Source organism: Palleronia pontilimi, assembly GCF_016412875.1.
Taxonomy (GTDB): Bacteria; Pseudomonadota; Alphaproteobacteria; order Rhodobacterales; family Rhodobacteraceae; genus Palleronia; species Palleronia pontilimi.
This window is the reverse complement of the sequence record NZ_JAEKPD010000010.1, coordinates 1-108485: the sequence shown is the minus strand read 5'-3', so window position 1 is coordinate 108485 and position 108485 is coordinate 1. Positions and strand designations below refer to the sequence as shown.

Here is a 108485-nt window from a genome sequence, read left to right as displayed (position 1 = left end):
GCCAGATCAGTCAGCCGCGCGCCGGTCATCTCGCCGACGATGCCGCGTCCGACCGCCTGTTGCCACCAGCTTTGCGTCTCGCGGTCGTACATCACCATGTCCGAATAGCGCAGCTTGCCGGTCACGCCGAAGCTCAGCAGTCGTCCGTCCACGCGCCGGTCGAAGATCTTGCCGGAATTGCACAGCGGACAGAACGTCACCGCCACCGGCATGTCGCCAATCCTATCGTTCACGATTTCATGCCACATCAGGTACCGGATCGGATAGGCGCGCGGCGTCTCGCCTTCCAGCGCCAGCGACAGCACCGGCTCTCGCGGATCGAGGTCCTGCACCGTGTCGACGGGCGCGAAGCGGGGATCGTGGATCGCCGGGATGCCGTCCTTGCCCGGCCCGCCGGACCTGATTTCGGACCAGTCCGTCACGGTTGTCTGGGAAAAGTCGGTGTCCGGCCATTCGCGCGACCAGATATCGGGGCTGGCCTGCACAGGGGTGGCCAGCGCCAGTAGCAGCATCAGGCGTTTCAGCATGCGCGATCCTCCGTCACACGAAGCATCGCGCGGTGCGAGGCGGCCCGACAAGCCGCCTCACGCAAGTGTCAGATCACTCGATGACGGTCACGTCCTGCATGACGACCGTATCGCCCTGCCCCGTCACCGGGATCTGGTCGATCGCCTCCATCCCCGAAGTAACTTCGCCGACGACCGTGTAGTCGCCGTTCAGGTGCGGGGCGGGCTGGAACATGATGAAGAACTGCGAATTGGCGCTGTCCACCGAATTGCCCGAACGCGCCATGCCGACGACGCCGCGCTCGAACGGCCGGTCGGAAAACTCCTGCTCCAGGTCCGGCAGGTCCGACCCGCCGTAGCCCGCGCGGGCCATGTCGCCGCCCATCTTTCCGAACTGCACGTCGCCGGTCTGCGCCATGAAGCCGTCGATGACGCGGTGGAAGACCACGTCGTCATAGGCCCCGCTTTCGGCCAGCGCGGCGATCCGTTCGACATGGTTGGGGGCGACATCCTCGAACAGCTCGATCGCGACGGTGCCGGTCACGCCGCCGCCCAGCTCGATCTCGATGCCCGTCGCCAGCGCCGGGGACGCCAGCAGGACGCCGACAAGTGCCAGGCTACGCATCGGCGGCCACCTTGACCGACTGCATCCGGTCCGGGTTCATCGGCGGCTCGCCGCGGGTGATCTTGTCCACATGCTCCATCCCGGAAATGACGCGGCCATAGACGGTGTATTGGCCGTTCAGGAAATGGTTGTCGCTGAAGTTGATGAAGAACTGCGAATTGGCCGAGTTGGGGTTGGCCGAGCGCGCGGCCCCGATCGTGCCCCGGTCATGGGGCAGCTTCGAGAACTCGGCGGGCAGATCGGGATGCTCCGAGCCGCCGGTGCCCGCCCGGCGGATGTCGAAATTATCCTCGGCATTGCCGTTGGCCACATCGCCGGTCTGCGCCATGAAACCGTCGATCACGCGGTGGAAGACGACGTTGTCATAGGCACCGGCGCGGGCCAGTTCCTTCATCCGCTCGACATGCTTGGGCGCCACGTCGGGCAGCAGCTCGATATGGACGGGGCCGTCCTTCAGCTCGATGATGATGGTGTTCTCGGGATCCTTGATCTCGGCCATGTTTCCTCCTGCGGAATGGGATTTGGCGCGAACTCTATGCCCAGCGCCCAGCGGTGAAAAGCCGAAACCCCGCGGCTTGCGGTTGCGCGCCGAGCACGTTCACGCGATGAACGGGCAGACGCGACACAGGGAGACGCAGGCATGGGCTGGAAGACACTCGACGACATGGACCTGGACGGCAAGCGCGTGCTGGTGCGCGTGGACGTGAACGTCCCCGTGGAAGACGGCCGCGTGACCGACACCACGCGCATCGACCGCATCGTGCCCACCATCAAGGACATCCAGTCCGCGGGCGGCATCCCGATCCTGCTGGCCCATTTCGACCGGCCCAAGGGCAAGGTCGTGCCCGAGATGTCGCTGGGCCAGATCGTGCCCGCCCTGTCGCAGGCACTGGGCCAGGACGTGACCTTCATCGACGGCGATTACGGCGACCGGGTGGGCAAGCTCGCGCCGGGCGACGTGGCGCTGCTGGAAAACACCCGCTTCAATCCCGGCGAAGAGAAGAACGACGCAGGCTTCGCCAAGCGGCTGGCCTCGCTCGGCGACATCTACGTGAACGACGCGTTTTCCGCCGCGCACCGTGCCCATTCCAGCACCGAGGCGATCGCCCACCTGCTGCCCGCCTGCGCGGGACGCCTCATGGCCGAGGAACTTCACGCACTGGAACGGGCGCTCGGCAATCCCGCTCGGCCGCTGATGGCGGTCGTGGGCGGCGCGAAGGTCTCGACCAAGATCGACCTCCTGGCCAACCTGGTGCGCAAGGTGAACCACCTGGTGATCGGCGGCGGCATGGCCAACACCTTCCTGGCCGCGCTGGGCCATGACGTAGGCAAGTCGCTGGCCGAGCACGACATGACCGACACCGCGCGCGACATCCTGGCGAAAGCGGACGAAGTCGGATGCGAGATCCTGTTGCCCCACGACGTGGTCGTGGCGCGCGAGTTCAAGGCGGGCGCGGCCAGCGAAGTGGTGCCCGCCGATGCCTGCCCGGCGGACGCGATGATCCTCGACACCGGGCCCGATAGCGTCGAGCGCATCGGCAAGGCCATGTCGAACTGCAAGACGCTGATCTGGAATGGCCCCTTGGGTGCCTTCGAAATCGCCCCCTTCGACACCGCGACCAACCAGGCCGCGCGCATGGCCGCCGATCGGACGAAGGCGGGCAAGCTGGTCTCGGTCGCGGGCGGCGGGGATACGGTCGCGGCGCTGAACAAGGCCGAAGCGGCGGACGATTTCACCTATATCTCCAGCGCCGGAGGCGCGTTCCTGGAATGGATGGAGGGCAAGACGCTGCCCGGCGTGGCGGCCCTCGGCGGCTAGGGGGCCGGAATTCTCGAGAATTCCGTCACGATTTTCTCAAGAAAATCGGCCCCCTCGCGCGGTCAACCCATCTCGCTCAGCCGCGCCACGTAGCGCGCCATGGTGTCGATCTCGATGTTCAGCGGATCGCCCGTCTTCACCTGGCCCCAGGTCGTCACCTGCTTGGTGTGGGGGATCAGGTTGACACCGAAAGTCGTGCCGTCGACCTCGTTCACCGTCAGCGACGTGCCATTCAGCGCGATCGAGCCCTTGGGCGCGATGAACTTCGCCAGCTTGGACGGCGCGTCGACGGTGTAGCGGGTCGAGCCGTCCACGTCTTGCATTGCCGTCACATGCGCCACGCCGTCCACGTGGCCCGACACGATATGCCCGCCCAGCTCGTCGCCCACGCGCAGGGCGCGTTCCAGGTTCAGCTTCGTGCCCGGCGCCCAGCCGGTGGCGCCGATATTGGTCTTCGACACCGTCTCGGCACTGATCTCGACCGCGAACCAGGGGCGCGGATCCCGGCCCGTCTCGATCACCGTCAGACACACGCCGTCGCAGGCGATGGATGCCCCCAGCGGCACGCTCGACACGTCGTAGGACGTCGCGATCTTCGCGCGCAGATCGCCGGGGCGGTCGACCTCGACCACCTCGCCCACATCCGTGATCAGTCCGGTGAACATGGCATCTCTCCCTGGCTTCGTGTTCCCCGGCATATGGCCCGCCCCGTGCCGTGGCTCAAGCCTGCGGTCACGGATTGGCCACCTTTTCATGCTTTCCTTCCCCGGCTATAGCCGCGCAAGGATGCCGACACCCATGCAGACGCCCCGACCCGACACCACGCGGCGCTTCCTGTTCCTGCAGGGGCCGCACGGGCCGTTCTTCTCAAAGCTGGGCCAGATGCTGACCTTGGCGGGCGCGCGCTGCTGGCGCGTGGGCTTCAATCGCGGCGACCAGGCCTTCTGGTCCGATTCCGCCAGCTTCATTCCGTTCCAAGGCCCGCCCGAGGCATGGTCCGACAGGTGCGCCGCCCTTCTGGACGAGCACGCCATCACCGACATCGTGCTTTACGGCGATACCCGCCGCATCCACGCCGAAGCGGTCCGGATCGCCCGCGCGCGCGACCTGACGATCCACGTCTTCGAGGAAGGCTACCTGCGTCCCTACTGGGTCACCTACGAGCGGGACGGCTCGAACGGGAACTCGGCGCTGATGGATCTGGGCCTGCCGCAGATGCAAAAGATCCTGGCCGACACCACGACAGACCAGCCAGAAGCGCCCGCCCATTGGGGCGACATGCGCCAGCACGTATTCTACGGCGCCGCCTATCACGCCTACGTCCTGTTGTTGAACCGCGCCTATGCCGGGTTCCAGCCCCACCGCGCGCTGGATGTGCGGGCCGAATTCCGGCTCTACCTCAAGCGGCTGTTGCTGATGCCGGCGCTCTGGGCTGACCGGGTGGTGGCCACCTGGCGCGTGAAGAACGGCGGCTTTCCCTATCACCTGGCGTTGCTGCAGCTCGAACATGACAGCAACTTCCAAAGCCACTCGCCTTTCGACACGATCACCGACTTCCTGGACCAGGTCGTCACCCAGTTCGCCCAAGGTGCGCCGGGCCACCACCATCTGGTCTTCAAGGCGCACCCCCTGGAAGACGGACGGATCGATTTGCGCAGCCATATCCGGTCGCTGGCGCGCGAACTCGGCGTCACCTCCCGCGTCCACTACGTCCGCGGCGGGAAATTGGCGCAGCTTCTGGACCATGCCCGCTCGGCCGTCACCGTGAATTCCACCGCCGCCCAGCAGGTGCTGTGGCGCGGACTTCCGCTGAAGGTGTTCGGCGCTGCGGTCTATGCCAAGCCCGAATTCGTCTCGACCCAGCCGCTGCCCGTTTTTTTCGCGACGCCCACCCGTCCCGACGCGCGGGCCTATCGCGATTATCGCCAGTTCCTGTTGGAAACCAGCCAGATCGCGGGGTCGTTCTATTCGGCGAAGGGCCGTCGGCAATTGCTCAGACAGGTGGTTGACATGATGCTCGCCCCGGACGACCCTTACGCCGCGCTGGCCCTGGGCCGAGCGGCCCCACGGCAACAGTTGCGCGCCGTAACCTGAGCGTGCAAGCAAGCAACGCTTTCATTTTTTCGACTTTCCCGGTAGCCTGTCTGAAAAAAGACCGAGGCAGATAAAACAGGTCGAGGAGACCGGGCAGTGAAAATCCAACAATCGGCCCTGGCGAAGTCCGTCGCCGCGCTAGCGATGCTCGCCGTGCTCGCTGGCTGCGGCCTGCCGCGCAGCGGCCCGAACAAGCGCGAAATCTACGCGGGCTCGGTCCAGAAGCAGGGCGATGCCTTCATCGTCTCCGTCAATCCGCGCGTCACCCGCGCCACCGCCGTCTATCCCGCGCTGGGGTTCAGCAAGAGCTTCCTGAACGCGGGGCTGCTGGGATCGGACACGATCCGGGCCGGCGACACGCTGGGCCTGACCGTGTTTGAAAACGTCGATGACGGGCTTCTGGTGCCCGAGGGCGCGCCGTCATCGGTGCTGGAAGAAGTGCAGGTCGATGGCGACGGATTCATCTTCGTGCCCTACGCGGGACGGATCCGCGCGGCGGGCAACACCCCCGAAGCGATCCGGCGGATCATCACCAACCGGCTCGAGACGCAGACCCCCGAACCGCAGGTCCAGGTCCGCCGCCTGCAAGGCGACGGCGCGACGGTGTCGGTGGTCGGCGGGGTCGGCGCACAGGGCATCTACGCGATCGAGCGGCCGACCCGCACCCTTTCGGCGATGCTGGCCCGCGCCGGCGGCATCGGCATCCCGTCCGACGTGGCCCAGGTCACCGTCATTCGCCACGGCCAACAGGAAACGGTGTGGTTCGAAGACCTCTACCAGGTGCCCAGCTTCGACATCGCCCTGCGGGGCGGCGACCGCATCCTGGTCGAACAGGACGAACGCAGCTTCACCGCGCTTGGCGCGACCGGCACCCAGCAGCTTGTCCCGTTCGAGCGACAGACGATCTCGGCCATCGAGGCTATCGCGCTGGTCGGCGGGCTCAACACCAACCTGGCCGATCCCACCGGTGTCTTCGTCTTCCGCAACGAGGCCGAGGAAATTGCCGAGCAGGTGCTTGCCCGCGACGATCTTCAAGGCGCGCAGCGCATGGTCTACGTGCTGGACCTGACCGAGCCCAACGGCATGTTCGAGGCGCGCGATTTCGCCATCCGCGACGGCGACACGGTGTTCGTGACCGAAGCGCCCTACGCCCAGTGGCAAAAGACGCTCGCGGCCATCACCGGCACCGCCGGATCGGCCAATTCGCTGGCCAGCCTGTCGGGCAACTGATCCCCCGATGCCGCCCCAGCGCCTGCGCGTCTATAACGGCGGCTTCCTGAACGCGCGCATCCGGCGCATCCTGTCGCTGGCGGGCCACCGCGTGACCACCGGCATCCCGCGCGCGGACGATGCCGTCGGCGTCTGGGGCCGCTCGCCCACCGCGCATCGCGGCGAAGCGATGGCGGCCCGCTACGACGCGCCGCTGATCCGCATCGAGGACGCGTTTTTGCGCTCGCTGCATCCCGGCCGCACCGGCGCGCCGCCACTGGGCCTGCTCATCGACCGCAAGGGCGCCCATTTCGACAGCGCCCAGCCGTCGGACCTGGAAACTCTGCTGGCCACCGACCCGCTGGACGACACCGCGCTGCTGGATCGCGCGCGCGCCGCCACCGACTGGATGCGCCGCGCGCATCTGACGAAATACGCCGCCGTCGATCCTGCCCTGCCCGTTCCCGACCCGGGCTACGTGCTGGTCATTGACCAGACCCGCGGCGATGCGTCGATCACCCATGGCGGCGCATCCGACGCGCTGTTCGATGAAATGCTGGCCTTCGCCCGGATCGAAAACCCGGGCGTGCGGATCGTCATCAAGACCCATCCCGAGACGGCGCAGCGGCTCCGCGCGGGCCATTACTCCGAGGCCGATCTGGACGGAAAGACCCAGATCGTCGACGCGCCCGTCTCGCCCTGGTTGCTTCTGGAAGGCGCCGTTGCGGTCTATTCGGTCAGCTCGCAGATGGGGTTCGAGGCGATCCTGGCGGGCCACAGACCGCGCATCTTCGGCCAGCCGTTCTATGGCGGCTGGGGGCTGACGCAGGACGAAAACCCCGTGCCCCGACGCGAGCGCACGCTGACCCGCGCGCAGCTCGTGGCGGGCGCGCTGCTCCTGTATCCGACCTGGTACGACCCCTTCCGCGACGCCCTGTGCGAGCTGGAAGACGTGCTCGCGACGCTCGAGGCCAGCGCGCGGGCCTGGCGCGAAGACCGCGCGGGCTGGGTGGCCTGCGGCATGCGGCTGTGGAAACGCAAATCGCTGCAACTGGCCTTTGGCAGCGTGACGCCCGTGATCTTCGAAGACGACCCGTCTCGCGCCTCGGCCCGCGCCGAGCAGACCGGGCGCGCCCTGATGGTCTGGGGCGACCGGCACCGTGACACCCTGCAGACCCCGCCCGCGTTTCGCATCGAAGACGGCTTCCTGCGCTCGCGCGGGCTGGGGGCCCAGCTGACCCCGCCCCTGTCTCTGGTCGTCGACCCCGAGGGCCTTTATTACGATCCCTCGCGCCCGTCGCGGTTGGAGCGGTTACTCGCCGACAGCGTCGCGCTCAAACAGCCGCAGCGTCGCCGCGCCGAACGGCTGATCGCGGATCTGAACCGACTGAGGCTGACGAAGTACAACCTCGCGGGCAGCGCGCCGTCCGATCTGCCCGAGGGCCACCGGATCCTGGTGCCCGGGCAGGTGGCCGACGACGCCTCGATCCGGCTGGGCACGGATGCGGTGGCCGACAACGCGACGCTTCTGGCCCGCACCCGCGCGCTCAACCCCGACGCGGTGATCCTGTACAAGCCGCACCCGGATGTCGAAGCGGGTCTGCGGGGCGGTGCCATCGACGCGTCACAGGCCGACAGGGTGCTGACCCACCAGAACGCCGCCGACGTGCTGGAGCGGGTGCATGAGGTCTGGACCATGACTTCCGCGCTGGGGTTCGAGGCGCTTCTGCGCGGCCTGCCCGTCACCTGCCTGGGCACGCCCTTCTACAGCGGCTGGGGCCTGACCCGCGACTTGGGCCGCGTGCCCGCCCGCCGCGCCGCGCATCCTGACCTGGTCGCCCTGATCCACGCCACGCTGATCGACTATCCGCGCTATTTCGACCCCGTCACGCGGCAGGCCTGCCCCGTCGAAGTGGTGGTCGAGCGTTTGGCCACGGGTCGCATCCCGTCACCCGGCCCCGCCAACCGATTGCTGGCCAAGGCGCAAGGTTTACTCGCCAGCCGAGCGTCGCTCTGGCGCTAGGCGCGGTCCCACAGGCTCAGCGTGTCGCCGCCCAGTGCCCGCACGTCCCGCAACACGAATTGCGGCGCATCCGCCAGCGCGGACAGCCCCAAAGCCCCCAGGCCCGGCTGCCCCTCGGCGCCGATGGCCTTTCCGGCCGTGAACAGCATCAACCGATCCACCAGGCCAAGTTGCAGAAGCGACGCGGCGAAGGTGCCGCCGCCCTCGCAGAACACCCGCGTCAATCCCCGAGCGCCAAGTTCTTGCATCAACGCGCCCGGATCCAGCCTGCCCCCCGACAGCGGCACCTGCACCAGCCGCGCGCCCGCTTCCTGCCAGGCGCGGCGTCGGCCCTCGGGCGCGTCCTCGGCGTGGAGCAGCCACAGATCGGAACCGGCGCTCGCCGCGAGCTTGCCGGCCTTTGGCAGATCCAGACGCCGCGCCGCGATGATCCGCACCGGCTGGTGCCGCGCGCCGAGGTCCCGGACGGTCAATTGCGGATCGTCGGCCCGCGCCGTTCCGCCGCCCACGAGCACCGCATCGTGGTTCAGCCGCGCGGCATGGACCGCGCGCCGCGCCTGCGATCCGGTGATCCACTGCGACTCGCCCGACGCCGTGGCGATCCGCCCGTCCAGCGACATGGCAAGCTTCAGCGTCAGCATCGGCCGGCCCTGCGTCACCCGTGTCAGAAAGCCGATCTGATCGGCGCGCGCGGCCTCCTCGCAGACGCCCGTGACCACGTCAATCCCGGCGGCCCGCAGCATCGCGTGACCGCGCCCGGCCACCCGCGCATCTGGATCGTCCAGTGCCGTGACGACGCGCGCCACCCCCGCCGAGATCAGCGCCCGGGCGCAGGGTGGCGTCTTGCCGTGATGCGCACACGGCTCGAGCGTCACGTAGGCGGTGGACCCGCGCGCCGCGTCGCCCGCCTGGGCCAGCGCCACCGCTTCGGCATGGGGTCGTCCGCCCGGCTGCGTCCAACCGCGCCCCATGACGCGGCCCGCCTTCACGATCACGCATCCCACCGCGGGGTTAGGCCAAACGCGCCCCAGCCCGCGCCGCCCCAGCGACAGTGCCGCGCGCATCCACTCGGTGTCGCTCAATCGTCCTTGGGTGCGGGGGGCCGCAGCTCGGCCATGAACTTCTCGAAATCATCCGCGGCCTGGAAGTTCTTGTAAACGCTGGCGAAACGCACATAGGCCACGGTGTCGATGCGGGCCAGGCTTTCCATCACGATCTCGCCGATATCCCTGGACTGGATGTCGGTCTCGCCCATGGATTCCAGCCGCCGCACGATGCCCGAGATCATCTGGTCCACGCGCTCGGGCTCGACCGGGCGCTTCTGCATCGAGATCCGGACCGAGCGTTCCAGCTTGTCGCGGTCGAAATCCTCGCGCCGACCGTTCGACTTCACGACGACCAGGTCGCGCAGCTGCACCCGCTCGTAGGTGGTGAACCGACCGCCGCAGGCCGGGCAGAACCGCCGCCTGCGGATCGCCACGTGATCCTCCGCGGGGCGCGAATCCTTCACCTGGGTGTCGATATTTCCGCAAAACGGACAGCGCATATGCGTTCCCTCGGCCTTGGTCGTGTGTCTTCCCCCAGCACTATAGGCACCGCGGCAGGGCTTGGGTAGGCCGAAAGACGACCCCCTAGATGGTGACGGTGAACCGATGCCGCCCTGACACGTTGGCCACCAAATAGCCAAGGGAACCCATCGACATGGCCAAGAAGACACTTTTCATCACCGGCGCAAGCTCGGGTATCGGGGCGGCGACCGCGCGCGCCGCCGCGGACGCGGGCTGGAACGTTGCGCTGTTCGCGCGCAGCCAGGAAAAGCTGGACACGCTCGCCTCCGAGATCGGCGAAGCGGCGCTGGCGTTGCAGGGCGACGTCACCGACCCCGCCCGCCTGCAAGAGGCCGTGGCGCAGACAGCCGACCGTTTCGGCGGGCTCGACGCGGCCTTCGCCAATGCCGGGCGCGGCATGGACAAGGCCGGCACGGTCGAAGGCGACCTGGACGACATGCGCGGCATGATCGACGTGAACATCATGGGCGTGCTGCTGACCGCCCGCGCCGCGATCCCAGAGCTGAAGAAAACCAAGGGCACGCTCGTGCTGACCGGCTCGGCCGCGGGGCGGATACACATCTCGGGGTCGATCTATGGCGCGACCAAGTGGTTCGTGCACGGCTACGCGGGCAACATGGCCGACGAGATGCGCGAATGGGGCGGGCGCTGCTCGGTCATCGCGCCGGGCATGGTCGACACGCCCTTCTTCGACGAGGGTAAGCCCGACAAGCTGAAGCCCGAAGACGTGGCCGACGCGGTCCTGCACGCCATCACGGCCCCCGACCGCGCCGCCATCCGCGAAATCTTCCTGATGCCGCAGAACTAGGCGCGCGCGGCGCCCGTCAGGCCCAGACCCGCATCCGGTCCGACAGAACGCCAAGCCTGTCGCGCACGGCGTCCGACACGGGCCCGTCGCGCGGCGGGTCCCGCAGGGTCGTGAACCAGTGCTCGGGCGGGTTGCGCCCAAGCCGGTTGCCGTTGAATTCCAGCGCCCGCAGAACCGATTGCGCGGCGACCGGCAAGCGCGCGGGAATGTCGATGCCGCGCAAGGTCGCCCACACGCCAGTCCAGAGCCGCCCGACCGACCACGGGTTGTAGCCCCCGCCGCCCAGCACCAGCAAGCGCGGCGTCAGCGCGCACAGGGCCGCGACCACCGACCAATGCGCGTTGTTCGACATAGCCAGGCGCGACAGGGGATCCTCGCTGACCGCGTCCGCACCGCATTGCAGGATCAGCGCCTCGGGCCGGAACCGTTGCACCACGGGCAGGATCAGCCCGTCGCGCACCGCCGCCATGTCGCCGTCATGGGCCGCACGCGGCAGCGGCAGGTTCCACATGTTGCCCGCCCCCCGCTCGTCGATCGCGCCGGTGAAGGGCCAGCGCCGTTCCTCGTGCGTGGACAGGATCAGCACGTCGGGATCGTCCGCGAAACCATGCGCGACCCCGTCGCAATGATGCGCGTCGATATCCACATAGGCGATCCGGCGCAGACCCAGCCGTCGGAATGCCAGGATCGCCAGGCACGGATCGTTGAGATAGCAAAACCCGTTTGCCCGGTCCGGCAGGCCGTGATGGGTGCCGCCGCCGGGGTTGTAGATCACGCCGCCATCCTTCAGCAGACCCGCCGCCATGATCGAGCCCCCCGCCGCCGTGGCGGGGCGGCGATACACCTCGGGATAAATGGGGTTCGACGCGGTGCCCAGGCCGTGGCGCGCGCGCTCGGCATCGGTCACCCGGCCCTCGCGCTCGGCCCGTTGCAGCACCGCCAGGTAGGTCGGATCGTGCCACGCGGCCAGGGACGCGGGCTTGGCCCGCGGCGAGGTCAGGTACTGCGCGCGCGGCAGCCAACCCAGCGCGCGCGACAGGTCCATGACGGTCGAAACGCGCGGCACCCGCAACGGGTGCAGCGGCCCGTAGCTGGACCCGCGGTAGATCTCCGAGCCGATGAAACGCGGGGGCGCCGTCACTTCAGCGCGGCCTCGATCGCGCGGGTGATCTCGCGCGATCCGGGCCGTACGGGCGCGCCCCAGTTACCCGCAAGCTTGCCGTCGTCGATCAGGAACTTGTTGAAATTCCAACGCGGTGCGACGCCATATTCATCCTTCAGATCCGCGAAGACCGGATGGGCGGCCTCCCCGCGGACCGACGTGATCGCGGTTATCAGCAGCGTCAGGTCGAAATTCACCTCGCAGAATTCGGCGACGGCGTCCTCGTCCTGCAATTCCTGCCGGAAGTCGTTGGACGGCACCGCGACGACCAGCAGGCCACGGGGACCATATGCCGCATGCAGGTCCTCGAGCGCGTCGTATTGCGGCGTGTAGGCGCAAAGCGACGCGGTGTTGACCAGCAGGATCGGACCGTCATGGGCGCGCAGATCAATCGTGCCGCCGTCGAGCGATGCGAAGCGCCAATCGGCGTCCAGCGTGGCCGCGTTCGCCGGGACCGCCGCCAGAAGTCCCAGGATTAACCAGCGCTTAACCATCTTTCGCCATCCTTTCCGACACACTTGCGGTATTTGCACGCCAATGTGCGAAACTTTGCATTTCGCCGCTTCGTATCGTAGATTGCTGACATATAACAACAACGTGGCGGGAATACCGCCCTTCCGGAGGCCCTGATATGGATCTGAGTGAGCCCGTGGCGCGCCCCATGAAACTGCTGTCCGGCGGCAAGCGCGACGTGCGAACCCAATTCGGTGCGCTCTGTTGGCGCGTGCGCGACGGCAAGCTGCAAATCCTGCTCGTGACGACAAGACGCACGAAACGATGGGTGGTTCCGAAGGGCTGGCCCGTCGATGGCGCCACGCCCGCCGAAGCCGCCGCCACCGAAGCCTTCGAGGAAGCGGGCGTCACCGGACGGGTCAGCGATTACCCGCTGGGCATCTTCACCTACACCAAGGAGCTCGAGGGCGACGACCTCCCCTGCGTGGTGGCGGTGTTCCCGCTGAGGGTGAAGAAGGTCCACAAGACATGGCCCGAAGCCTCCGAGCGCTCGCGCCGGTGGGTGTCGCCGCGCAAGGCCGCACGCCTGGTGCACGAGCCCGAACTGGCCCGGATGCTGCTGCATTTCGACCCCAAATCCGTGAAGGTCTGACGTCGCGCATCGATTGCATCCCTCGGTCCGGGACTTATCTGGTGGATAACGACGAAGGGGATGTGGGCCATGATCCGCTACACTTTGAAATGTGACCGCCACCACGCGTTCGACTCGTGGTTCGCCTCGGGTGCGGCCTTCGACACCCTGCGTGGCGCGCGTCAGCTGAGCTGCCCTGAATGCGGATCGCACACGGTCGAAAAAGCGATGATGGCGCCGCGCGTGACGTCCGCCGACACCCTGCCCGCCGACACGGCCCCCGAGCATCCGCTGGCCCGGCTGAAGGCCCATATCGAAAAAACCGCCGATTACGTCGGCGCCGATTTCGCCAAGCGCGCCCGCGCCATGCATGACGGATCGGAAGCGCACCGCCCGATCTATGGCGAAGCGCCGCTGCCCGATGTGCGCCGACTGGTCGAAGACGGCGTGCCCGTCGCGCCTCTGCCCTTCATCCCGAAATCCCGGACCAACTAGGAGCCCGCCCCATGCACGCCCTCATCACAGGCGCCAACCGCGGGATCGGCGCGGCCATGGCCGATGCGCTCGGCGCGCGCGGCGACACCGTGACGCGCACATCGCGGGCGGGTGGCGACGGCTACCTGACGCTCGACGTGGCAGATTCCAGTTCCGTGCGCGCGATGGCCGATACGTTGGGCGACGCGCCGCTCGACCTGCTGGTCTGCAACGCGGGCATCTATGCCGACAAGGACGAGTCGCTCGAGACCGGCTATCCGTCCGAGATGTGGGCGCAGGAATTCGCCACCAACGTCACCGGCGTATTCCTGTGCATTCAGGCCCTGCTGCCCAATCTGAAGGCGGCGGGCGGCAAGATCGCCATCATCTCGAGCCAGCTCGGCAGCTCCGAGATCGCGTCGGGCGGTGGCCTGATCTACTGCGCGTCGAAGGCCGCCGCGATCAACCTGGGCCGCAACCTCGCGGTGGATTTGAAACCCGCGGGCGTGGCGGTCGGGATCTACCATCCCGGCTGGGTGCAGACAGAAATGGGCGGCACGTCGGCGGCGATCACGCCCCAACGCTCGGCCAAGGGGCTGATCGACCGGTTCGACGCGCTTTCGATCGACAATACCGGGCATTTCAAGACCTTCGACGGACAAGATCACCCGTTCTGAGCGGCAGGATCCGCGGTCCGAACGCTACACTCAGCGGAACGGATACATCCACGCCTTGTAGTCCGCGACCAGCGCCAGCGACGCGTCGATCTGCGCCCGGTCCATCTTCTTGACCACCTCTTCCAGCGAAATCGCCGCGTCGGGGTCGCCGCCGATGGCCGAAAGCGTGTACCACATATAGGCGCGTACCAGGTCCGGCGCGGGCAATCCCCGCCCGATCTCGTAATACCAGCCCACGCCGGATTGCGCGCCGGGATGACCCTTCATGGCCGAGCGCAGATACCATTCGAACGCGCGGCGGTCGTCGCGCTCGACCCCCAGGCCCAGCGCGTAGAGTATGCCGATCAGCTCTTCCGCGTCGGCATTGCCGGACCGGGCGGGCCCCTCCAGCAGCGCCATGGCGGTGTCGAACTCCCCGGCCTCCATCGCGTCGCGCGCATTTTCCACCGGGTTCGCCAGCGCGGGGCTTGGCAGCGCCAGCCAGATCGCCAAGATGGCGCCATGTACCGCGTTTCCGCCCTTTTGCTCGCCGCACTTCCGCTTCATGCTGGCCCCCTGCCGCCGCCGCTGACCGATGCCGACTTCCCGGCCGTGGACATGGGCCAGGCCCGGATCGGCCAGCTTCTTTTCCATGACAAGCTGCTGTCGGGCAACCGCAACATCGCCTGCGCGACCTGCCATTCGCTGGACCACGGCGGCGCGGACAGGCTGAGCCTGGGCATCGGCGAAGGCGGCACCGGGCTGGGCCCCGAGCGGCGCCCCGGACATGGATCCGGGCGCATCCACAAACGCATTCCGCGCAACGCCCCGGCCCTGTGGAACCTGGGCGCGCGACAGGTCCACACGCTGTTTCACGACGGCCGGCTGAGCGTGTCGGACATCTACGGCAACGGCTTCGACACCCCGGCCGAGGAATGGCTGCCCGCCGGTCTGACCACCCCGCTCGCCGCACAGGCCCTGTTCCCGCTGACCGCCCAGTTCGAGATGGCAGGCAACCCGTCCGAAAACGAGATCGCGGGCGCGATCCATGACCGCATCGACGCCGCCTGGCCGATCCTGGCCAAGCGGGTGCGCACGACGCCAGGCTACGGCGCGCTCTTCGTCGAGCATTTCGACCACGTCGACGCGCCCGATCAGGTCACCATCGTCGAGATCGGCAACGCGCTCGGCGCATATATCGCCGCCGAGTTCCGCAGCATCGACACGCCCTTCGATGCCTATCTCGCGGGCGATACCGGCGCGCTCACCCCGCTTCAGCGCGACGGCATGGACCTGTTCTTCGGCCGCGCCGGTTGCGATGGCTGCCATTCCGGCCCGCTTCTGTCGGATCAGAAGTTCCACGCGCTGGCCCTGCCACAGATCGGCCCCGGCCGCACGCGCCGCTTCGATCCGATGCCGCGCGACGTTGGCCGGATGGGCAAGTCCGACGATCTCGCCGATGCCTATCGCTTCCGCACGCCGCCACTGCGCAACGTGGCGCTGACCGCTCCCTACGGACATAACGGCGCCTATCCCACCGTGCGCGGGATCATCGCGCACCACGCAGATCCGCTGGCATCACTGGACGCCTGGACGCCCGCGCTGGCACGCCTGCCCGACGCCCCCTGGCTTGCAGCCGTGGATTTCGCCGCCGCCGCCGATCGGCTTCAGGCCGCCCGCCACCGCGCGGCGCTCGACATCGCGCCCATCGCCCTCAGCGACGCGGACATCACGGCGCTCGAGTCCTTTCTGCACGCGCTGACCGGGGCCAGTCACGCCACACCGCGCTTCGGCAAGCCCAGCGCCGTGCCCTCGGGCCTTCCGGTCGATTGACGCACCCCCTTGGCGCTTCCGCGCCTGCGCCTACGTGCCTAAAGATCGGGCAAGGGACCAGAACGTGCTGAAAGTCGAGAAGCTGAAGAAATCCTTCGCGGGTGCGGACGGTCCCGTGCCGGTCCTGCGCGGCGTCGACCTGAGCCTCGAGGCCGGTCACACCCTGGCGCTGACCGGCGACAGCGGATCGGGCAAATCCACGCTGCTGCACCTGATCGGCGGGCTCGACACCGCCGATAGCGGGCATATCCTGCTCGATGGCACCGACATCACCACCATGGACGACCGCGCCCGGGCCAAGCTGCGGCGCAACAGCATCGGCGTCATCTTCCAGCAGTTCAACCTGATCCCGTCGCTGGATCTGGCCGCGAATATCGCGTTCCAGGCGCGGCTGGCCGGGACCTATGACGCGGACTGGACCGACGAGCTGACCCGCCGACTGGGCCTGGCCGACCACCGCACGAAATATCCCGAACAGCTTTCGGGCGGTCAGCAGCAGCGCGTGGCCATCGGCCGGACGCTGGCCGCGCGACCGCGGCTGGTCCTGGCCGACGAGCCCACCGGAAACCTGGACGAGACCAGCGGCGCCGAAGTGCTGTCGCTGATGCTCGATCTGGTGGGCGATACCGGGGCCGCGCTTCTGGTCGTCACCCATTCCCGCGACCTGGCCTCGAAGATGGAGCGGCAATTGCACCTGCGCCAGGGCGTTATCGAGCGATGATCCGGGCCGGGCTTCACGCGCTGCTGTCGCATTGGTGGCGCCACCCGTTCCAGCTGGTCACGCTGATGCTGGGCCTCGCCACCGCCACCGCGCTCTGGTCCGGGGTCCAGGCCATCAACGCCGAGGCGCGCGCCAGCTACGACCGCGCCGCGCGGACGCTGGCAGGTAGTGAGCGGGATATCCTGGTGGCGCGCGACGGCGGCGACATCACGCTCGACACCTTCGTGGCGCTCAGGCGCGCGGGCTGGCAGGTCTCGCCGCTGATCGAAGGGCGTGTCGACACCGACGCGGGCCCGCTCAACGTCATCGGAATTGACCTCTTCACGTTGCCCATGGACGATCTGCCCGAGGGCATCGGCACCTTCGGCGGCAGCCCCGATTTCGTCGCGGGCGACGGCCAGCTCCTGGTCAGCCCGGCGACCCAGCGGCGCCTTGCGGACGCGGCCGGTCTTCCGCCCCGCGTGTCGCTTGCCGACATGCCCGATGCCGTCGCCTATACCGATATCGGCGTTGCCCAGCGCCTGTTGCAGCGCGAGACGTTCGACCGGCTGGTGATCGCGGCGCCACCCGCACTGAACGCGCCGCCGCTGTCGCAGGTCGCCCCGACCCTGGCCCGCCGCGCCGCGCGGTCGGGCAACGATATCGCAAGGCTGACGGATTCGTTCCACCTGAACCTGACCGCCTTTGGCCTGCTCAGCTTCGCCGTGGGCCTCTTCATCGTGCGCGGGGCCATTGGCCTTGCCTTCGAGCAACGCCGCGGCGTCTTCCGAACCCTGCGCGCGCTCGGCCTTCCCGCGCGGCTGCTGCTGGGCCTGCTGGTGGCCGAGTTGCTGGTGCTGGCGCTGGTCGCGGGCGCGCTCGGCGTGGCGCTGGGATACGTCATCGCCACGCTGCTTTTGCCCGACGTGGCGGCCACCTTGCGCGGGCTCTACGGCGCCGAAGTCGACGGCGCCCTGTCGCTTCGCCCGATCTGGTGGGCGACGGGCCTGGCCATCGCGGTTCTGGGAACGGCCGTGGCCGCGGCCGGATCGCTGTGGAAAGTGGCCCACCTGCCCCTGTTCGCGCCCGCGCAGCCCCGCGCCTGGGCGCGCGCATCGGACCGGGCCATGCGCCTGCAGGCGATGGCATCGGCGGGATTGCTGGCCGTCGCGGCCCTTCTGGGCTGGGTGGGCGGCGGCCTGGTGGCGGGATTCGTCCTGCTGGGCGCGCTGCTGGTCGGCGCGGCGCTGGCCTTGCCGATGTTCCTGAGCGTCACGCTGGCGGCCTTCGCGCGTCTTTCCAAGGGTCCGCTGGCCCAATGGTTCTGGGCCGACACCCGCCAGCAGCTTCCCGGCTTGTCACTGGCGCTGATGGCGCTGCTGCTGGCGCTGGCCGCGAATATCGGCGTGGGCACCATGGTCAACTCGTTCCGGGCCACGTTCACCGGCTGGCTCGACCAGCGCCTGGCATCCGAGCTGTACGTTACCGCGCCATCTGAAGCCGACGCCGCCGATCTGCGCGCCTGGCTGGACCCCAGGGTCGACGCGATCCTGCCGATCCGCAGCGTCGACGCGACGCTTGGCGGCGCACCGGGCGAGATCTTCGGCATCGCCGACCATCCCACCTATACCGACAACTGGCCGCTTATCGAGGCTGGGCCGGATGTCCGGGACCGCGTGGCCAGCGGCGAGGCGGTGCTGATCAACGAACAGCTAGCCCGCCGCGAAACCCTGTGGCCCGGCGATACGATCGCCCTGCCCGGCTGGACCGAGGCGACGATCGCGGGCGTCTACAGCGACTACGGCAACCCGACGGGGCAGGCCATGGTCGGCCTGTCGCGCTTCGATGCGCTGTTTCCCGAAGCGCCGGATCTGCGCTACGGACTGCGCGTCTCGGGCGACACCGACGCGCTGGCCCGCGACCTACAGGCCGCATTCCCCGGCGCGCAGGTGACGGACCAGGCGGCGATCAAGCGGCTGTCGCTTGACGTGTTCGAACGCACCTTCACCGTTACCGCGGCGCTGAACGTCCTGACGCTTTCGGTCGCGGCGCTGGCGATCCTGACGTCGCTGCTGACTCTCGCCACCATGCGCCAGCCCCAGCTCGCCCCGGTCTGGGCCCTGGGCCTGACCCGCGCACGGCTCGGCCAGCTCGAATTGCTGCGCGCCCTGCTGCTGGCCGCGCTGACCTTCGTCGCGGCCCTGCCCGTGGGTCTTGCACTGGCCTGGGTTCTGCTTGCCGTCATCAATGTCGAGGCATTCGGCTGGCGCCTGCCCATGCAGCTTTTTCCCCGCGACTGGCTGTGGCTGGCAGCGCTTTCGTTGCTGGCGGCAGGGTTCGCGGCGCTTCTGCCCGCGATCCGCCTGTCGCGGCTGCCCCCCAACGAGTTGCTGAAGGTCTTCGCCCATGAACGCTAACCGCCTGACCCGTCGCGGGCTTCTGTCCGGCCTGGCCGTGCTGCCGATCGCCAAGGCCAGCGCCCAGGGCTTCGCGGGCATGGGCCAGGCCGCGGGCGAATTCGCGCTGCCGCGGCCCGATACCGCGATCACCTTTCCCGCCGATCACGCGCCGCATCCCGATTTCCGGATCGAATGGTGGTATGTCACCGCCAACCTCGAAGGCCCCGACGGCACGCCCTACGGCATCCAGTGGACGCTGTTCCGCTCGGCGCTGCGTCCCGCGCCCGTCACCGACGGTTGGGCCACGTCACAGGTCTGGATGGGCCACGCCGCCCTGACGACCCAAGACAGCCACTTCGCCGCCGAGCGATTTTCGCGCGGCGGGATCGGCGTGGCGGGGGTCATGCTTGCGCCCTTCGAAGCGCGCATCGACGACTGGTCCATGTCCGGCCCCGACATCGGCCACGTCCGCCTGACCGCCGCCGGGACCGACTTCGCCTTCGATCTGCAGCTTGCGACCGACAAGCCCTTCATCCTGCAAGGCGCGAACGGCTACTCGGTCAAATCCTCGGTCGGTGCGGCCAGCCACTACTATTCGCAGCCTTTCTACCGCGTGGACGGCAGCCTGACGCTGCCCGGCGGCGCGGTCGAGGTCAGCGGAAAGGCGTGGATGGACCGCGAATGGTCGTCGCAACCGCTGGCCGAAGATCAAAGCGGCTGGGACTGGTTCTCGCTGCATCTGGACAGCGGCGACAAGGTGATGGGCTACCGGCTGCGCGGCGCCGAAGTCTACACGGCGTCGACCTGGATCACGGCGCAGGGTGCGTCGACCTCGTTTGACAACGGGGCCTTCAGCGCCGAGCCGCTGGAGTTGACAGATGTCAACGGCAACGACGTGCCCACCACATGGGCCGCCCGCCTGCCCGTCCGCGGCCTCGACGTGACCGTGACGGCGCTCAATCCGCAAAGCTGGATGCCGCTTACGGTCAGCTACTGGGAAGGCCCCGTGCGCGTGACGGGCAGCCATACGGGCATCGGCTATCTGGAGATGACAGGATATGGATGACCGCCATGGATGACTGGGCCAACGACCTGACCAAGCTGTGGGACTTCTGCTGGCAAAAGCTCGGCCGGGGGGCAGCTGACGCGAAATCGCCGCTGCACAGGCCCGTGCTGGCGACGGTCGGTCTGGGCGGCGGGGCCGAGGCACGGACGCTGGTGCTGCGCGGCGCGTCGCCATCGGCGCGAACGCTCGAGCTGCACACCGACACGGCGTCGACCAAGGTCTCCGAGCTGCGCGCGACCCCGCTGGCCAGCCTGCTGTTCTGGGACCCCAAATCCGACCTGCAACTGCGCGCCCGCGTCCATGTGCAGATCGACGAAGACACCGACGGTCTGTGGTCGCGGCTTTCGGACGGGGCCCGTAGCAATTACGGCGGCACGCCCCCCACCGGCGCGCCGATCCTGTCGCCGGACGCCTACGACAAGACCCCCCAGCCGGATCGGCTGACGCGGCTGGTCTGCCATCTGCAAAGCCTGGACGTCGTCCACCTGGGCCCCGAACACCGCCGGGCGCTTTACGCGCGCGATGCCGACTTCACGGGTCAGTGGCTGGCCCCCTGAGCGCCGCCGCGCTATGCCCGGCCCCATGGATACGCCCGCATGACCCCCGCCTGGCCCGCCACCCGCGATCTGGTGCTGATCGGCGGCGGCCACGCCCACGCGCTGGTGCTGCGCGCCTGGGGGATGGACCCGTTGCCCGGTGCCCGGCTCACGCTGATCAACCCCGGTCCCACCGCGCCCTATACGGGCATGCTGCCTGGCTTCGTCGCGGGTCATTACGACCGCGACACGCTCGAGATCGACCTGATGCGGCTGGCCCGGTTCGCCGGCGCACGGATCATCCTGGGACACGCCACCGGCATCGACCGCGCCGCGGGCGAAATCGCGGTGGAGGATGCGCTTCTCGGCCCGCGTCGCGTCGCCTATGACGTGGCCTCGATCGACATCGGGATCCATTCGGACATGCCCGACTTGCCGGGCTTCGACGCGCACGGCGTCGCCGCCAAGCCGCTGGGTCGCTTCGCATCCAAATGGGCGTCCCATCTGGACGGCCCCGACCGCGCCGCGCCCAAGGCGGTGATCGGCGGGGGTGTGGCCGGAGTCGAGCTGGCGATGGCCATGTCCTTCGGGGCGGGCGGCGCGCCGGTCACCGTCATCGACAGCTCCGCCGCGCTGAGCGGTGTCGGCCGCGGCGCCGAACGGGCCCTGAGGCACGCGATGCAGCGCCACGACGTGACGCTGATCGAGCGGGCCGAGGTGTCCGAGATCAAGGCCACGCACGTCCTGCTTGCAGACGGCCGGACCATTCCCGCCCGCTTCGTCACCGGTGCGGCCGGGGCGCGGCCCTACGCGTGGCTGGCCGAAACGGGGCTGGACCTGCACGAAGGCTTCGTCACCGTCGACGACACCCTGCGCAGTTCGGACCGTGCCATCTTCGCGGCGGGCGACTGCGCGCATATGGGCTTCGCGCCGCGACCCAAGGCGGGGGTCTTCGCGGTCCGCCAGGCCCCGATCCTGACGCGGAACTTCCGCGCGGCCATGGGCGCGGGCAGATGGTCCTACTACCGGCCCCAGCGCGATTACCTGAAGCTGATCTCGACCGGCCAAAAATCCGCCGTTGCCGACAAGCTGGGCCTGCGCCTGTCCGGCCCGCTTCTGTGGCGCTGGAAAGACCATATCGACCGCACGTTCATGTCACGGCTCGCCGATCTGCCCGCCATGAATACCGAGCCCCCATCCGAGCACGCCGCGGGCCTGGACGCGCTGACCGACCAGGCGCCCTGCGGCGGCTGCGCGGCGAAGGTCGGCCAGGCGACGCTCAGCGCGGCATTGGCCCATCACCGCACGGCCCGCGACGACATCGAAGAAGGCATCGGCGACGACGCAGCGATCCTGCGGATCGGCGCCGCGCGACAGGCCATCACGGTCGACCAGGTGCGCGCGGTCACCGACGATCCGCGCCTGATGGGCCATATCGCGGCGCATCACGCGCTTGGCGATTGCCTGGCCATGGGCGCCACACCGCAAGCCGCCCTGCCGATCCTGACCCTGCCGCGCGCCGCCCCCGCGCTCGAGGCGCGCACCCTGCGCGACGTAATGGATGCCGCGCGCGCGGTGTTCGACGGGGCGGGTGCGGCCATCGTCGGCGGCCACACCGCCACCGGGGCCGAGCTGGCCATCGGCTTCGCCGTCACCGGCCTGCTCGACCGGCCCGCCATCAAGCTTGCGGGCGCCCGGGCGGGGGATCACCTGGTGCTGACCAAGCCGCTCGGCTCGGGCGTCCTGATGGCCGCCGCCATGGCCCTGCGGGCCCGCGGCTGCGACGAGGCGCAGGCGTTGCGCACTATGGCGCAAAGCCAGATCGCCGCCGCGGCGGTTCTCGGAGACGCCCACGCGATGACCGACGTGACCGGGTTCGGGCTGGCCGGGCACCTGATGGGCATGCTCGACGCCGCAGGCGTCGGGGCCAGGATCGACCGGGCCGCGCTGCCCTTCATGGACGGCGCACGCGCGCTGCTCGACGCGGGCCAGCGCTCGACCTTGCACGCGGCGAACCGCCACCTGGCCGGGCGGATCGACGGGCTTGAAACAGAGGCCGACGAGATCCTGTTCGATCCGCAGACGGCGGGCGGGCTGCTGGCCGCGATCGCACCCGGCCAAAGCGACGCGGTGCTGGCCGCGCTCACGGATAAAGGCTACACCCCGGCCCTGATCGGCGCGATCACCGACGGACCGGTCCGCATCGTGCTGGCCTGACCCGCTCTAGAGCTTCGCCAGCTCGTCCATGATCCGGTCGGCCAGCGCCGCCAGCCCGTCCGCATCCAGAACCGGCGTGCGCAGCGTGACATCGGCCGCGCCCGCCTGCCGTGCGTATCGCGGATCGTAGTGATGCGTCATCAGCTCTGACGCCAGCGCCACGCCGTCGCGCGCTTCGGCCAGCGCCCGCCAGACCGCCACGCGCGCGTGGCCCTGCAGGGGGATCAGGGCTTCCAGCGTCTGGTCAAGGCGCGCGGGATCTGCCCCGATCTCGGCGTAGGTCCCTTGCAGGTAGGCCGCGCGCGCGGCCAATGGCGCCTCGATCCGGATCCGTGGCGCGTCGCCCATCGCGGCCCACAGCGACGGCGGCACGATGCGCTGACCGACCTTGCTGCTCTCGGCCTCAACCAGCACGGGGCGGTCGGGATCGAGCGCCATGACCTGCGCCGCCAGCCGCGATTCGAACCCCTTCTGCGACGGCTGCTCGCCCATCGCGCCGAAGAGCGAGCCGCGATGATTGGCCAGACCCTCCAGGTCGATGACCTGGCCGCCGCGCTTGGCCACGAGATGCAAAAGCTCGGTCTTCGCGGTGCCAGTGTAGCCGTCCAGCAGCACCACGCGCGCCGGTAAGGGCCGGTCATAGAGCTGCGCCTTCACCAGCCCACGGTAGCTGCGATAGCCGCCCGTCAGCACCGACACGCGCCAGCCGATCTGCCCCAGGATCCCCGCGAAACTGTTCGACCGCTGCCCGCCGCGCCAGCAATAGACCAGCGGACGCCAGCCGCCGTCATGGCCTGCAAGTGGTCCATCGATATGGGCCGCGGCGTTGCGCGCCACCAGCGCGGCCCCGATCTTGCGCGCAAGGAAAGGGCTTTGCTGGACGTAGATCGTGCCCACGCGCGCCCGCTCGGCATCGCTGAGCACGGGCAGATTGATGGCGCCGGGGACGTGATCCTCGGCGAATTCGGCGGGCGAGCGCACGTCGATCACGGTATCGACGGGCGCATCGCGCAGGGCCTGAAGGCTGTCGGGGGCGAATTCCATGGGCGGCTTTTAGCCGACCTGATCCGCGGCGGACAGGGTGCGCGATGCGATCTCGCGCGCCATCGCGCGGCCGCTGGCGAAGGCGTGTCCCGCATCGGGCCCGAGCGCCCAGTCGCCGCCCGCCAGCACGCCATCGCCGCAATCCAGGAACGGCGCGCCCAGGGGACGGGCCACGCGGGCATAGCGCCAGCGATGCGCGTCCAGGTGGATCGGCGCCTCGACCTGTCCCAGCGCCCGCACCAGCGAGGTCAGAAGCTCGGCCGCGATATCTGCCTTGGTGCGTTCCAGGTTGGCGCGGCTCCACTCCGCGCGGGCATGGGCGATCCATCGGAAGCCCGGACCGCGCTGGAGCAGGATCTTGTCGAGCGGAGCGACCGGATCGGGATCCTCGGCACCGGCCCCGTCCCACGCCGCAAGGACCGTCCAGACCGGATCCATGACGACCTGGGCAAGCGCGTCCTGCCCCGTCAGATCAAGCGCTTGCGGCGCGGGAACGGCGACGATCACCGCGTCGAAAGGGCCGTGGCGCGCGTCGGTCTCGTCGACCAACACGCGTTTCTCGATCCGCACGATCCGGCAGCCGGGCACGTGGATCGCGCCCGCAAGCCATGGCTTCAGCAAACCGCTCATCCCGGGAAGGCCGCGCCAGCCGTCGCCGTGACGCTCGGCACTGGCCAACCCGTCCATCGCCTCTGCGAAGCCTGCGCCATCGCCTTGCACCAGCGGGGCACCGTGATCGAACGCGCCCACGTCGCTGCGGCGCGTGGCAAGCCTGCCGCCCACACCGCGGCTCTTGTCGAAAACCGTCACCTCGGCGCCCGCATCCAGCAAGTGGCGCGCCGCGGTCAGACCGGCCATCCCGGCCCCGATGATTGCAATCCTCGTCATACCGCATGACCTAGCCCGCGGCCTCAGCGCGCACACCCTTGGCCTGCGCCCGCGCACGTTGTAGCTTGTCGCGAATTACCATTTGGGGATGTAGAGATGAGACCGATTTTCAAGATTACCGCCCTTGTCGCCAGCTTGGCCGCGCTGCCCGGCCTTGCACACGCGGCGCAATGCGGCAACTCGGCGGGCGGCTACGAGGCCTGGAAGACCGCTTTCGGCCAGGAAGCCGCGCGCGCGGGCGTGGGTCAGCGCGGATTGCAGGCGCTGGCCGCGACAAGCTACGCGCAGTCTACGATCAACGCGGATCGCAACCAGAAAAGCTTCAAATACTCGCTCGACAAGTTCATGCAGGTGCGCGGCGCGCCCACGATCGTTAGCCAGGGGCGCCAGCGCCGCGCGCAGAACCCCGGCTTCTACGCCACGCTCGAGCGGCAATACGGCGTGCCCGCGGGCGTCATCCTGGCGATCCACGGGATGGAGACCGGCTTTGGCCGCTTCATGGGCGACAGCAACGTGGTGTCGTCGATCGCCACGCTGGCCTATGATTGCCGCCGCTCGGGCTTCTTCACGCCGCACGCTCTGGCCGCGCTGAAGCTGGTCGATCGCGGCGCGCTGTCGGCCAATACGCGCGGTGCGAAACATGGCGAGGTCGGGCACACCCAGTTCCTGCCCGGCAACGTGCTGCAATACGGCGTCGATGCCGACGGAAATGGCCGCGTCGATCTGACGAACGTGACCGATGCTCTGGCCTCGACCGCGAATTTCCTGCGCCAGAAGGGCTGGCGTCCGGGACAGGGCTATCAGCAGGGGCAGCCGAACTTCCGCGTGATCCAGGAATGGAACGCGGCAACCGTGTACCAGCAGGCGATCGCCATCATGGCATCGCAGATCGACGGCGGCTCCTAGGGCCGCGCGGCGGCGTCATCCGAGCGCGACAGTGCGGGGCGGTCATCGTTTCCCGCGCTGTCCTGCAGGGTGTCAGGCGCGGCGATGCGATACTGCCCGCGCCCTGCCCGCTTCGCCGTGTAAAGCGCTGCATCGGCATCGGCCATCATCCGGTCCACGTCCGGGGACGAATAGTGGGTCGAGATGGCGGTGCCGAGGCTGGCCGAGATCGTACAGGTCTTGCCTTCGAAATTCACCGGCTGCTCGAGGCTCGAGATGATCCGCCCGGCGATGATATTCAGCGTGTTGGGATCGGTGAGACCGCGGAAGAGCACCACGAATTCGTCGCCCCCCACCCGCGCGACCGTATCCGTCTGGCGGGTGGCATCCCGCAACCGGGTCGCCGCGACCGTCAGGACGTAATCGCCGGCCGCGTGGCCCAGCGTGTCGTTCACCTTCTTGAAGAAATCAAGATCCACATGGGTCAGCGAAAAGGGCTCGCCGCTTTCGACCAGGCGGTCGAGCACCCGGTCCAGCGCGCGCCGGTTGCTCAGACCCGTCAGCATGTCGGTGAAGGCCTGGGTTTCGGCCTGGCATTTGGCGCCCTGCAACCGGTCGATCAGGCGCCTGCTTGCGGCCATGGCCGCGTTGTTCGCCTCGATCAGGTACAGGATATCGACCGTTGGATCGGTGGGGCTGAAATCCCGGCGCGTCAGCGGCGCCCCGCCCAGGTCGCGCAATTCCGACAGGTCCAGCGCCAGGTCGATGATCCCACCGGCACCTTGTTCCATGGGTTGAACGATGCCGCGCAGGCGCACCCGTCGGCCCGCACGAAAATTCAGCCGCAGACGCTGTCCGGCGACGCTGAGCAGCGTCTGCAGAGTGTCGATGCCCGAGGGGCGCGTCCATTGGAAGGCATCGAGGACAGGCTGCCCGACGATCTTTCGCTTGCCCGCCAACCGCGCAAGTCCCGGTCCAAGATGGCGGACGATGCCCCTGTCGTCGAACCGCAGGTGCATGGGAAGCAGCGTATCGAGCGCGCCCGCACCCAGCTTCACCCCTGACATCAATGCACCTCGCCGGTCAGTTCGAACCGGTTCCCGGCGGCGAACTTGGTGGACAGAAGCGTCACTTCGATCCGCGGCGAGGTATCGGCGTCGTCGAGCGGATCCATCAGTTGCGCCATGGCCAGCGCACCGTAATCGTCCGCCATCGCGCGCAAGCAGCCCAGCGCGATGTATTCCATCCCCGATCCGACCTCCTCGCAGCGCAGGATATACCGCGCACCGTCGCCCGCACCGCTGATCACATGGATCTGGGGCAGGACGAGATCGGGCACCGCCAGGCGGGCGCGATCGGCCAAATCGTCCAGCGACAGCAGGAAATCGATCAGATCCGCGCCGCCGAACCGCAGAAGGCGCCGGATGCGCCAGGTGTTGGGATGGGTGACAAGGTAGGTTCCCAGATCTTCCAGCAGCACCTCGCGCGGCTTGGACAACTGGTCACAGGTGGCCTGGAGCACCGAGAAGCTGAGATCGTCGTCATAGGTCAGCATGGCCTCGAACTCGTCGAATTCGAGCTCGGCGCGCGCCACGACATCTGTCCAGACCTCGGGGCCATAGACGTCCTGTACGAAATTCTGCAGCGATCGGTTTATCAGGCCGTGCATTGAGAAACCTCCCACGAAGTGCGAAAAGCCCTAGCACGCGGCGCGTTAAGATTTCGTTGCGCAGCTCAGCAGGCGCGGCCTGCACATCCGTCGGCGCGACCGAATCCTCCAGTGCGGCAAGTCCGACCGATCCCTGCGCCGTCGATCCGATGTCAGGTCCAGTGCACTTGCGCGCCGCCCGGAAGGGCCGCCCGGGCCGAGGCGGGGGCCTCGTATGGCAAGTCACGCGCGTCGCAAAAGCCGGTGATCCAAGCATCGTTCATCAGCAGGAAATCAAGGATCGCTGCCAGGAAATCGGGATCGTCAAGCCGGTCCCGCAGATGGTCGCGGCCCACGCCGCTGGCCCCCATGAAGGCGTCGAGCAGATCGTCCGTGGACGCGATCCAGCCAAGCGCGTCGATGGCCAGCGTTTCGGCCGCGTCCCTCGAATAGGCGGTGTTCCGCTTCATTTAAAATTTCCATAGAAACGATAAGACTTTGTTAATCCTCTTGGCCGAGGTTAAATTCGACCAAGATGCTTAACCTTCCCGAAAGGTCCGGATGCCACGCCGAATCCTCATTGTCGATGCCACGGCCACCAATCGGATCGCGCTGAAAGCGATGCTGGGGGTTGCAGGATACGAAACCCGGGCCGTGTCGCAAGGACAAGAGGGGCTCGAGGCGCTGGCCAGCCAGACCGTCGACGCCATCGTCGTGGATGTCACCCTGCCCGACATGCGCGCGTCCGATTTCTGCGCGCACGCCCGCGCGGTCCTGGGCGACGCGGCGCCGCCCATCCTGATGATGATCGAAAACGGCACGCCCGAGGCGCGCCTGGACGCGCTGCGCGCCGGTGCCACCGCCCTCGTCAGCCGCCCGGTGCAGCGCCCCTGGCTTCTGACGCATCTGCGCGCGCTGTTGCGCGCCTCGGAGACGCGGGCCGAGTTGCGGCGCCGTTCGATGACGGCCGCCCGGATCGGCTTCGCCGAGGATCAAGCCAGTTTCGCCACCCAAGCGCGGGTGGCGATCGTGTCCTCCGACCCGTTGCGGGCCCGCCAGACGGCCCGCAGGATCCGATCGCTGTCCGCGCACAAGTTCGAGGTCCTGACGCCCATGGGGGCGCTGATGGCCACCGACGATCCGGATCGCGCGCCCGAGGTCTTCATGCTGTGCTGCGGTGCGGACGCGGAAGACAACCTGACCCTGCTGTCCGAGCTGCGCACCCGCCGCGACACGAAGCGCGCAGGCATCGTGGTCGAATACACGTCCCGCGCCCGCGAATACGGGGCCCGCGCGCTGGACCAGGGTGCCAGCGACCTGGTGCGCGACGATGCCTTGCCGGACGAGGTCTTGCTGCATCTCGACAGGCAATTGCACCTGAAGCGTCAAGCCGATGCGTTGCGCGCGTCGGTCGAAGCCGGGCTGGCAATGGCGGCGCACGATTCGCTGACGGGACTTTTCAACCGCCGCTACGCCATGCGCTATCTCGAGGATCTGGCCCGCCAGGCGCGCGAGACCGGCCGCCCCTACGGACTTCTGGTCCTGGACGTGGATCATTTCAAGGCGATCAACGACGCCCGCGGCCACGCGGCCGGAGACATGGTCCTGACCCAGATCGCGCGCCGCCTGAGCGACAGCATCCGCGACGGCGATCTTCTGGCGCGCATCGGCGGCGAGGAATTCCTGGTGGCCCTGCCCAGCAGCTCGGATGCCGACGCGCTTGCCGCGGCCGAGCGGTTGCGCCGCGCCGTCTCGGCGGCGCCTGTCCCGGCTCCGGACGGCTCGGCCTTGCCGATCACTGTCTCGGTGGGTGCCGCCTGCGGGTCCGCGGCGCCCGAACGGATGCTGGCGCTGGCCGACGCGGCGCTCTACCGCGCGAAGGATGCCGGGCGCAATTGCGTGATCGCGGCCGACCCGGTGAGAGCCCCGAAGACCGAACGCGCCGCCGCCGCGATGCCGGGCGAAGCGCCGCTGCGCGACACGTCCGGCCCGACCTCTGGCCGTGTGGCGCATTAACGCTAGTTTGCGACATCCCGCCGCAAGGACACTCCGTCCCCTATCGCGCGCGACCGTCCCAAGGTAGACCAAGCCTGTCTAGCCAGCGGGACAGACCATGTTCGACGATACCAGTAACTCCCACGAGACCGAGCGCCACCTGCGCCCTGCCCTGGCGCGCGGCTTTCGGCGCAAATGCCCCCATTGCGGCGCGGGTCCCTTGCTGAAGGGATATCTGAAGCTGCGCACCCAATGCTCCGTCTGCGGCGAAGACCTGTCCTACGCGCGCGCCGACGACGCGCCCGCGTACCTGACGATCCTGATCGTGGGCCACCTGATGGCGCCCTTCCTGCACTGGGGATTCGTGCATTACCGCCCCGAGCCCATCGTGCTGGCGGCGGTCTTCTGCACGGCCTGCGTGGGTCTGTCGCTGTATCTGCTGCCGCGCATCAAGGGCATGGTCGTCGGGTTCCAATGGGCGCGGCGGATGCACGGGTTTTGAACGAAACGCCGGTTCGCGACGCCGCCAGCGTCGTCCTGATCCGCGATCCCGGGGGCGACCCGAAAGTCCTGATGGGCCAGCGCGGCCGCAAGGCGGTCTTCATGCCCAACAAGTTCGTCTTCCCCGGCGGCCGGGTCGATCCGACCGATGCCGGGCAGCCCGTCGCGGGCGAATTGCACGCCGCCTGTCGCGCCCGCATGGCGCAACCGGGCGCCCCCGACCCCCACACGCTAGCCGCCGCCGCCATCCGCGAGCTTTGGGAAGAAACCGGCCAGATCCTGGGCGCGCCCGGTTACTGGCCCGACGCCCCGCCCGATTGGCGCGCTTTCGCGCGGCGCGGCCTGCGCCCCGATCCGTCGCCGCTGCGCTTCGTCTTTCGCGCCGTGACGCCCCCCGGCCCGCCCCGCCGCTTCGATGCGCGGTTCTTCCTGGCCGATGCCGCGCGGCTGGTCACCGATCCCGACGATTTCACGGACGCGTCCGACGAGCTGCGCCACCTGCAATGGGTGCCCGTCGCCGAGGCACGCGCGCTCGATCTGCCCTTCGTCACCCGCGCCGTTCTGGCCCAGGTGGCCGCCCGCCTGCCCGACCTGACGCCGCCCGACGAGGTTCCGCATTTTCGCGACGGGGACGAGGCCCGCGCCAAGGCCCGGCTTGAGCAGGGCTACACCACCTGAACCAGGAACAGGATCGACACGGTCAGCACCGCGATGCCCCAGAGCTCGCGCGCGGTGATCCGCTCGCCCAGCAAAAGCGCCGTGGCGGCGATGGAAAACAACACTTCGACCTGGCCCAAGGCCTTGACGTAGGCCGCGTTTTGCAGCGCGAAGGCTGTGAACCAGCAGTAGGATCCGATCAGCGACGTGATCCCCACCAGCGCCGCGACGCGCCACGCGCGGAAGACGCGGGCCAGTTCACCGGGCTCCCGCAGCCACAGCCAAAGCCCCAGCGCCAGCGACTGCCACGCCGTCACGCAAGCCAGCGTCACGGCCGAGCGCAGCAGCACCGGTCCTTCCAGCGACAGCGTTGCCCCACGGTAGAGCACCGACGAGAACGCGAAGAACAGCCCCGAGGTCAGGCCGAAAACCGTCGCCGGAGAGCGCAGGGCGGCCCACGAAAACGCGGCCTCGCCCTTCTGCGACAGGATCAAAACCGCCACGACGCCCAAGGCTATGGCGATCCAGGCCGCGGGCGTCACGTATTCGCCCAGGATCAGGATGCCGACGAAGGCGGTCAGCACCGCTTCGGACTTCTTGAACGCGATTCCCACCGCGAAATTCCTGAGCGAAAACATCCGGATGACGCAGGCCGTCGCAAGGATCTGGGCGATCCCGCCCGGCAGCGCATAGGCCCAGAATGGCGCAGGTGTGGACGGGATGGCATGCCCGAAGACCAGCCCGGCCGCGATGGTGGCCAGCGCGATGATCGGGAACGAGAACATGAAGCGCGAAAAGGTGGCCCCGCCCACCGATAGCCCCGTGCGGTTCAACTGGCGCTGCAACAGGAACCGGAGGGTCTGCGCACCAGCGGCGACGAAAACGAAGGCGATCCAGGCGCCGGGCCAGGCTGTCACGGACGCTGACCGACCGCGCGCCCCGCGCCCTCGGGATATGGCAGGCCGCGATGCCCTTCCGCCAGGCGCGCCATCCCGCTGGCCAAGGCCCCCGTCGGCGGCGCGGGTCGACGGGTTTCCAGCGACACGTGCAGCAGGAAGTGCTCGCCGGTGGCCAGCAGACGGTCGCCTTCGAGCATGCGCTGGAAGACATGCAGCTTCGCGCCCTCGGATTGCAGCGCCTGCGTTTCGATCCGGAAGCGGTGGCCCGCGTGGATTTCCGAGACGTGGCGGATATGCGTCTCGGCGGTGAAGAACGACCTGCCCGCGGCGATATAGGCGTCGTCGCAGCCGATGAACTCCATCAGCCGCTCGGTGGCGTCGGCGAAGGCCAGCAGGTAGCGCGATTCGGTCATGTGGCCGTTGAAATCGGTCCAGTCCAGCGGCACCACCCGGTCGGCGGTGACGATGGGCCGGGACCAGTCGATCGGCGGCGCGCCCCGGCTATTCTCGTGTTCTTTCAGATGCTTGCCCACGCCCCAATCGGCATGGCGCAGCGCGCGCAGGATGCCCACAAGGTTGTCGTCCCGCGTCTCTTCCAGCTCGGCGACCGTGCGCCCGCCCGCCTGGGCATCCGATAGCGCGCCGATCCGGGTGGCCAGCGCGTCGTCCATTTCCGGCACGTCCGTCAGCCGCGACCAGGGCCAGGCGAGCGCGGGGGCGAACTGCTTCAGGAAATCGGTCATCCCGCCGGTGCCACCCGCCATGCGGTAGGTCTCGAACAGGCCCATCTGGGCCCACCGCAGACCGAAGCCGTGGGTGATGGCGCGGTCGATTTGCTCGGTCGTGGCGATGCCGTCGCGCACCAGCCAAAGCGCCTCGCGCCAGATCGATTCGAGCAGGCGGTCGGCCACGTGCGCGTCGATTTCGGTGGTCAGGTGCAGCGGGTCCATGCCGATCTCGCGCAGGATCTCGGCGGCGCGGGTGGCGAAGGGGCCGTCTTCGGTGACCAGCTCCACCAGCGGCAGCAGGTAGACGGGATTGAATGGGTGCGCGACCACGATGCGGTCGGGATTCCGCGCGCCGTCGCGCAGCTGCGACGGCCGAAAGCCCGAGGTCGAAGACGCGATGATCGCGCTTGGCGCGGCGTGTTCTTCGATCCGGGCGATAAGGCCCTGTTTCAGCTTCAGATCCTCGGGCGCGCTTTCCTGTATCCACTCGGCGCCCTGCAACGCCTGCGCCATGTCGTCGTGCAGCGTCACGCGCCCTTCGTCGCCGAGCGCGCGATCGTAAAGGCCGGGCAGCGCGCGCCGCGCCCGCGCCATCACGGCGTCGAGCGCCTCGCGCGCGTCGGGTGACGGATCGAACACCGCCACGTCCCAGCCCATCAGCGCAAAGCGCGCCGCCCAGCCGCCGCCGATGACGCCGCCGCCGACGATGGCCGCGCGGCTCATGGCGCGACCTGCGGCGTCATCTGCAATTCCGCCAGGTCATAGCCGTTGAAGAGCAGGATCTCTTTCGCAGCCTCCAGCCGGTCGTCCGGGATCTGCGGATCCCGGTTCAGGATCCAGCCCGCCCGGCCCGACGGCACGCCGACGACGGCGGTGCGGTAGCCTTCGTCCACCCACAGCACCCAATAGGGCGCGGTCAGGAACGGCACGGTGTCGAAACTGACCGCCAGCCGCCCCGGCCCCGCCAGGCGCGCCTCGCCCGCGATACTTTGCAGCTTGCCGTCGCGCAGGCACGAATTGCGCACGTCCAACACGCCCGGCGAGCGCGGCGTATAGACGGCTTGGGTCTGGGTGCAGCCCTGCTGGAACGGCACCGGATAGGACGCGATCTCGTACCAGCGGCCCGCGTATTCCGCGGGATCGAACAGCGCGATCGAGCTCATGTTGACGGCCGTGTCGCGGTAGCTGGCGGCGGGGATCAGCGGATTTTCGGATGAGCAACCCGAGATGGAGAATGCCACGAGGGCTGCGGTCAGAAGTTTCTGCATTGTGTGGACCTTGTCCCGGATCTGTTCAGGATTTCGTGGCACCCCATCAGCGGCGTGATCGGCGCGCAGGTGCGCGATTTCGCAAGGCATGCGCCCTCGCAATCGTCGGACGAGCGGCAGAACTTGTTCGCGTCGCGCGGGGTCTGGTAGCAGACGTAGCCCACCTCGCCTGCCCGGGCCCAGCGACCGCCATCGGCCACGCATTTCAGCTGCGCGGGCGAGGCGGGGGGCTCTGGCGGTTGGATCTGCACGGGCGCGTCGGGTTCGGACGCGGCCGTGGGCTCTGTGTCGTCTTCCAACGACGCGTCCACGTCGGCAGCGTCGTCTTGCGACAGCGCGTCCACCTCGGCCGCTTCGGCATCCTGGGGGACCGGCACCTCCAGGTCGTCCGGCGCGGCCCTCACCGTCAGGGTGACCGGGTCGTCCGCGTCGTCGCCGCCGCCGCCCGGCAGGCACGCGGCCAGCAGCAATGCGGCCAGCAGCGGCAGAAGGCCCTTCATGCCAGCCCCCGGATCACGGGCGTCAGCGCGCGGGCCAGCGCCGCGTGGGCGGGCGGGCGCAGATGCACGCCATCCTCGGGATCGACGCTGACCACGCCGCCCGCGTCGAAGAACGCGCAGCCCTCTTCGGCGGCGACGCGGCCCATATGCGCGGCCAACCCCGCCCCGCGGGCCTGGGCGTCATGGTAGAAGTCGACATATAGTCCCGCGGCCACGGGCGGCGGCGGCGCGATCAGCAAGCGGGTGGCGCCGGGCATGTGAACGGTCACCTCGCGCAGCATCCGCCGCGCGTTATCGGCCACGTCGAGCGCGCGCATCCCGTATTTTGACTGCAGATCGTTCGTCCCGAGCATGATCGCCACGATGTCGATGGGCGCGTGGCTGAGCAAGGCCGCGGGCAGCACGCGCAGCCCGTTGCGCCACTCGCCGTGGCCGGGATCGTCGAGCGCGATGGTGCGGCCCGGCAAGGCCTCGACCGTCACCTTCCACCCCTGCCCCAGCGCGGCCGCCAGTTGTCCGGGCCAGCGCGTCGCGTCGTCCATGCGGGGCAGATCGCCCCACGCGCTGCGCGGCAAAGAGCCGTGGGAATTGCTGTCGCCATAGACTAGCAGATGCGTCATGCCATTTCCTGTTTCTTCAGACCGAGTTTGGCGCGAACCGCGTCAGCGTCGATGACCCGCGCGCCCAGCCGCTCGACGATGCCGACGGCGCGTTCGACCAGCTGCGCGTTGGTGGCCAGCACGCCCCGCTCCAGCATCAAGTTGTCTTCGAGACCCACGCGCACGTTGCCGCCCGCCAGCACCGCCGCCGCAACGTAAGCCATCTGGTGCCGCCCCAGCCCGAAGGCCGAAAACGTCCAGCCCGTGGGCACCGCGTTCACCATGGCCAGGAAGGTGTGTGGCAATGCACGATCGCCGCGCCCGCCTTCGCGGCGTTGATGGCGGCATCGGCGATGGCCTTGGGCGAGCGGGGCACGTGGGGGCTGCGATCTTGGGTGCTGCCCGCGCCGGTCACGGCACAGGTGATGAAAACCTCGCGGGACATCTCGAGCGGCATGGGGATCCTTCCGTTGCCCGCTCAGATGGCCCTAATCGGCCGGGCGGTGCAAGGCTCAGAAGGGCATGGGATGGGCACGGTGGGCGGCGTCGATGGCTTCCAGCACCTCCGGCCCAAGGACCAGGTCCTGGCCGGACAGAATACGCTCCAACTGGTCCATATCCGTCGCGCCGAAGATCGGGATGGTGTTCCACGGCCGCTGGCGGGTCCACGCCAGGGACATCTGCACCGGGTCCATGCCGTGAGCGCGCGCGATGTCCAGATACGCCGGGACCGCATCGAAGACCCGGTCGGTCTTGCGCCCGCCCAAGGTGCCGTTGATCGCCATGCGCGAGCCGTCCGGCATCGCGCCGCCCTGGTACTTGCCGGTCAGAAGCCCCGCCGCCAGCGGCGAAAAGGCCAGCAGCGTCACGTCCTCGTGGTGGCTCATCTCGGCCAGGTCGCTGTCGTACTGGCGGCAGAGCAGCGAGTATTCGTTCTGCATCGTCGCCACGCGCGGCCCATCCCGTCTTGCGGCGGCGTCCAGCCACTGCATCGTGCCCCAGACGCTGTCGTTGGACAGTCCGAAGGCGCGGATCTTGCCCTCGGTCGCCAGGTCGGCCAGCGCGCCCATGGTGTCATCGACGTTCTGACGCATGGCATCCGTATCCTGCCCGGTCGGATCGAACTTCCATATCTGGCGAAAGTGGAAGGATCCGCGATTGGGCCAGTGCAGCTGGTAAAGGTCCACGTGATCGGTGCGCAGGCGGCGCAGCGATCCCTCCAGCGCGTCGCGCAGGGTCGCACCGCTGATGGGCGCACCATCGCGCACGTTGCCGGAGGGGCCGGTGCACTTGGTGGCCAGCACGACGTCGTTCCGCCGCCCCGTCCGCGCGATCCAGTCGCCGATGATCGTTTCGGTGTTGCCGACCGTTTCGGACCGGACCGGGTTGACCGGATACATCTCGGCGGTGTCGATGAAGTCGATGCCCGCGTCCAGCGCCCGGTCGATCTGCCCATGCGCGCCAACCGCGTCGGTCTGCGTGCCCCAGGTCATCGAGCCAAGGCACCAGCCCGACACTTCGATCCCCGTGCGTCCCAATTTCGTGCGATCCATGGCCCTGCCCCTTGTTGCTTGTCCAAGGGGTAACGCGCCGCCGCGGCGATAGGAACCCAAACCAACACTTGAGAACATTGACGGAACATTGCATCATGATCCCATGAACGCCCTGCCCGCCCACCTGCTGACCCGCGGCCCCCACCGCCCCGATGCCGCGCCCGGCGTGGCCATCGCCGGCGATCTGCGGCTGGCGCTGGGACGGGTGCACGAGCTTTGCGGCCTGTCGCGCCGAATGCTGGCGCTGGCCATCGCGGCGCGGATGACCGGCCCGGTCTTCTGGATCGCGCCTGCCCGCGCGAATGTGGCGCCCAATCCCGACGGATTCGCGGCCTGGCTGGATCCCGGTCGGCTGGTCTATGTCCATGTGGGCCACGACCGCGACGTGCTGTGGTGCGCCGAGGAAACGCTGCGCAGCGGCGCCGTGCCGCTGATGATCGCCGATCTGCCGGGCCCGCCGTCGCTGACCGCCGTGCGCCGGATGCATCTTGCGGCCGAGGCGGGCGCCGCCCAGGCGGGCGCGCCGCCGCTGGGCCTGCTGATGACGCCCGAGGGCGGCGCGCCGGGGGTCGAGACGCGGTGGAAGATGACGCCCGATTTCACCGACGGGCCCGCCTGGCTTCTGGACCGGCAGCGCGCCCGCACCGCGCCGCCGCTGGTGCGCCGCCTGTCCGCGGCCTGCCTGCTGGGCAACGCGCCGCTGGCGAGCTGAGCGCCAGGCGCGTTTCGCGCAATATCCGGGTCGCGCGGGGGGCGGCGTTCGGCGTATCCATCGCCCACAGACAGGAGCCCGCCATGGACCACCCGGAACAGACCTATTACTGGCCGCTCATGCGCCGCGCGATCGAGTTGATCGACAGTGACGATGGCCGCGACCTGACCTTGCCCGAGATCGCGACCGAAATGAACCTGAGCCCCGAGCATTTCCAGCGCCTGTTCAGCCGCTGGGTCGGCGTCAGCCCCAAGCGGTTCCAGCAATTCCTGACGCTCGGCCATGCCAAGCGACTTCTGGACGCGCGGTTCACGACGCTTGCCACCGCAGACGCCGTGGGGCTGTCGGGCGCGGGTCGGCTGCACGACCTGTTCGTGCGGTGGGAAGCCATGAGCCCCGGCGAATACGCACGCAAGGGCGACGGGCTGACAATCACCTACGGCTTCGGTGACGGTCCGTTCGGGCGGATGCTCGGGATGGCGACCGAACGCGGGCTTTGCGGGCTTGCCTTCACCCAGGAAACCGGCGACGCCGCCGCGCTCGACGACATGCGGTCCCGCTGGCCCGCCGCGGCGTTCAACCGGGACGACGACGCGCTCGCCCCCCACCTGCAAGCCGCCATCACGCCCGGCGCGCAGAACCGACTGCACCTCATCGGCGCGCCCTTCCAGATCAAGGTGTGGGAGGCCCTGCTGAACATCCCCTCGGGCCACGTCACCACCTACGGCGAAATCGCGCAGGCCATCGGCAACCCCAAGGCCGTCCGCGCGGTGGGCACGGCGGTGGGCCGCAATCCGATCTCGTGGCTCATCCCCTGCCACCGGGCGGTGCGCGCGTCGGGGGGCTTGGGCGGCTACCATTGGGGATTGCCGGTCAAACGCGTGATGCTGGCCCACGAGGCGGCGGCGACCGGTTTCGACGGCTGATCTGCCCGGTCACGCGAAAGTTTCGGGCAAGAAAGCGCCGACGTGGCGAAACGATGTGCATTGCCCGGTGCGCACCCTATAGTGCGCGCCAAGATGTGCACATCTTTTCGAATATCCAAGTGAGGACACCATGAGCTTATTGAAAACGCCGCTTCTGTTGGCATCCGCCAGCCTTCTGGCACTGGGCGCCTGCGTCAACCAGACCACGGGAGAGCGTAGCAACGCCACCACCGGTGCGCTGATCGGCGCGGGCGTGGGCGCGCTGGCCGGGGCTACGCGCGAATCCGAAGACCGCCTGAAGAACGCCGCCGTCGGCGCCGTAATCGGCGCGGGCACCGGCGGTGTCGTCGGCACCTTCCTGGACCGCCAGGCCGCCGACCTGCGCAACGGCTTCGCCAACGGCGAGATCGACGTGATCAACACCGGCAACGAGCTGATCGTGCGGATGCCGCAGGATATCCTGTTCGCCACCGACAGCGCGTCGGTTAGCGGCGGCCTGGTGGGCGATCTGCGGGTTCTGGCCGCCAGCCTCAACCGCTATCCGTCGTCGCTGGTCGAAGTGCAGGGCCACACCGACAACACCGGATCGGCCGCCTACAACCAGGAACTGTCCGAGCGTCGCGCCCGGGCCGTCACGTCGATCCTGCTGCAAAACGGCGTGGCCTCGGGTCGCCTGTCCTCCGTCGGCTACGGCGAATCGCAGCCCATCGCGTCGAATGCCACCCCCGACGGCCGTGCCCAGAACCGCCGGGTGCAGATCGTCATCCGCCCGATCAACCAGTAGGGCGGCGCGGGCGCGCATGTCGCGCCCGCCCCTTTCGGAAACACGAAAAAAGGCCCGGACAATTCCTTGTCCGGGCCTTTTCTTGTCTGGCGATAAAGGGTCCGTCAGTGCAGCTTGGCGTCCACCGTCTTGATGGCGTCGTCGATCAGCGCGTCCTGCTTCGCGCCGTCGATCTTCTGGCTCAGCACGTCGCGCGCCGCAGAAATGGCGACCGCCACGGCCCGGTTGCGCACATTGCGCACCGCGTCTTCCTCGGCGCTGGCGATCTGCTCCTTGGCCCCCTGGATCCGCCGCTCGAGCGTCGCTTCCAGGTCCTTCTTCGCCTTCTCGGCATTGGCCTTCGCATCTTCCTTCGCGGCCGCGACGATGCGGTCGGCCTGGTTCTGCACGTCCTTCTGCTTGCGCTCGTAGGAGGCCAGCAGCGACTGCGCTTCCTCGCGCAGGGCGCGCGCTTCGGCCAGGTCGTCGCGAATGCCCTGGGCCCGCTTGTCGAGCAGCCCCACGAGCATGGTCGGCACGCGGTAATAGACCAGCACGCCGATGAAGATCAAAAAGCCCAGAAGCACCACGAAGTCGGTGTTGTTCAGGCTGATGAACGGCGTGCCTTCTGCCGCCGCAAGGGCGGGCATGGGCAGCGCCAGGGCCGCGGTGAGTGTCAGACGATGCATCACGCACTCTCCTTCAGGCGCTGGTCGACGGCCTGATCGATGCGGTCCTGCTCGGCCTCGAAGCCCATCGCGGCGACGACGGATTGCGCGGTCGCCTTGGCGACCTCTTCGACCGACGCCGTTGCGTTGGCGCGGATTTCATCGATGCGCTTTTCGGACTCGGCCTGCTGGGCGGCAATCTCGGCTTCCGCCTTCGCTTGCTTCTTGTCCAGCTCTTCCTGCATCTCGGCCTTCGTTTCCTCGGCGATGCGATTCGCCTCGGCCCGGGCATCCGCCAGCGCCTTCTCGTAGGCTTTCTCGGCCTCGGCGGCCTTGTGCTTCAGCTCTTCGGCGGCCGCGATGTCGTTGGTGATCGTCCCCTGCCGTTCGGCCAGGACGGACGCGATGCGCGGCAGCGCGATGCGCGACAGCACGAAATAGATCGCGGCCAGCGCGACCAGCAGCCAGAAGATCTGGTTCGGGAACGTGTCGAAGTTCAGCTGCGGCATGCCGCTGCCGTCAGCCGACGCATCGCCCGGTGTCAGGACCGCTGTGGTGGGTTCGGTTGCCATCTGTCTGTTCCTCGATGTCCGGTGTCACGACCGGGCGGGCCCCGATGGCCCACCCAGCGTCTGCGGCGTGTCGAGATCGCTCAGACGGCGAACATCAGCAGCAGCGCGACCAGGAACGAGAAGATCCCGAGCGCTTCGGCGAACGCGATGCCGATGAAAAGGGTCGCGGTCTGACCGGCGGCGGCCGACGGGTTGCGCAGCGCGCCCGACAGGAAGTTGCCGGCCACGTGGCCCACACCGATGGCGGCGGCGCCCGAACCGATGGCGGCCAGGCCGGCACCGATGAATTGACCCATGTTTGCGATATCGCCTTCCATAATCATTCTCCTTGGATTGGAAGTTTTCGTCGGGCGCGGGCGATCCCCCGCGATCCCATTAGTGATGCGGATGCAGCGCGTCCTTCAGATAGACGCATGTGAGGATGGTGAAGACGTAGGCCTGGATAAAGGCGACCAGCACTTCGAGCGCGTAGATCGCCGTGATCGCCAGCACCGGCACGAAGGCGAAGATGCCCAGCGCCCCGGCGAAGCCTGCGAACACCTTCAGCACGGCGTGGCCCGCCATGATGTTGCCTGCAAGTCGGATCGAGTGGCTGACCGGCCGCACGAAATACGAGATCAGCTCGATCACCGCCAGGACGGGCCGCAGCGCCAGCGGCGCCGAACTGACCCAGAAGAGGCCCAGGAAAGACGCGCCGTTCTTGACGAAGCCCAGCACCGTGACGCCGATGAAGACGAAGAGCGCCAGCACGGCGGTGACCGCGATGTGCGACGTGGGCGCGAAGGACATGGGCAGCAGCGCCAGGCTGTTGGCCATGACGATGAACATGAACAGCGTCATGATATAGGGGAAGTACTTCAACCCATCCTTGCCGGTCACGTCCTCGGTCATCTTGTGCACGAAGCCGTAGGCAAGCTCGGCCACCGACTGCGCGCGGCTCGGCACCACGCTGCGGCCGCGGCTGCCCAGAACCAGCAAAAGTGCGGTGCAAACCACCGCGATCGCCATCCAGAGCGTGGCATTGGTGACGGTGAACATGCCCACCGGCCCGTCCGAGAACAGGGGCTGGACCACGAACTGGTCCATGGGGTGAATGTTCAGGCCGCTGCCGCCTTCGGTCTCGGTCGCCATGGTCAGTCTTCCTTCGTCTCGGAGGTCGCGCGCTCGGCCTCCGTTCCAATCTCTTTCGCGGTGCGCAGCATCACGTTCACGCCCGCTGCCAGTCCAAGTAGCACGAAGATGACGAGGAACAGCGGCATCGTTCCAAAGGCATAATCCAGCCCGTACCCGATGCCGAAGCCGATCAGCAGACCGGCGGTCAGTTCCGTCACCATGCGCCAGGCCATGTTGGCCATGGAGTAGTGTTCGTCCGAACGGGGCTTGGGCTCTTGCGTCTTGCGCGCCGCGGCCAGCCGCTGTTCCAGCGCCTTCATCCGCTCGCGAGTGACGTCATCGACCACTTGCAGCCCCCTTTCGACGTAGTCTTCCTAAGACCACCCGCCGCTGGCGTCAAGGTCGCAGGAATGACGCGTAACACATTGAATAGTCGATCATAAATTCTGAAATCAGGCGCAGCATGGGCCGCCCTGCGGCCCCGTGATATTCAACCAACACGTTAAGTGACGCTTGACCGGGCCCCGGCGCGATGGCAATCGGCCCCATGTCCGATCCGCTCGATCTTGTCCTCTCCGCACTGGCGGACCCGACGCGGCGGCGGATTCTGTCAATGCTGCTGGAAGACGATATGGCGGTGACGGATGTGGCCGAGCCGTTCGAGATCTCGCTTGCCGCGATATCGAAGCATCTGGCCATCCTCGGCCGGGCGGGCCTGATCGTGCAAGAGCGCCGCGGCCGGGTGGTCTGGTGCAAGTTGCAGCCAGGCGGGCTGCGCGCCGTGTCGGTCTGGATGCAGGGATTCGGCCAGTTCGATGCGATCAATCTGGACGAATTCGAGCGGTTCCTGGCAGCGCAATCGCTGCTTCCGACTGCGGACTCGGACGAGGCCTAGAGCACGAAGCTCACGATGGCGACGACGATGACGACGAGTCCGACGAGATAGATGATCCGGTTCATGACAGTGTCCCTTTTGGCGGTTGTTTATCGTTTCTCGGCCTTAACGTCAGGCGCCGCGCAGGGTTCCTGCGATTCCCAATGGCCGCAAACAAAAAGGGCGCCCGCGGGACGCCCTTTTCGTATTCCTCGCATAGCCCGCGTTGCGGGCGCGACCAATCAGCCGTCGCTGTCGTCGCTGTCGTGATCTTCGACGGCGTCCGTGTCTTCTTCGGTCGTGTCGTTGCTGTCGTTGTCATTGGCCAGCGCGGCAATCGCGGCCAGGGCCAGAACGCCACCGGCGACGGCGGCAGCGGTGCCTGCACCACCAAGACCGGGAGCGGAAGAAGCCGAGCTGGGCGTCGGCGCCAGGGTGACAACGGCGCATTCGGGCGCGTCCGGCGTCTGGTTGCAGTCGACTGCGGGCGCCAGGCTACCGGCGGTAGCGGCTTGCGTGAACAGGACTAAGGCGGTGGCCGTGCCAGCGATGAGCGTCTTCATGGTCATGTTGTCCCCTTAAGGAAAGTGTTCTGCTTGATGACAAATCCCTACTTGCCTGTTTTGCGCGATGCAAGCGCCGTTCCGGGCATTGATGCGGCTACGACACAATTTTGCGGGGTTTCTTGCTGCAACCGCGAATAACCGGCAAAAAAACGCTCAATTCGTGGGCGATAGGGTTGCGAAATCGTTAATCACACGTCGGAATCATCGACGCCCGGCCAATCCGCAGCCCGCTTTTTCAGAAATTTGAGGAAGGTCTGAACCTTCGTGGTGCGATGCAGATCCACATGGGTCACGATCCACATGGGCGCCGACCATTCGCGTCGCGGTGGAAGCGCCTGCACGATTCCGGGTATCTTCCCGGCTTCGAAAACAGGCAAAAACCCCAGTCCCGCACCGGCCAGGATCGCATCACGGGCCACCCGGTTGTCATTGATGCGGAACCTGCGCGACTCGGGCGGCACCGTCTTGTTCAGCCACCGGTAGAACGGCGCCTGCATCGATTCGCTGTCATGCGACACGAATCTGTGGTCCTTCAGATCCTCGTCGGACGCGGGCAGACCGTGCCGCGCGGCGTAGTCGTCCGAGGCATAGAGCGCGTAGGCCTCGGTGCCGAATTTTTGGGCGACGTTGTCGGGCTCGGACGGACGCGCGCCCGCCCGGATCGCCACATGCGCCTCGCCGTATTCCAATCGGTACAACCGCTCGCCGGTCAGCGATCGCACGATCACGTCCGGATGCTCTTGCTGAAACGCCACCAGCGCAGGCGTCAGGAATTCTGAAATCGAGGCAAGCGACGTCACGATCAACTCGCCGCCAACCGTATCCCCCTGCCCCTTCACGCGGCTGACCAGCTGCGCGAACTGGTCCTCAGTCGCCTGCGCGACCTGCAGGACGTCCAGCCCGGCTTCGGTGGCGGTGTAGCCGCGCGGATGCCGCTGGAACAGTTTCACGCCCAGCGTTGCTTCCAGCGCGTCGATATGGCGGATGACCGTGGCGTGGTGAACGCCCAGCTCCGACGCCGCGCCCGACACCGTACCGATCTGGGCCACGTGAAAGGCGGTTCGGATCTCATCCCAGGCGATCTTCGTCATCGGTAAACGTGCATCCATGAACACGAAATGTCGGATCGCACCCTAAGTCTGCGCAATCCGGGTGTAAATCGCTGGCAGTACGGCGGGCCAGAGCGCACGTGGCATTCACGCCGATCGCTGCGTCGCCTTGCGCCGCATGACACGCGGCGGATGCCGCCCTTCATTTGATCCCGGTGCGGAACCGTTGGGTGCAGCTTCCGTTTCCACGACATGAAACGCTTCCGAGAAAGGGACACGACCATGTCACCGCTGACCCGCAATATCGCCCTGGCCGCCGCCGCGCTGGCCATTCCCGCAGCACTCGCGGCTGCCGCAGGCCCCGACAGGGTGCGTCGCCTTCCCGGACAGGTGCGCGACCTCTGGCACGACGATTCCGTGGAAGGGCAGCTGAAACGCCTGACCGCGCGGCTGAACGAGCTGGGCGAAGATCTGCACATCCATTCAAGCCGAAACGAGGATCTGGCGCGGATCGGCCGTATCGCCGCGATCGTCGGCGCGATCCTGGTCGTCCCCGCGGCACTCGCCGCGTGGATCGGGCCGAAGAAGATCCGCGATACCGTCCGCGAATACCGCGACGATTGGGCCGGATCCGGCGACAGCGTGTCGTTCGAAGGTGTGGCGGACGACCTGGCCGATCTCGAGGACGACATCGAACAGCAGCGCGAAGACGCGTTCGACGCCGTCACCTCGGCCGCGCAGGACCAGCGCCACTAGGATCCATCGCGGCCTTGACACGACCGGGACAACGGCATAGCCAGCTGCCCAAGTTCCGGAAGTGAGACCGCTTCCGGTCCCCGTGGTCTGCACGGGGATCGCCTCCCACCAGCGCGTTGCGCCCGTGGGAGCGTTTGTCGTTTGGCCGGTCGGACCTTATCTGCGGATCAGGTTCGTCACACTTTGAAAGGATCTCGGATGTTCGAGAATCTGTCAGATCGCCTGGGTGGCGTCTTCGACCGGCTGACCAAGCAGGGTGCGCTGTCCGAAGACGACGTGAAAACCGCCCTGCGCGAGGTGCGCGTGGCGCTGCTGGAAGCCGACGTCTCGCTGCCCGTGGCGCGCGACTTCGTGAAGGCGGTGCAGGACAAGGCCACCGGCGCCGCGGTCACGAAATCCGTCACCCCCGGCCAGCAGGTCGTGAAGATCGTCAACGACGAGCTGGTGCACGTGCTGGGCGGCGACGACGCCGAGCCCGGCAAGCTGAAGATCGACAGCCCGCCCGCCCCGATCCTGATGGTGGGCCTGCAGGGCTCGGGCAAGACGACGACGACCGCGAAGCTGGCCAAGCGGCTGAAGGATCGCGACGGCAAGCGCGTGCTGATGGCGTCGCTCGACACCAACCGCCCCGCCGCCATGGAACAGCTGCAACTGCTGGGCACGCAGATCGGCGTCGACACGCTGCCCATCGTGAAGGGCGAAACGCCCGTCCAGATCGCCAAACGCGCCAAGCAGCAGGCCACGCTGGGCGGTTACGATGTCTACATGCTCGACACCGCGGGCCGCCTTCACATCGACGAAGAGCTGATCGCCCAGGCCGCCGAGGTACGCGACGTCGCCAACCCGCGCGAGACGCTTCTGGTCGTGGACGGTCTGACCGGCCAGGACGCGGTGAACGTCGCCACCGAGTTCGACGACAAGATCGGCGTCACCGGCGTCGTGCTCACGCGGATGGACGGCGACGGGCGCGGCGGTGCGGCCCTGTCCATGCGCGCCGTGACCGGCAAGCCCATCAAGTTCGTGGGCCTCGGCGAGAAGATGGACGCACTCGAGACCTTCGAGCCCGAGCGCATCGCGGGCCGCATCCTCGGCATGGGCGACATCGTGGCGCTGGTCGAAAAGGCCCAGGCCACGATCGAGGCCGAACAGGCCGAGCGCATGATGAAGCGCTTCCAGAAGGGTCAGTTCAACATGAACGACCTGCGCCAGCAGCTTGAGCAGATGATCAAGATGGGCGGCATGGAAGGGATGATGGGCATGCTGCCCGGCATGGGCAAGATGGCCAAGCAGGTGCAGGACGCGGGCCTCGACGACAAGGTGCTGACGCGCCAGATCGCCCTGATCCAGTCCATGACCAAGAAGGAACGCGCCAACCCCCAGATCCTGCAGGCGAGCCGCAAGAAGCGCATCGCCAGGGGCGCGGGGCTGGAGGTTTCCGACCTCAACAAGCTTCTGAAGATGCACCGGCAAATGGCCGATATGATGAAGAAAATGGGCAAGGGCGGCATGCTGAAAAAGGCCATGGCCGGAATGTTCGGCAAGGGCGGCCCGTCCGAAGAGCAGATGAAGCAGGCGCAGGCCCAGATGGGCAAACTCGGCGGCGTCGGCGGCATGCCCGGTATGGGCGGCAACCCCTTCGGCGGTGGCGCGGGCGGCCTGCCCCCCGGCCTGTCCGGCTTCGGGAAGAAGAAGTGACCACTGCCCCGCACCATATCCCCGGCCCCGTGCTGACGACCGAACGGTTGGCCCTGCGCCCCCCGGTCGAGTCGGATTTCGGGGCTTTTGCCGCCTTCTACGGCTCGGCCGACGCCGCCTTCGTGGGCGGACCGCTGGATCGGCCCACCGCCTATCGCTGGTTCGCGTCGATGGTCGGGCACTGGGTGCTCAAGGGCTATGGCTGGTTCTGGGCCGACACGCGCGACACGGCCCAAACGGTCGGGTTCGTCGGCCCCCATTTCCCGCCGCATCACGCGGACTTGGAAATCGGCTGGGTGACCTATCCGGGCGCGCAGCGCCGGGGCTTCGGATTCGAGGCCGCGATGGCAGCGCGCGACTGGACCCTGGCCACGCTGACCCCCGCCCGGCTGGTCAGCTACATCGACCCGAAGAACGCGCCGTCCCGGGCGCTGGCCGCGAAGCTGGGCGCGGCGACCGACGGCACCCGCGCCGCCCATGATCCCGGCTGCGAGGTCTGGATGCATCCCGTGGGGGCCGCATGATCCCGATGGACTGGATATGCGGCCTGCTGGGCGGTCTGATGATCGGCACCGCCGCCGCGATCTACCTGCTGGGCGACGGCCGGATCATGGGCGCCTCGGGCGTCATCGCGGGTCTGTGGCAAAGCGTGGGCTCGGTCGTCTGGCAGGGCCGCGCCCTGTTCATCGCGGGCGTCGTCGTTGTGCCGGGCCTTGCCGCGTACCTGGCGGGCGGCGCGGACACCCATGCCACCATCAACCCGCTGCTCCTGATCGTCGCGGGCCTGCTGGTGGGCTACGGCACGCGGCTGGGCAATGGCTGCACGTCGGGTCACGGCGTCTGCGGCATGTCGCGGCTCAGCCCGCGCGGCATCGCGGCCACCGCCACCTTCGTGGGCACCGGCGTGATCGTCATGTTCATCGCCCGCCACGTCCTGGGGGTGATCTGATGCGCGCGCTGATTTCCCTTCTGTCGGGCGGTCTCTTCGGCCTTGGCCTGCTGGTATCGGGCATGACCGACACCACCAAGGTGCAGGGCTTCCTGGACCTGTTCGGCGCGTGGGACCCGACGCTGGCTTTCGTCATGGGCGGTGCGATCCTGCCCATGGCGGCGGCGTGGATCATCGCGCAGAAGCGCCATCTTTCGCTGACCGGCGAGCCGCTGCCCGCACGACCCGCAGCACTCATCGACGCGCGCCTGCTGGGTGGAGCCGCGCTCTTCGGCACCGGCTGGGCGCTGGTGGGCCTCTGCCCCGGTCCCGCCATCGCGTCGCTGACCTTCGGGGGCTGGCCCGGGCTGGTCTTCCTGGCCGCCATGGTGCTGGGCATGATCGGCTTCCAATGGGTTGACAGCCGCCGGGGGGCGCCCGCATGACCGACGCCACCACCCGCGCCGCCGATTTGCTCAAGGCACACCGCGCCAGCATCGACCGGCTGGACGCGATCCTTATCTACACCCTGGGCGAGCGGTTCAAGCACACCCAGGACGTGGGCCATCTGAAGGCCCTTCACGACCTTCCCCCGAGCGACCCGGACCGCGAGGCCCAGCAAATCGCCCGGCTGGAATCTTTGGCGAAAGAGGCCGATCTCGACCCCGCCTTCGCCAAGAAACTTCTGGCTTTCGTCATCGCGGAAGTCATCCAACACCACAAGAAAATCTCAGGAGATCACTGAAATGGCTATGAAAATCCGTCTCGCCCGTGGCGGCAGCAAGAAGCGTCCCCACTATTCCATCGTCGCCGCCGACAGCCGCATGGCCCGCGACGGCCGCTTCGTGGAAAAGCTGGGAACCTACAACCCGCTTCTGCCCAAGGACAGCGAAGATCGCGTGAAGATGGACGCCGAGCGCGTGCAGTACTGGCTGGACCAGGGCGCCCAGCCCACCGACCGGATCCAGCGCTTCCTGGAGGCCGCGGGCCTGCGCGACAAGAAAGAGCGCGCCAACCCCAACAAGGGCACGCCCGGCAAGAAGGCCGAAGAGCGCGCGAAGCAGAAGGCCGACAAGGCCGCCGCCGCGTCGGAAGCCGCCGCCGCCCCCGCCGAAGAGGCATCGGCGGAAGAAACCGCCGAGTAAGGGCGGAGCACGCGCGTGCCGCTGCTCGCCCCTGCCACCCGCGTCGCCCGGACCCTTCCGGGCGGCTTCGTCGGCTCGATCCGGGCCCGGCCGTGAGCGCGCGGGTCTGCGTCGGCGCCATCGCGGGCGCCTTCGGGGTGCGCGGCGAAGTGCGCCTGAAAAGCTTCTGCGCCGATCCGGAAGCCATCGCGGATTACGGACCGCTTGCGACCGAAGACGGCGCGCGCAGCTTCGACATCACCCTGGACCGTCCGGTGAAGAACGGCTTTGCCGCGCGGCTGTCCGGCGTCACCAGCAAGGACGCCGCCGAGGCGTTGAAAGGCACGCGGCTTTACGTGCCGCGCGACCGCCTGCCTGCGCCCGAGGACGACGAATATTACCACGCCGACCTGATCAACCTGGACGTGGTCGATACCGGCGGCACGCCCATCGGGCGCGTCAAGTCGGTGCTGAACCACGGCGCGGCGGACCTGCTGGAAATTGCGCTGAAGGGACGCTCGGACACGGTGCTTTTGCCGTTCACGCAAGCGGCGGTGCCCACGGTCGACCTGGGCGCGGGGCGCATCGTCGCCGATCCGCCCGACGGTCTTCTGCCCGATGACTGACGGCCCGTCCAAATCCCACGGACGCCTGTCGGTGTCGCTGTCGCGCCAACCGTCGGACCTGATGGCCAAACCGCCCGCGCTGAAAGGCGCGTGGGCCGCGCGGATCATCACCCTGTTCCCCGAAGCGTTTCCCGGCGTGCTGGGCGCGTCTCTGACGGGTCGCGCGCTGAAGGACGGACTGTGGCAGCTCGACACGATAGACCTGCGGACCTTCGGCGAAGGGCGCCACCGCCAGGTGGACGACACGCCCGCGGGCGGCGGTGCGGGCATGGTTCTGCGCGCCGATATCGTGGACCAAGCGCTGCGGCAGGCCCAGCGGGGCGCGCCCGAGGATCGAACCGCCTGGCCGGTCGTCTACCTGTCGCCCCGCGGCACACCCTTTACCCAGGCCACCGCGCGGGCGTGGGCGGGGGCCCAGGGGGTCACGCTGCTCTGCGGCCGGTTCGAAGGCATCGACCAGCGCGTCCTGGACGAACATGCCATCCAGGAAATCAGCCTTGGCGATTTCGTCCTGACCGGCGGTGAAATCGCGGCCCAAGCCATGCTGGACGCCACCGTGCGCCTGTTGCCCGGCGTGCTGGGCAACGACGCCAGCGCCGACGAGGAAAGCTTTTCGGACGGGCTGCTCGAAGCGCCGCATTACACCCGCCCCGCCACCTGGCGCGGGCGCGACATCCCCGAGGTTCTGACCTCGGGCCACCACGGGCGCATCGCCGCCTGGCGCCAGGACCAGGCCGAGGCGCTGACCGCGGCGCGCCGCCCCGATCTCTGGGCCGCGTACCTAGCGAAAAAAGGCCGATCGCCCGCTTGATCGCCCGCCCCCTTCTGCCTATACCGCGCAGGTCCGGGGGCTGATCGAGTCGCCCGGACCTGCCGCGCATTGGGTCCACCAGCTTCGACCGGACCACCCCGATCCGCGCAGACGAAATGAAGGAAAGCAACCTGAACTCTCTGGCGGGCGGCCCTGGCCGAACCCGGTACCGAAGACCAGAGCTCTGAGGCGGCGCATATCTTCGCGGGGCAAACCGCGGGCACATGACAAAAAAGGAGCGGGTCAGATGAACCTGATCGCACAGTTGGAAGCCGAGCAAGTCGCCGAACTTGCCAAGGACATTCCCGATTTCAAGGCGGGTGACACCATCCGCGTCGGCTACAAGGTGACCGAAGGCACGCGCACCCGCGTACAGGCCTACGAAGGCGTCTGCATCAGCCGCAACAACGGCCACGGCATCGCGGGCAGCTTCACCGTTCGCAAGATCAGCTTCGGCGAAGGCGTCGAGCGGGTCTTCCCCCTGCATTCCACCAATATCGACAGCATCACCGTGGTGCGTCGCGGTAAGGTGCGTCGCTCGAAGCTGTATTACCTGCGCGCCCGTCGCGGCAAATCGGCCCGTATCGCCGAGGTCACCAATTACCGCGCCCCGAAATCTTCGGGCGCCGAAGCGTAAGGATCTGACGTCATGAGAAAAGATATCCATCCCGAATACCATGTCATCGACGTCAAGATGACCAATGGCGACGTCGTCCAGATGAAATCCACCTGGGGCAAGGAAGGCGAGCAGCTGTCCCTGGACATCGACCCTTCGGTGCACCCGGCCTGGACCGGCGGCTCGACCCGCCTGATGGACACCGGCGGCCGCGTGTCGAAGTTCAAGAAGAAGTACGAGGGCCTCGGCTTCTGAGCCTGCCGCCATCGCTGATCCCAAGCGCCGCTTCCGAAAGGGGGCGGCGTTTTGCGTTGGGGCCGGTCCGCGTCGCGCGGGCAATCGGCTTCGTGCCGGGCGATGCCGTGCGGTCCCTACTGTTGCCGCCCGACACGCGCCGACGCTTTCGCCGCGCGACGGGTTCCCTTGGCAAAGACCCGCCCATATAGTCCCGCAAAACCGAACAAATCGGTCGGCAAGGGGCAGAGAGCGGCATGGCGCATATCATCGTTGTGGGCAACGAAAAGGGTGGATCGGGCAAATCAACCACCTCGATGCACATTGCCACGGCCCTTGTCCGCATGGGGCACCGCGTCGGCGGTCTCGACCTGGATTTGCGCCAGCAAAGCTTCGGGCGCTACGTGGAAAACCGCCTGGGCTATCTCAACAGGGCCGGTCTGGACCTGCCCAGCCCCGAGTTCCGCCAATTGCCCGAAATCGCCCAGGAAGCGCTGGCGCCGGGCGAAAACATCCACGACCGCCGCCTGTCCGAAGCGGTTGCGGGGATGGAAGCGACGGTCGACTTCATCCTGATCGACTGCCCCGGATCGCACACCCGCCTGAGCCAAGTCGCCCATTCGCTGGCCGACACGCTGATCACCCCGCTCAACGACAGTTTCGTGGATTTCGACCTGCTGGCCAAGGTGGATGCCGAATCCAACAAGATCCTGGGCCCGTCGGTCTATTCCGAAATGGTGTGGAACGCGCGGCAATTGCGGGCCCGCGCGGGGCTGCAGCCGATCGACTGGGTCGTGGTCCGCAACCGCCTTGGCGCGCAGAACATGATCAACAAGAAGAAGATGGGCGAGGCGCTGGATGTGCTGTCGAAGCGCATCGGCTTTCGCACCGCACCCGGCTTTTCCGAGCGCGTCATCTTCCGCGAGCTGTTCCCCCGCGGCCTGACGCTGCTCGATCTGAAGGACATCGGTGTCGGCGGATTGAACCTGTCGAACGTGGCCGCGCGGCAGGAATTGCGCGACCTGATCAAGGCGCTGAACCTGCCAGGTGTGACGGTCGATTTCTAGGACATTTGCCGACCGATCCGCGCCCGCATCCGCTCGATCAGGCTGACCGGCCCCTGCGGATCACCCGCATCTTCCAGCAGCTCCTGTTCGCGCAGGGGGGCGAAACGCGCCATCGCCTTTGCCCCGTTCGGCTTGCCCGACCCCGGCCGCCGGTGCCTGGCAACGTGGCTGAGACGACGTTCCAGCCGCAATCGATGCTGCGCCACGAGCAGCGTGACCGACGCAGCGGCAAGGGCGATCGTCGCCCAAAGGAAGATCCGCAGATAGCCACCGCGAAGCTGGCGGCTCAGCGCGACCTCGCGCGGCCCGTCATAGGGCTGGATCAAGACCGGAGAGCGGCTGGTCACCCGCCCCCAACCGGCGATCGTCTCGGAAATCCCGCCCGCAAGACGGGTCTGGTTCAGTCTCTGCCCGGCGATGGTGTGGATCTGGCCGTAAAGGCCGTTTTCATCCGGATCCGGCAAGGTGCGCCGCAGGGCTTCGGCATCGGATTCCCCGCGCTGCAGCGGCACGACGATGTAGCCGAAGATCATGTCGGGATCCACGAACTCCATCGGCTCGGGGGCCAGGATCGGGACAATCAGCGCGATGCGGGACTGGCCGTCCAGCAAGAGCGACCGACGCATCGCGAAGGCGGGATCGATCTGGGCCCGAACCGAGACCTCGCGCGCCAGTCCCACATCCCGCGCGGGTTCGAATTCGATGATCGACACGGTCGCGGGCGGCAGGTTGCGCAGGGCCAAGCGGCGCGACGCGGTATCCTGTGCCGCGTAATAGCCCGCGACCATGTAGGCGAAGAACGCCAGGCACGTGGCCAGAATGAACACCTGCGGAAGGGTCGGCCGAAGTGAAGGAAGTTTGAGCATGGACCAGGCATCCGTTCGATCAGAATACCTTCATAACTACGCAAATTGTCCAAGATATGGCGGAGCCAGAATTAATGACTGAAGCGATGGGTTCAGCCGACATCCCAGGCGTCGTCATCCGACACTTCGCCGATGGCGGTCCATTCGACACGGATCCGGGCCAGCCTGGTGTCACCCCAGGTCCTGAAAACGATGGTGAAATGCGTCTCTGTGATCGATTCAGCCGAAAGATCCATGCGCACGTTGGTCTTGCTGTCCATGTCCCACAGCGAAATCGCCACCTGAACGTGCGGCTCCGACGTGAAGGGCTGCGGAAAAGCGACCTGTTTGCGCACCTCGCGCGGCCCCGATCCCGCCCACATCGGACCATTATCCGAGAAGTCCGAAAACAGCATGTGCCTGCCGGACTGGATCCCGAGACTCGTCGTGGAAATCCGCTTCATCGGGAAAGGTGTCGCCCGTAAAAAAGGCGGACCGATCTGGTCCGCCCTGCAACCTTAAAGCGACGGTTGCTTTGGTGACAACCCGATGTGATCGCCCATGGCAATCATGTCGGCCAGAAGTTTCGCGGCATCGTCTACCGGGCCGGGCTCGTTTTCGAAGTTCTGCTTGGCCTTGTTGTGCTTGCGCGCGGCTTCTTCGACCATGCGGTCGATCTTTTCCTGGGTCATGTCATCGCGGTGGTGGCTTTCCTCGGCCAGCACCGAAACGCCGTCGATCCCGATCTCGGCAAACCCACCGGTGACGACGTATTCATGGGTGCCGTCAGGGCCCTCGGCGTGCAGCACGCCCGGGCGCAGCGTCGTGATGACCGGCGCGTGGTCCGGCATCGCGGTCAGGTCGCCCTCGGTCCCGGGAATGCGCACCGAGGTCACGCGCATTGACGCGACGCGCTTTTCCGGGCTGACCAGTTCGAATTTCATGTTCTCGGCCATTTCTGGTCCTCGTCTCAAGGGTGGGTCGGGCACGGGCCCGACCCATCAGGGCGGTCAGGCGTCGGCGGCCATCTTCTCGGCCTTGGCCTTCACCTCGTCGATGCCTCCCACCATGTAGAAGGCGCCTTCGGGCAGGTGATCGTATTCGCCTGCGACGACCGCCTTGAACGACGAAATCGTCTCTTCCAGCGGCACCTGCACGCCGTCCGAACCGGTGAACACCTTCGCCACGTCGAAAGGCTGGCTCAGGAAACGCTCGATCTTGCGGGCGCGGGCCACGGTCAGCTTGTCCTCTTCGCTCAGTTCATCCATGCCCAGGATGGCGATGATGTCCTGCAGCGACTTGTAGCGCTGGAGCGTGCCCTGCACGTCGCGCGCCACGTCGTAATGCTCCTGGCCCAGGATCTGCGGATCCATCAGGCGCGAGGTCGAGTCGAGCGGGTCCACGGCCGGGTAAATGCCCTTTTCCGAGATCGAGCGCGACAGCACCGTGGTGGCGTCGAGGTGGGTGAAGGTCGTGGCGGGCGCGGGGTCGGTCAGGTCGTCGGCGGGCACATACACAGCCTGGATCGACGTGATCGAGCCGCCGCGGGTCGAGGTGATCCGCTCCTGCATCTGGCCCATGTCGGTGGCCAGCGTCGGCTGGTAGCCCACCGCCGACGGGATCCGGCCCAGCAGCGCCGACACTTCGGATCCGGCCTGCGTGAAGCGGAAGATGTTGTCGACGAAGAACAGCACGTCCGAGCCCGACTGGTCGCGGAAATGCTCGGCCAGGGTCAGGCCCGACAGCGCCACGCGCATCCGCGCACCCGGGGGCTCGTTCATCTGGCCGTAGACCAGCGCCACTTGGCTTTCCGACAGGTTGTCGGGCTTGATGACGTTGGATTCGACCATCTCGTAATACAGGTCGTTGCCTTCGCGCGTCCGCTCGCCCACGCCCGCGAACACCGAGTAGCCCGAGTGCACCTTGGCGATGTTGTTGATCAGTTCCATGATCAGCACCGTCTTGCCCACGCCGGCACCGCCGAACAGGCCGATCTTGCCGCCCTTGGAATAGGGCGCCAGCAGGTCGATGACCTTGATGCCCGTCACCAGGATGTCCGACGACGTGGACTGGGCCGCGAATTCGGGTGCGGACTGGTGGATGGCGCGGAATTCCGTTGCCTCGACCGGGCCGCCCTCGTCCACCGGCTCGCCGATGACGTTCAGGATGCGGCCCAGCGTCGCGTCGCCAACGGGCATGCGGATCGGGCCTTCGGTGTCGGTCACCTTCGCGCCGCGGACCAGGCCTTCGGTGCCGTCCATGGCGATGGTGCGAACGGTGTTCTCGCCCAGGTGCTGGGCCACTTCCAGAACCAGCCGCTTGCCGTTGTTGTCGGTTTCCAGCGCGTTCAGGATCTCGGGCAGGTGGTCGTCGAACTGAACGTCGACGACGGCGCCGATGACCTGGGTCACTTTGCCTTGTGCGTTAGCCATATTATCGTTTCTCCGGTTCGTCTTAGAGCGCTTCGGCGCCCGAAATGATTTCGATCAGCTCGTTGGTGATCACGGCCTGGCGGGTGCGGTTGTATTCGCGGTTCAGGTCCTCGACCATCTCTTCGGCGTTGCGCGTGGCGTTGTCCATCGCGGTCATCCGCGCGCCCTGCTCGGACGCCGCGTTTTCCAGCAGGGCCGCGAAGATCTGCGTTGCGACCCCGCGCGGCAGCAGGTCGGCCAGGATGCCTTCCTCGCTGGGCTCGTAGTCGTAAAGCGTCGTCTCGGACACGTTCTCATCCTGCTTCTTCTCGAAGGTCGCGGGGATGATCTGCTGTTCACGCGGGTGCTGGGTCACGACGTTTTCGAACTCGCCGTAATAGATGAAGCAGCGGTCGAACTCGCCATCGTCGAACCGGTCAAGGATGCTCTTGGCGATGTCCTGCGCGTCGCCGTAGCCCACGCGCTTCACGTCGGACATATCCACGTGGTCGATCAGGTGTTCGGCATAGTTGCGGCGCAGCACGTCACGCCCCTTCTTGCCGACGGTGACGACCTTCACGGTCTTGCCGTCTCTCAGCGACTCCCTGATCCGCACCAGGGATTTTTTGACGATATTCGTGTTGAACCCGCCGCAAAGGCCCTTCTCGGACGTCATCACGACCAGCAGGTGCGTGTCGTCCGACCCGGTGCCGCGCAGCAGCTTGGGCGCGCTTTCGCTGTCGCCGACGCTGGCGGCAAGCTGACCCATGACGGCATCGAAGCGCTCGGCGTAGGGCCGCGCGTTCTCGGCCGCTTCCTGGGCCCGCCGCAGTTTCGCGGCGGCCACCATCTGCATGGCTTTCGTGATCTTCTTGGTCGATTTGACCGAGTCGATCCGATTCTTCAGATCCTTCAGGTTAGGCATCGTGCTTTCCCTTCAAGGACATTCAGGCGAAGTCTTTGGCGAATTCGTCCATGGCGGACTTCAGTTTCTCGGCCGCATCGCCCTTGATCTTCGGATCCTCGTTGGTGATCCAGTCCAGCACATCCTTGTGCTTGGTGCGCATGTGGTTGAGCATGCCCTTCTCGAAGCGGCCCACGTCGTCCACCTTCACGTCGTCCAGGTAGCCTTCGGTGCCCGCGAAGATGACGCAGACGATCTCGGCGTTGGTCAGCGGCGAATACTGGGGCTGCTTCATTAGCTCGGTCAGGCGCTTGCCGCGGGCCAGCTGGCGCTGGGTGGCGGCATCCAGGTCCGATCCGAACTGGGCGAAGCTTTCCATTTCACGGTACTGGGCAAGCTCCAGCTTCACCGGGCCCGCGACCGACTTCATCGAATTGGTCTGCGCGGACGACCCCACGCGGCTGACCGACAGGCCGGTGTTCACGGCCGGGCGGATGCCCTGGTAGAACAGGTCCGTCTCAAGAAAGATCTGGCCATCGGTGATCGAGATCACGTTGGTCGGAATGAAGGCCGACACGTCGCCGCCTTGCGTTTCGATGATCGGCAGCGCGGTCAGCGACCCCGAGCCGTAATCCTCGTTCAGCTTGGCCGACCGCTCCAGCAGGCGCGAGTGCAGGTAGAACACGTCGCCGGGATAGGCTTCGCGGCCGGGCGGACGGCGCAGCAGCAACGACATCTGGCGATAGGCCACAGCCTGCTTCGACAGGTCATCGTAGATGATCAGTGCGTGGCGGCCATTGTCGCGGTAGAACTCTGCCATCGAGGTCGCGGCATAGGGGGCCAGGAACTGCAGCGGCGCGGGCTCGGACGCGGTGGCGGCGACCACGATGGAATAGTCGATGGCGCCGGTCTCTTCCAGCTTCTTGACCAGCTGGGCCACGGTCGAGCGCTTCTGCCCTATGGCGACATAGACGCAATAAAGCTTCTTGCTTTCGTCGTCGCCGGCGGCGTCGTTATAGGATTTCTGGTTCAGGATCGCGTCCAGCGCCACGGCGGTCTTGCCGGTCTGGCGGTCGCCGATGATCAGCTCGCGCTGGCCGCGGCCGATCGGGATCATGGCGTCGATGGCCTTCAGGCCGGTAGGCATGGGCTCGTGCACCGACTTGCGGGGCATGATGCCGGGGGCCTTCACGTCGGCCACGCGGCGTTCGGTCGTCTCGATCGGGCCCTTGCCGTCGATGGGGTTGCCCAAGCCGTCCACGACCCGGCCCAGCAGCGCGTCACCGCAGGGCACGTCCACGATCGAGTTCGTGCGCTTGACGGTGTCGCCTTCCTTGATGTCCCGGTCCGAGCCGAAGATCACGACGCCCACGTTGTCGGTTTCAAGGTTCAGGGCCATGCCCTGGATGTTGCCCGGAAACTCGACCATCTCGCCGGCCTGCACGTTGTCCAGGCCATAGACACGGGCGATGCCGTCGCCCACGGACAGCACGCGGCCGACCTCGGCAACCTCTGCCTCTTGACCGAAGTTGCTGATCTGGTCCTTCAGGATCGCAGAAATCTCGGAAGCGTTGATGCCCATTACCCGACCTCTTTCATGGTGTTCTGGAGTGCGGCCAGCTTCGACTTGATCGACGTGTCGATCATCTTCGAGCCTACCTTGACGACAAGACCGCCGATGAGGGATTCATCGACGCTCAGATTGATGTTCACGTCGCGGCCGACGGACGCCTTCAGCGTCTCGGCCAGCTTCTTCTTCTGCGCGTCCGACAGCTCGGTCGCGGCGGACACGTCGGCGGTGATCTCGCCCTTCTCGCGCGCGATCATGTCGCGCAGCTCGGAAATCAGGCCGCTCAGCACGAACAGACGGCGCTTGGACGCCATCAGTCGCAGCGTGTTGGCGGTGATCTTGTGCAAGCCCATCTTGTCGGCGATCGCGCCGATGGCCTGCTGCTGCTGATCGCGGGAATAAAGCGGCGAATGGATCAGGTCGCGGAAATCCTCGCTGTCGTTCAGGGCCGAGGCCAGCGTGTCGCTGTCGCGGCGGACCTGGTCGAGCGCACCTTCGTCGCGGGCCAGTTCGAAGATGGCGGTTGCATAGCGCGAGGCGATGCCAGTTGAGATCGAAGCCGGTTCGGACACGTCCACCCTTTCGATGATGCGTCCCACCCCGACACGGGCCACCGGGGCCGGACAGGGCAGGTTGTTCTGTCTGCTCGTCGCGCACGGTGTCGTGATCGACGAAATCGGGCTTGCTCTAGCAGAGCGTTATGCCCCCCGCAACCGGGCTTTGGCAATCCAGCCGCCGCGCGCAGCCGCGAAGCGGGCGCCGGGATATTTTCAGAATCGGGGAAGGCAGTCGCCCCTCCCCGCGAAATCTAGCGCCGCGGCGCGCGGCCGCAAGACAAAGGCCGCGGACGGCCCGTGGCGGCGCCGCTCAGACCTTGGCCGCGTCCCGGGGCACGCGGCGGGCGGGCTCGGGGGCGGGTGCGCCCAATCCTTCCAGCACCCGGCTGCGCCTGCGCACCGCGACCCCTGAGCCGCCCGCCTTCGCGGGCACCTGCTTTTTCGCCTCGACCATCAGCACCCCGCCCGCGAAGCGCCCCGTGATCGACCGGCCCGCCCGTTCCAGCAGATTGCCCGTGCGCATCCAGAAGCGCTGTTCGGTCGGGGGCTGGAACAATGCGGCGACGTGCCGCTGGGGGATGAAGTCGAAATCCTTCAACTGCGCTTCGAGCTGGCCCAGCGAATAGGGCCGCCCGAAGCCGAAGGGCGTGTTCTCGTTGCTCGACCACAGCCCCGCGCGGTTCGGCACGATGAAAAGCGCCCTGCCCCCCGGCCCCAGCACCCGGTAGCTTTCGCGCAGCACGGCGTTCGCGTTCTCGGATGTCTCGAGCCCGTGCAAAAGGATCAGCTTGTCGGCCTGCCCGGTCTGGATCGGCCAGAGCGTTTCTTCCGACAGCACCGACACGTTGGGCTGGCCCGCGGGCCAGGGCATCACCCCCTGCGGTCCCGGCATCAGCGCGATGACCCGGCGCGCATCGGCCAGGAAAGGCCGCAGGACCGGCACCGCGAATCCGAAACCGACCACTGTCTCGCCCTTGGCCGCGGGCCAGACATTCACCACCTGGTCGCGCACCGCCTTTTGCGCCGCGCGCCCCAGCGCCGTGCGATAGTAGAAGCTGCGCAGATCGCGCACGTCCAGATGCATTGCCGGGCCTTCTTCGCGCGTTACCTTTCTGCATAACCTAGCCCCATTCAGGAGCGGATGCCCATGCCCTTCGACATCCTTACGATCCCCTGCCGCGAGGATAATTACGCCTTCCTGATCCACGATGGCAGCCGCACGGCGCTGGTCGACGCACCGGAAGCCGCGCCGATCCTTGCCGCGCTCGAGCAAAAGGGCTGGACCCTGGACGAGGTCTGGCTGACCCACCACCATTTCGACCACGTGGACGGCTTGCCCGCGCTCCGCTCCGCATTCCCCGATCTGCAGGTCACGGGGTGCAAGGCGGATGCCGACCGCCTTCCCCCGCTCGACCGGGCGGTGTCGGATGGCGACACCTTCCAGTTCGGCGGCGCGGACGTGCACGTGATGGATGTCTCGGGCCACACGATCAATCACATCGCGTTCCACATGCCGTCCCAGCAGGCCGTCTTCACCGCCGACAGCCTGATGGCGCTGGGATGCGGCCGGGTGTTCGAGGGCACGATGCCGCAGATGTGGCAAAGCCTGTGCAAGCTGCGCGACCTGCCGGACGATACAATCGTCTATTCCGGCCACGAATATACCTCAAATAACGCCGATTTCGCCCTGACCATCGAACCCGACAACCAAGCACTTCAAGCCCGCGTCGACGAGGTCCGCGACAAGCGCGCCCGCGGCGAGGCGACCGTGCCGTCAACCCTGCGCGACGAGCGTGCGACAAACCCGTTCCTGCGGGCCCACTTACAACCGGTGAAAGACGCCCTATCTATGCAAAAAGCCGAAGATGCCGACGTGTTCGCCGAAATCCGGTCCCGCAAAGATCGATTTTAAGACGTTTGCGCTGGCGCAACTGCCTCTCACGCAACTTATCCTAATTTGTGATGGATGCGGCAAAGAAAACCCTTGAAGGCTGGCCATAAACAACCAGACTTTAACCATATAAGGCCACGGTGACGATGCTGGCCCAGACCCCTCAGCGTCCCGCCCAATAAAAGGAGCACCCCTCGTGCCATCTTTTTCAAACACGCTCGAGCAAGCCATTCACGCCGCCTTGGCGCTGGCCAACACGCGCCGACACGAGCTGGCGACGCTGGAACACCTGCTCCTGGCCCTCACCGACGAGCCCGACGCCGCCAAGGTGCTCAGCGCCTGCTCGGTCGACCTTGACGAGTTGCGCCAGACGCTGGTGGAATTTATCGACGACGACCTGTCGACCCTGGTGACCGAGGTCGAAGGCTCGGAAGCGGTGCCTACGGCCGCATTTCAGCGCGTGATCCAGCGCGCAGCGATCCACGTGCAATCGTCGGGCCGGACCGAAGTGACGGGCGCCAACGTGCTGGTCGCCATCTTCGCCGAGCGCGAATCGAACGCCGCCTACTTCCTGCAGGAACAGGACATGACCCGCTACGACGCGGTGAACTTCATCGCCCATGGCGTGGCCAAAGACGCGTCCCATTCCGAGCCGCGGCCCATCACCGGTGCGCCCGAAGGCGAAGACGAATCCTCGATGCAGGTCGAAGAGGGCGACGCCAAGGAATCCGCGCTGGCCAAGTATTGCGTGGACCTGAACGAAAAATCCTCGAAGGGCGACATCGACCCGCTGATCGGGCGCGAGCACGAGGTCGAGCGCTGTATCCAGGTGCTCTGCCGCCGCCGCAAGAACAACCCGCTCCTGGTGGGCGACCCCGGCGTCGGCAAGACGGCCATCGCGGAAGGCCTGGCCAAGAAGATCGTCGAAGGGCAGACCCCCGAGGTCCTGGCCCACACGACGATCTACTCGCTCGACATGGGCGCGCTTCTGGCGGGCACCCGCTATCGCGGCGATTTCGAAGAGCGTCTGAAAGCCGTCATGACCGAGATGGAAGAGCATGACGATGCCGTTCTGTTCATCGACGAGATCCACACGGTGATCGGCGCCGGTGCCACCTCGGGCGGTGCCATGGATGCCAGCAACCTTCTGAAGCCCGCGCTTCAGGGCGGCAAGCTGCGCTGCATGGGCTCCACCACCTACAAGGAGTTCCGCCAGCATTTTGAGAAGGACCGCGCGCTGTCGCGCCGGTTCCAGAAGATCGACGTGAATGAACCTTCGGTCGAGGATTCGGTGAAGATCCTGCGGGGTCTGAAGCCCTATTTCGAAGAGCATCACGACATCAAGTACACCAACGACGCCATCAAGACGGCCGTCGAGCTGTCGTCGCGCTACATCAACGACCGCAAGCTACCCGACAAGGCCATCGACGTCATCGACGAGGCCGGTGCCGCGCAGCACCTGGTGGTGGAATCCAAGCGCCGCAAGACCATCGGCACGAAGGAGATCGAAGCTGTCGTCGCCAAGATCGCCCGCATCCCGCCGAAGAACGTCTCGAAGGACGACGCGGCCGTGCTGAAGGACCTGGAAGGCACGCTGAAGCGCGTGGTCTTCGGCCAAGACGCGGCCATCTCCGCGCTCGCCTCGGCGATCAAGCTGTCGCGCGCCGGTCTGCGCGAGCCGGAAAAGCCCATCGGCAACTACCTGTTCGCGGGCCCCACCGGCGTAGGCAAGACGGAAGTCGCCAAGCAGCTGGCCGATACGCTGGGCGTCGAGCTTCTGCGCTTCGACATGTCGGAATACATGGAAAAGCACGCGGTTTCGCGCCTCATCGGTGCGCCTCCGGGCTATGTGGGCTTCGACCAGGGCGGCATGCTGACGGATGGCGTGGACCAGCACCCCCATTGCGTGCTGCTGCTCGACGAGATCGAAAAGGCGCACCCGGATGTGTTCAACATCCTTCTGCAGGTGATGGATCACGGCAAGCTGACCGACCATAACGGCCGGGCGGTGGATTTCCGCAACGTCGTGCTGATCATGACTTCGAACGCGGGTGCCGCCGAGATGTCGAAATCCGCCATGGGCTTCGGCCGCGACCGGCGCGAGGGCGAGGATACCGCCGCCATCGAGCGGACGTTCACGCCCGAATTCCGCAACCGCCTGGACGCGGTGATCAGCTTCGGCGCCCTGCCGAAAGAGGTCATCATGCAGGTGGTCGAGAAGTTCGTGCTGCAACTCGAAGCGCAGCTGATGGATCGCAACGTGACCATCGAGCTCACGAAGCCCGCCGCCGAATGGCTGGCCGACAAGGGCTACGACGACAAGATGGGCGCGCGCCCGCTGGGCCGCGTGATCCAGGAGCACATCAAGAAGCCCCTGGCCGAGGAATTGCTGTTCGGCAAGCTCGCCAAGGGCGGCGTGGTGCAGGTGGGCGTGACGGACGGCAAGATCGACTTGCGCATCGACCCGCCCGAGACGCGGCGCCTGAGTTCCAAGAAGCCGCCCCTGCTGACGGCTGACTGACATGCGGCGCGGCCGGGGGTTCACTCTGGCCGCGCTCGCCCTTGCCTCGCCCGCCTGGGCGCGCGACCCGATCCTGTCGCCACCGATCGATTGCGACCTGACCGGACCCTGTTTCATCCAGCAATATGTCGATGCCGACCCCGGCGCGGGTGCCGCTGACTTCACCTGCGGCCCGCTCACCTATGACGGTCACAAGGGCACCGATTTCGCACTTCCGTCGCGGGCCATGCTCGAGGCGGGCGTCGACGTCCTGGCCGCCGCGCCCGGCACCGTCCGCGCTTTGCGCGATGGCATGGCGGACGTGAGCGCGGATGCGGCCGATGCGGATACGATCGAGGGTCGGGATTGCGGAAATGGCGTCGCGATCAGCCACGGCGGCGGCTGGGAAACACAATATTGCCACCTGCGCCAAGGCTCGATCGCCGTGTCAGAAGGCCAGCGCGTCGGCACCGGCACGGTGCTGGGCCAGGTGGGATTGAGCGGGCGGACCGTTTTCCCGCATGTCCATTTATCCGTGCGCCAGGATGGTCGCGTGATCGACCCGTTCAACCCGGACGGGATCGTATCCTGCGGCGAGCCCGATCCCCAGACGCTTTGGGGCAACCCGCTGACCTACCAGCCCGGTGGCCTGATCGCCGCGGGCTTTTCGGACGCGGTGCCGGACTACGATGCCATCAAGGCAGGCACGGCGGGCGCGGATACTCTGGGACCCGACGCCGATGCGCTGGTCGTCTGGGCTTACGCGTTCGGCGCGCGACCGGGCGACATCCTGCGCCTTGAGCTGGATGGGCCGGATGGCACCGTGATCTCGCAAGCGATCGACCTGGAAAAGGCGCAGGCGCAGCTCTTTCGGGCCATCGGGAAACGGCAGGACGCGGGGGGCTGGCCGACGGGCAGCTACCGCGGAACGGCCACCATGCTGCGCAAGGATCGGGTGCTCGACGAGATCTCGGTCACGTTGCGCGTCGAGTGAGCGACCCGGCATTCCGAAACATCCCGGGCCCTAACGCTCGGTCAGCTTCAACTCGATCCGCCTGTTCTGGGCGCGCGCCGCCTCGCTGTCGCCCGAGGTCACCGGCTGGTATTCCCCGAACCCCGTCGGCGCCAGGCGATCTGCCGGAAAGCCCAGCGTGTCGGACATGAACCGCACCACCGACAGGGCGCGGGCCTGGCTCAGTTCCCAATTGTCCGCGAAGGCGCCCTGCCCGCTCAGCGGCACATTGTCCGTATGGCCATCCACGCGGATGACCCAGTCGATGCCTTCGGGGATATCGGCCGCCACGTCCTGCAACAGGGTGGCGACCTGTGCCACCTGCGCGCGGCCTTCCGGCGAAAGATCGGCCGAGCCCGACGGGAACAGCACCTCGCTGTCGAAGACGAACCGGTCGCCCACGATCCGCACGCCTTCCCGGTCGCCCAGCAGGTCGCGCAGGCGTCCGAAGAATTCCGACTGGTAGCGCTCGAGCCGTTCGCGTTCCGCCGCCTCCAACTCGGCGCGGCGCTTCTGCTCGACCGCTTCACGCGCCAGCGCGGCGTTGAGCTGTGCGCCCAGGTTGGTGATCTGCACGTCGCGCGCCACATCCTCGGCCGCGGCCAGGTCCAGCAATCCCTGGAGGTTGGCGATTTCCTGGCGCAGCCGGGCGACCTGCTGGGTCAGTGCCGCCATCCGGCGCTGCGCCGCGGCGTTGCTGTCCTCGGCATCCGACAACTGGGCGCGGGCCGTGCTCAGCAAAGCGGCCTGTCGTTCCGCCTCGGACAGCTGTTCGGCGGCGCGATTTTCGGCCGCGAGCTTCAGCGCCAGCGCCTCGGACAATTGCTCGCGCAGCGCGGTCTGCGCGTCCGTGGCGCTAGCCAACGCGCCCGCTTCGGCCCGGGCGGCGGCAAGCGCGGCTGCCAGCCGGTCGCGCTCGGTCGCCTCGCGCCCGGCCTGCGCGCGCAGATCTTCCAGTTCGGCCTGCGCTTCGGCCAGCCGGGCGCGCGCGTCTTCCAGGTCGCCCTGGAACGCCAGGCGCGCGGCTTTCGCCTGTTCCAGCGCATCCGCTATGGCGGCCAGTTCGGCGGCGTTGTCGCTTTCGCGCGCAAGGGCCGCCTGCAACAGCGCCTGCGTGCGATCGGCCTGGGCCTCGGCCTCGCCCTGCGCGTCCAGCGCCTGCTGCAACTCGGCGTCTGCCGTGGCCAGCTCTTCGTTCTCGGCCAGCGCGGCGCTCAACCGCTGCGCCAGGTCGTCGCGCGTGGTCAGCGCCGCCAGCAATTGCTCATCCAGATCCGACTGGGCCGCCTCGGCCGCTGCTAACAAGGTCAGCGTTTCCTCCGCGCTGGCACGCTGCTCTTCCAGCGCCAGCGTCATGGCCGAAAGCTCGGCATCCGCATCGGCCAGTCGGTCGCGCAGCGCCTGTGCCGCGGCGGCCTCGGTCAGGCGCCGGGCCTCTTCCTCGGACAGCGCGGCCTCCAGCGCCTCCCTTTCGGCCGACAGGCTGGCCTGCGTCCGGGCCCCCGCTTCGACATCGGCGCGCAGCTGCTCGGTCAGCGCCTCCAGCGCCTCGCGCCGGGCGGCGGCCAGGCGCGCCTCTTCCGCGGCGGCGTCGATCTCGTCGCGCGCCTGGGCCAACGCCAGGTTCAGCGCCTCCTGCTGCGATATGAGCCGGTCTTCGGCGTCCTGCAATTCGGCCACCCGCGCGCGGGCCGTGTCGCGCTGGGTCAGAAGCGACGCCACGCGCTCTTCGAAGCTGGCGATGCGCTCGGATTGGGCGTCGGTGCGGGCTTGCAGGCTGGCGATCAGGTCGGCTTGCTCGTCCGTCGTGGCCTGCAACGCATCGCGGGCGGTCTCGGCCTCGAACGCCCGGCTCTCGGCCAGTCCCAGCGCCTGGGTCAAACCCGCGACCTGTGATGTCAGGTCGTTGAGCTGGGATTCCTGGCCCGAGATTTCTTCGCGCAGCACGAATTGCACGACCATGAAGATGGTCAGCACGAACATCATCACCAGCAACAGTGCCGTCATCGCGTCCACGAAACCCGGCCAGATCGAGGCATTGACGGCGCGGGTCGAGCGGCGGGTCAGTGCCATCGCGTCACTCCCGTCCGGTCAGCTCGGTTCGCGGGCCGCGCGCCATCGCCCGGCCCATCTGGCGCAACTCCTGGCGCAATTCGGCGGTCGCCTCGGCGCGGCCCGCGGCCAGCTCTTCCGAGATGCGCAGAAGCTGCACGTCGATCGAGCGCAGACGCATCCGGCTTTCGGCATCGATGCCGCCATGCTCGCCGGCGTCCTGGAACGCCGAAGCCAGGTTGTCCTGTCCGGCGATCATCCGCTCAAGCACCGGCAGCAGGGTGTCGTCGCGTTCCAGCCGGGTGGCAAGCCGGTCGATATGTTCGGCCAGGCTTTCCATCGCGTCGTCGCTGCGCGCGCGCTGGTCGCGGCTGCCCGCCAGCACGGCTTCCAGCCGGTCCATCTGGCCCACCAGGTGCTCCATGGCCGACGCCACCATGCCCTGCTCGCCCGCATGCGTGTCCGTGTCCGAGCCCGCGAATCCCAGCCGCGTGATCGAGCTTAGCCATTCTTCCAGCTCGCGGTAGAAGCGGTTTTGCCCGTGGCTGGCAAATAGCTCCAGAAGACCGACGACCAGCGATCCGGCCAGCCCAAGAAGCGACGACGCGAAGGCGACGCCCATGCCGCCCAGCTGCGATTCCAGACCGTTCATCAGCCGTCCGAAGACCGCCATCCCGTCCTCGCCCTCGGTGGGGGCCAGCGCGCGGATGGTCTCGACGATGGCCGGGACCGTGGTCGCAAGACCGTAGAACGTGCCCAGAAGGCCAAGGAAAATCAGCAGGTTGACGATATATCGCGTGATGTCGCGCGCCTCGTCGATCCGCGTGGCGACCGAGTCGAGGATGGACCGGGCCGATGTCGGCGATATCTGCAGGTTGCGCCGCGTGCGCAGCAGTGCGGCCAGGGGCGCCAGCAGACGCGGCGCACGGGTCAATTCATGGCCGGGCGTTGCTTCGGCGAAATCCTCGATCCAGGTCACCGACTGGATCAGCTGGTATTCCTGCCAGAAGCAGGCCAGCACGCCCACGAAGAAGACGAACAGGATGAAGCCATTCAGAAGCGGGTTGGCCAGGAAGACGGGCGCCACGTTCGGATAGGCGACATAGGTGCCGATCGCCACCAAGATCAGGACGACGATCATGGTCGTGATCTGGCGCACGGGCTGCGAGAATACCGGCTCGGCCGAAAGGTCCGCTTGGTCTCTCATCGACGGGATCCAGTTCTTGTGCGTCGCAGCGCAGCATAAGACAGTGGCGGTTGGGTGAAAAGCGCCCTAGCGCAACGCCGCGACCCGCTGGCACAGCCAGTCCAGATCGCTGTCGCCGATGCCCAGCTCGTTCAGATGCGCCGCGGTTTTCGACAGGTATTCGTGGTTCGGACCGCGCCCGCCCACGGCCTGAGCGATGACCTGCGCCTGTTCTTCGAGATCCAGGTGGCAATATTGCTCGTGCGCGGGATCGATCACGTAGGCCAGCGCACGAACCTGCCGCCCATCCTCGAGCGACAGGTCCACCAACCGCTCGAGATACGCGGACGAGATCAGCTCGCGCGCGCGCAAGGCCTGCAAGGTCGCGTCCTCGTGGCCCGCCTCGACCCGCAGTCCCAGGCCCTTGCAGCTGTGCCCGTCCGCCGGGTCCAGCGCCAGGACCAGTCCCGGATCGTCGACCGAGCCGCGATGGTGGATCGAGCGCATGCAGAACGACCGGCGGAAGCCCGCCAGGTGCGCCACGGCCCGTTCGGCCACCGGGAATTCCGGATTCCAGACAAGCGAGCCGTAGCCGAACACCCACATCTCGCTGACGTCCATATCTGGTATGCTGTTCATGGGCGCTGTAGACACGATGACAGGCCCGAGGAAAAGGCCCGCAACCGAAAGATACCCCATGAAGAAGCTGATCATCGTCGTCATCGCCGCCGCCATCGTGTGGTCGGGCTACTGGTTCGTGGGGGCCCATTTCCTGAACAACGGTCTGGCCCGGGGGCTGGACGACCTGCGACGGGCCGGCTGGACGCTGAACGAGCCGGATTACAGCGTGCGCGGCTTTCCCAACCGATTCGACACGACCTTCAGCGATGTCGACGTGGTCAGCCCCGACGGCACCGCGATCCAGGCGGCCTTCTTCCAGATCCTGGCCCTGAGCTACAAGCCGAACCAGATCATCGCGGCGCTGCCGCCGCGGATCACGATGCAGGGCCCGGCGGGCGAGGTGACATTCACCAACGAAAAGGCGCGCGGATCGGTCACGCTGCAAACGGCGCCGTCGCTGCCGCTGGACCACGCGACCTTCGTCATCGACAAGCTACGCGTGGACACCGAAAGCGAAAGCCTGTCAATGGACCAGCTTCGCGTGGCCACCCGCATTCCCGAAGGGGCGCCCGACGCGCGGCATCAGAATGTCGGCGTCATCGCCGCGAACGTGGCCCTGCCCCGCCCCATGCAGGAACGGCTGAGCGCCAAGGGCCTGGGCGAGGTCGAGCAGATCCGCCTGGACACCACGCTGGATTTCGCCGCCCCCATCGACCGGACCGCGCTGGAAAGCCTGCCGGTGGTGGACCGGATCGACCTGCATGACCTGTCGTTCCTGTGGGGCGGGATCGAGCTTTCGGGCAACGGCCTGCTCGAGGTCGGCGCCGACGGACGGCCGCAAGGCACGATCGACCTGCTGATCGAGAACTGGCGCACCGCGCTCGATATCGCCGTCAGCATCGGCTTGTTCGCCGAGGACCGCCAGAGCCAGATCGAGCGGGTCCTGAGTTTCTTCGGCGATGGCGACGACCTGGAGGTGTCCTTGGACTTCAGGAACGGCCTGACCATGCTCGGACCGCTTCCGATCGGCCCCGCCCCCCGCCTGCGCTGACGTACGGCGCGCGGATCAGGTGAACTGCTCCTGCAGCAGCCGCTCTTCCAGCCCGTGCCCGGGATCGAACAGGATGGTGTGGGTGATGGACGGCTCGATCTGCACCGTCACCGATGCCACCTCGCGCACCGACAGGCCATCGGCATCGGCCATCACCGGCCGCTTGCCGCTTTCCAGCACGTCGAAGCGCACCCGCGCCGACTTGGGCAACAGCGCGCCGCGCCAGCGGCGGGGCCGGAAGGCGGCCATCGCCGTCAGCGCCAGGACATCCGCGCCGATGGGCAGGATGGGCCCGTTGGCGCTGTAGTTATACGCGGTCGAGCCCGCGGGCGTCGCCACCATCGCCCCGTCGCAGACCAGCTCGTCCATGCGCACCTTGCCGTCCACGCTGATCCTCAGCTTCGCGGCCTGGGGACCCGCGCGCAGCAGCGACACTTCGTTGATGGCCAGCGCATCGAAACTTTCGCCGCCCGTGGTCGTGGCGTGCATCGACAGCGGGTTGATGGTCGCGGTTTCGGCCGCGTCCAGCCGGGCGCGCAAATCTTCCTCGTGGAACTCGTTCATCAGGAAGCCGATCGTGCCGCAATTCATGCCATAGACCGGCGCGGGCAGATCCTGGGTGTCGTGCAGGGTCCGCAGCATGTGCCCGTCACCGCCGAGCGCCACGATCACGTCGGCCTTGGCCTGCGGCACCTGGCCATACCGCTTGGTCAGCCTTTCCATGGCGGCCTGCGCGATTTCGGTACGGCTGGCCACGAAAGCGATCTTGTCGTACATTGAAGACCTTCTGCCCCCTGCGTGCCGCGCCCAACGTGACCGGATCGGCACGGCTTGACAAGCGTGTGTCGGAGGCCCGCCGGACATGCGTCGCTTATGACCCTTCCCGAGGGTCGGATGATACGGTATGCCGCCCGCAAATGCTGCCAGCACAGGAAGGAATTCCGCCATGAACGCCCCCCACCGCGACGAAGGGTTCTTCACCAAGTCCATCCGCGACACTGACCCCGAGCTGTTTTCCGCCATGGAGCAGGAGCTCGGCCGTCAGCGCCACGAGATCGAACTGATCGCGTCCGAAAACATCGTCAGCCGGGCCGTGATGGAAGCGCAGGGCAGCGTGCTGACCAACAAGTACGCCGAAGGATACCCCGGCCGTCGCTATTACGGCGGCTGTCAATATGTCGATATCGCCGAGAACCTGGCGATCCAGCGCGCCAAGCAGCTATTCGGCTGCGGCTTCGCGAACGTGCAGCCCAACTCGGGCTCGCAGGCCAACCAGGGCGTGTTCACCGCCCTGCTGCAACCCGGCGACACGATCCTCGGGATGAGCCTCGATGCCGGCGGCCACCTGACCCACGGGGCCAAGCCCAACCAGTCGGGCAAGTGGTTCAACGCCATTCAATACGGCGTTCGCGAAAGCGACCTGCTGCTTGATTACGATGCGGTGCAGGCGCTGGCGACCGAACACCAGCCCAAGCTGATCATCGCGGGCGGCTCGGCCATTCCGCGGATCATCGACTTCGCCCGGATGCGCGAAATCGCCGACAGCGTGGGCGCCTACCTGCTGGTCGACATGGCCCATTTCGCGGGGCTGGTGGCGTCGGGCGACTACCCCTCGCCCTTCCCCCACGCCCACGCGGCGACCACCACGACCCACAAGACCCTGCGCGGCCCCCGCGGCGGCATGATCCTGACCAATGACGAAGCGCTGGCCAAGAAGTTCAACTCGGCCATCTTCCCCGGTATCCAGGGCGGCCCGCTGATGCACGTGATCGCAGGCAAGGCCGTCGCCTTCGGCGAAGCGCTTCATCCCGGCTTCAAGACCTACCAGCAGCAGGTCATCAAGAACGCCCAGGCGCTGGCCGACCAGCTGATGAAGGGGGGCCTCGACATCGTGACCGGCGGCACCGACACGCACCTGATGCTGGTGGACCTGCGTCCCAAGGGCGTGAAGGGCAACGCGACCGAAACCGCCCTTGGCCGCGCGCACATCACCTGCAACAAGAACGGCATCCCCTTCGACGACGAGAAGCCGACGATCACCAGCGGCATCCGGCTGGGCTCGCCCGCCGGGACGACACGCGGCTTCGGCGAGCCCGAGTTCCGCCAGATCGGCGACTGGATCTGCCAGGTCGTCGACGGGCTGGCCGCCCACGGCGAAGACGACAATTCCGAGACCGAGGCGCGCGTCAGGGCCGAGGTGACCGAACTCTGCGAGCGTTTCCCGATCTACCCCGACCTGTGATGCTGGAGCGCCGGACCGAAGGGACGGGCGGCACGCCGCTGCTGATCGCGCACGGGCTGTTCGGCTCGGCGCGCAACTGGGGGGTGATCGCCAAGCGCCTGTCGGACCGGGGCCAGGTCACGGCCGTGGACATGCGCAACCACGGCGCGTCGTTCTGGGACGACGACCATTCCTACGCGGCGCTGGCCGACGACCTGGCCGACGTGGTCGAAGACCAGTGGGACGTGCTGGGCCATTCCATGGGCGGCAAGGCGTCCATGGCGCTGGCGCTCAGGCACCCCGACAAGGTGCGGCGGCTGGTGGTGGCCGATATCGCGCCGGTTGCCTACGAGCATTCGCAGCAGCAATTCATCGACGCCATGCGGCGACTGGATCTCGACGGGATCGAAAGCCGCAAGGAGGCCGACGCGCGCTTCGCCGAGCTGGTGCCCGATGACGGCGTCCGGGCGTTCCTGCTGCAATCGCTCGATACCCAGAAGAAAGAGTGGCGCCTGAACCTGGACGCGCTGGACGCGCAGATGGACAGCATCGTGGGCTGGGACGAGATCGACGGACGCTTCGACCGCCCGGCCCTGTTTCTCAGCGGCGAAGACAGCGACTACGTGCGCAAGGACCACCACGACCGCATCCGCGACCTGTTCCCCAAGGCCCGCTTCGCGCGCATTCCCGGTGCGGGCCACTGGCTGCACGCCGAAAAGCCCCGCGCGGTCGAGGATTCGATCCGCGCCTTCCTGGACGCCTGAGCCGCACAAGGGACCGGACCACCGGCCCGATCCCCCCTGCTCGTTATTTCTGAGCGTTCGCGTCGTTGGACTTTCCGGGCTTCGGGCTCGGGCCCTTGCCCTTGCCACGCGTGCCGCCCAACGTCTGGGCCGCCGCGGCGGTCTCGGATCCGGCATTGGCGCCGGGGGTGCCGTCGGCGCCCTGCGCCTGGTCGTGGCCCTTGGCGAAGGCGGTGCCGGTCAGCGCAAGGCTGGCAGTCAGGGCCAGGGCGGCTTTGGTCATCGAAGTCATGGTCGTCTCCCGTGATGTTTACGTTTCGTGTGACAGTCACGGCGCCGATGCAGATGAAGTTTCACGCCGGGGCCCAAATTGTGTCGCAGGCGGAAACCGGCGCGGATGCCGCGCCGCCGGAACCCAACGCCATGGCGCGCGGTTGGGCTGGGTCACGCAACACCACCTTCGGAGAGTCCCATGACCCCGCTTCACCACACCATCGTCCTGATCGCCCTGCTGGCCCTGACCGGCTGCGAAACCGTAGGCGGCGCGGGACAGGACCTGCAAAGCGCGGGCCGCGTCGTCCAGGGCGCGGCACAAGACGTGCAGGAAGACCTGTAAGTTCATAGGGCGCGGGCCGTTCGGACCTGCGCCACAGTAAAGGAAGACCCATGTTCACTGCACGCAACGTCATCGTGGCCGCCATCGCCGGTATCCTGGGATGCATCGCCAATTCCATCGCCATCACGGTCATGGCGGGGGCCGAGCTCATGCCCCTGATCCTGTCGGCGGGGCGCGAGTTCTGGTCGGTGGTCTTCGCCCTGGCCCTGATCCCCATCTTCGCCCGGATGAGCGGAGCAGCCGCCTGGATCACCGGCTTCGTGGTCCTGAACGCGCTGGCGTCGCTGTCCGCGAAACTCATCTGGGGCGCAGGCGCACCGTGGAGCTTCGTGCTGACGGTGAACGGAGCCTACGCGATCGTGGCGGTGGCGGTGTATGCGGTGGGGCGGGAGAAGGCGGTCCGCTAACGCAGCAGGGTGCGCATTCATGCGCACCGTGGTAAGCGGCTGCGGTCAGCGGGCGGTTCGCCGTGAATTCTCACCCTACGCTTGCTGTTTGAACTATATGTGTCCGTGCAGTTCATCCTAAGTTAGCTTATGCGCTTGAAACTGGTAGCGTGATGTATCACAATCTCAGGAAATCGCGCATGTGGGGATTATTAGTTGTCCGATAAAGACTTAGCAGAGGGCATGGGGCCTCGGCACGTTGAAGTGCAGCAAGTCTACACAAATGGCTTCAACCTCGCTGGTTCGCTTTCGGATATGAACCTTCTTCTTATGGTTGATGGGGTTCCTCACACTCAGATCCACATGTCGTTCACGACAGCCAAGACATTGATGGTCGAAATTACTGCAGCCTTAACCCAGATCGAACAGCTCACGGGAAATAGGATCATGCCGATGGAAACTCTTCGCGATGCATACGATGGCACGAAGAAATGAACAAAGCAGTCTTTGCATCATTAGAATCGAACTCACCCTCAAAGGTCCAAAAAGCCGTTGATAGGGTTCTTTCTTTCTATAACAGACCTGATGGCTGGCATTATGGTAAAGGGCACGCCGCCACGATTGCGTCTGTTAACTCAGCACTGCGTGTCGTAAGCACAATGAACTCCATGGAACTCGATACGATTGAGGTCTTTCCGAGAACTGATGGTGGAATTGTCGTAAGCGGTATTCGCGGCGAACAGGTCGTCGATTTTGCAGTTTCCGCCGATGGAATTATTGATGTTTATGAGGAACGTGATGACGAGGACCTCCTCATCCGAGAGAATGCAGATTATGCCTTCGTCAGAAGGTATCTTGAGGACCTAGGATGGAAGGAGAGTGGATTATCAGGCTATTTCATCCAGACCACTTCAGTCATGCGCGTGGCAGATTTAATAGCACAGCAATCTCCACCTCCCGCGATGGATTATCGGTTATCGATGAAACCTGCGCGCACCGCGAAAGCAGTTCCGTATGCGAGCACTGTCGAAAGTGCTATTCCCCTAGAATATCCGGAGAGCCAGCAGTCTTCGCGCGGATTGAACTTGCCCGGTTCTACGGGGCAACGTTCGTGCGTGATGAATCGGAAGGTGACAAGTGCCACTATCTGACGAATGGACTCCCGAGAAAGTTCGACAGTAGGTTTGTTAAGACTCTCAAGATCGAAGAGCTTCGAATATGCGATACAGATGGTGAGCGTGAGCTTACGTATGAAGACATATGTAGACAGAACCCTCGGGAATAATTACGAAGTCGACTGCTTCTAAGACTGTATGTTGATACGGTTAATGCTGATTACTACCCATCCATCTTCAACGCGTTAATAAACGCCTCCTGCGGGATCTCGACCTTCCCGAACTGGCGCATCTTCTTTTTGCCGGCCTTTTGCTTCTCCAGCAGCTTCTTCTTCCGGGTGGCGTCGCCGCCGTAGCATTTCGCAGTCACGTCCTTGCGCATGGCCGACAGGGTCTCGCGGGCGATGACGCGGCCTCCGATGGCGGCCTGGATCGGGATCTTGAACATGTGGCGCGGGATCAGGTCCTTCAGCTTCTCGCACATCGCACGGCCCCGCCCCTCGGCCCGGTCGGCGTGGACCATCATCGACAGCGCGTCCACCGGCTCGTCGTTGACCAGGATCTGCATCTTCACCAGCTTGTCGGGCCGGTAGCCGATCATCTGGTAGTCGAACGACGCGTAACCCTTGGTCACCGATTTCAGCCGGTCGTAGAAGTCGAACACCACCTCGTTCAGCGGCAGGTCATAGACGACCATCGCCCGCGTCCCGGCATAGGTCAGGTCCATCTGGATGCCGCGCCGGTCCTGACACAGCTTCAGCACGTCGCCCAGGTATTCGTCGGGCACCAGGATCGTCGCCTTGATGCGCGGCTCTTCCACGTGGTCGATGGTCGACGGATCGGGGAAGTCGGCGGGGTTGTGCAGCTCGGTCATGGTGCCGTCGCGCTGGTAGATGTGATAGATCACCGACGGCGCGGTGGTGATCAGGTCGATGTCGTATTCCCGCTCCAGCCGGTCGCGGATCACCTCGAGGTGCAGCAGGCCCAGAAAGCCGCAGCGGAACCCGAAGCCGAGCGCGGCGGAGGTTTCCATTTCCGAGGTGAAGGACGCGTCGTTGAGGGCGAGCTTTTCGATGGCATCGCGCATGTCCTCGAAGTCGTTGGTGTCGACGGGGAAGAGGCCGCAGAAGACGACGGGGACGGAGGGCTTGAAGCCCGGAAGCGGCGCGGCGCAGGGGCGTTTTTCGTGGGTGATCGTATCGCCCACGCGGGTGTCGCGGACCTGCTTGATCGACGCGTTCAGGTAGCCGATCTCGCCCGGGCCCAGCTCCTTCACCGGCGTCATGGCGGGGCGATAGACGCCCACATCGTCCACGTCATAGGTCCCGCCCGTCTTCATCATGCGGATGCGGTCGCCCTTCTTCAGAACGCCGTCGATGATGCGGACGATGACGATGACGCCCAGGTACTGGTCGTACTTGCTGTCCACCAGCATCGCCTTCAGCGGCGCGTCCCGATCCCCGCCATGGGGCGGCGGCAGGCGCGTGACGATGGCTTCCAGCACCTCCGGAATGCCCAGGCCGGTCTTGGCGCTGATCTCCACGGCGTCGTGCGCCTCGATGCCGATCACGTCCTCGATCTGGGTGCGGACGCGGTCGGGCTCGGCCGCCGGAAGGTCCACCTTGTTCAGGACCGGCACGATCTCGTGGTCCGCCTCGATCGCGGTATAGACATTGGCCAGCGTCTGCGCCTCGACCCCTTGGCTCGCGTCCACCACCAGCAGCGAGCCTTCGACCGCCTTCATGGATCGCGACACTTCATAGGCGAAGTCCACGTGGCCCGGCGTGTCGATCAGGTTCAGCACGTAGGTGTGGCCGTCACGCGCGGGGTATTCGATCCGCACCGTGTTGGCCTTGATGGTGATGCCGCGCTCGCGCTCGATATCCATGGCGTCGAGCAGCTGCTCTTTCATGTCCCGCTCGGCCACGGTGCCGGTAAGCTGGATCAGCCGGTCGGCCAACGTGGATTTCCCGTGATCGATATGCGCCACGATCGAGAAATTGCGGATGTATTTGAGGTCGGTCATGGGGCAGGATATGGGGCGGTTTTCGACGCTTGTCCATGGGGCGGATCGGACGCCGCGCCGCCCCGGAAACGCGCCGGTCACCCCGCAGGTCGGGCCGCACCGAGCCGATGACACGCGATCGACGCAATTGCGTCGCTAGACGACATGGACACCGGGCACACATATCTGGTGTGTTGACGCCAAACGCGATCCGCGTTCGGTTACGGCATTGGCGGGGAAACAAATCATGGCCGAAAGATTGCTGATATCGGGCCGGGTGCAGGGCGTGGGCTTCCGCGCCTTCACGCAAGGGGTCGCGCGCGATACGGGCGTGCGGGGCTGGGTGCGCAACCTGGCCGACGGCCGGGTCGAGGCGCATCTGGAAGGCGACGGCCCAGCCTGCGCCCGCGTGATTACCGCGCTGCAGACGGGGCCGCGCTTCGGGCGGGTGGACGGCATCGAGCGCGCCGAGGTGGCCGACACCGGTGTGGCAGATTTCGAGATCCGGCGCTGAAATCTTGCGGCCCGGCCAATTCGTGATTTGGCTGCCCCGGATTTCGTGATAGCGTAACCGCGTGGCAAAGACCGCAGGATCCGGGACAAACCCGGGCGACGGTCCCTATCGAAAGGCAGTATCGATGAAAAGATTTGCGATGATCGCGGCGCTGGTTTTGTGCGGCGCAGGCACCGCGCAGGCGGGCGTGATCGAACGGGCGTGTCTGAAATCCGACCGCCAGGCGGCCAACCGGTCGCTCTGCGGCTGCATCCAGCAAGTGGCGGACGTGACGCTGACACGGCGTGACCAGAAGCTGGCCGCGACCTTCTTCCGCGAGCCGCACCGCGCACAGGAAGTGCGCCAATCCGACAACCCCCGGCACGAGACGTTCTGGAAGAAATACCGCAGCTTCGGCTCGACCGCCGAGAATTACTGCAGCTGAGCGATCAGCCCGTCCGCGGCTTTCTCGATCAGCTCCAGCGTGGTGTCGAACCCGCCCGTGTAATACGGGTCGGGCACCGTGTCCTGGTCCGTTCCGGCATAGGGGGCCAGCAGCCTGACCGGCGTTGCGTTCCCGTCGGGGCGGATCGCCTCGAGATCGCGCATGTTCGTGGGATCGGCGGCCAGGATCAGGTCGAAGCGCTCGAAATCGTCGGGCGTGACCTGCCGCGCGCGCAAATCTCCCATCGCGTAGCCTGACCGTTCGGCCGCCCGCTGCATGTCGGCATGCGGCGGATCGCCCACATGCCAGGACCCGGTGCCCGCGCTGTCCACCCGCGCGTCGATGCCCGCCGCGGCCAGCTTGGCGCGCAGCACCGCTTCGGCCGTGGGCGAGCGGCAGATGTTGCCGAGGCAGACGATCAGGATCCGGGTCATGTCAGCACCCCCCTTCCTTCCACGGCGCGGCGACGGATCCCATGCACGACCGCCAGCGCGCAGAACCAGACCACACCCGGTCCGGCGATACTGCCGGGTGCCCGGGTCGCCCTGCCCCCCACCCACTGATCCCACGGTGTTTTCATCGTCCGCCCTCGCGTCGTATCGTCCCCCTTATAGCGGGGAAAAAGTGGCATGGGCAAAATCGTGGTTCTGAGCGGAGCGGGCCTGTCGGCGGAAAGCGGGCTGGGCACCTTCCGCGACGCAGGCGGGATCTGGAGCCGCTATGACCTGAACGACGTGGCCACGCCCGAAGGCTTCGCCCGCGACCCAAGCCAGGTTCACGCCTTCTACAACGCGCGGCGGGCCAACCTGGCGGGCGCCCGGCCCAACGCGGCCCACGCCGCGCTGGCGCGACTGCAGGCGGCGCGCGGTGCCACGCTGGTGACGCAGAACGTGGATACCTTGCTCGAGCAGGCGGGCGCGAACGATGTCCTGCACATGCACGGACGGCTGGACCGGGCCAAATGCGCGGCCTGCGGGCACGATTGGGACGCGCCGCTGGCCATGCAGGCCGAAGATCCCTGCCCCGCCTGCGCCGCGCGCGCGACACGCCCCGATATCGTCTGGTTCGGCGAGATGCCGAAAGAGCTCGACATCATCGAGGCGCGCATCGCCGCGGCCGATCTGTTCGTGGCAATCGGCACCAGCGGCACGGTCTATCCGGCCGCGGGGTTCGTCGACATGGCGCGGGCCTGCGGGGTCGCCACGCTTGAGCTGAACCTCGAAGCCTCGGGCAGCGTCTTCGACCGCGGCATTTACGGCCCCGCCAGCGAAATCGTGCCCGCCTGGGTGGCCGACACGCTTGGCGATGGCACGGCAAAGGTCTGAAGGCCGGACGCCCTGATTTCTGGCCACCCGTTTCAGTTGAATTAGGTGTTTACCCGGATGTCGGCTTTTCGGCAGCTCCGCGTTCTGCGGTGCCCGGTCCGTTCGGGTCGGGCGACGCGCCTTTGCAGAAGGATATTGATGATGAAATCCACGAAATTTTACCTCGCACTTCCGGCCCTTGGACTTGCGGGCCTCGGCCCTGCCCACGCCCAGTCCGATGCGGAACGCATCGCGCAACTAGAAGCGCGCGTCGCGACACTGGAAGCCAGCGGCGGCGGGCTCAGTTTCGGCAACTCGACCACGACGGTCGACTTCTACGGCTACGTGAAGGCCGATTTCATCTTCGATTTCGGGGCCGAGCTGGGCAACACCACCTTCGGTCTGGTGGGGCTGGACGGCACGCAGGACGACGGCGATTTCTTCAATGCCACCATCAACCAGACGCGGCTGGGCTTCCGCACCACAACGCCCACGCAGCTGGGCGAACTGGGCACCCAGCTCGAGATCGACTTCTACGGCGCCAGCGGCGCGTTCGGCACCGGCGGAAGCACCGAGCCGCGGGTGCGCCACGCCAACATCACGCTGGGCGGGCTGCGCGTCGGCAAGTACTGGACGACCTTCATGCCGCTGTCCTCCTATCCGATCACGCTGGATTTCCAGGGCGTCGCGGGCATCCCCTTCGCGCGCCAGGAACAGATCCGCTACGGGTTCGATTTCGGCGAAAGCTACACCGCCGAGATCGCGCTGGAAGACCATAACGGCGACAGCGACAGCCCGGTGCTGATCGGCGCGCTGGCCTACGACACCGACCCGCTTCTGCTGCGCGCCTCGGCCATCGTGGGCGAGGTCAATGACGGGCTGGGCGGAACGGAAGGCGTCCACGGCTTCAACCTGTCCACGACCGCGTCGCTCTGGCAGGGGGCCACGTTGGACGCGTCCTATACCTACGGCGAAGGCATCGCGTCCTACCTCGTGTTCCTTGGCGATGACGTGGATTCCGACGGCGACGCGATCAAGGTCCAGTCGGCCTATGTCGGGCTGGCGCAAGAGATCGGCGAGAACTGGACCGTCCGCGGCATTTACGGCTGGCGCGAAAACGACAGCGGTGCCGCAGGCGACACCGAGACGCTGCAATCGGTCCACCTGAACGCCGAATACCAGATCGTCGAAAACGCCACGGTCGGGATCGAGTATTTCCACGGCGAGCGCGACACTTTCGGCGGCGGGAGCTTCGACGTGGACCGGATCCAGACGTCGTTCCAGGTCAATTTCTGACTAGGATATCGCACAACGGGCGGCGGCAATCGATGCGTCGGTTGCCGCCCAGTATGGCCGATCGTGATCCCGGGCCGAATGGCTTTGGTAGAATCGCGCTTCGGATGTAGTATGGCGTCTCTACCGCCGTCGTGCGGTTGGCCGATGGCGATAGTGTCACTCTGAAAAGGAGAACACTGCCATGAGACGCTTCATACTTCTTGCCACAGCCGGGGCCTGCCTGCTGCCCGGCCTTGCGGGCATCGCGCGCGCCGCGGACGTCACTGCCGACGAGCTGATGGACCGGCTGAAGGGCGTCGCGCCCGAAGCCGTCTTGGAATACGCGACCCTTCTGCACATCCCCGCCGAAGGCGACCCCCAGGTGGTGCAGGAAGGCACCAATGGCTGGACCTGCATGTATCCCGGGACCGATCCCATGTGCGCCGACGCCCAGGCCGTTTCGTGGGCGCAGGCCTTCATGGGTCAGACCGAGCCGCCCGAGACCGTCGGTTTCATCTACATGCTGCTGGGCGACGAGGGGGCCAGCAATATCGACCCATATGCCGCGGGCGAGACGGCCGACAACCAGTGGGTGCAGACCGGCCCGCACGTGATGATCGTGGGGGCGGGTGCCAGACCTCTCTACGACACCTATCCGCAGACCGTGCCGGACGAGGCAGGGCTGCCTTGGGTGATGTGGCCCGATACGCCCTACGCCCACCTGATGATCCCGGTCGAATGACCCCCGACGCCGGAATCGCGCCATAGAAAAAGGGCTTGCGCCCGGCGCAAGCCCCATTCCGCGGGCCAAGTGCCCCTAGGTCTCAAATGCGCTCGACGAAGGATCGGCGGGCGGTGCCGGACCCTGTCGGTCCGGGCGGAAAGGGATCAGGCCTCGGCCTGCGCCTTTTCGATGTCTTTCTTGATCTTCAGCGCCGATGCCGACAGGTCGGCGGGCTTCGCCTTAGCCATGAAGCCGTCCAGACCACCGCGGTGGTCGACGGTGCGCAGGGCCGAGGCCGAGATGCGCAGCTTGAAGGTACGGCCCAGCGTCTCGGACATGAGCGACACGTCGTTCAGGTTGGGCAGGAAACGGCGACGGGTCTTGTTGTTGGCGTGGCTGACATTGTTGCCAGTCATCGGGCCTTTGCCGGTCAGTTCGCAAACGCGCGACATGGGTTCATCCTCGTCTGGTCATGTCCGGGGTCCGGGCCGCGTGATCGGCCTGGCGGACGGAATGGGTTTGAAGCCCGGCCAATAGGCAATCGTGCCGGGCGCGTCAAGCCGCAATGGCGGCTTATTCGCCGGGCGGGAACAGCCGGTCGAGCACCTGTTTCGCCGCCGCCGATGGCGCGACCCCTCCTTCGGCCACTTGCGCGCCCAGATCGTCCATCTGATCGCGCGTGGCCGCATCGCGGGTCAGATGGCGCAGGATGCCCTGGCGCACGGCATCGTTGAACCAGTGGCGGTTCTGCGCGGCGCGGGTGCGGTCCCAATGCCCGGTCTCCTTGCGGTATCGCGCAAGCTCCTGGATTTCGGACCCCGCGGTCTCGATCCCGGTGCCGTCCATGGCCGACACGGTCAGCGCCTTCGGAAAGCCCTCGGGATCGCCGTCGCGTTTGCGCAGCAGCCGCAGCGCGCCCGCGTAATCGGCGCAGGTGCGGTTGGCCTGCGCCTTCAGCTCGCCATCGGCCTTGTTGACCAGGACCAGGTCGGCGATCTCCATGATCCCGCGCTTGACGCCCTGCAACTCGTCGCCCCCCGCGGGCGCCAGCAGCAGGGTGAAGATGTCGGTCATCTGCGCCACGATGGTCTCAGACTGGCCGACCCCCACGGTTTCCACGATCACCACGTCGAAGCCCGCCGCTTCGCACAGCGCGATGACCTCGCGCGTGCGGCGGGCGACGCCGCCCAGCTCGGTCTGGCTGGGGCTGGGGCGGATGAAGGCGTTGGCATCGCGCGACAACTGCTCCATCCGGGTCTTGTCGCCCAGGATCGAGCCGCCCGACCGGGTCGAGCTTGGATCGACGGCCAACACCGCCACGCGCTTGCCCTGCCCGGTCAGCATCAGCCCGAACCGTTCGATGAAGGTGGACTTGCCGACCCCGGGCGTGCCCGACAACCCGATCCGAAGCGCCTGCCGGTCGGGATCCTTAACGGCATCCAGCAGCGCGGTGGCCTGCGCGCGGTGGTCGGCGCGGCCGCTTTCGACCAGCGTGATCGCGCGCGACAGCGCCCGGCGGTCGCCGTCCTTCACCCCTGCAATCAGCGCATCCAGATCCATGGGGCGATGTGGCCCAAGGCGGTCGGGATTGTCCAGCCGTTGCCGCGCCGCTAGACCGGGGCCATGCGCCTGCCCATCGACGACGTTCTGGATGACCTGCGCGCTGCCCTGGCCGCGCGGGGTCGGGCCGTTCTGCAAGCCCCGCCTGGCGCAGGCAAGACGACGCGCGTGCCCCTGGCGCTGCTGGACCGGATCGACGGCCGGATCGTCATGCTCGAGCCGCGCCGCCTGGCCGCGCGGGCCGCCGCCGAACGCATGGCCCAGACCATGGGCGAGCCGGTCGGACAGACCGTCGGCTACCGCATCCGGGGCGAGGCCAAGGTGTCGCAATTCACCCGGATCGAAGTCGTGACCGAGGGCATCCTGACCCGCCGGGTGCAGACCGACCCCGAGCTTCGGGGCATAGGCTGCGTGATCTTCGACGAATTCCACGAACGCTCGCTCAACGCCGATCTGGGCCTCGCGCTGGTCTGGGAGGTGCGCCACGCCCTGCGCGACGATCTGCAGGTCGTGGTCATGTCGGCCACCCTCGACGCGGACCCGGTGGCCGCCCTTCTGGACGCGCCGATCGTCACCAGCGCCGGACGCGCCTTCCCGGTCGACACGCGCTGGCTCGACGCGCCGCGCCCCAAGGGCGAGCGGTTCGAGGTCGGCATGGCGCGGCTGATCGCCGACGCGGTGGCCCAAACCACCGGCGGCGTGCTGTGCTTTCTGCCCGGCGAAGGCGAAATCCGGCGGGTGATGGGAATGCTGGACCTGCCGGGGGTCGAGATCCGCCCGCTCTACGGCGCCCTGCCCTTCGCCCAGCAGCGCGCGGCGATCGCGCCGTCTCCGGGCCGCAAGGTCGTGCTGTCCACCGCCATCGCCGAGACGTCGCTGACCATCGAAGACGTGCGCGTCGTCGTCGATGGCGGTCTGGCGCGGCGGGCGCGGTTCGATCCGGGCAGCGGCATGTCGCGCCTGGTGACCGAGCGGGTCAGCCGCGCCGAAGCCACCCAGCGGGCGGGCCGCGCGGGACGGGTCGCCCCGGGGGTCGCGTTCCGCCTGTGGACCGCGGGCGAGGATGGCGCCCTTGCGGCCTTCGCCCCGCCGGAGATCGAGACGGCGGACCTGGCCCCGCTCGCGCTGGAACTGGCGCTCTGGGGCGTTGACGATCCGGCGGCGCTGCCGTTCCTGACCGCGCCGCCCGAGGGCGCGCTGGCCGAAGCGCGGGCGCTGTTGCAGGGCCTCGGCGCGCTCGACGGCACCCGCATCACCGATCACGGCCGCGCCCTTGCGGGTCTGCCGCTGCATCCGCGCCTGGCCCACATGCTGCAGGTGGCCGGTCCCGGCGCGGCCGAGCTTGCGGCCCTGCTGTCCGAACGCGACATCCTGCGGGATCGCGGCGTGGACCTGTCGCTGCGGCTGCGCGCGCTGCAGACGCCAGAGCGTTTCGGGATCCCCAAGGGCGCGGTGGCGCGCGTCCGGGACGAGGCGAAGCGCCTGCGTCGGGGGGCCGCCGGGTCCCGCGCGGATCTGAGCGCGGCGCAGGCGGCGGCGCTGGCCTATCCCGACCGGATCGCGCTCAGGCGCAAGGGCGACGACCCGCGCTGGCTTCTGTCCGGCGGCAAGGGCGTGAAGATGGACCCGGGCGATGCGCTGGCGGGCGCCCGGCTACTGGTCGTCACCGACACCGACGGGCACCCGCGCGAAGCCAAGGTCCGGCAGGCCATCGCGCTGACCGAGTCCGAGCTGCGCGACATCCACGGCCCGATCATCGCGTGGCACGATGTCTGCGCATGGTCGCGGCGCGAGGCCCGCGTGCTGGCGCGGCGGCAAGAACGGCTGGGCCAGATCGTGCTGGATGACCGGGTCTGGACCGACGCACCCGAAGACGCCATGGCCCGCGCCATGCTCGACGGCATCAGGCAACTGGGGTTCCAGCACAGCCCGGCGACGCGCCGGTTCCTGGCGCGCGTGGCGCTGGCCGGGCTCTTCGACACCGACGACCAGGCCCTGCTCGACAGCGCCGAAGACTGGCTGCTCCCGTACCTAACCGGCCTGCGCAGCGCCGAGGATTGGAAGCGCTTCGACCCCCTGCCCGCCCTGCGCGCACGGCTGGACTGGGACGCGCAACAGCGTCTGGACGCCCAGGCGCCGCCCCACATCCTGTCGCCGCTGGGCCGCAAGCTGGCCATCGATTACGGCGGCGACCAGCCCGAAATCGCCGTGCGCGTGCAAGAGCTCTTCGGCATGACCGAGCATCCCCACGTGGCAGGCCAGCCCCTGCGCCTGTCGCTGCTGTCGCCCGCGGGTCGGCCCGTTCAGGTGACCGATGACTTGCCGGGCTTCTGGGATGGCAGCTATGGCGATGTCAGGAAAGACATGCGCGCGCGCTATCCGCGACACCCCTGGCCCGAGGATCCCCGCGCGGCCGACCCAACCTTGCGCGCCAAGCGGCGCGGCACCTGAAGGAGACACCCGATGAGCCTGCTCGACACCCTGGCCGACGAACTCGCGCAAAAGGCGCTGGCCCTGGCCGAGAAGACCGATGACGAAGAGGTGGTGAAGCGCGTGGGCGAGGTCATCGGCGCGTCCTCGACCACCATGGAGGAAGCGTACCTTACCGCCATCCGGATCCGCCGCGCGGAAGGCCGCGCGCTGGCGCTTTTGAAAGAGCTCGACCCCGACGGCTGACCCCAGGCTCGCCCGAAATTTGAACCATTTCGCGCACCGGGCCGTTGGTTTTCCGTGCGCAGCCTACCCCGCGCCGGTTTTGGATCGCGTGGAGGTGGCCCATGGACAGCAAGATCAAACAGACTTCCCTGGGCCCGATGCCGAAGATCAACCGGCCGGTCTTCGTAAGCTCGGCCCTGCTGATCCTGATCTTCATCCTGTTCGGCGCGCTCTTCAACGAAACCGCCAAGACCTTCTTCACGGGCGCGCAGGACTTCCTGGCGGGCACCTTCGGCTGGCTGCTCATCATCGAGGTGAACCTGCTGCTGCTCTTCGTGATCTTCGTGGCGCTGGGGCCCTTCGGCGACATCCGCCTGGGCAAGATGGACGAAACCCCGGAATACGGGCTGGTCAGCTGGACGGCGATGCTGTTCTCGGCGGGGATCGGGATCGGCCTGATCTACTGGGGCGTGGCCGAGCCCATGTACCACTATTTCGCGCCCCCCATGGGAGAGGCCGAAACGCTGGCCTCGGCGCGCCAGGCCATGTCGATCAGCTTCATGCACTGGGGCTTTCACGCCTGGGCGATCTACGCGGTGATCGCGCTGGCGCTGGCCTATTTCCATTATCGGCAGGGCCTTCCGCTGACCATCCGCTCGTCGCTTTACCCGCTCTTGGGCGACCGTATCTACGGGCGCTGGGGCGACGTGGTGGACACGCTGGCGGTCTTCGGCACCATGTTCGGCATCGTCACCTCGCTTGGGATCGGGGCGATCCAGGTGAATGCGGGGCTGAGCCGCGTGCTGGGTGTCCCCGACAGCGCCTTCGTGCAGGTGCTGATCATCGCGGCAATCACGGCGGCGGCGACGGCATCGGTGCTGGCGGGCCTGGATGGCGGGATCAAGCGGCTGTCGAACCTGAACATCGCGCTGAGCTTCGCGCTGCTGGTCTTCATGGTCGTCGTCGGTCCGACCCTGTTCATCTTCGACAGCTTCGTCGAGAATTACGGCAATTACGTCGTGTCGCTGATCGACCTGGGCACCTGGTCCGAGGGCTGGACCGGCGACACATGGCAGAACAGCTGGACCATCTTCTACTGGGCGTGGTGGGTCAGCTGGGCGCCGTTCGTGGGCGTCTTCATCGCCCGAATCTCACGCGGCCGGACGATCCGCGAATTCCTGGTGGGGATCATGCTGATCCCGAGCTCAATCATGTTCTTCTGGTTCACAGCCTTCGGCGGCACCGCGATCAAGATGTCGCTGGACGGCGAGACGGCCTTGGTCGCGGCGACGCAGGACAACTACGCCGAAACGATGTTCGAGCTGCTGACGTTCTTCCCCTTCTCGTCCGTCACGTCGATCTTCGCCATCGTGCTGATCGTGCTCTGGTTCGTGACCTCGTCGGATTCGGGATCCTTCGTGATCGACATGCTGACGGCGGGCGGCGATCCCGATCCGCCGCGCATCCAGCGCGTGTTCTGGGCCGTGAGCGAAGGCGTGGTGGCTTGCGTGCTGCTGGTGGTGGGCGGGCTGGATGCGTTGCAGGCCGCCGCGGTGATCGCGGGCTTCCCGTTCGCCATCGTCATCGGGGTCGTGGCCGTGGGGCTTTGGCGGGCACTGCGATGGGACGCCCTGATGGTGCATCGCCATCGCCAGCGCTACCGGAGCGACGTCGAGGCCGACCACAACATGCCCGACCAGCCCCACGCCAACGCGCTGGACGACATGGGACAGCATCCGTCGAAATCCGGCGAGACGGCCCCCGCCGAGTAACGATTTTTCGGCGAAAAATCGGCCCCCCTCAGACGCCCAGGCAATGGCGCATGATGGCCTTCTGCGCGTGCAGCCGGTTCTCGGCCTCGTCGAAGATCACAGAATGGGGCCCGTCCATGACCTCGGACGTGGCCTCGTCGTCGCGGTGGGCGGGCAAGCAATGCATGAACAGCGCGTCGGGCTTGGCCTTCGACATCAACTCGGCATTGACCTGGTAGCCGCGCAGCTGGTTGTGCCGCCGCTCGCGCGCCGATTGCGGATCGTGCATGCTGACCCAGGTGTCGGTGACGACCAGGTCCGCGCCTTCGACGGCTTTCCGCGGATCGCGCTCGGTGGTGTAGAGCCCGTCCCAGGCGCGTTCGGGATCCAGCGGCTCGGGGCCGGTGAAGGTCAGGTCGAAGTCGAATTGCTTGGCCGCGTGGGCGAAGCTGGCGAAGACGTTGTTGCCGTCGCCCGACCAGACCACCTTGCGGCCCGCGATGGGGCCGCGATGTTCCTCGAACGTCATCACGTCGGCCATGATCTGGCAGGGATGCGTCCGGTTCGTCAGCCCGTTGATGACCGGCACCGAGGCGTGTTCGGCCATCTCCAGCAGCGTCGCCTCTTCGAAGGTGCGGATCATGATCAGGTCCACGTAGCGCGACATGACGCGGGCGGTGTCGGCGATGGTCTCGCCGTGGCCCAGCTGCATGTCGGCGCCCGACAGCACCATCGTCTGGCCGCCCATCTGGCGCACGCCCACGTCGAAGCTGACCCGCGTGCGGGTCGACGGCTTCTCGAAGATCAGCGCGACCATGTGGTTGGCCAGCGGCTGGTCCGCGTCGGGCTGGCCCTTGGGGTGGCCGTCGCGGCCCTGCTTCATGGCCCTTGCGTGGTCGATGATCGACCGTAGCTGGGTCTTGTCGGTTTTGTGGATGTCGAGGAAATGCGGCATGGGGAAGGATCCTTGGCAAGCGGTGCGGGGGGCCGGCCCCCCGCGCCCCCCGAGGTATTTTCGGAAAGATGAAGATCAGGCCACGCGCGACGCGGCGGCGGCATCGAGCCGCTCCAGGCCCGCATCCATGTCGTCGTCGGTCAGGGTCAGGGGCGGCAGCAGGCGCACCACGTTGTCGGCGGCGGGCACCGTCAGCAGGTGCTGGGCATAGCCCGCCTGCACGAAGTCGGCGGCGGGAATGCGGCATTTCAGGCCCAGCATCAGGCCGGTCCCGCGCACGTGGTCGAAGATGTCGGGGTGGTCGGCGACCAGGCTTTCCAGCCCCTGGCGCAGGCGCGCGGCCTTGCGGTTCACCTCGGGCAGGAAATCGGGGGCGGTCATGACCTCCATCACCTTCGTGCCCACCGCGCAGGCCAGCGGGTTGCCGCCATAGGTCGAGCCATGCGAGCCCGCAATCATGGCGGCGGCCGCGTCTTCGGTGGCCAGCACGGCGCCCAGGGGAAATCCGCCGCCGATGCCCTTGGCCACCATCATGATGTCGGGTGTGATCCCCGGCCATTCGTGGGCGAAAAGCTTTCCGGTGCGCCCCATGCCGCATTGCACTTCGTCCAGGATCAGCAGGATGCCGTGCCGATCGCACAGGTCCCGCAACCCCCTCAGGCAATGGTCCGGCATCGGACGGATGCCGCCTTCGCCCTGCACCGGCTCGACCAGTACCGCGGCGACGCTGTCGTCCAGCGTGGCGTGAAGCGCGTCATGGTCGCCCCAGCGCAGATGGGTGAAGCCCGGCAGCAGCGGGCCGAAGCCCTTGGTCATCTTCTCGGACCCCGCGGCCGCGATGCCCGCGGACGAGCGGCCGTGAAAGCTGCCCTCGAAGGCCACGATCTGGGTGCGGGGCGTATCCCTTCCGGACCAGTACTTGCGGGCCATCTTGACGGCCAGCTCGCAGCTTTCGGTCCCCGAATTGGTGAAGAAGACGGTGTCCGCGAAGGTGTGGTCCACCAGCAGATCGGCCAGGCGCTGCTGCTGGGGAACCTGGTAGAGGTTCGAGACGTGCCAGAGCTTGCTGGCCTGCTCGGTCAGGGCCGCGACCAGCGCCGGATGGGCGTGGCCCAACGCGTTCACCGCGATGCCCGCGCCGAAATCGAGATAGCGCGCACCGTCTTGGGCGGTCAGCCACGCGCCGTCGCCATGGGTGAACGCCATGGGCGCGCGGTTGTAGGTGGGCAGGATCGAGGGGATCATGGAAAGCGTCCTTCACGACGAAACGCGAAGCCCGAGAGATGCCAAAGGGCATGGGGGCTGTCAATCTTGGGGATGGCGCGCGCAAACGCGCCGCTGGCGGTATGGCCTAGCGGCGTCGTCGAAGTTGTTTCTGTGGCGCGATGCTCATTCCCGACGCTTTAGCGGCCTTCTGCCCCTGCGTAGAGCCTAGGATTTCAGGCGGTAGCCCTTGCTGAACCAGTAGAGCGCCAGCGCGCACAAAGCAGCCGTCACGCCCGCGACCACCGCAAGCCCCAGCCACGGCGACGCGTCCGACACGCCCAGGGTACCGTAGCGCGCCCCGTCGATCAGGTAGAAGAACGGATCGAAATGGGCGGCCGTGGTCAGTGCGGAGGGCAGCGCCTCGATCGAGTAGAAGGTGCCCGACAGGAAGCTGAGCGGCGTGATGATGAAATTCGTGATGGCCGACATCTGGTCGAACTTGTTGGCCACGATGCCCGCCAGGATGCCCAGCGCGCCCATCATCAGCCCCCCCAGAAGCACGAAGGCCAGGAAGAACAGCGGATGGGCCATGCCGGTGCCCAGCACCGTCACCATGACCGCGCCGATCACCACCGCGACCAGTGCCCCGCGCGCGATCCCGCCGGCAAGATAGCCCAGAAGCAGTTCGGCCGGGGACAGCGGCGGCATCAGCGTGTCGACGATGTTGCCCTGCACCTTGGCGGCCAGCAGCGACGACGACGTGTTGGCGAAGCTGTTCTGGATCACCGTCATCATCAGGATGCCCGGCGCGATGAACTCGACGTAGCTGACCCCCATGATGTCGCCGCGGGCGGGTCCGATGGCGATGGCGAAGACCGCCAGCAAAAGCCCCGCGTTGATCAGCGGGCCCATGATCGTCTGTGACCAGATCGCCATGAAACGGCGGCATTCCCGCTCGGCCAGGGTGAAAAGTCCCGTCGTGTTCCACGCGCCGAAGCGCCGGACGCCCATTTCCGTGCTGTCTTGTGCCATATTGGTCCCGTTCCCTTGCAGCGTCGCTTGTAACTGGCGCGCTGGTGCTTAGAATAGGATGGAACACGAAATCTCAAGGCGGGGCTGCTTTCAGGCGCCTCGCCTTCGCAATTCACGGGGATCGCGCATGTCCTGGACCGACGAACGGGTGGAAACGCTGAAACGGATGTGGACCGAAGGCCAGTCCGCAAGCCAGATCGCCAAGGAACTCGGCGGTGTCACCCGCAACGCGGTGATCGGCAAGGTGCATCGTTTGGGCCTGTCGAACCGCGCGGGCTCAGCGACCGAGAAGGTGGCCGCCGAAGAAGCGAAGGTGGCCGATGTTCCGCCCGCCCCGAAATCCGAGCCGGAGCCCGACACGTCCGTGCCGGAAGTGGAAGAGCCCTCGACCCAGTCCGCAAGTCCGCCCGCTTCGAACCGGCGCGCCATCATCCCGGCGGGCCAGCCCCTGCCGCCGCAGCCTTCGGCCAACGAGATCAGCCCCGAGGCGTTGGAAAACGTGCGCAAGGTCGAGAAGACGGCCAAGAAGATCAGCCTGATGGAATTGACCGAGCGGACCTGCAAGTGGCCCGTCGGCGACCCGGCGACCGAGAATTTCTGGTTCTGCGGTCTGAACGTCCAGCCCGGAAAGCCTTATTGCGAGGCCCATGTGAGCGTCGCCTTCCAGCCCATGTCGTCGCGGCGCGACCGCAAGCGCTGATCCGCGATCAGGCCGCGGGACGGGCGATCTGCTCGATCGCGTCCACCAGCGCGGCCCGGCTTTCGGCCCAGAGCTCCGGCAACGACTCGCGCGGCGTTTGCGCGGCGTCGCCGGACTGCTTTGCCTGACGCTCGATTTCCGACAGCCTGGCCGATAGGCGTGCCAGGCCCATGGCCGCGGCGCTCGACGCGATCTTGTGCGTGATCTCGCGCGTCGCATCCAACGGCAACTCCGGATCCCCGAGTGTCGCGACGGCGGCGTCCGTCTCGGCCAGGAATTTCTGGCACAGATCGCGCAGCAGCGCCGGATTGCTCAGGCGCCGAAGTTGGTTCAACCGGTCGGGGTCGAGCAACGGCGCATCCTGACCCGCCAATTCGACCGGCGGGGCCATCCCCGCCACGCAGGCCCGCAGCCTTTCGCGGTCGACGGGCTTTGACAGCGTCTCGCTCATCCCCGCGGCGCGGAACTCGGCCTGCTCGGACGGCAAGGCATGGGCGGTCACCGCGACGATGGGCGTGTCCGCCGAGCCGCCCCCCGACCCGCGGATCAGGCGCGCCGCCGTTATCCCGTCCATGCCCGGCATCGAGATGTCCATGAAGATGCCGTCGAAGCGCGTGGCGCGCGCGCGTTCAAGCCCCTCCTGCCCCGAGCGGGCGACGGTGACGGTGTGCCCGTCGCGGCGCAGGAATTCCGACAGGATCATCGCGTTCACTTGGTTGTCTTCGACCACCAGCAGATCCAGCGGCACCGTCGGCGCCGACGGGGCCTTCCGCGACGGGCGGGTGTCGCTTCTGACAGGGAGCGTCGCGGGGATTTCCAGCGGCAGGCGCAGCCAGAAGACGCTGCCGGTCTCGCGCGCGGGGTCCAGCCCGACATCCCCGCCCATCAGCCGCGCCAGCCGCCGCGCGATGCCCAGTCCCAGGCCCGTCCCGCCCACCTGGCGCGCGTAGGACGAATCGATCCGCGCGAAATCCATGAACACGTTTTCCCGCTGGTCCGGCACGATGCCGACGCCAGTGTCGCAGACGCGGATCTCCAGCATGGGCGTCACACCCGACAGACGCTCGACCTCGATATCGATGCTGCCGTCGCGTGTGAACTTGATGGCGTTACCCACGAGGTTCAGCAGGATCTGGCGCAGCCGTCGTGGGTCGCTGACCATGTGCATCACCGGCGGCCCGATGAACCGCCAGCCCAGGCTGTCGTGCTGCGCTTCTGCCAGCGCGCGGGTGCTCGCGACGATCCCGTTGAGCAATTGCGCCAGGTCGACCTCGGTCGATTCCAGGCGGATTTCACCCGCCTCGAATTCGGTCAGCTCCAGGATGTCGTTGACCAGGCTCAGAAGATGGTCGCCCGAGCCCCGCATGGTCTTGACCAGCGATCGCTGGCCCGTGTCCAGCGGTGTGTCCTCGAGCAATTGCACGGTGCCCAGAAGACCGTTCAGCGGCGTTCGCATCTCGTGGCTCATGACCGCCAGGAACTGCGCCTTGGTCCGCTCGCCCGCAAGCGCCTGGTCGCGGGCCTGGGTCAGATCAGCCTCGGCCTGGCGCCGCTCGGAAACATCGCGCAGGAAGATCACCGTCATGCGCCCGGCCTTCGAATGGACCTGGTCGATCGACAATTCGGCCGGGAACATCCTGCCCTCCGCATCACGTGCCGAAACCGCAAGCGGCCCGCCGGATTCGTCGGTGGCAGCCGCCAGGAACGTGCCGGGATCGATGCTGGGCGCGTCCGTCTGCACCGGATCGAAGACGGTGTCGATGAAGGGCTGACCGGTCAGACCGGGACCATCATCCCCCTGAAACATCCGCGCGGCGGTGTTGTTGTAATCGCGGATGACGCCATCGCTGTCGCACACGAAAATCGCGTCGAACGCCGTGTCGACCACCGTGCGCATCTGCTGTTCGGCGCGCGACACCGCGTCGGCGCGGGCGCGGCTGAGTTGCCACAAGCGCATCAGGATGAACGCCAGGACCGAGATCCCGAGCAGCATCGCCAGGACCAGCACCGCCATGTTCAACAGCATCTCGCGCAGGGCCTCGCGCCGGGTGTCGGCGATCGCCGACAGACGCTGCGCACCGCGGGTCGAGACCGCGCGCGCGGTCTCGGCGAAGCGCTCCATCCGCTCCGACAGCATCGGCAGGGCCGCGCGCAACGCGTCCCCCGGCCCGTCGATCAGCGGCACCAGGGCGCGAACTTCGGCTTCCAGCGTGGCCAGGTCCGTCATCGGATCGAGCGCGATGAAGTCCTCGCCGTTCATGTGGCGACGGCGAAACATCTCGACCCGGCTGTAAAGGATATCGAACCTCAGTCGCAGATCCTCGAGGTCTTCCATCTCGCCGGCCTCCAGCGCCTCGATCGCCAGCTGGAAACGCATGGTATCGACGTCGAGCTGCGCGATCGAGTACTGGGTGTTGTCGCTATAGGCCAGGGTCAGCCCATCGACCTGCCGCAACGCGATCGAGGCAAGCCCCCCCACCAGCAGGATCACCGCCAGCAGCCCGACACTGAGCAGCACCAGCGGCATCCGCGGGGCCGAGGCCGGTGCGCTTTGGGTGTTCAGTGCCATATCTGCGCCCCTTCTTCAGCCGCCCCGGCTCAGGACCCGAAATCTATCGCCGCAAGCTGCCAGACCGAGCGCGCGAAGATCGATTCGGTCTGCATTTCCGGGGACAGATCGTAGGGATAGACGATCCAGAGCGGCCCCATCTCGCGCACCGACATGGGCTTGCCGTTGCGCTCGAAGGCAAGGATCGCGCGGCCTTCGCCCCAATCCTCGTCCGGGATCTCGATGACGTAATCGTTGATCGCGATGGCCTTCAGCGAAACCGCGTCCGTCCCGACCCGTTCGGCGATCGCGTGCAGCGGAACACCGGTGAAGGTCTGAAGGCCCGAGGTCCACACAGTTTCCGTCTCGTAGGTCACGGTCCCCAGGTCGCGCAGCATCGGCGTGTCGAAGACCGCTTCATCGCCCACATTCGTGACCGCCAAATCGCCCCGCACCGTCAGCAGCGGCGTCTCGGTCGGGGCAGGCAGCGGCGGGGGATCGTCGTCCGCGTGGGCAACCGAGCCGACGGTGAGCAGCAGCGCCACGGCGCAGATCAGGGAACGGATCATGGTCACAGGCAAAAGCTCCCGTTCGGCTTGGCAGGATGCAGAAGATACGGCCTTCAGTGTGGGCGATTCCGCGACGCTACGTCAATGCAGCCCCGACCCGAATACCCCGCGGCCTGGACCTGCACCCACGCGGTGTCCTTAACGGTGCTAGCCGGGTTTTCTTTACAAATCGCTCACAAAAAGCGCAGATGGTCACGGTGCGGCGCTGGGTCCAGCAAGCGTCAGTTGGTCCGCGCAGGCGGTCCGATTGCAGTTCCGCACAGCAAGGATCGAGTGTGGATGATGCATATTCTAATTGCCGATGATCACGAGCTTCTGCGCGACATGTTCGTGCTCTATCTGGGACGTGATCCCGAAACGCGCATCTCCACCGCCGCAAGTTTCGACGCGGCCCGCGCGCTGGTGGCCCATGCGACCCGCCCGAAATTCGATCTCGTGCTGCTCGATGTATTCATGCCGGGCATGGATGGATTGCGCGGGCTGGGCGCGATGCTGCAGATGGAAAACGCCTTGCGCGTCGCGCTGATGTCCGGCCAGGGCACACGCGACATGGCCGAACAGGCCCTGGCGCTCGGCGCGGTCGGCTTCGTGCCCAAAAGCCTGTCGGCCGAGGCTTTCGAAGATGCCGTGCGTCGCATGGTCGGCGGCGAGGTCGTGGCGGAACTTGCCGATCTGCCCTGCGACACACAGATCGGCGGGGTGCGGGACAGCTTCGGCTTGTCCCCGCGCGAGATGCAGGTCCTTGGCCTGCTGACCCAGGGCCGGACCAACAAGGAAATCGCGCTTGCCCTCGATATCCGCGAGCCCACGGTGAAGCTGCACGTGAAAACGGTGTATCGCAAGATGGGCGCGTCGAACCGGACCCACGCGGCCATGATGGCCAAGGAAACCGGACTTTTCTAGGCGCGCGGCGCGTGATCGTCCTCGGCCACGCGACGTTCGATCGCCTCCCAGATCTGCGCCGCGATGTTCACGTCGTCGAACCGCTCGAGTTCCTGGATGCCGGTGGGCGAGGTCACGTTGATCTCGGTCAGGTATGGCCCGATCACGTCGATCCCCACGAAAACCTGGCCGCGCTCGCGCAGAAGCGGACCGATGGCGTCGCAGATCTCGCGGTCGCGGTCGGTCAGATCGACCTTTTCCGGACGGCCCCCCACATGCATGTTCGACCGTGTCTTGCCCTCGGCGGGGACACGATTGATAGCGCCCACGGGATGGCCGTCGATCAGGATGACGCGCTTGTCCCCCGCCGAGACGTCCGGCAGGAATTTCTGCGCGATCAGCGGCTCCGAATTCATGGCCGAAAACATCTCGTGCAGCGAATCCAGGTTGCCGTCGTCGGTGCGCAGGCGGAACACGCCGGCGCCGCCCGCCCCGTACAGCGGCTTGACGACGATATCGCCATGCTCGGCCTTGAAGGCGTGCAACGTGGCGAGATCCCGCGCGATCAGCGTGGGCGGAATCAGGTCCGGGAATTGCAGCACCAGCAGCTTTTCGGGGAAGTTGCGCACCCAGAAGGGATCGTTGACCACCATGGCGTGCGGGCTGAGCAGACCCAGAAGATGGGTCGTCGTGATATAACCCATGTCGAAGGGCGGATCCTGGCGCAGCCAGACGACGTCCATCTCCGACAGGTCCAGGTCGCGCGCATCGCCCAGCGTGAAATGGTCGCCACGCTCGCGGCGCACGGTCAGATCGTGGGCGTGGGCGATCACCCGCCCCTTCTGCCACGACAGCTTGTCGGGCGTGTAATAGAACAGCCGATGACCCCTGACCTGGGCTTCTTCGGCAATCCGAAAGGTGCTGTCGGCATCGATATCAATCGGCGCGATCGGGTCCATCTGGATCGCGATTTTCAAGCTCATCGGGGGTCGCCTTTCGCTGCTGACTTGCGCCGACTACATGGGGCAGCCAGCGGGTCAGGGCAATGGCCGACGATGCGCTCACATGAAAGCGTTGGTCAGGACATCGATCCGCCCGGTCCCGTCGACAAGCGCCACGTCGAACCGCGCATCGGTGCGCGCGCCAAGCGGCTCGCCCCCCAGGAACTCCGCCGCAGCCGTCATCAGACGCCGGATCTGGCGGGGCGATACCCGCTCGGCCGCGCGCGCGTGGGAGCTGGCGCGCTTCACTTCGATGAAGACGACCGTGTCGCCATCGCGGCAGATCAGATCGATTTCGCCCGCGCGCCCGCGCCAGCGGCGCCGGTCGATCCGGTGGCCCGAGCGTTCGTAGTGGCGCGCGACCTGATCTTCGGCGGCAAGCCCCGACGCATAGCTGACAGCACCCGACATGGATCTACCGTTCCTCATCCTCTTGCGACAGCCGCAGCGCCATCTGGTAGGCATCGCGTTTCTTCACGCCGTATCCCTGTGCCACGAACGCCGCCGCGTCCTTCACGCCCATCGACCCCAGCGCGCGGCGCAGCGCGGCTTCCATGTCATCTTCACTGGGGCGATCCTCGCCGCGGTCGATCACGACGACCAGTTCGCCGCGCGGTGGATCGACCTCGCATCCTGTCACCAGTTCGCTCAATCGTCCGCGGCGCACCTCTTCGAACTTCTTGGTCAGTTCCCGGCAGATCGCGGCCTGCCGGTCCCCCAATATCTCCTGACAAGCCTTAAGCATCGGTAAACATCTCTTGGCCGTCTCGAAAAAGATCAGCGTCGCGGGGGTGTCGGCCAAGTCGCGCAGCACCGCGGCGCGCGCCATCTGCGTCGCGGGCAGGAACCCCGCGAACAGGAACCGGTCGCTCGGCAGACCCGCCAGGCTCAGGGCCGCCAGCGGTGCCGATGCGCCCGGCACCGACGTAATCGCGAACCCCTCCTGCGCGACCGCCCGGGCCAGGTCGAATCCCGGATCGGCGACCAGCGGCATCCCCGCATCCGACGCGAAGGCGACCGAGGCACCTTCCGCAATCCGCTGAAGAACTTTCGGCCGCACGGCCGCCCCGTTGTGATCGTGATACGCCCAGACCCGCCTGCCCCCAAGCGGAATCCCGTGGATTTCCATCAGCTTGCGCAGCGTTCTTGTATCTTCCGCCAAAAGCAGATCGGCGCCTTTCAGAACATCCAGCGCCCGCAAGGTGATGTCGCGGGCATTCCCGATCGGCGTCGCGACCAGGTAAAGACCCGGGCCCAATGCGCGCGACGGGGCGCTCATGACCCGTCTGCCGATTTACACCCAGGGCGCTTGCGCATAACGTGACCTTCACAGCTTTTCGGACGTCGGCGTTCTTCGGGGGGATCCATACATGTTTGCTTCGCTGCGCACCATGCGCAAACCATTTGCGCGGCTGGCCATCGGGCTGGTCACGGCGCTGTCCGTGGTGGCCTGCGGGCCGGTGGCATTGGGGGTCGGAGGCGGCGGCGGATCGGGGCCGCAGGTCGACCCGTCTTCCGCGGTGCGCGTGGCGCTTCTGGTGCCCAAGGGCGCGTCCGGCGGCGGCGGCCTGGTCGGCCGCTCGCTCGAGAACGCGGCGAAGCTGGCCGTCGCGGACCTGCAAGGCGCGCAGATCGACCTGCAGGTCTATGACACGCAAGGCACCCCCGGCGGCGCCGCCCGCGCAGCCGAATCCGCCGTCGCGGCAGGCGCGCAGGTCGTGCTGGGTCCGCTCTACACGCAGTCGGTCAGTGCCGTCGTGCCCATCGTCGCCAGCCGCAACATCAACGTCTTGTCCTTTTCCAACAATACGGCCGTGGCCGGGGGCAATGTCTTCGTGCTGGGCCAGACCTTTTCGAACGTCGCCAACCGCCTGATCTCGTTCGCCCGCCGCCAGGGACGCACCAGCGTCGCAGTCGTGCACGCGGGCGACGTGGCGGGCATCGCGGGCCGCGACGCCATCGTGGGCGCGGCTCGATCCTCGGGGATGAGCGTCGCGACCGTGCAATCCTACGACCTATCCCAGCAGGGCATCGTCTCGGCCGGTCCGCGCATCGCCACGGCGATCCAGCAGACCGGCGCGGACACGGTCTTCCTGACGGCCAATGTGGACAGCGACCTGCCCCTGATCTCGACCGCCCTGCCCGAGAACGGCGTCAGCCCCGAGCAATTCCGCTATCTCGGCCTGACGCGCTGGAACGCGCTGCCGCAGGTGCTGTCGCTTCCCGGCCTGCAGAACGGCCTGTTCACCCTGCCCGACGTGGCCGTGCAATCGGCGTTCGAAGCCCGCTACAGCGCGGCCTACGGCAGCGCACCGCACCCCTTGGCGGGGCTGGCCTATGACGCGGTCCAGGCCGTCGGCTCGCTTCTGGCGCAGGGCCGCGGCGACGCGCTCAGCAAGCGGGCGCTGACCCAGGGGTCGGGCTTCGCGGGCGCCTACGGCGTCTTCCGGCTGCTGCCCGACGGGACCAACCAGCGCGCCCTGGCGGTCGCACAAATCCAGAATTCCCAGGTGGTAGTCCTTGACCCTGCACCCAAACGTTTCGGTGCCTCCGGGTTCTGATCCCGCAGGACCAGACGACACCCATCGCGATCCCGGAGACCTGATCCGCCCGGCCGAAGAGATCTTCGACCGGGCCGCGATACTGCGCAAACTGGACCGCGCGATCGGCGATCTCTCGGACGCGGCCGAGATCCGCCGCAAGACCGTCCGGACGCTGAAGACCGCGCTCCGGTCGGGCCGCGACACGATCGCCGACGGCTTCACCCAGGCCCCCCTCGAGGCGCGCAAGACGGTGCTGGCCTATTCGTACCTGACCGATTGCGTGGTCGAAGCCGTGCACCACGTGGCCACGCAGCACCTGCACCGCGCGCCCAACCCGACCGAAGCCCAGCGCCTGGCGATCTTCGCCGTGGGCGGCTACGGCCGGGCCGAGATGTGCCCCTATTCCGACGTCGATCTGCTGTTCCTCAGCCCCTACAAGCTGACCGGCTGGGCGGAAAGCGCCATCGAATCCATGCTCTACATCCTGTGGGATTTGGGCCTGAAGGTCGGCCATTCCAGCCGGACGGTGGCCGATTGCATCCGCCTGGGCCGCGAGGATTACACCATCCGCACCGCCCTGCTCGAACATCGGTTCCTGACCGGCCACGCCCCCATCGCCGACGAGCTGCAGACCGCGCTCTGGACCCAGCTCTTCGACGGCACGGGCAGCGATTTCGTGCGCGCCAAGCTCGACGAGCGGACCGAGCGTCACCGCCGCCAGGGCGGGCAGCGCTACATGGTCGAGCCGAACGTGAAAGAGGGCAAGGGCGGCCTGCGCGACCTGCAGACTCTGTTCTGGATCGCCAAATACGTGAACCACGTGCAGGACGTGGCCGACCTGGTGGACAAGGGCACCTATACCGCCGACGAATTCGCCAGCTTCGTGCGGGCCGAAACCTTCCTGCTGGCGGTCCGCTGCCACATGCATTTGATCGCGGGTCGCGCCATGGACCAGCTGACCTTCGACCTGCAGGTCGAGGTGGCCGACCGGATGGGCTATACCGACAAGGCGGGCCGGCGCGCGGTCGAGCACTTCATGCAGGCCTATTTCCGCCACGCGACGCGGGTGGGCGAGCTGACGCGCATCCTGCTGACCGCGCTCGAAGCCGACTACAAGAAAGAGCCCCCCAGCCTCGTGGGCTTCTTCCGGCGCCGCAGACGCGCAAAGCCGGGCTTCGCCATCGTGCAGAACCGCCTGTCCTTCGCCGACGACGTGAAGCTCGCGGATGAGCCGGTCATCCTGCTGCGGATCTTCGACGAGGCTCTGCGCACCGGCTACCTGCTGCATCCAGACGCGATGCGCCTGATCGCGGCCAACCTGCACCTGATCGACGACGACATGCGCCGCGACCCCGAAGCGGTGCGTATCTTCATGGACATGCTGCTGAAACACGGCAATCCCGACCGCGGGCTGCGGCGCATGAACGAGCTGGGCGTGCTGGGCGCCTTCATCCCCGAATTCGAACCCATCGTCGCGATGATGCAGTTCAACATGTACCACCACTACACGGTGGACGAGCACACCATCCAGTGCATCCGCCACATGTCCGAGATCGAGGAACACAAGCTGGTCGACGAGCTGCCGGTCGCGACGCGGATCATCGAAGAGGGCTTCGCCCGCAAGGTGCTCTACGTGGCGCTGCTGCTGCACGATATCGGCAAGGGCCGCCCCGAGGATCATTCGGTGCTGGGCGCGCGGATCGCGCGCAAGGTGGCGCCGCGGCTGGGCCTGTCGCGACAGGACGTGGACACCGTGGAATGGCTGGTGCGCTATCACCTGCTGATGAGCGACATGGCCCAGAAGCGCGACCTTTCGGACCCGCGCACGGTGCGCGACTTCGCCAAGGCGGTGCGCACCAAGAAGCGGCTGGACCTGCTGCTGCTGCTGACGGTCTGCGACATCCGCGGCGTCGGACCCGGCACCTGGAACAACTGGAAGGCGCAGCTGCTGCGCAACCTCTACCGCGAAACCGCGCACGCGCTGGAAAACGGGCTCGAGGCGCTGAACCGCGAAAGTCGCGGCAACGAGGCCAAGGCGGCGCTGCGCGATGCACTGGCCGATTGGGACAAGAAGGACCTGCGCACCGAGACGCAGCGCCACTACCCGCCCTACTGGCAAGGCCTGGGCATCGCGTCCCACGTGGCCTTCGCCACCCTGCTGCGCGACATCAAGGACGACCAGATCCGCATCGACATCACCGACGACGTGGACCGCGATGCCACGCGTATCTGCTTCGCCATGGCCGACCATCCCGGCATCTTCTCGCGGCTGGCGGGCGCGCTGGCGCTGGTGGGCGCCAACGTGGTGGACGCGCGCACCTATACGTCCAAGGACGGCTACGCCACCGCCGTTTTCTGGGTGCAGGACCACGAAGGCCACCCCTTCGAGACCGCGCGCATCCCGCGCCTGAAGACGATGATCGGCAAGACCCTGAAGGGCGAGGTCATCGCCCGCAAGGGTCTGGACGACCGCGACAAGATCAAGAAGCGCGAGCGCGACTTCCGCGTGCCCACCAGCATCGCCTTCGACAACGAGGGATCGGAAATCTACACCATCATCGAAGTCGACACCCGCGACCGCGCGGGCCTGCTGCACGACCTGACGCGGGTGCTGGCCAATGCCAACATCTCGATCGCGTCCGCCGTGATCGCCACCTACGGCGCGCAGGTGGTGGACACGTTCTACGTCAAGGACATGTTCGGGCTGAAGATCCACTCCGAGGCGAAGCAAAAGGCGCTGGAAAAGAAGCTGCGCGAGGCCATCGATACCGGCGCCGAGCGCGCGCGCACCTGAGCCACGGGCGCACGTGCCGGTTCACGTGTTCCGAAATACCCGCAGCCACGGCTTGCCTGCCGCCCGAAACGGCCCCATGGATGCGCCATGAGCACCATTGCCCCCCCGCGCCTGATCAAGGGCTTCGTGACCGTCGGCGGCTGGACCTTCCTCAGCCGCATCATGGGGTTCGTGCGCGACGTGATGATCGCGGCCTTCCTGGGGGCGGGCCCGGTGGCCGAGGCGTTCCTGGTGGCCTTTTCCCTGCCCAACATGTTCCGCCGCTTCTTCGCCGAAGGCGCGATGAACATGGCCTTCATCCCGATGTTTTCCAAGAAGGCCGAAGCGGGCGACGGCGCGCACGAGTTCGCGCGCGACGCGTTTTCGGGACTGGCGGCGATCCTGATCGTGCTGACGCTGGTGGCGCAGGTGGTCATGCCGGTGCTGGTGCTGGCGATGGCGTCGGGCTTCGTCGGGGACGAACGGTTCGATCTGGCGGTGCTCTTCGGGCGGATCTGTTTTCCCTATATACTGCTGATATCGCTCGCAGCCCTTCTGTCGGGCGTCCTGAACGGCCTCGGGCGCTTCTCGGCCGCCGCCGCCGCCCCCGTCCTTCTGAACGTGGCGCTGGTCGGGATACTCTGGCTGGGCGACACGCTGGGATGGCCGCCGGGTCTGACCCTGGCATGGACCGTTCCCCTGGGCGGCATCGCCCAATTGGCGCTGGTCTGGATCGCCGCCGCGCGCGAGGGATTTCGCCTGGTGCCCCGCTGGCCGCGCATGACGCCCGAGCTGCGCCGCCTGGCCGTGATCGCAGCACCCGCCGCGCTGGCGGGCGGCGTGGTGCAGGTGAACCTGCTGGTGGGCCGCCAGGTCGCCAGCTTTTTCGACGGCGCCATCGCGTGGCTGAACTATGCCGACCGGCTGTACCAGCTGCCGCTGGGCGTGGTGGGCATCGCCATCGGCGTGGTGCTGCTGCCGGACCTGTCGCGCCGCCTGGGTGCCGGGGACGATGCGGGCGGGCGCGACGCGCTGAGCCGCGCGGCCGAATTCGCGCTGATGCTGACGGTGCCGTCAGCGGTGGCCTTCCTGGTGGTGCCGCTGCCGCTGGTCAACACGCTCTTCCAGCGCGGCGCCTTCACGTCCGACGATGCGGCCGCCACCGCCTTCGCGCTGGCCATCTACGGGCTGGGCCTGCCCGCCTTCGTGCTGCAGAAGGTGTGGCAGCCGCTCTTCTACGCGCGCGAGGACACGGTGCGGCCGTTCCGCTTCGCCCTGGTGGCGCTGGTGGTGAACGCCGTCGTCGCCATCGGGCTTTCGCCCTTCATCGGCTTCATCGCGGCCGCGATCGGCACGACGCTGGCGGGCTGGGCCATGGCGATCCTGCTGATCCGCAGCGCGCGCGGCATGGGCGACACGGCGCGGGTGGACGACCGGTTCCGCCACCGCATGCCGCGGATCATCGTGGCCTCGCTTCTCATGGGGGCGTGCCTGTGGATCGCGAACCTGTTCCTGGGCCCGCTTTTCGCCGGACCGTGGAAGGGACTGGCGCTGGCGATCCTGGTGGCCGTGGGCGCGGTCAGCTATTTCGGCATCGGCAACCTGATCGGCGCGGTCTCGCTGCGCCAGATCCGGCAGTCACTGCGCCGCTGAGACGCGGCACCCAGGACCGCCGGGATAGCCATGAGTATTTCGCGAACGGTGATGGCAAGACGCGTTTGTCCCGCCTAGCGCTGGCGCAGCTTGTCCAGCACGCGCCCGAACCCGCCGGGCGACACCACGAAGGACAGCGCGAACCCGGCGCAGAAGCCGCCCAGATCCGCCACCCATTCCGGCCCACCCCCGAACATCAGTCCGAACAGAAGCTGGATGCCCATCAGCAGCGCGATCAGCGTGAAGGCGCGCATCCGCTGCTCGCCCAGCGTCCCAAGGCCCGTCCACAGGATGAAGGTATAGGCCCCGATCAGCCCGTAAACCGCCGGGTAGCCGCCGACCAGCGCGATCGACGGGCTCAGCGCGGCGGCATAGACCAGCGCGCCGACGATCGACGACACGGCCAGCACCGCAAGGACCGCAAGCGCCGAAAACGCCTCGGCCACCATCTTGCCCAGCGCCAGCAGGAACACGAGCACGAACAGCATGTGACCGAAGCTCAGATGCACGAAGCTGTAGGTCACGAAGCGCAGAAGCGCGCGGGGCGGGAATTGGCCCGTTTCGACCATCCTGTCCCACAATTGCGGCGAGAACGCGAAGGCGTTCAGCGCCTCGAGCCGCCAGCCGATGCCGTCGGACCCCGCGAATCCGCGCGCGCCCGCCTGGAAGATCAACTCGATCCCCAGGAGGATCGCGACCAGCGCCACGACCACCAGGGGGATCGCGTTGAACGGGTTCTGATTGATGTCGCTGCTGGCCATGGCTGCCTTCCTTGACGGGCTTTGGCACCATCGGTAAGCGAGGCGGACCCGATTTTCCAGCAAGGCATCCCCATGGCGCAGACGAATTTCACCCCCCGCGTCTTTTCCGGCATCCAGCCGTCGGGCGGGCTGACGCTGGGCAATTACCTGGGCGCGATCAAGCGCTTCGTCGACATGCAGGATGCGGGCGCCTACCAGACGATCTATTGCATGGTGGACCTGCACGCGATCACGGTCTGGCAGGACCCCGCGGACCTGGCGCGCAACACCCGCGAGCTTGCGGCAGGCTTCATCGCCAGCGGGATCGACCCGGAAAAATCCATCCTCATCAACCAAAGCCAGGTGCCCGAACACGCCCAGCTGGCCTGGATCTTCAACTGCGTCGCCCGGATGGGCTGGATGGGCCGCATGACCCAGTGGAAGGACAAGGCCGGCAAGAACGCCGAGAACGCGTCGCTGGGCCTCTTCGCCTATCCGGCGCTCATGGCCGCCGATATCCTGATCTACCACGCGACCCACGTGCCCGTGGGCGAGGACCAGAAACAGCACCTGGAGCTTACGCGGGACATCGCGGCCAAGTTCAACCACGATTACGGCGTGGATTTCTTTCCCATGACCGAGCCCGTGATCGAAGGTGCCGCCACGCGGGTCATGTCCCTGCGCGACGGGTCCAAGAAGATGTCGAAAAGCGATCCGTCCGATGCCAGCCGGATCAACATGACCGACGACGCCGACACGATCGCCAAGAAGATCCGCAAGGCCAAGACCGACCCCGAGCCGCTGCCCGAAACCTATGATGGCCTGAAGGATCGCCCCGATGCGCGCAACCTGGTCAACATCTACGCGGCCCTGTCGGACATGAGCCGCAACGACGTGATGGCGCAGGTGGGCGGCCAGCAATTCGGGCAGTTCAAGCCCGCCCTGGCCGACCTGGCGGTGGAAAAGCTGTCGCCGATCAGCGGCGAGATGGCCCGGCTGATGCAGGACACGGCCGAGATCGACCGCATCCTGGCCCGCGGCGCCGAGCGCGCCCGCGCCATCGCCGCGCCGATCCTGGATCAGACCTATCGCATTGTCGGAATGGTGCGGTGAAGACGGATCGGCAACGCGCCGCCGATACCACCGACCCATGTCAGGTGCGACATCGTAGCACGTGACTGCTGGACGCGGCCATACTAGCCCCTATCCTCCTTAACGGACAGCAATTTGGCCGGATCCCATCGGGGTATGGGTTCACGAATTTCTTGGCTAAGCTGGCGCGGTAGTCAAAAGCGGATATCTGGTCCGAACCAACACGGGGTCGCATACATGAGCGCGGAAGAATCGGGATATTGGTCGCGGCAGGACGAGTTGCAGGAAGCGGTCTCGAAGCTTCCCGTCGCGATGGTCCTGACCAACCCCAACCTGCCCGACAACCCGATCATCTACGTGAACCGGGCCTTCGAAGAGGTCACGTATTACTCCAGCGAATTCGCGGTCGGGCGGAATTGCCGTTTCCTGCAAGGCCCTGATACCGACCCCGCCGATGTCGCCAAGCTGCGGGACGCCATCGCCGCAGGCCGCGACGTGAGCCTGGACCTGGTGAACCACCGCGCCGATGGATCGCCCTTCCAGAACCGCCTCGTGATCGCGCCGATCTTCGATGACAACGACGAGCTCGAGGCCTTCATCGGCATCCAGAAGGAAATCCACCCCGAGCTCGAGACCAAGGCCGAAGGGCGCGGCGAGCAGGACGACATGCTGCGCGAGCTGCAGCACCGGGTGAAGAACCACCTGGCGATGATCGTCGGCATGATCCGGATGCAAGCCAAGCGCGAGATCTCGCGCGAATCGCTGCAATCGTTGAGCCACCGGATCCAGAGCCTGGCGTTGCTCTACGAAGAGCTGTCGCCCGCGGGCGTGGCCAGCCACGGCCAGCAGACGGTGCCCGCGGGTGCGTATCTCAGCCGCGTGGCGACCACGATCGCAGCCCTGGACGGTCGCTCGTCGATCCGCGTCAACGTGGACTGCGAAGAGGTCGACCTGCCCACCGACCTGAGCGCGCGGCTGGGCCTGATGCTGACCGAGTTCCTGACCAACGCGCTGGAACACGCCTTCCCCAACGACCGCGAAGGCGTCGTGCGGGTGCGCTTCCAGCGGCTGACCGGCGATGCGGTGCGGCTGGTGGTCGAAGATGACGGCGTCGGCATGCCCGAGGACAGCGAATGGCCGAAGAACGCGCCGACGCTGAAGGAAGCGCGCGCCGATCTCGAAGCCGAGGCCGAGGACGGGATCCTGGACGCCAAGACCGCGTCCGGCATCGGCGGCAGCATCGCGCTGGGGCTCGCGCGCTCGATCGGCGGCACCATCGACGTGTCGCGCGGCACCATCGGCACGGTGGTCACGCTGGACGTGGATTTGTCGCAAGGCCCGTCGTAAGTCCCGCGGCTTTACTCCGGGCTCCGGGTGCGGCAAGGCTCGGGACGCGCAACCAGGAGGCCCGCATGGCGCTCGGCACCGATATCCGCACCTATTTCGACGGACGCTGGCATGACAGCGATCTGCCGATCCTGCGCGCGGCCGACCACGGCACCTGGCTGGGCAGCTCGGTCTTCGACGGCGCGCGCTACGTCCACGGCGCGGCCCCGGACCTGCTGGCGCATTGCGAGCGTCTGAACCGCTCGGCCCACGCGATGATGCTGACGCCCACGGTGTCGCCCGAACGGATGGCCGAGATCGTGTGGCAAGGCCTGGCGGCCTACGGTCCCCAGGACGCAGTCTATATCCGGCCCATGTACTGGGCCATCGACGGCGCGCCGGGCGCCATCGCCCCGGCCGAAGGCAGCACCGCCTTCTCGATCTGCCTCGAAACGATCCCGCTGGTCGCCGATGCCGAGACGACGCTGACCACCACCCGCTTCCGCCGACCGGTGCTGGAAACGGATGTCGTCAACGCGAAGGCCGGCTGCCTTTATCCCAACAACGCGCGCATGCTGCGCGAGGCGCAGGCCAAGGGCTTCGGCAACGCGCTGGCCGCCGACGCCGTGGGCAACGTGGCGGAAACCGCCTCCTCGAACGTGTTCATCGTCAAGGACGGCGAGGTGATGACCCCGATCCCCAACGGCACGTTCCTGGCGGGCATCACCCGGGCGCGGCACATGGCGAACCTGGCCGCCGACGGCATGCCGGTCCGCGAATGCGTGCTCGGCTTCGACGACGTGCGCACCGCGGACGAGGTCTTCCTGTCCGGCAACATGACCAAGGTGCAGGCGGTGACCGCCTTCGACGACCGCCACTACCAGGTGGGCCCCGTGACGCGCCGCGTGCGCGAGATGTATTGGGACTGGGCGCTGTCGGGCAACGGCTGACGGCCTTCGGGCGGTAACAGGCTTGTGCGCGGGCGCGCCGACCGGCTACCACGTGGCAGAGCAGTCACAAACGCCCGGAGCGCGCCCCCATGTCCACCAATGATTTCAACGACCGCATGCTGTCCCTGGGCCTGGCCCGCGTGAGCGAGGCGGCGGCGCTGGCGTCGGCGGGCTGGATCGGACGCGGCGACGAAAAGGCCGCCGACCAGGCCGCCGTCAACGCCATGCGCGACCAGCTGAACAAGCTGGACATCGCGGGCACCGTCGTGATCGGCGAGGGCGAGCGCGACGAGGCGCCGATGCTCTATATCGGCGAAGAGGTCGGCACCGGCAGCGGCCCCGAGGTCGACATCGCGCTGGACCCGCTGGAAGGCACCACGCTGACCGCCAAGGACATGCCCAACGCGCTGACCGTGATCGCCATGGGCGCGCGCGGCTCGATGCTGCACGCGCCGGACGTCTACATGGAAAAGCTCGCCATCGGGCCGGGCTTCCGGACGGGCGTCGTGACCATGGACATGAGCCCCGCCGAACGCGTCAGCGCCCTGGCCGCCGCCAAGGGCTGTTCGACCCACGACATCACCGTCTGCGTGCTGGAACGGCCCCGCCACGAGGACATGATCGCCGAGCTGCGCACCACCGATTGCGCCATCCGGCTCATCACCGACGGCGACGTGGCGGGCATCATCCACACCGCGGACGCCGACCGGACCGGCATCGACATGTATATGGGATCGGGCGGCGCGCCCGAGGGCGTGCTGGCGGCCGCGGCGCTGAAATGCATGGGCGGGCAGATGTTCGGCAAGCTGCTGTTCCGCAACGACGACGAGCGCGCGCGCGCCAAGAAGGCCGGTGTCACCAATTTCGACCGGGTCTATACCCGCGACGACCTGGTGAACGACGACGTGATCTTCGCCGCGACGGGGGTGACGGACGGCTCGGTGGTGGACGGCATCAAGCGCGAACCCGGATACCTGACGACCGAGACGATCCTGATGCGCTCGAAGACCGGCTCGGTCCGGCGGATGATCTACCGCAACCCGGTGGCCCGCAGCTAGGGCCCGCCGCTGCGGCCGTCGGCGCTGGCGTCCGGCGGTGCGCCGGGATATTTTTCGAGAACAAAGATGGAGCAGGGCCGCGCCGGGGGCATCGACGCGCGCATTGCGACTTTCGTGATTTGAAAATCGCGTATATAGTGGTTGCACCTTCGCAGTTATCCACATGTTGATGCCATGCCACGTGATCTGGGTGCGCCCGCCTTCCTCGATGTCTCCTCCTCGCTGACCGGCCGCGCCTGGGTCGGGCCCGATCCCGATGCCGAGCGGCGGGCCGAAGGCCTGAGCCAGCAAACCGCCCTGCCCTTCCCCGTTGCCGCGGTCCTGGCGCGCGCGGGTGTCACCGCCGAGACGGCCCAGGGCTACCTGGCCCCGTCCTTGCGCGATCTGCTGCCCGACCCGCGGTCGCTGCGGGACATGGACCGGGCGGCGACACGGTTCCTGGACGCCGTCCGCCGACGCCAGAAGATCGCGATCTTCGGCGATTACGACGTGGACGGGGCCGGTTCCTCGGCACTGCTGATCGTCTGGCTGCGGTCCATGGGACTGGACGCGACGCTTTATATTCCCGACCGGATCGACGAGGGCTACGGCCCCAACGACGCCGCGATGGCGGCACTGGCGCGCGATCACGACCTGATCGTCTGCGTCGATTGCGGCACGCTCAGCCATGGCCCGATCGCGGCCGCCACGGGCGCGGATGTCGTCGTGCTGGACCACCACCTGGGCGGCCCCACGCTGCCCGACGCGTTGGCCGTGGTGAACCCCAATCGCCAAGACGAAAGCGGTGCGCTTGGCCATCTCTGCGCGGCGGCCGTGGTGTTCCTGCTGCTGGTCGAGGTCAACCGCTTGCTGCGCGACGCCGGGGACAAGGGGCCCGACCTGATGGCCCTGCTGGACCTGGTGGCGCTCGCGACGGTGGCGGACGTGGCGCCGCTGGTGGGCGTCAACCGCGCCTTCGTGCGCCAGGGCCTGACGGTCATGGCGCGCCGCGCCCGGCCCGGTCTCGTGGCGCTCTGCGACGTGGGACGTTTGGATTGCGCGCCCACGGCCTATCATTTGGGCTTCGTTCTGGGACCGCGGATCAACGCGGGCGGGCGGATCGGCCAGGCGGACCTGGGCGCCCGGCTCTTGTCGACGGACGACCCGCACGAGGCGCAAGCCCTGGCCGAACGGCTGGACCTGCTCAACACCGAGCGCCGCGACGTTGAAAACGCGGTGCGCGCGGCGGCCCTGTCACAAGCCGAAGAGCGCGGCGTCGATGGCCCCCTGGTCTGGGCGGCGGGCGAAGGCTGGCATCCGGGCGTGGTGGGCATCGTGGCCGCGCGCCTGAAGGAAGCGACGGGCCGCCCGGCGGTCGTCATCGGGCTCGAAGGCGGCGTGGGGAAAGGATCGGGGCGCTCGATCGCGGGCGTCGATCTGGGCGCCGCGATCCAGCGCGTCGCCTCCGAAGGCCTGCTGCTGAAGGGCGGCGGGCACAAGATGGCGGCGGGGCTGACGGTCGCCGAAGACCGGCTCGATGCGGCCATGGACCGGCTGGGCACGCTGCTGGCCCGCCAGGGGGCGGCCGAGGGCGAGGCGCGTGGCCTGCCCATCTCGGCGCTGCTGATGCCCGGTGCCGCGACGCCCGAGCTGATCGAGCAGATCGACATGGCAGGCCCCTTCGGCATGGGCGCCCCCGCCCCCCGCTTCGCCTTCGCCGATTGCCGCATCGCCAGCGCCCGGCGGGTGGGGGACAGCCACCTGAAGATCGCGTTCACCGACGGCAGCGGGCCGCAGCTCCAAGGGATCTGCTTCGGCGCCTTCGACGGCCCGCTCGGGGCCGCGCTCGAAGGGCACGGCGGCAAGCGCTTCCACCTGGCAGGACGGCTCGAGCTGAATCGCTGGCAGGGACGCAGCTCGGCGCAATTGCGGCTGGAAGATGCGGCCCCGTCATGATCACCGCCCGGCCGTGATCGGCCCCCGGGACACGGCACTGTGGGCCTTGTGCAAATTTGCCCGCCGAAAGTCCGAAAACCCCCTTGCAGCCCTGCCGGAGTTTGCTTAGGAACTGCCGCCAGTGGCCCGTTCGTCTATCGGTTAGGACGCCAGGTTTTCAACCTGGAAAGAGGGGTTCGATTCCCCTACGGGCTGCCACTTAATCCCCATAAGATATTGATTTTAAACAGAAAAACGGACGAGCCGCCGATCTGTCCCACCATAAATCCCATCAGTCGGATTCGGTGGTGAGGTGGGATTTGGTGGGTCGGGTAGGATCGGATTGGGACTGCGGCCTGCACAACGCACGGTGCAAACGGGGGACCATCGACCAAAGCGTAGCGGGTGCATCAGGTCTGGTTTTCGTGTGCATGTCTGATTCGAGCGGTTGCGCGGACCAATCACCTGTTCTTACGAAATCGCTCATTGCGGCCGCGGCGTCGGTGGTCATGGACGAACAAACGATGCTTATGGAGCCGCCGATCCCAACCGTTCGCTTCTATCCTGGTGACCTTCTCCCCGGTATCCGGGCCATTGCGAACTGGA

115 protein-coding genes, 1 tRNA gene and 1 pseudogene (1 of these 117 running past the window's edge) are annotated in these 108485 nt (G+C 67.2%); 63 read left to right on the top strand and 54 right to left on the bottom strand.

Annotated elements, in window-relative coordinates; translation table 11 throughout:
* The 3 genes from ILP92_RS12015 to ILP92_RS12005 form a co-directional block, all read right to left on the bottom strand.
* A protein-coding gene (locus ILP92_RS12015) for a DUF3179 domain-containing protein (RefSeq protein ID WP_198916638.1) crosses the window boundary here: on the bottom strand, window positions 1-527 show its 5' portion. It extends 433 nt beyond the left edge of the window; only the first 527 of its 960 coding nucleotides appear in the window; the start codon lies at window positions 525-527; its stop codon lies beyond the left edge, outside the window.
* Window positions 528-600: 73 nt separating this feature from the next.
* Window positions 601-1131: a peptidylprolyl isomerase gene (locus ILP92_RS12010; protein ID WP_198916637.1), complete on the bottom strand. Its 531-nt coding sequence runs from the start codon at window positions 1129-1131 to the stop codon at window positions 601-603.
* Window positions 1124-1630, bottom strand: a complete 507-nt coding sequence (locus ILP92_RS12005; RefSeq protein ID WP_198916636.1) for a peptidylprolyl isomerase — start codon at window positions 1628-1630, stop codon at window positions 1124-1126. The genes ILP92_RS12010 and ILP92_RS12005 overlap by 8 nt, the downstream gene beginning before the upstream one ends.
* A gap of 141 nt (window positions 1631-1771) precedes the next feature.
* On the opposite strand from ILP92_RS12005, the gene ILP92_RS12000 reads away from it, so the two are divergent.
* Window positions 1772-2950, top strand: coding sequence for a phosphoglycerate kinase (locus ILP92_RS12000; RefSeq protein WP_198916635.1), 1179 nt, complete (start codon window positions 1772-1774; stop codon window positions 2948-2950).
* A gap of 62 nt (window positions 2951-3012) precedes the next feature.
* Here ILP92_RS12000 and ILP92_RS11995 read toward each other — a convergent pair whose 3' ends face one another.
* A complete protein-coding gene (locus tag ILP92_RS11995) occupies window positions 3013-3615 on the bottom strand; it encodes a riboflavin synthase (protein ID WP_198916634.1) in 603 nt (200 codons plus the stop codon).
* A gap of 133 nt (window positions 3616-3748) precedes the next feature.
* Here ILP92_RS11995 and ILP92_RS11990 point away from each other — a divergent pair, with 133 nt between their 5' ends.
* From ILP92_RS11990 to ILP92_RS11980, 3 genes are all read left to right on the top strand, one after another.
* Window positions 3749-5044, top strand: a complete 1296-nt coding sequence (locus ILP92_RS11990; protein ID WP_198916633.1) for a capsule polysaccharide biogenesis protein — start codon at window positions 3749-3751, stop codon at window positions 5042-5044.
* 96 nt (window positions 5045-5140) lie between these two features.
* Complete coding sequence (locus ILP92_RS11985) at window positions 5141-6274, top strand: polysaccharide biosynthesis/export family protein (protein WP_438361554.1); 1134 nt, start codon at window positions 5141-5143, stop codon at window positions 6272-6274.
* A 7-nt stretch (window positions 6275-6281) separates the two neighbouring features.
* Window positions 6282-8276, top strand: a complete 1995-nt coding sequence (locus ILP92_RS11980; protein ID WP_198916632.1) for a capsule polysaccharide biogenesis protein — start codon at window positions 6282-6284, stop codon at window positions 8274-8276.
* On the opposite strand, the gene ribD is transcribed toward ILP92_RS11980, so the two are convergent.
* On the bottom strand, window positions 8273-9358 hold the full coding sequence (gene ribD / locus ILP92_RS11975) for a bifunctional diaminohydroxyphosphoribosylaminopyrimidine deaminase/5-amino-6-(5-phosphoribosylamino)uracil reductase RibD (protein ID WP_235971368.1): 1086 nt from the start codon (window positions 9356-9358) through the stop codon (window positions 8273-8275). The two genes, ILP92_RS11980 and ribD, sit on opposite strands and share 4 nt — an antisense overlap.
* A complete protein-coding gene (nrdR, locus tag ILP92_RS11970; RefSeq protein ID WP_198916631.1) occupies window positions 9355-9822 on the bottom strand; it encodes a transcriptional regulator NrdR in 468 nt (155 codons plus the stop codon). Before nrdR ends, ribD begins: the two co-directional genes overlap by 4 nt.
* A 155-nt stretch (window positions 9823-9977) precedes the next feature.
* Between nrdR and ILP92_RS11965 the strand changes: the two genes are divergently transcribed.
* Window positions 9978-10652 (top strand): SDR family oxidoreductase, encoded by a 675-nt coding sequence (locus tag ILP92_RS11965; protein WP_198916630.1) that lies wholly within the window; start codon window positions 9978-9980, stop codon window positions 10650-10652.
* Between the two features lie 16 nt (window positions 10653-10668).
* On the opposite strand, the gene ILP92_RS11960 is transcribed toward ILP92_RS11965, so the two are convergent.
* Both ILP92_RS11960 and ILP92_RS11955 read right to left on the bottom strand, forming a co-directional pair.
* Window positions 10669-11793 (bottom strand): acetoin utilization protein AcuC, encoded by a 1125-nt coding sequence (locus tag ILP92_RS11960; RefSeq protein ID WP_198916629.1) that lies wholly within the window; start codon window positions 11791-11793, stop codon window positions 10669-10671.
* Window positions 11790-12308: a glutathione peroxidase gene (locus ILP92_RS11955; RefSeq protein ID WP_198916628.1), complete on the bottom strand. Its 519-nt coding sequence runs from the start codon at window positions 12306-12308 to the stop codon at window positions 11790-11792. Before ILP92_RS11955 ends, ILP92_RS11960 begins: the two co-directional genes overlap by 4 nt.
* A gap of 137 nt (window positions 12309-12445) precedes the next feature.
* On the opposite strand from ILP92_RS11955, the gene ILP92_RS11950 reads away from it, so the two are divergent.
* The 3 genes from ILP92_RS11950 (at window position 12446) to ILP92_RS11940 (ending at window position 14049) form a co-directional block, all read left to right on the top strand.
* The gene (locus ILP92_RS11950; protein WP_198916627.1) at window positions 12446-12919 is read left to right on the top strand and encodes an NUDIX hydrolase; all 474 of its coding nucleotides are present in this window, start codon (window positions 12446-12448) and stop codon (window positions 12917-12919) included.
* 69 nt (window positions 12920-12988) lie between these two features.
* Window positions 12989-13393, top strand: coding sequence for a DUF1178 family protein (locus tag ILP92_RS11945; protein ID WP_198916626.1), 405 nt, complete (start codon window positions 12989-12991; stop codon window positions 13391-13393).
* Between the two features lie 11 nt (window positions 13394-13404).
* Window positions 13405-14049 (top strand): SDR family NAD(P)-dependent oxidoreductase, encoded by a 645-nt coding sequence (locus ILP92_RS11940; protein ID WP_198916625.1) that lies wholly within the window; start codon window positions 13405-13407, stop codon window positions 14047-14049.
* A 30-nt stretch (window positions 14050-14079) separates the two neighbouring features.
* On the opposite strand, the gene ILP92_RS11935 is transcribed toward ILP92_RS11940, so the two are convergent.
* The gene (locus ILP92_RS11935; protein ID WP_198916624.1) at window positions 14080-14595 is read right to left on the bottom strand and encodes a tetratricopeptide repeat protein; all 516 of its coding nucleotides are present in this window, start codon (window positions 14593-14595) and stop codon (window positions 14080-14082) included.
* Here ILP92_RS11935 and ILP92_RS11930 point away from each other — a divergent pair.
* From ILP92_RS11930 to selD, 6 genes are all read left to right on the top strand, one after another.
* Window positions 14551-15861, top strand: a complete 1311-nt coding sequence (locus ILP92_RS11930; protein ID WP_198916623.1) for a cytochrome-c peroxidase — start codon at window positions 14551-14553, stop codon at window positions 15859-15861. The two genes, ILP92_RS11935 and ILP92_RS11930, sit on opposite strands and share 45 nt — an antisense overlap.
* 64 nt (window positions 15862-15925) lie before the next feature.
* Window positions 15926-16582, top strand: a complete 657-nt coding sequence (locus ILP92_RS11925; protein WP_198916622.1) for an ABC transporter ATP-binding protein — start codon at window positions 15926-15928, stop codon at window positions 16580-16582.
* Window positions 16579-18978 carry an FtsX-like permease family protein gene (locus ILP92_RS11920; protein ID WP_198916621.1) on the top strand — a complete coding sequence of 800 codons (2400 nt, stop codon included), beginning with the start codon at window positions 16579-16581 and terminating at the stop codon, window positions 18976-18978. The genes ILP92_RS11925 and ILP92_RS11920 overlap by 4 nt, the downstream gene beginning before the upstream one ends.
* A complete protein-coding gene (locus ILP92_RS11915) occupies window positions 18968-20026 on the top strand; it encodes a lipocalin-like domain-containing protein (protein ID WP_198916620.1) in 1059 nt (352 codons plus the stop codon). Before ILP92_RS11920 ends, ILP92_RS11915 begins: the two co-directional genes overlap by 11 nt.
* Window positions 20023-20583: a PNPOx family protein gene (locus ILP92_RS11910; RefSeq protein ID WP_198916619.1), complete on the top strand. Its 561-nt coding sequence runs from the start codon at window positions 20023-20025 to the stop codon at window positions 20581-20583. Before ILP92_RS11915 ends, ILP92_RS11910 begins: the two co-directional genes overlap by 4 nt.
* 39 nt (window positions 20584-20622) lie before the next feature.
* The gene (gene selD, locus ILP92_RS11905; RefSeq protein ID WP_198916618.1) at window positions 20623-22779 is read left to right on the top strand and encodes a selenide, water dikinase SelD; all 2157 of its coding nucleotides are present in this window, start codon (window positions 20623-20625) and stop codon (window positions 22777-22779) included.
* A 6-nt stretch (window positions 22780-22785) separates the two neighbouring features.
* Here the strand turns inward: selD and mnmH are convergent, their stop codons facing one another.
* Window positions 22786-23823 carry a tRNA 2-selenouridine(34) synthase MnmH gene (mnmH, locus tag ILP92_RS11900; RefSeq protein ID WP_198916617.1) on the bottom strand — a complete coding sequence of 346 codons (1038 nt, stop codon included), beginning with the start codon at window positions 23821-23823 and terminating at the stop codon, window positions 22786-22788.
* A 9-nt stretch (window positions 23824-23832) separates the two neighbouring features.
* Window positions 23833-24711, bottom strand: coding sequence for an NAD(P)/FAD-dependent oxidoreductase (locus ILP92_RS11895; protein ID WP_198916616.1), 879 nt, complete (start codon window positions 24709-24711; stop codon window positions 23833-23835).
* A 96-nt stretch (window positions 24712-24807) separates the two neighbouring features.
* On the opposite strand from ILP92_RS11895, the gene ILP92_RS11890 reads away from it, so the two are divergent.
* On the top strand, window positions 24808-25617 hold the full coding sequence (locus ILP92_RS11890; protein ID WP_198916615.1) for a lytic murein transglycosylase: 810 nt from the start codon (window positions 24808-24810) through the stop codon (window positions 25615-25617).
* Here ILP92_RS11890 and ILP92_RS11885 read toward each other — a convergent pair.
* The 3 genes from ILP92_RS11885 to ILP92_RS11875 all read right to left on the bottom strand — a co-directional run bounded on the left by ILP92_RS11885 (window position 25614) and on the right by ILP92_RS11875 (window position 27714).
* The gene (locus tag ILP92_RS11885) at window positions 25614-26663 is read right to left on the bottom strand and encodes a diguanylate cyclase domain-containing protein (RefSeq protein WP_198916614.1); all 1050 of its coding nucleotides are present in this window, start codon (window positions 26661-26663) and stop codon (window positions 25614-25616) included. The two genes, ILP92_RS11890 and ILP92_RS11885, sit on opposite strands and share 4 nt — an antisense overlap.
* Entirely contained in the window at window positions 26663-27265 is a 603-nt protein-coding gene (locus ILP92_RS11880; protein ID WP_198916613.1) for a heme NO-binding domain-containing protein, read from the bottom strand. Before ILP92_RS11880 ends, ILP92_RS11885 begins: the two co-directional genes overlap by 1 nt.
* A 152-nt stretch (window positions 27266-27417) precedes the next feature.
* A complete protein-coding gene (locus ILP92_RS11875; protein ID WP_198916612.1) occupies window positions 27418-27714 on the bottom strand; it encodes a DUF3572 domain-containing protein in 297 nt (98 codons plus the stop codon).
* Window positions 27715-27805: 91 nt separating this feature from the next.
* Here ILP92_RS11875 and ILP92_RS11870 point away from each other — a divergent pair, with 91 nt between their 5' ends.
* The 3 genes from ILP92_RS11870 to ILP92_RS11860 all read left to right on the top strand — a co-directional run bounded on the left by ILP92_RS11870 (window position 27806) and on the right by ILP92_RS11860 (window position 30418).
* Window positions 27806-29260 (top strand): diguanylate cyclase, encoded by a 1455-nt coding sequence (locus tag ILP92_RS11870; protein WP_198916611.1) that lies wholly within the window; start codon window positions 27806-27808, stop codon window positions 29258-29260.
* A 97-nt stretch (window positions 29261-29357) separates the two neighbouring features.
* Complete coding sequence (locus ILP92_RS11865; RefSeq protein ID WP_198916610.1) at window positions 29358-29741, top strand: DUF983 domain-containing protein; 384 nt, start codon at window positions 29358-29360, stop codon at window positions 29739-29741.
* Complete coding sequence (locus ILP92_RS11860; RefSeq protein ID WP_198916609.1) at window positions 29714-30418, top strand: NUDIX hydrolase; 705 nt, start codon at window positions 29714-29716, stop codon at window positions 30416-30418. Before ILP92_RS11865 ends, ILP92_RS11860 begins: the two co-directional genes overlap by 28 nt.
* On the opposite strand, the gene ILP92_RS11855 is transcribed toward ILP92_RS11860, so the two are convergent.
* From ILP92_RS11855 to ILP92_RS11825, 7 genes and pseudogenes are all read right to left on the bottom strand, one after another.
* Window positions 30406-31314 (bottom strand): EamA family transporter, encoded by a 909-nt coding sequence (locus ILP92_RS11855; protein WP_368667879.1) that lies wholly within the window; start codon window positions 31312-31314, stop codon window positions 30406-30408. The two genes, ILP92_RS11860 and ILP92_RS11855, sit on opposite strands and share 13 nt — an antisense overlap.
* Window positions 31311-32747 (bottom strand): carnitine 3-dehydrogenase, encoded by a 1437-nt coding sequence (locus tag ILP92_RS11850; protein ID WP_198916608.1) that lies wholly within the window; start codon window positions 32745-32747, stop codon window positions 31311-31313. The genes ILP92_RS11855 and ILP92_RS11850 overlap by 4 nt, the downstream gene beginning before the upstream one ends.
* Window positions 32744-33292: a lipocalin family protein gene (locus ILP92_RS11845; RefSeq protein ID WP_198916607.1), complete on the bottom strand. Its 549-nt coding sequence runs from the start codon at window positions 33290-33292 to the stop codon at window positions 32744-32746. The genes ILP92_RS11850 and ILP92_RS11845 overlap by 4 nt, the downstream gene beginning before the upstream one ends.
* On the bottom strand, window positions 33277-33792 hold the full coding sequence (locus ILP92_RS11840; protein ID WP_198916606.1) for a hypothetical protein: 516 nt from the start codon (window positions 33790-33792) through the stop codon (window positions 33277-33279). The genes ILP92_RS11845 and ILP92_RS11840 overlap by 16 nt, the downstream gene beginning before the upstream one ends.
* On the bottom strand, window positions 33789-34412 hold the full coding sequence (locus tag ILP92_RS11835) for a GDSL-type esterase/lipase family protein (RefSeq protein ID WP_198916605.1): 624 nt from the start codon (window positions 34410-34412) through the stop codon (window positions 33789-33791). The genes ILP92_RS11840 and ILP92_RS11835 overlap by 4 nt, the downstream gene beginning before the upstream one ends.
* Window positions 34409-34848, bottom strand: a pseudogene (locus tag ILP92_RS11830) (3-keto-5-aminohexanoate cleavage protein). The gene ILP92_RS11835 and the pseudogene ILP92_RS11830 overlap by 4 nt, the downstream one beginning before the upstream one ends.
* A gap of 55 nt (window positions 34849-34903) precedes the next feature.
* Window positions 34904-35944 carry an aldo/keto reductase gene (locus ILP92_RS11825; protein ID WP_198916604.1) on the bottom strand — a complete coding sequence of 347 codons (1041 nt, stop codon included), beginning with the start codon at window positions 35942-35944 and terminating at the stop codon, window positions 34904-34906.
* 103 nt (window positions 35945-36047) lie between these two features.
* Here ILP92_RS11825 and ILP92_RS11820 point away from each other — a divergent pair, with 103 nt between their 5' ends.
* The 3 genes from ILP92_RS11820 (at window position 36048) to ILP92_RS11810 (ending at window position 38366) form a co-directional block, all read left to right on the top strand.
* Window positions 36048-36656: an ImuA family protein gene (locus tag ILP92_RS11820; RefSeq protein ID WP_198916603.1), complete on the top strand. Its 609-nt coding sequence runs from the start codon at window positions 36048-36050 to the stop codon at window positions 36654-36656.
* An 83-nt stretch (window positions 36657-36739) separates the two neighbouring features.
* The gene (locus ILP92_RS11815) at window positions 36740-37582 is read left to right on the top strand and encodes a methylated-DNA--[protein]-cysteine S-methyltransferase (RefSeq protein WP_198916602.1); all 843 of its coding nucleotides are present in this window, start codon (window positions 36740-36742) and stop codon (window positions 37580-37582) included.
* Between the two features lie 130 nt (window positions 37583-37712).
* The gene (locus tag ILP92_RS11810; RefSeq protein WP_198916601.1) at window positions 37713-38366 is read left to right on the top strand and encodes a YiaD family glycine zipper/OmpA-like lipoprotein; all 654 of its coding nucleotides are present in this window, start codon (window positions 37713-37715) and stop codon (window positions 38364-38366) included.
* 104 nt (window positions 38367-38470) lie between these two features.
* Here the strand turns inward: ILP92_RS11810 and ILP92_RS11805 are convergent, their stop codons facing one another.
* The 5 genes from ILP92_RS11805 to ILP92_RS11785 all read right to left on the bottom strand — a co-directional run bounded on the left by ILP92_RS11805 (window position 38471) and on the right by ILP92_RS11785 (window position 41045).
* Window positions 38471-39034 carry a F0F1 ATP synthase subunit B gene (locus ILP92_RS11805; protein ID WP_198916600.1) on the bottom strand — a complete coding sequence of 188 codons (564 nt, stop codon included), beginning with the start codon at window positions 39032-39034 and terminating at the stop codon, window positions 38471-38473.
* Entirely contained in the window at window positions 39034-39585 is a 552-nt protein-coding gene (locus ILP92_RS11800; protein WP_198916599.1) for a F0F1 ATP synthase subunit B', read from the bottom strand. The genes ILP92_RS11805 and ILP92_RS11800 overlap by 1 nt, the downstream gene beginning before the upstream one ends.
* An 80-nt stretch (window positions 39586-39665) precedes the next feature.
* Entirely contained in the window at window positions 39666-39902 is a 237-nt protein-coding gene (locus ILP92_RS11795) for a F0F1 ATP synthase subunit C (RefSeq protein ID WP_133395829.1), read from the bottom strand.
* Between the two features lie 58 nt (window positions 39903-39960).
* The gene (locus ILP92_RS11790; RefSeq protein WP_198916598.1) at window positions 39961-40716 is read right to left on the bottom strand and encodes a F0F1 ATP synthase subunit A; all 756 of its coding nucleotides are present in this window, start codon (window positions 40714-40716) and stop codon (window positions 39961-39963) included.
* 2 nt (window positions 40717-40718) lie between these two features.
* Window positions 40719-41045: an AtpZ/AtpI family protein gene (locus ILP92_RS11785; protein ID WP_368667878.1), complete on the bottom strand. Its 327-nt coding sequence runs from the start codon at window positions 41043-41045 to the stop codon at window positions 40719-40721.
* A gap of 200 nt (window positions 41046-41245) precedes the next feature.
* Between ILP92_RS11785 and ILP92_RS11780 the strand changes: the two genes are divergently transcribed.
* Window positions 41246-41593: an ArsR/SmtB family transcription factor gene (locus tag ILP92_RS11780; protein WP_198916597.1), complete on the top strand. Its 348-nt coding sequence runs from the start codon at window positions 41246-41248 to the stop codon at window positions 41591-41593.
* Window positions 41594-41814: 221 nt separating this feature from the next.
* Here the strand turns inward: ILP92_RS11780 and ILP92_RS11775 are convergent, their stop codons facing one another.
* Together ILP92_RS11775 and ILP92_RS11770 are read right to left on the bottom strand one after the other, a co-directional pair.
* Window positions 41815-42141, bottom strand: coding sequence for a hypothetical protein (locus ILP92_RS11775; protein ID WP_198916596.1), 327 nt, complete (start codon window positions 42139-42141; stop codon window positions 41815-41817).
* 185 nt (window positions 42142-42326) lie between these two features.
* The gene (locus ILP92_RS11770) at window positions 42327-43229 is read right to left on the bottom strand and encodes a LysR family transcriptional regulator (protein WP_198916595.1); all 903 of its coding nucleotides are present in this window, start codon (window positions 43227-43229) and stop codon (window positions 42327-42329) included.
* A gap of 240 nt (window positions 43230-43469) precedes the next feature.
* Here ILP92_RS11770 and ILP92_RS11765 point away from each other — a divergent pair, with 240 nt between their 5' ends.
* The 12 genes from ILP92_RS11765 (at window position 43470) to ILP92_RS11710 (ending at window position 51044) form a co-directional block, all read left to right on the top strand.
* The gene (locus ILP92_RS11765) at window positions 43470-43943 is read left to right on the top strand and encodes a hypothetical protein (RefSeq protein WP_198916594.1); all 474 of its coding nucleotides are present in this window, start codon (window positions 43470-43472) and stop codon (window positions 43941-43943) included.
* A 198-nt stretch (window positions 43944-44141) separates the two neighbouring features.
* Complete coding sequence (ffh, locus tag ILP92_RS11760) at window positions 44142-45638, top strand: signal recognition particle protein (protein WP_198916593.1); 1497 nt, start codon at window positions 44142-44144, stop codon at window positions 45636-45638.
* Window positions 45635-46162, top strand: a complete 528-nt coding sequence (locus tag ILP92_RS11755) for a GNAT family N-acetyltransferase (protein WP_198916592.1) — start codon at window positions 45635-45637, stop codon at window positions 46160-46162. The genes ffh and ILP92_RS11755 overlap by 4 nt, the downstream gene beginning before the upstream one ends.
* Window positions 46159-46587, top strand: a complete 429-nt coding sequence (locus ILP92_RS11750) for a YeeE/YedE family protein (RefSeq protein ID WP_214650036.1) — start codon at window positions 46159-46161, stop codon at window positions 46585-46587. Before ILP92_RS11755 ends, ILP92_RS11750 begins: the two co-directional genes overlap by 4 nt.
* Complete coding sequence (locus tag ILP92_RS11745) at window positions 46587-47012, top strand: DUF6691 family protein (RefSeq protein ID WP_198916591.1); 426 nt, start codon at window positions 46587-46589, stop codon at window positions 47010-47012. The genes ILP92_RS11750 and ILP92_RS11745 overlap by 1 nt, the downstream gene beginning before the upstream one ends.
* Entirely contained in the window at window positions 47009-47311 is a 303-nt protein-coding gene (locus tag ILP92_RS11740) for a chorismate mutase (RefSeq protein WP_198916590.1), read from the top strand. The genes ILP92_RS11745 and ILP92_RS11740 overlap by 4 nt, the downstream gene beginning before the upstream one ends.
* Before the next feature lies 1 nt (window position 47312).
* The gene (rpsP, locus tag ILP92_RS11735; RefSeq protein WP_198916589.1) at window positions 47313-47711 is read left to right on the top strand and encodes a 30S ribosomal protein S16; all 399 of its coding nucleotides are present in this window, start codon (window positions 47313-47315) and stop codon (window positions 47709-47711) included.
* 92 nt (window positions 47712-47803) lie between these two features.
* Window positions 47804-48316, top strand: coding sequence for a ribosome maturation factor RimM (gene rimM, locus ILP92_RS11730; RefSeq protein WP_198916588.1), 513 nt, complete (start codon window positions 47804-47806; stop codon window positions 48314-48316).
* Complete coding sequence (gene trmD / locus ILP92_RS11725; protein WP_198916587.1) at window positions 48309-49127, top strand: tRNA (guanosine(37)-N1)-methyltransferase TrmD; 819 nt, start codon at window positions 48309-48311, stop codon at window positions 49125-49127. The genes rimM and trmD overlap by 8 nt, the downstream gene beginning before the upstream one ends.
* 247 nt (window positions 49128-49374) lie before the next feature.
* Complete coding sequence (rplS, locus tag ILP92_RS11720; RefSeq protein WP_198916586.1) at window positions 49375-49764, top strand: 50S ribosomal protein L19; 390 nt, start codon at window positions 49375-49377, stop codon at window positions 49762-49764.
* A 12-nt stretch (window positions 49765-49776) separates the two neighbouring features.
* Window positions 49777-49998 carry a 50S ribosomal protein L31 gene (gene rpmE, locus ILP92_RS11715; protein WP_198916585.1) on the top strand — a complete coding sequence of 74 codons (222 nt, stop codon included), beginning with the start codon at window positions 49777-49779 and terminating at the stop codon, window positions 49996-49998.
* Window positions 49999-50234: 236 nt separating this feature from the next.
* Complete coding sequence (locus ILP92_RS11710) at window positions 50235-51044, top strand: division plane positioning ATPase MipZ (RefSeq protein WP_198916584.1); 810 nt, start codon at window positions 50235-50237, stop codon at window positions 51042-51044.
* Here the strand turns inward: ILP92_RS11710 and ILP92_RS11705 are convergent.
* The 8 genes from ILP92_RS11705 to ILP92_RS11670 form a co-directional block, all read right to left on the bottom strand.
* On the bottom strand, window positions 51041-51910 hold the full coding sequence (locus ILP92_RS11705) for a hypothetical protein (protein ID WP_198916583.1): 870 nt from the start codon (window positions 51908-51910) through the stop codon (window positions 51041-51043). The two genes, ILP92_RS11710 and ILP92_RS11705, sit on opposite strands and share 4 nt — an antisense overlap.
* A gap of 92 nt (window positions 51911-52002) precedes the next feature.
* On the bottom strand, window positions 52003-52305 hold the full coding sequence (locus tag ILP92_RS11700; protein ID WP_368667877.1) for an H-type lectin domain-containing protein: 303 nt from the start codon (window positions 52303-52305) through the stop codon (window positions 52003-52005).
* A gap of 102 nt (window positions 52306-52407) precedes the next feature.
* The gene (locus ILP92_RS11695; protein ID WP_198916581.1) at window positions 52408-52845 is read right to left on the bottom strand and encodes a F0F1 ATP synthase subunit epsilon; all 438 of its coding nucleotides are present in this window, start codon (window positions 52843-52845) and stop codon (window positions 52408-52410) included.
* Between the two features lie 54 nt (window positions 52846-52899).
* Complete coding sequence (gene atpD / locus ILP92_RS11690; RefSeq protein ID WP_198916580.1) at window positions 52900-54321, bottom strand: F0F1 ATP synthase subunit beta; 1422 nt, start codon at window positions 54319-54321, stop codon at window positions 52900-52902.
* Between the two features lie 22 nt (window positions 54322-54343).
* Window positions 54344-55225, bottom strand: coding sequence for a F0F1 ATP synthase subunit gamma (locus ILP92_RS11685; RefSeq protein WP_198916579.1), 882 nt, complete (start codon window positions 55223-55225; stop codon window positions 54344-54346).
* Window positions 55226-55247: 22 nt separating this feature from the next.
* Window positions 55248-56786 carry a F0F1 ATP synthase subunit alpha gene (gene atpA / locus ILP92_RS11680; RefSeq protein WP_198916578.1) on the bottom strand — a complete coding sequence of 513 codons (1539 nt, stop codon included), beginning with the start codon at window positions 56784-56786 and terminating at the stop codon, window positions 55248-55250.
* Window positions 56786-57352, bottom strand: coding sequence for a F0F1 ATP synthase subunit delta (locus tag ILP92_RS11675; protein ID WP_198916740.1), 567 nt, complete (start codon window positions 57350-57352; stop codon window positions 56786-56788). The genes atpA and ILP92_RS11675 overlap by 1 nt, the downstream gene beginning before the upstream one ends.
* A gap of 289 nt (window positions 57353-57641) precedes the next feature.
* Entirely contained in the window at window positions 57642-58415 is a 774-nt protein-coding gene (locus tag ILP92_RS11670) for a class I SAM-dependent methyltransferase (protein ID WP_198916577.1), read from the bottom strand.
* A 63-nt stretch (window positions 58416-58478) separates the two neighbouring features.
* Here ILP92_RS11670 and gloB point away from each other — a divergent pair, with 63 nt between their 5' ends.
* From gloB to ILP92_RS11655, 3 genes are all read left to right on the top strand, one after another.
* Window positions 58479-59243, top strand: a complete 765-nt coding sequence (gene gloB / locus ILP92_RS11665; protein WP_198916576.1) for a hydroxyacylglutathione hydrolase — start codon at window positions 58479-58481, stop codon at window positions 59241-59243.
* 175 nt (window positions 59244-59418) lie between these two features.
* Window positions 59419-61743, top strand: coding sequence for an ATP-dependent Clp protease ATP-binding subunit ClpA (clpA, locus tag ILP92_RS11660; protein WP_198916575.1), 2325 nt, complete (start codon window positions 59419-59421; stop codon window positions 61741-61743).
* A 1-nt stretch (window position 61744) separates the two neighbouring features.
* On the top strand, window positions 61745-62716 hold the full coding sequence (locus ILP92_RS11655; protein ID WP_198916574.1) for a M23 family metallopeptidase: 972 nt from the start codon (window positions 61745-61747) through the stop codon (window positions 62714-62716).
* 30 nt (window positions 62717-62746) lie between these two features.
* Here ILP92_RS11655 and ILP92_RS11650 read toward each other — a convergent pair whose 3' ends face one another.
* From ILP92_RS11650 to ILP92_RS11640, 3 genes are all read right to left on the bottom strand, one after another.
* Window positions 62747-64807: a peptidoglycan -binding protein gene (locus ILP92_RS11650; protein WP_198916573.1), complete on the bottom strand. Its 2061-nt coding sequence runs from the start codon at window positions 64805-64807 to the stop codon at window positions 62747-62749.
* Between the two features lie 4 nt (window positions 64808-64811).
* Window positions 64812-65993, bottom strand: a complete 1182-nt coding sequence (locus ILP92_RS11645) for a biopolymer transporter ExbB (protein ID WP_198916572.1) — start codon at window positions 65991-65993, stop codon at window positions 64812-64814.
* Between the two features lie 66 nt (window positions 65994-66059).
* The gene (locus tag ILP92_RS11640) at window positions 66060-66593 is read right to left on the bottom strand and encodes a gamma-glutamylcyclotransferase (RefSeq protein WP_235971367.1); all 534 of its coding nucleotides are present in this window, start codon (window positions 66591-66593) and stop codon (window positions 66060-66062) included.
* Between the two features lie 76 nt (window positions 66594-66669).
* Here ILP92_RS11640 and ILP92_RS11635 point away from each other — a divergent pair, with 76 nt between their 5' ends.
* Window positions 66670-67644 (top strand): DUF2125 domain-containing protein, encoded by a 975-nt coding sequence (locus ILP92_RS11635; RefSeq protein ID WP_198916571.1) that lies wholly within the window; start codon window positions 66670-66672, stop codon window positions 67642-67644.
* 15 nt (window positions 67645-67659) lie between these two features.
* Here the strand turns inward: ILP92_RS11635 and ILP92_RS11630 are convergent, their stop codons facing one another.
* Entirely contained in the window at window positions 67660-68421 is a 762-nt protein-coding gene (locus ILP92_RS11630) for an NAD kinase (RefSeq protein WP_198916570.1), read from the bottom strand.
* A gap of 169 nt (window positions 68422-68590) precedes the next feature.
* Between ILP92_RS11630 and glyA the strand changes: the two genes are divergently transcribed.
* Window positions 68591-69886, top strand: coding sequence for a serine hydroxymethyltransferase (glyA, locus tag ILP92_RS11625; RefSeq protein ID WP_198916569.1), 1296 nt, complete (start codon window positions 68591-68593; stop codon window positions 69884-69886).
* Window positions 69886-70629 (top strand): alpha/beta fold hydrolase, encoded by a 744-nt coding sequence (locus tag ILP92_RS11620; protein ID WP_198916568.1) that lies wholly within the window; start codon window positions 69886-69888, stop codon window positions 70627-70629. Before glyA ends, ILP92_RS11620 begins: the two co-directional genes overlap by 1 nt.
* Before the next feature lie 43 nt (window positions 70630-70672).
* On the opposite strand, the gene ILP92_RS11615 is transcribed toward ILP92_RS11620, so the two are convergent.
* Complete coding sequence (locus tag ILP92_RS11615; protein ID WP_198916567.1) at window positions 70673-70900, bottom strand: hypothetical protein; 228 nt, start codon at window positions 70898-70900, stop codon at window positions 70673-70675.
* A 180-nt stretch (window positions 70901-71080) separates the two neighbouring features.
* Here ILP92_RS11615 and ILP92_RS11610 point away from each other — a divergent pair, with 180 nt between their 5' ends.
* The 4 genes from ILP92_RS11610 (at window position 71081) to ILP92_RS11595 (ending at window position 72761) form a co-directional block, all read left to right on the top strand.
* Window positions 71081-71224 (top strand): entericidin A/B family lipoprotein, encoded by a 144-nt coding sequence (locus ILP92_RS11610; RefSeq protein WP_198916566.1) that lies wholly within the window; start codon window positions 71081-71083, stop codon window positions 71222-71224.
* Between the two features lie 50 nt (window positions 71225-71274).
* A complete protein-coding gene (locus ILP92_RS11605; protein WP_198916565.1) occupies window positions 71275-71631 on the top strand; it encodes a hypothetical protein in 357 nt (118 codons plus the stop codon).
* Window positions 71632-71826: 195 nt separating this feature from the next.
* Window positions 71827-72105: a hypothetical protein gene (locus ILP92_RS11600; RefSeq protein ID WP_198916564.1), complete on the top strand. Its 279-nt coding sequence runs from the start codon at window positions 71827-71829 to the stop codon at window positions 72103-72105.
* Window positions 72102-72761 carry a hypothetical protein gene (locus ILP92_RS11595; RefSeq protein WP_198916563.1) on the top strand — a complete coding sequence of 220 codons (660 nt, stop codon included), beginning with the start codon at window positions 72102-72104 and terminating at the stop codon, window positions 72759-72761. The genes ILP92_RS11600 and ILP92_RS11595 overlap by 4 nt, the downstream gene beginning before the upstream one ends.
* A 187-nt stretch (window positions 72762-72948) precedes the next feature.
* Here ILP92_RS11595 and lepA read toward each other — a convergent pair whose 3' ends face one another.
* Window positions 72949-74751: a translation elongation factor 4 gene (gene lepA, locus ILP92_RS11590; RefSeq protein ID WP_198916562.1), complete on the bottom strand. Its 1803-nt coding sequence runs from the start codon at window positions 74749-74751 to the stop codon at window positions 72949-72951.
* Window positions 74752-74977: 226 nt separating this feature from the next.
* Between lepA and ILP92_RS11585 the strand changes: the two genes are divergently transcribed.
* Window positions 74978-75244: an acylphosphatase gene (locus ILP92_RS11585; RefSeq protein ID WP_198916561.1), complete on the top strand. Its 267-nt coding sequence runs from the start codon at window positions 74978-74980 to the stop codon at window positions 75242-75244.
* A gap of 124 nt (window positions 75245-75368) precedes the next feature.
* Window positions 75369-75668 carry a hypothetical protein gene (locus tag ILP92_RS11580; protein ID WP_198916560.1) on the top strand — a complete coding sequence of 100 codons (300 nt, stop codon included), beginning with the start codon at window positions 75369-75371 and terminating at the stop codon, window positions 75666-75668.
* Here ILP92_RS11580 and ILP92_RS11575 read toward each other — a convergent pair.
* On the bottom strand, window positions 75656-76102 hold the full coding sequence (locus ILP92_RS11575) for a low molecular weight protein-tyrosine-phosphatase (RefSeq protein WP_198916559.1): 447 nt from the start codon (window positions 76100-76102) through the stop codon (window positions 75656-75658). The genes ILP92_RS11580 and ILP92_RS11575 overlap by 13 nt on opposite strands.
* A 195-nt stretch (window positions 76103-76297) precedes the next feature.
* Between ILP92_RS11575 and ILP92_RS11570 the strand changes: the two genes are divergently transcribed.
* The 3 genes from ILP92_RS11570 (at window position 76298) to ILP92_RS11560 (ending at window position 78989) form a co-directional block, all read left to right on the top strand.
* Window positions 76298-76993 carry an NAD-dependent deacylase gene (locus ILP92_RS11570; RefSeq protein ID WP_198916558.1) on the top strand — a complete coding sequence of 232 codons (696 nt, stop codon included), beginning with the start codon at window positions 76298-76300 and terminating at the stop codon, window positions 76991-76993.
* Window positions 76994-77134: 141 nt separating this feature from the next.
* Window positions 77135-78268: a DcaP family trimeric outer membrane transporter gene (locus ILP92_RS11565; RefSeq protein ID WP_198916557.1), complete on the top strand. Its 1134-nt coding sequence runs from the start codon at window positions 77135-77137 to the stop codon at window positions 78266-78268.
* A gap of 181 nt (window positions 78269-78449) precedes the next feature.
* Complete coding sequence (locus ILP92_RS11560) at window positions 78450-78989, top strand: hypothetical protein (RefSeq protein WP_198916556.1); 540 nt, start codon at window positions 78450-78452, stop codon at window positions 78987-78989.
* A gap of 146 nt (window positions 78990-79135) precedes the next feature.
* Here ILP92_RS11560 and rpmB read toward each other — a convergent pair whose 3' ends face one another.
* Both rpmB and meaB read right to left on the bottom strand, forming a co-directional pair.
* Complete coding sequence (gene rpmB / locus ILP92_RS11555; protein ID WP_198916555.1) at window positions 79136-79423, bottom strand: 50S ribosomal protein L28; 288 nt, start codon at window positions 79421-79423, stop codon at window positions 79136-79138.
* 121 nt (window positions 79424-79544) lie between these two features.
* Window positions 79545-80531, bottom strand: a complete 987-nt coding sequence (meaB, locus tag ILP92_RS11550) for a methylmalonyl Co-A mutase-associated GTPase MeaB (RefSeq protein WP_198916554.1) — start codon at window positions 80529-80531, stop codon at window positions 79545-79547.
* Window positions 80532-80594: 63 nt separating this feature from the next.
* On the opposite strand from meaB, the gene hrpB reads away from it, so the two are divergent.
* The 3 genes from hrpB to ILP92_RS11535 all read left to right on the top strand — a co-directional run bounded on the left by hrpB (window position 80595) and on the right by ILP92_RS11535 (window position 84958).
* Entirely contained in the window at window positions 80595-82982 is a 2388-nt protein-coding gene (gene hrpB, locus ILP92_RS11545) for an ATP-dependent helicase HrpB (RefSeq protein WP_198916553.1), read from the top strand.
* Between the two features lie 12 nt (window positions 82983-82994).
* Entirely contained in the window at window positions 82995-83207 is a 213-nt protein-coding gene (locus tag ILP92_RS11540) for a hypothetical protein (RefSeq protein WP_198916552.1), read from the top strand.
* 101 nt (window positions 83208-83308) lie between these two features.
* Window positions 83309-84958, top strand: a complete 1650-nt coding sequence (locus ILP92_RS11535) for a BCCT family transporter (RefSeq protein ID WP_198916551.1) — start codon at window positions 83309-83311, stop codon at window positions 84956-84958.
* Window positions 84959-84986: 28 nt separating this feature from the next.
* On the opposite strand, the gene argF is transcribed toward ILP92_RS11535, so the two are convergent.
* The 3 genes from argF to ILP92_RS11520 form a co-directional block, all read right to left on the bottom strand.
* Window positions 84987-85892, bottom strand: a complete 906-nt coding sequence (argF, locus tag ILP92_RS11530; RefSeq protein ID WP_198916550.1) for an ornithine carbamoyltransferase — start codon at window positions 85890-85892, stop codon at window positions 84987-84989.
* 75 nt (window positions 85893-85967) lie between these two features.
* The gene (locus tag ILP92_RS11525; protein ID WP_198916549.1) at window positions 85968-87137 is read right to left on the bottom strand and encodes an aspartate aminotransferase family protein; all 1170 of its coding nucleotides are present in this window, start codon (window positions 87135-87137) and stop codon (window positions 85968-85970) included.
* Between the two features lie 186 nt (window positions 87138-87323).
* Window positions 87324-88130 carry an ABC transporter permease gene (locus ILP92_RS11520; protein ID WP_235971366.1) on the bottom strand — a complete coding sequence of 269 codons (807 nt, stop codon included), beginning with the start codon at window positions 88128-88130 and terminating at the stop codon, window positions 87324-87326.
* 127 nt (window positions 88131-88257) lie between these two features.
* On the opposite strand from ILP92_RS11520, the gene ILP92_RS11515 reads away from it, so the two are divergent.
* Window positions 88258-88830 carry a GcrA family cell cycle regulator gene (locus tag ILP92_RS11515; RefSeq protein WP_198916548.1) on the top strand — a complete coding sequence of 191 codons (573 nt, stop codon included), beginning with the start codon at window positions 88258-88260 and terminating at the stop codon, window positions 88828-88830.
* Window positions 88831-88837: 7 nt separating this feature from the next.
* Here ILP92_RS11515 and ILP92_RS11510 read toward each other — a convergent pair whose 3' ends face one another.
* Together ILP92_RS11510 and ILP92_RS11505 are read right to left on the bottom strand one after the other, a co-directional pair.
* A complete protein-coding gene (locus tag ILP92_RS11510; RefSeq protein ID WP_198916547.1) occupies window positions 88838-91399 on the bottom strand; it encodes a hybrid sensor histidine kinase/response regulator in 2562 nt (853 codons plus the stop codon).
* Window positions 91400-91428: 29 nt separating this feature from the next.
* Complete coding sequence (locus ILP92_RS11505) at window positions 91429-91953, bottom strand: putative pterin-binding protein (RefSeq protein WP_368667874.1); 525 nt, start codon at window positions 91951-91953, stop codon at window positions 91429-91431.
* Between the two features lie 273 nt (window positions 91954-92226).
* Between ILP92_RS11505 and ILP92_RS11500 the strand changes: the two genes are divergently transcribed.
* On the top strand, window positions 92227-92850 hold the full coding sequence (locus ILP92_RS11500) for a response regulator transcription factor (protein ID WP_368667873.1): 624 nt from the start codon (window positions 92227-92229) through the stop codon (window positions 92848-92850).
* On the opposite strand, the gene gshB is transcribed toward ILP92_RS11500, so the two are convergent.
* The 3 genes from gshB to rsmI all read right to left on the bottom strand — a co-directional run bounded on the left by gshB (window position 92847) and on the right by rsmI (window position 95109).
* On the bottom strand, window positions 92847-93812 hold the full coding sequence (gshB, locus tag ILP92_RS11495) for a glutathione synthase (protein ID WP_198916546.1): 966 nt from the start codon (window positions 93810-93812) through the stop codon (window positions 92847-92849). The genes ILP92_RS11500 and gshB overlap by 4 nt on opposite strands.
* Before the next feature lie 78 nt (window positions 93813-93890).
* A complete protein-coding gene (locus ILP92_RS11490) occupies window positions 93891-94241 on the bottom strand; it encodes a YraN family protein (RefSeq protein ID WP_198916545.1) in 351 nt (116 codons plus the stop codon).
* Between the two features lie 4 nt (window positions 94242-94245).
* Complete coding sequence (rsmI, locus tag ILP92_RS11485; RefSeq protein ID WP_198916544.1) at window positions 94246-95109, bottom strand: 16S rRNA (cytidine(1402)-2'-O)-methyltransferase; 864 nt, start codon at window positions 95107-95109, stop codon at window positions 94246-94248.
* A 91-nt stretch (window positions 95110-95200) separates the two neighbouring features.
* Here rsmI and ILP92_RS11480 point away from each other — a divergent pair, with 91 nt between their 5' ends.
* The 3 genes from ILP92_RS11480 (at window position 95201) to murJ (ending at window position 100799) form a co-directional block, all read left to right on the top strand.
* Window positions 95201-96391 (top strand): penicillin-binding protein activator, encoded by a 1191-nt coding sequence (locus ILP92_RS11480; RefSeq protein WP_198916543.1) that lies wholly within the window; start codon window positions 95201-95203, stop codon window positions 96389-96391.
* A complete protein-coding gene (locus ILP92_RS11475; protein ID WP_214650035.1) occupies window positions 96351-99167 on the top strand; it encodes a [protein-PII] uridylyltransferase in 2817 nt (938 codons plus the stop codon). The genes ILP92_RS11480 and ILP92_RS11475 overlap by 41 nt, the downstream gene beginning before the upstream one ends.
* Window positions 99168-99263: 96 nt before the next feature.
* On the top strand, window positions 99264-100799 hold the full coding sequence (murJ, locus tag ILP92_RS11470) for a murein biosynthesis integral membrane protein MurJ (protein WP_198916734.1): 1536 nt from the start codon (window positions 99264-99266) through the stop codon (window positions 100797-100799).
* 74 nt (window positions 100800-100873) lie between these two features.
* Here the strand turns inward: murJ and ILP92_RS11465 are convergent, their stop codons facing one another.
* Window positions 100874-101560, bottom strand: coding sequence for a rhomboid family intramembrane serine protease (locus tag ILP92_RS11465; protein WP_198916542.1), 687 nt, complete (start codon window positions 101558-101560; stop codon window positions 100874-100876).
* Window positions 101561-101632: 72 nt separating this feature from the next.
* Here ILP92_RS11465 and trpS point away from each other — a divergent pair, with 72 nt between their 5' ends.
* The 6 genes from trpS (at window position 101633) to ILP92_RS11435 (ending at window position 108098) form a co-directional block, all read left to right on the top strand.
* Entirely contained in the window at window positions 101633-102652 is a 1020-nt protein-coding gene (gene trpS, locus ILP92_RS11460; RefSeq protein ID WP_198916541.1) for a tryptophan--tRNA ligase, read from the top strand.
* A 216-nt stretch (window positions 102653-102868) separates the two neighbouring features.
* Entirely contained in the window at window positions 102869-103978 is a 1110-nt protein-coding gene (locus ILP92_RS11455; RefSeq protein WP_198916540.1) for a PAS domain-containing protein, read from the top strand.
* 65 nt (window positions 103979-104043) lie between these two features.
* Window positions 104044-104907, top strand: a complete 864-nt coding sequence (locus tag ILP92_RS11450; RefSeq protein ID WP_198916539.1) for a branched-chain amino acid aminotransferase — start codon at window positions 104044-104046, stop codon at window positions 104905-104907.
* Window positions 104908-104996: 89 nt separating this feature from the next.
* On the top strand, window positions 104997-105965 hold the full coding sequence (gene glpX, locus ILP92_RS11445) for a class II fructose-bisphosphatase (RefSeq protein ID WP_198916538.1): 969 nt from the start codon (window positions 104997-104999) through the stop codon (window positions 105963-105965).
* 174 nt (window positions 105966-106139) lie between these two features.
* Window positions 106140-107900, top strand: coding sequence for a single-stranded-DNA-specific exonuclease RecJ (recJ, locus tag ILP92_RS11440; protein WP_198916537.1), 1761 nt, complete (start codon window positions 106140-106142; stop codon window positions 107898-107900).
* Window positions 107901-108023: 123 nt separating this feature from the next.
* A tRNA-Glu gene (locus ILP92_RS11435) sits at window positions 108024-108098 on the top strand.
* Window positions 108099-108485: the final 387 nt, after the last annotated feature.

What these genes read in the sequence shown, in the direction of transcription:
- ILP92_RS11685 (WP_198916579.1), bottom strand. Translation starts at nt 55,225, where the DNA reads ATGCCTAACCTGAAGGATCTGAAGAATCGGATCGACTCGGTCAAATCG.
- ILP92_RS11810 (WP_198916601.1), top strand. Translation starts at nt 37,713, where the DNA reads ATGAGCTTATTGAAAACGCCGCTTCTGTTGGCATCCGCCAGCCTTCTG.
- hrpB (WP_198916553.1), top strand. Translation starts at nt 80,595, where the DNA reads ATGCGCCTGCCCATCGACGACGTTCTGGATGACCTGCGCGCTGCCCTG.
- trmD (WP_198916587.1), top strand. Translation starts at nt 48,309, where the DNA reads ATGACTGACGGCCCGTCCAAATCCCACGGACGCCTGTCGGTGTCGCTG.
- ILP92_RS11790 (WP_198916598.1), bottom strand. Translation starts at nt 40,716, where the DNA reads ATGGCGACCGAGACCGAAGGCGGCAGCGGCCTGAACATTCACCCCATG.
- glpX (WP_198916538.1), top strand. Translation starts at nt 104,997, where the DNA reads ATGTCCACCAATGATTTCAACGACCGCATGCTGTCCCTGGGCCTGGCC.
- atpA (WP_198916578.1), bottom strand. Translation starts at nt 56,786, where the DNA reads ATGGGCATCAACGCTTCCGAGATTTCTGCGATCCTGAAGGACCAGATC.
- ILP92_RS11885 (WP_198916614.1), bottom strand. Translation starts at nt 26,663, where the DNA reads ATGTCAGGGGTGAAGCTGGGTGCGGGCGCGCTCGATACGCTGCTTCCC.
- ILP92_RS11815 (WP_198916602.1), top strand. Translation starts at nt 36,740, where the DNA reads ATGGACCACCCGGAACAGACCTATTACTGGCCGCTCATGCGCCGCGCG.
- ILP92_RS11920 (WP_198916621.1), top strand. Translation starts at nt 16,579, where the DNA reads ATGATCCGGGCCGGGCTTCACGCGCTGCTGTCGCATTGGTGGCGCCAC.
- ILP92_RS11990 (WP_198916633.1), top strand. Translation starts at nt 3,749, where the DNA reads ATGCAGACGCCCCGACCCGACACCACGCGGCGCTTCCTGTTCCTGCAG.
- ILP92_RS11820 (WP_198916603.1), top strand. Translation starts at nt 36,048, where the DNA reads ATGAACGCCCTGCCCGCCCACCTGCTGACCCGCGGCCCCCACCGCCCC.
- ILP92_RS11915 (WP_198916620.1), top strand. Translation starts at nt 18,968, where the DNA reads ATGAACGCTAACCGCCTGACCCGTCGCGGGCTTCTGTCCGGCCTGGCC.
- ILP92_RS11630 (WP_198916570.1), bottom strand. Translation starts at nt 68,421, where the DNA reads ATGTACGACAAGATCGCTTTCGTGGCCAGCCGTACCGAAATCGCGCAG.
- ILP92_RS11935 (WP_198916624.1), bottom strand. Translation starts at nt 14,595, where the DNA reads ATGAAGCGGAAGTGCGGCGAGCAAAAGGGCGGAAACGCGGTACATGGC.
- ILP92_RS11450 (WP_198916539.1), top strand. Translation starts at nt 104,044, where the DNA reads ATGGCGCTCGGCACCGATATCCGCACCTATTTCGACGGACGCTGGCAT.
- argF (WP_198916550.1), bottom strand. Translation starts at nt 85,892, where the DNA reads ATGCCGCATTTCCTCGACATCCACAAAACCGACAAGACCCAGCTACGG.
- ILP92_RS11670 (WP_198916577.1), bottom strand. Translation starts at nt 58,415, where the DNA reads ATGCATCTGGACGTGCGCGATCTGCGCAGCTTCTACTATCGCACGGCG.
- ILP92_RS11800 (WP_198916599.1), bottom strand. Translation starts at nt 39,585, where the DNA reads ATGGCAACCGAACCCACCACAGCGGTCCTGACACCGGGCGATGCGTCG.
- ILP92_RS11840 (WP_198916606.1), bottom strand. Translation starts at nt 33,792, where the DNA reads ATGAAGGGCCTTCTGCCGCTGCTGGCCGCATTGCTGCTGGCCGCGTGC.
- ILP92_RS11895 (WP_198916616.1), bottom strand. Translation starts at nt 24,711, where the DNA reads ATGACGAGGATTGCAATCATCGGGGCCGGGATGGCCGGTCTGACCGCG.
- gshB (WP_198916546.1), bottom strand. Translation starts at nt 93,812, where the DNA reads ATGAGCTTGAAAATCGCGATCCAGATGGACCCGATCGCGCCGATTGAT.
- selD (WP_198916618.1), top strand. Translation starts at nt 20,623, where the DNA reads ATGACCCCCGCCTGGCCCGCCACCCGCGATCTGGTGCTGATCGGCGGC.
- ILP92_RS11950 (WP_198916627.1), top strand. Translation starts at nt 12,446, where the DNA reads ATGGATCTGAGTGAGCCCGTGGCGCGCCCCATGAAACTGCTGTCCGGC.
- rpmE (WP_198916585.1), top strand. Translation starts at nt 49,777, where the DNA reads ATGAGAAAAGATATCCATCCCGAATACCATGTCATCGACGTCAAGATG.
- ILP92_RS11700 (WP_368667877.1), bottom strand. Translation starts at nt 52,305, where the DNA reads ATGCTGTTTTCGGACTTCTCGGATAATGGTCCGATGTGGGCGGGATCG.
- ILP92_RS11490 (WP_198916545.1), bottom strand. Translation starts at nt 94,241, where the DNA reads ATGTCGGGTGCTGTCAGCTATGCGTCGGGGCTTGCCGCCGAAGATCAG.
- ILP92_RS11835 (WP_198916605.1), bottom strand. Translation starts at nt 34,412, where the DNA reads ATGACGCATCTGCTAGTCTATGGCGACAGCAATTCCCACGGCTCTTTG.
- ILP92_RS11805 (WP_198916600.1), bottom strand. Translation starts at nt 39,034, where the DNA reads ATGCATCGTCTGACACTCACCGCGGCCCTGGCGCTGCCCATGCCCGCC.
- ILP92_RS11850 (WP_198916608.1), bottom strand. Translation starts at nt 32,747, where the DNA reads ATGAGCCGCGCGGCCATCGTCGGCGGCGGCGTCATCGGCGGCGGCTGG.
- ILP92_RS12000 (WP_198916635.1), top strand. Translation starts at nt 1,772, where the DNA reads ATGGGCTGGAAGACACTCGACGACATGGACCTGGACGGCAAGCGCGTG.
- rsmI (WP_198916544.1), bottom strand. Translation starts at nt 95,109, where the DNA reads ATGAGCGCCCCGTCGCGCGCATTGGGCCCGGGTCTTTACCTGGTCGCG.
- ILP92_RS11775 (WP_198916596.1), bottom strand. Translation starts at nt 42,141, where the DNA reads ATGACCATGAAGACGCTCATCGCTGGCACGGCCACCGCCTTAGTCCTG.
- recJ (WP_198916537.1), top strand. Translation starts at nt 106,140, where the DNA reads ATGCCACGTGATCTGGGTGCGCCCGCCTTCCTCGATGTCTCCTCCTCG.
- ILP92_RS11845 (WP_198916607.1), bottom strand. Translation starts at nt 33,292, where the DNA reads ATGCAGAAACTTCTGACCGCAGCCCTCGTGGCATTCTCCATCTCGGGT.
- ILP92_RS11645 (WP_198916572.1), bottom strand. Translation starts at nt 65,993, where the DNA reads ATGAGAGACCAAGCGGACCTTTCGGCCGAGCCGGTATTCTCGCAGCCC.
- trpS (WP_198916541.1), top strand. Translation starts at nt 101,633, where the DNA reads ATGGCGCAGACGAATTTCACCCCCCGCGTCTTTTCCGGCATCCAGCCG.
- ILP92_RS11510 (WP_198916547.1), bottom strand. Translation starts at nt 91,399, where the DNA reads ATGGCACTGAACACCCAAAGCGCACCGGCCTCGGCCCCGCGGATGCCG.
- ILP92_RS11910 (WP_198916619.1), top strand. Translation starts at nt 20,023, where the DNA reads ATGACCGCCATGGATGACTGGGCCAACGACCTGACCAAGCTGTGGGAC.
- ILP92_RS11875 (WP_198916612.1), bottom strand. Translation starts at nt 27,714, where the DNA reads ATGAAGCGGAACACCGCCTATTCGAGGGACGCGGCCGAAACGCTGGCC.
- atpD (WP_198916580.1), bottom strand. Translation starts at nt 54,321, where the DNA reads ATGGCTAACGCACAAGGCAAAGTGACCCAGGTCATCGGCGCCGTCGTC.
- glyA (WP_198916569.1), top strand. Translation starts at nt 68,591, where the DNA reads ATGAACGCCCCCCACCGCGACGAAGGGTTCTTCACCAAGTCCATCCGC.
- ILP92_RS11890 (WP_198916615.1), top strand. Translation starts at nt 24,808, where the DNA reads ATGAGACCGATTTTCAAGATTACCGCCCTTGTCGCCAGCTTGGCCGCG.
- ILP92_RS11955 (WP_198916628.1), bottom strand. Translation starts at nt 12,308, where the DNA reads ATGGTTAAGCGCTGGTTAATCCTGGGACTTCTGGCGGCGGTCCCGGCG.
- ILP92_RS11780 (WP_198916597.1), top strand. Translation starts at nt 41,246, where the DNA reads ATGTCCGATCCGCTCGATCTTGTCCTCTCCGCACTGGCGGACCCGACG.
- ILP92_RS11480 (WP_198916543.1), top strand. Translation starts at nt 95,201, where the DNA reads ATGTTTGCTTCGCTGCGCACCATGCGCAAACCATTTGCGCGGCTGGCC.
- ILP92_RS11695 (WP_198916581.1), bottom strand. Translation starts at nt 52,845, where the DNA reads ATGGCCGAGAACATGAAATTCGAACTGGTCAGCCCGGAAAAGCGCGTC.
- ILP92_RS11860 (WP_198916609.1), top strand. Translation starts at nt 29,714, where the DNA reads ATGGGCGCGGCGGATGCACGGGTTTTGAACGAAACGCCGGTTCGCGAC.
- ILP92_RS11585 (WP_198916561.1), top strand. Translation starts at nt 74,978, where the DNA reads ATGGCCGAAAGATTGCTGATATCGGGCCGGGTGCAGGGCGTGGGCTTC.
- ILP92_RS11740 (WP_198916590.1), top strand. Translation starts at nt 47,009, where the DNA reads ATGACCGACGCCACCACCCGCGCCGCCGATTTGCTCAAGGCACACCGC.
- ILP92_RS11640 (WP_235971367.1), bottom strand. Translation starts at nt 66,593, where the DNA reads ATGGACGTCAGCGAGATGTGGGTGTTCGGCTACGGCTCGCTTGTCTGG.
- ILP92_RS11930 (WP_198916623.1), top strand. Translation starts at nt 14,551, where the DNA reads ATGTACCGCGTTTCCGCCCTTTTGCTCGCCGCACTTCCGCTTCATGCT.
- ILP92_RS11865 (WP_198916610.1), top strand. Translation starts at nt 29,358, where the DNA reads ATGTTCGACGATACCAGTAACTCCCACGAGACCGAGCGCCACCTGCGC.
- ILP92_RS11635 (WP_198916571.1), top strand. Translation starts at nt 66,670, where the DNA reads ATGAAGAAGCTGATCATCGTCGTCATCGCCGCCGCCATCGTGTGGTCG.
- ILP92_RS11650 (WP_198916573.1), bottom strand. Translation starts at nt 64,807, where the DNA reads ATGGCACTGACCCGCCGCTCGACCCGCGCCGTCAATGCCTCGATCTGG.
- ILP92_RS11710 (WP_198916584.1), top strand. Translation starts at nt 50,235, where the DNA reads ATGGCGCATATCATCGTTGTGGGCAACGAAAAGGGTGGATCGGGCAAA.
- ILP92_RS11515 (WP_198916548.1), top strand. Translation starts at nt 88,258, where the DNA reads ATGTCCTGGACCGACGAACGGGTGGAAACGCTGAAACGGATGTGGACC.
- ILP92_RS11765 (WP_198916594.1), top strand. Translation starts at nt 43,470, where the DNA reads ATGTCACCGCTGACCCGCAATATCGCCCTGGCCGCCGCCGCGCTGGCC.
- rpmB (WP_198916555.1), bottom strand. Translation starts at nt 79,423, where the DNA reads ATGTCGCGCGTTTGCGAACTGACCGGCAAAGGCCCGATGACTGGCAAC.
- ILP92_RS11540 (WP_198916552.1), top strand. Translation starts at nt 82,995, where the DNA reads ATGAGCCTGCTCGACACCCTGGCCGACGAACTCGCGCAAAAGGCGCTG.
- ILP92_RS11995 (WP_198916634.1), bottom strand. Translation starts at nt 3,615, where the DNA reads ATGTTCACCGGACTGATCACGGATGTGGGCGAGGTGGTCGAGGTCGAC.
- rpsP (WP_198916589.1), top strand. Translation starts at nt 47,313, where the DNA reads ATGGCTATGAAAATCCGTCTCGCCCGTGGCGGCAGCAAGAAGCGTCCC.
- rplS (WP_198916586.1), top strand. Translation starts at nt 49,375, where the DNA reads ATGAACCTGATCGCACAGTTGGAAGCCGAGCAAGTCGCCGAACTTGCC.
- ILP92_RS11560 (WP_198916556.1), top strand. Translation starts at nt 78,450, where the DNA reads ATGAGACGCTTCATACTTCTTGCCACAGCCGGGGCCTGCCTGCTGCCC.
- ILP92_RS11940 (WP_198916625.1), top strand. Translation starts at nt 13,405, where the DNA reads ATGCACGCCCTCATCACAGGCGCCAACCGCGGGATCGGCGCGGCCATG.
- nrdR (WP_198916631.1), bottom strand. Translation starts at nt 9,822, where the DNA reads ATGCGCTGTCCGTTTTGCGGAAATATCGACACCCAGGTGAAGGATTCG.
- ILP92_RS11750 (WP_214650036.1), top strand. Translation starts at nt 46,159, where the DNA reads ATGATCCCGATGGACTGGATATGCGGCCTGCTGGGCGGTCTGATGATC.
- ILP92_RS11770 (WP_198916595.1), bottom strand. Translation starts at nt 43,229, where the DNA reads ATGACGAAGATCGCCTGGGATGAGATCCGAACCGCCTTTCACGTGGCC.
- ILP92_RS11535 (WP_198916551.1), top strand. Translation starts at nt 83,309, where the DNA reads ATGGACAGCAAGATCAAACAGACTTCCCTGGGCCCGATGCCGAAGATC.
- ILP92_RS11525 (WP_198916549.1), bottom strand. Translation starts at nt 87,137, where the DNA reads ATGATCCCCTCGATCCTGCCCACCTACAACCGCGCGCCCATGGCGTTC.
- ILP92_RS11605 (WP_198916565.1), top strand. Translation starts at nt 71,275, where the DNA reads ATGTTCACTGCACGCAACGTCATCGTGGCCGCCATCGCCGGTATCCTG.
- ILP92_RS11945 (WP_198916626.1), top strand. Translation starts at nt 12,989, where the DNA reads ATGATCCGCTACACTTTGAAATGTGACCGCCACCACGCGTTCGACTCG.
- ILP92_RS11520 (WP_235971366.1), bottom strand. Translation starts at nt 88,130, where the DNA reads ATGGCACAAGACAGCACGGAAATGGGCGTCCGGCGCTTCGGCGCGTGG.
- ILP92_RS11580 (WP_198916560.1), top strand. Translation starts at nt 75,369, where the DNA reads ATGAAAAGATTTGCGATGATCGCGGCGCTGGTTTTGTGCGGCGCAGGC.
- ILP92_RS11705 (WP_198916583.1), bottom strand. Translation starts at nt 51,910, where the DNA reads ATGCTCAAACTTCCTTCACTTCGGCCGACCCTTCCGCAGGTGTTCATT.
- ILP92_RS11575 (WP_198916559.1), bottom strand. Translation starts at nt 76,102, where the DNA reads ATGACCCGGATCCTGATCGTCTGCCTCGGCAACATCTGCCGCTCGCCC.
- ILP92_RS11615 (WP_198916567.1), bottom strand. Translation starts at nt 70,900, where the DNA reads ATGACTTCGATGACCAAAGCCGCCCTGGCCCTGACTGCCAGCCTTGCG.
- ILP92_RS11880 (WP_198916613.1), bottom strand. Translation starts at nt 27,265, where the DNA reads ATGCACGGCCTGATAAACCGATCGCTGCAGAATTTCGTACAGGACGTC.
- ffh (WP_198916593.1), top strand. Translation starts at nt 44,142, where the DNA reads ATGTTCGAGAATCTGTCAGATCGCCTGGGTGGCGTCTTCGACCGGCTG.
- ILP92_RS11595 (WP_198916563.1), top strand. Translation starts at nt 72,102, where the DNA reads ATGAACAAAGCAGTCTTTGCATCATTAGAATCGAACTCACCCTCAAAG.
- ILP92_RS11465 (WP_198916542.1), bottom strand. Translation starts at nt 101,560, where the DNA reads ATGGCCAGCAGCGACATCAATCAGAACCCGTTCAACGCGATCCCCCTG.
- mnmH (WP_198916617.1), bottom strand. Translation starts at nt 23,823, where the DNA reads ATGGAATTCGCCCCCGACAGCCTTCAGGCCCTGCGCGATGCGCCCGTC.
- ILP92_RS12005 (WP_198916636.1), bottom strand. Translation starts at nt 1,630, where the DNA reads ATGGCCGAGATCAAGGATCCCGAGAACACCATCATCATCGAGCTGAAG.
- ILP92_RS11795 (WP_133395829.1), bottom strand. Translation starts at nt 39,902, where the DNA reads ATGGAAGGCGATATCGCAAACATGGGTCAATTCATCGGTGCCGGCCTG.
- ILP92_RS11570 (WP_198916558.1), top strand. Translation starts at nt 76,298, where the DNA reads ATGGGCAAAATCGTGGTTCTGAGCGGAGCGGGCCTGTCGGCGGAAAGC.
- ILP92_RS11745 (WP_198916591.1), top strand. Translation starts at nt 46,587, where the DNA reads ATGCGCGCGCTGATTTCCCTTCTGTCGGGCGGTCTCTTCGGCCTTGGC.
- ILP92_RS11980 (WP_198916632.1), top strand. Translation starts at nt 6,282, where the DNA reads ATGCCGCCCCAGCGCCTGCGCGTCTATAACGGCGGCTTCCTGAACGCG.
- ILP92_RS11455 (WP_198916540.1), top strand. Translation starts at nt 102,869, where the DNA reads ATGAGCGCGGAAGAATCGGGATATTGGTCGCGGCAGGACGAGTTGCAG.
- ILP92_RS11620 (WP_198916568.1), top strand. Translation starts at nt 69,886, where the DNA reads ATGCTGGAGCGCCGGACCGAAGGGACGGGCGGCACGCCGCTGCTGATC.
- ILP92_RS12010 (WP_198916637.1), bottom strand. Translation starts at nt 1,131, where the DNA reads ATGCGTAGCCTGGCACTTGTCGGCGTCCTGCTGGCGTCCCCGGCGCTG.
- ILP92_RS11565 (WP_198916557.1), top strand. Translation starts at nt 77,135, where the DNA reads ATGAAATCCACGAAATTTTACCTCGCACTTCCGGCCCTTGGACTTGCG.
- ILP92_RS11825 (WP_198916604.1), bottom strand. Translation starts at nt 35,944, where the DNA reads ATGGATCGCACGAAATTGGGACGCACGGGGATCGAAGTGTCGGGCTGG.
- meaB (WP_198916554.1), bottom strand. Translation starts at nt 80,531, where the DNA reads ATGGATCTGGATGCGCTGATTGCAGGGGTGAAGGACGGCGACCGCCGG.
- lepA (WP_198916562.1), bottom strand. Translation starts at nt 74,751, where the DNA reads ATGACCGACCTCAAATACATCCGCAATTTCTCGATCGTGGCGCATATC.
- gloB (WP_198916576.1), top strand. Translation starts at nt 58,479, where the DNA reads ATGCCCTTCGACATCCTTACGATCCCCTGCCGCGAGGATAATTACGCC.
- ILP92_RS11610 (WP_198916566.1), top strand. Translation starts at nt 71,081, where the DNA reads ATGACCCCGCTTCACCACACCATCGTCCTGATCGCCCTGCTGGCCCTG.
- ILP92_RS11500 (WP_368667873.1), top strand. Translation starts at nt 92,227, where the DNA reads ATGATGCATATTCTAATTGCCGATGATCACGAGCTTCTGCGCGACATG.
- ILP92_RS11965 (WP_198916630.1), top strand. Translation starts at nt 9,978, where the DNA reads ATGGCCAAGAAGACACTTTTCATCACCGGCGCAAGCTCGGGTATCGGG.
- ILP92_RS11655 (WP_198916574.1), top strand. Translation starts at nt 61,745, where the DNA reads ATGCGGCGCGGCCGGGGGTTCACTCTGGCCGCGCTCGCCCTTGCCTCG.
- ILP92_RS11870 (WP_198916611.1), top strand. Translation starts at nt 27,806, where the DNA reads ATGCCACGCCGAATCCTCATTGTCGATGCCACGGCCACCAATCGGATC.